The sequence below is a fragment of the Patiriisocius sp. 208BN25-11 genome (genome assembly GCF_058147145.1).
The window spans coordinates 1-115343 of sequence record NZ_JBYVJY010000011.1; the positions used below are offsets into that span (position 1 = coordinate 1).

General features: G+C 36.5%; 113 protein-coding genes, 2 tRNA genes and 1 other RNA gene (1 of these 116 running past the window's edge). 50 read left to right on the forward strand and 66 right to left on the reverse strand.

Going from position 1 to position 115343, the window contains the following annotated elements:
* Positions 1 to 203: 203 nt before the first annotated feature.
* Both ACY2RS_RS12050 and ACY2RS_RS12055 read right to left on the reverse strand, forming a co-directional pair.
* Entirely contained in the window at positions 204 to 1721 is a 1518-nt protein-coding gene (locus ACY2RS_RS12050; RefSeq protein WP_490098913.1) for an OmpP1/FadL family transporter, read from the reverse strand.
* Between the two features lie 29 nt (positions 1722 to 1750).
* Positions 1751 to 2800, reverse strand: a complete 1050-nt coding sequence (locus tag ACY2RS_RS12055) for a hypothetical protein (protein WP_490098914.1) — start codon at positions 2798 to 2800, stop codon at positions 1751 to 1753.
* A 101-nt stretch (positions 2801 to 2901) separates the two neighbouring features.
* Here ACY2RS_RS12055 and proS point away from each other — a divergent pair, with 101 nt between their 5' ends.
* From proS to rpsT, 3 genes are all read left to right on the forward strand, one after another.
* Positions 2902 to 4374 carry a proline--tRNA ligase gene (proS, locus tag ACY2RS_RS12060; RefSeq protein WP_490098915.1) on the forward strand — a complete coding sequence of 491 codons (1473 nt, stop codon included), beginning with the start codon at positions 2902 to 2904 and terminating at the stop codon, positions 4372 to 4374.
* A gap of 79 nt (positions 4375 to 4453) precedes the next feature.
* Positions 4454 to 4525, forward strand: a tRNA-Glu gene (locus tag ACY2RS_RS12065).
* A gap of 25 nt (positions 4526 to 4550) precedes the next feature.
* On the forward strand, positions 4551 to 4802 hold the full coding sequence (gene rpsT / locus ACY2RS_RS12070; protein WP_490098916.1) for a 30S ribosomal protein S20: 252 nt from the start codon (positions 4551 to 4553) through the stop codon (positions 4800 to 4802).
* Between the two features lie 88 nt (positions 4803 to 4890).
* Here rpsT and coaD read toward each other — a convergent pair whose 3' ends face one another.
* Both coaD and ACY2RS_RS12080 read right to left on the reverse strand, forming a co-directional pair.
* On the reverse strand, positions 4891 to 5343 hold the full coding sequence (coaD, locus tag ACY2RS_RS12075) for a pantetheine-phosphate adenylyltransferase (RefSeq protein ID WP_490098917.1): 453 nt from the start codon (positions 5341 to 5343) through the stop codon (positions 4891 to 4893).
* A 77-nt stretch (positions 5344 to 5420) separates the two neighbouring features.
* Entirely contained in the window at positions 5421 to 6404 is a 984-nt protein-coding gene (locus ACY2RS_RS12080; protein WP_490098918.1) for a D-alanine--D-alanine ligase, read from the reverse strand.
* A 128-nt stretch (positions 6405 to 6532) separates the two neighbouring features.
* Between ACY2RS_RS12080 and ACY2RS_RS12085 the strand changes: the two genes are divergently transcribed.
* From ACY2RS_RS12085 to ACY2RS_RS12100, 4 genes are all read left to right on the forward strand, one after another.
* Positions 6533 to 7147, forward strand: a complete 615-nt coding sequence (locus tag ACY2RS_RS12085; protein WP_490098919.1) for a PASTA domain-containing protein — start codon at positions 6533 to 6535, stop codon at positions 7145 to 7147.
* Positions 7134 to 8180, forward strand: a complete 1047-nt coding sequence (locus tag ACY2RS_RS12090) for an RluA family pseudouridine synthase (protein WP_490099028.1) — start codon at positions 7134 to 7136, stop codon at positions 8178 to 8180. The genes ACY2RS_RS12085 and ACY2RS_RS12090 overlap by 14 nt, the downstream gene beginning before the upstream one ends.
* Positions 8181 to 8367: 187 nt before the next feature.
* A complete protein-coding gene (gene yaaA, locus ACY2RS_RS12095) occupies positions 8368 to 9129 on the forward strand; it encodes a peroxide stress protein YaaA (RefSeq protein WP_490098920.1) in 762 nt (253 codons plus the stop codon).
* A 107-nt stretch (positions 9130 to 9236) separates the two neighbouring features.
* Complete coding sequence (locus ACY2RS_RS12100; protein WP_490098921.1) at positions 9237 to 9896, forward strand: uracil-DNA glycosylase family protein; 660 nt, start codon at positions 9237 to 9239, stop codon at positions 9894 to 9896.
* 82 nt (positions 9897 to 9978) lie between these two features.
* Here ACY2RS_RS12100 and trpA read toward each other — a convergent pair whose 3' ends face one another.
* From trpA to ACY2RS_RS12145, 9 genes are all read right to left on the reverse strand, one after another.
* The gene (trpA, locus tag ACY2RS_RS12105; RefSeq protein WP_490098922.1) at positions 9979 to 10743 is read right to left on the reverse strand and encodes a tryptophan synthase subunit alpha; all 765 of its coding nucleotides are present in this window, start codon (positions 10741 to 10743) and stop codon (positions 9979 to 9981) included.
* A gap of 52 nt (positions 10744 to 10795) precedes the next feature.
* Positions 10796 to 11977: a tryptophan synthase subunit beta gene (gene trpB, locus ACY2RS_RS12110; protein WP_490098923.1), complete on the reverse strand. Its 1182-nt coding sequence runs from the start codon at positions 11975 to 11977 to the stop codon at positions 10796 to 10798.
* 18 nt (positions 11978 to 11995) lie between these two features.
* Positions 11996 to 12622, reverse strand: a complete 627-nt coding sequence (locus ACY2RS_RS12115; protein ID WP_490098924.1) for a phosphoribosylanthranilate isomerase — start codon at positions 12620 to 12622, stop codon at positions 11996 to 11998.
* Positions 12623 to 12906: 284 nt separating this feature from the next.
* Entirely contained in the window at positions 12907 to 13707 is an 801-nt protein-coding gene (trpC, locus tag ACY2RS_RS12120; RefSeq protein WP_490098925.1) for an indole-3-glycerol phosphate synthase TrpC, read from the reverse strand.
* A 129-nt stretch (positions 13708 to 13836) separates the two neighbouring features.
* Positions 13837 to 14835, reverse strand: a complete 999-nt coding sequence (trpD, locus tag ACY2RS_RS12125; protein WP_490098926.1) for an anthranilate phosphoribosyltransferase — start codon at positions 14833 to 14835, stop codon at positions 13837 to 13839.
* Between the two features lie 175 nt (positions 14836 to 15010).
* Positions 15011 to 15577, reverse strand: a complete 567-nt coding sequence (locus tag ACY2RS_RS12130; protein ID WP_490098927.1) for an anthranilate synthase component II — start codon at positions 15575 to 15577, stop codon at positions 15011 to 15013.
* Positions 15578 to 15579: 2 nt separating this feature from the next.
* Positions 15580 to 16977, reverse strand: a complete 1398-nt coding sequence (locus ACY2RS_RS12135) for an anthranilate synthase component I family protein (RefSeq protein WP_490098928.1) — start codon at positions 16975 to 16977, stop codon at positions 15580 to 15582.
* Between the two features lie 214 nt (positions 16978 to 17191).
* Positions 17192 to 17758, reverse strand: coding sequence for a YceI family protein (locus ACY2RS_RS12140; protein WP_490098929.1), 567 nt, complete (start codon positions 17756 to 17758; stop codon positions 17192 to 17194).
* Between the two features lie 48 nt (positions 17759 to 17806).
* Positions 17807 to 18205: a MarR family winged helix-turn-helix transcriptional regulator gene (locus ACY2RS_RS12145; protein ID WP_490098930.1), complete on the reverse strand. Its 399-nt coding sequence runs from the start codon at positions 18203 to 18205 to the stop codon at positions 17807 to 17809.
* A gap of 245 nt (positions 18206 to 18450) precedes the next feature.
* Here ACY2RS_RS12145 and ACY2RS_RS12150 point away from each other — a divergent pair, with 245 nt between their 5' ends.
* The 5 genes from ACY2RS_RS12150 (at position 18451) to ACY2RS_RS12170 (ending at position 21023) form a co-directional block, all read left to right on the forward strand.
* Positions 18451 to 18921, forward strand: coding sequence for a TlpA disulfide reductase family protein (locus tag ACY2RS_RS12150; RefSeq protein WP_490098931.1), 471 nt, complete (start codon positions 18451 to 18453; stop codon positions 18919 to 18921).
* Positions 18918 to 19613 carry a thioredoxin family protein gene (locus tag ACY2RS_RS12155; protein WP_490098932.1) on the forward strand — a complete coding sequence of 232 codons (696 nt, stop codon included), beginning with the start codon at positions 18918 to 18920 and terminating at the stop codon, positions 19611 to 19613. The genes ACY2RS_RS12150 and ACY2RS_RS12155 overlap by 4 nt, the downstream gene beginning before the upstream one ends.
* A 200-nt stretch (positions 19614 to 19813) precedes the next feature.
* Positions 19814 to 20125, forward strand: a complete 312-nt coding sequence (locus ACY2RS_RS12160) for a rhodanese-like domain-containing protein (RefSeq protein WP_490098933.1) — start codon at positions 19814 to 19816, stop codon at positions 20123 to 20125.
* Between the two features lie 9 nt (positions 20126 to 20134).
* Positions 20135 to 20554: a rhodanese-like domain-containing protein gene (locus tag ACY2RS_RS12165; protein WP_490098934.1), complete on the forward strand. Its 420-nt coding sequence runs from the start codon at positions 20135 to 20137 to the stop codon at positions 20552 to 20554.
* Positions 20555 to 20690: 136 nt separating this feature from the next.
* The gene (locus ACY2RS_RS12170; protein ID WP_490098935.1) at positions 20691 to 21023 is read left to right on the forward strand and encodes a DUF2853 family protein; all 333 of its coding nucleotides are present in this window, start codon (positions 20691 to 20693) and stop codon (positions 21021 to 21023) included.
* Positions 21024 to 21094: 71 nt separating this feature from the next.
* On the opposite strand, the gene ACY2RS_RS12175 is transcribed toward ACY2RS_RS12170, so the two are convergent.
* On the reverse strand, positions 21095 to 22102 hold the full coding sequence (locus ACY2RS_RS12175) for a DUF1028 domain-containing protein (RefSeq protein ID WP_490098936.1): 1008 nt from the start codon (positions 22100 to 22102) through the stop codon (positions 21095 to 21097).
* 504 nt (positions 22103 to 22606) lie between these two features.
* On the opposite strand from ACY2RS_RS12175, the gene ACY2RS_RS12180 reads away from it, so the two are divergent.
* Positions 22607 to 24784, forward strand: a complete 2178-nt coding sequence (locus ACY2RS_RS12180) for a TonB-dependent receptor (RefSeq protein ID WP_490098937.1) — start codon at positions 22607 to 22609, stop codon at positions 24782 to 24784.
* Positions 24785 to 24802: 18 nt separating this feature from the next.
* On the opposite strand, the gene ACY2RS_RS12185 is transcribed toward ACY2RS_RS12180, so the two are convergent.
* The 7 genes from ACY2RS_RS12185 to ACY2RS_RS12215 all read right to left on the reverse strand — a co-directional run bounded on the left by ACY2RS_RS12185 (position 24803) and on the right by ACY2RS_RS12215 (position 29634).
* Positions 24803 to 25075, reverse strand: a complete 273-nt coding sequence (locus ACY2RS_RS12185) for a hypothetical protein (protein WP_490098938.1) — start codon at positions 25073 to 25075, stop codon at positions 24803 to 24805.
* Between the two features lie 11 nt (positions 25076 to 25086).
* Complete coding sequence (locus ACY2RS_RS12190; RefSeq protein ID WP_490098939.1) at positions 25087 to 25512, reverse strand: VOC family protein; 426 nt, start codon at positions 25510 to 25512, stop codon at positions 25087 to 25089.
* 12 nt (positions 25513 to 25524) lie between these two features.
* Positions 25525 to 25965 carry a hypothetical protein gene (locus ACY2RS_RS12195; protein ID WP_490098940.1) on the reverse strand — a complete coding sequence of 147 codons (441 nt, stop codon included), beginning with the start codon at positions 25963 to 25965 and terminating at the stop codon, positions 25525 to 25527.
* 66 nt (positions 25966 to 26031) lie between these two features.
* Positions 26032 to 26571: an SRPBCC family protein gene (locus tag ACY2RS_RS12200; RefSeq protein WP_490098941.1), complete on the reverse strand. Its 540-nt coding sequence runs from the start codon at positions 26569 to 26571 to the stop codon at positions 26032 to 26034.
* Positions 26572 to 26828: 257 nt separating this feature from the next.
* A complete protein-coding gene (locus tag ACY2RS_RS12205; RefSeq protein ID WP_490099029.1) occupies positions 26829 to 27164 on the reverse strand; it encodes a nuclear transport factor 2 family protein in 336 nt (111 codons plus the stop codon).
* 63 nt (positions 27165 to 27227) lie between these two features.
* Positions 27228 to 28721, reverse strand: a complete 1494-nt coding sequence (locus ACY2RS_RS12210) for a serine hydrolase (protein WP_490098942.1) — start codon at positions 28719 to 28721, stop codon at positions 27228 to 27230.
* 106 nt (positions 28722 to 28827) lie between these two features.
* Positions 28828 to 29634: a helix-turn-helix domain-containing protein gene (locus tag ACY2RS_RS12215; protein WP_490098943.1), complete on the reverse strand. Its 807-nt coding sequence runs from the start codon at positions 29632 to 29634 to the stop codon at positions 28828 to 28830.
* A 194-nt stretch (positions 29635 to 29828) separates the two neighbouring features.
* Between ACY2RS_RS12215 and ACY2RS_RS12220 the strand changes: the two genes are divergently transcribed.
* The 6 genes from ACY2RS_RS12220 (at position 29829) to ACY2RS_RS12245 (ending at position 33819) form a co-directional block, all read left to right on the forward strand.
* Positions 29829 to 30245, forward strand: a complete 417-nt coding sequence (locus ACY2RS_RS12220; RefSeq protein WP_490098944.1) for a DUF2141 domain-containing protein — start codon at positions 29829 to 29831, stop codon at positions 30243 to 30245.
* 24 nt (positions 30246 to 30269) lie between these two features.
* Positions 30270 to 30899 carry a hypothetical protein gene (locus ACY2RS_RS12225; RefSeq protein WP_490098945.1) on the forward strand — a complete coding sequence of 210 codons (630 nt, stop codon included), beginning with the start codon at positions 30270 to 30272 and terminating at the stop codon, positions 30897 to 30899.
* A gap of 8 nt (positions 30900 to 30907) precedes the next feature.
* Complete coding sequence (locus tag ACY2RS_RS12230) at positions 30908 to 32239, forward strand: histidine kinase (RefSeq protein WP_490098946.1); 1332 nt, start codon at positions 30908 to 30910, stop codon at positions 32237 to 32239.
* A gap of 136 nt (positions 32240 to 32375) precedes the next feature.
* A complete protein-coding gene (locus ACY2RS_RS12235) occupies positions 32376 to 32702 on the forward strand; it encodes a 2TM domain-containing protein (RefSeq protein WP_490098947.1) in 327 nt (108 codons plus the stop codon).
* Positions 32703 to 32704: 2 nt separating this feature from the next.
* The gene (locus tag ACY2RS_RS12240; protein ID WP_490098948.1) at positions 32705 to 33040 is read left to right on the forward strand and encodes a 2TM domain-containing protein; all 336 of its coding nucleotides are present in this window, start codon (positions 32705 to 32707) and stop codon (positions 33038 to 33040) included.
* Positions 33041 to 33063: 23 nt separating this feature from the next.
* Positions 33064 to 33819, forward strand: a complete 756-nt coding sequence (locus ACY2RS_RS12245; RefSeq protein ID WP_490098949.1) for a LytR/AlgR family response regulator transcription factor — start codon at positions 33064 to 33066, stop codon at positions 33817 to 33819.
* 173 nt (positions 33820 to 33992) lie between these two features.
* On the opposite strand, the gene fahA is transcribed toward ACY2RS_RS12245, so the two are convergent.
* A complete protein-coding gene (gene fahA, locus ACY2RS_RS12250) occupies positions 33993 to 35270 on the reverse strand; it encodes a fumarylacetoacetase (RefSeq protein ID WP_490098950.1) in 1278 nt (425 codons plus the stop codon).
* Between the two features lie 239 nt (positions 35271 to 35509).
* Between fahA and glyA the strand changes: the two genes are divergently transcribed.
* Entirely contained in the window at positions 35510 to 36784 is a 1275-nt protein-coding gene (gene glyA, locus ACY2RS_RS12255) for a serine hydroxymethyltransferase (protein WP_490098951.1), read from the forward strand.
* Positions 36785 to 36914: 130 nt separating this feature from the next.
* Positions 36915 to 37427: a GNAT family N-acetyltransferase gene (locus ACY2RS_RS12260; protein ID WP_490098952.1), complete on the forward strand. Its 513-nt coding sequence runs from the start codon at positions 36915 to 36917 to the stop codon at positions 37425 to 37427.
* Here ACY2RS_RS12260 and ACY2RS_RS12265 read toward each other — a convergent pair whose 3' ends face one another.
* From ACY2RS_RS12265 to ACY2RS_RS12280, 4 genes are all read right to left on the reverse strand, one after another.
* Positions 37428 to 38900, reverse strand: coding sequence for a T9SS type A sorting domain-containing protein (locus tag ACY2RS_RS12265; protein WP_490098953.1), 1473 nt, complete (start codon positions 38898 to 38900; stop codon positions 37428 to 37430).
* A 206-nt stretch (positions 38901 to 39106) separates the two neighbouring features.
* The gene (locus tag ACY2RS_RS12270) at positions 39107 to 40639 is read right to left on the reverse strand and encodes a hypothetical protein (protein WP_490098954.1); all 1533 of its coding nucleotides are present in this window, start codon (positions 40637 to 40639) and stop codon (positions 39107 to 39109) included.
* A gap of 144 nt (positions 40640 to 40783) precedes the next feature.
* A complete protein-coding gene (locus ACY2RS_RS12275; protein WP_490098955.1) occupies positions 40784 to 41431 on the reverse strand; it encodes a carboxypeptidase-like regulatory domain-containing protein in 648 nt (215 codons plus the stop codon).
* A gap of 511 nt (positions 41432 to 41942) precedes the next feature.
* The gene (locus tag ACY2RS_RS12280; protein WP_490098956.1) at positions 41943 to 42998 is read right to left on the reverse strand and encodes a glutaminyl-peptide cyclotransferase; all 1056 of its coding nucleotides are present in this window, start codon (positions 42996 to 42998) and stop codon (positions 41943 to 41945) included.
* Positions 42999 to 43121: 123 nt separating this feature from the next.
* Between ACY2RS_RS12280 and ffs the strand changes: the two genes are divergently transcribed.
* Positions 43122 to 43220: signal recognition particle sRNA small type (gene ffs, locus ACY2RS_RS12285), an RNA gene on the forward strand.
* Between the two features lie 79 nt (positions 43221 to 43299).
* Here the strand turns inward: ffs and ACY2RS_RS12290 are convergent.
* The 9 genes from ACY2RS_RS12290 to ACY2RS_RS12330 form a co-directional block, all read right to left on the reverse strand.
* Positions 43300 to 43905, reverse strand: a complete 606-nt coding sequence (locus ACY2RS_RS12290) for a superoxide dismutase family protein (protein WP_490098957.1) — start codon at positions 43903 to 43905, stop codon at positions 43300 to 43302.
* A 76-nt stretch (positions 43906 to 43981) separates the two neighbouring features.
* The gene (locus ACY2RS_RS12295; RefSeq protein WP_490098958.1) at positions 43982 to 44725 is read right to left on the reverse strand and encodes an LVIVD repeat-containing protein; all 744 of its coding nucleotides are present in this window, start codon (positions 44723 to 44725) and stop codon (positions 43982 to 43984) included.
* Between the two features lie 4 nt (positions 44726 to 44729).
* Entirely contained in the window at positions 44730 to 45242 is a 513-nt protein-coding gene (locus tag ACY2RS_RS12300) for a hypothetical protein (RefSeq protein WP_490098959.1), read from the reverse strand.
* A 414-nt stretch (positions 45243 to 45656) separates the two neighbouring features.
* Positions 45657 to 46142, reverse strand: coding sequence for a YdeI/OmpD-associated family protein (locus ACY2RS_RS12305; protein WP_490098960.1), 486 nt, complete (start codon positions 46140 to 46142; stop codon positions 45657 to 45659).
* 1 nt (position 46143) lies between these two features.
* Positions 46144 to 47361 carry a bifunctional alpha/beta hydrolase/OsmC family protein gene (locus ACY2RS_RS12310; protein WP_490098961.1) on the reverse strand — a complete coding sequence of 406 codons (1218 nt, stop codon included), beginning with the start codon at positions 47359 to 47361 and terminating at the stop codon, positions 46144 to 46146.
* A gap of 185 nt (positions 47362 to 47546) precedes the next feature.
* On the reverse strand, positions 47547 to 48227 hold the full coding sequence (locus ACY2RS_RS12315; protein ID WP_490098962.1) for a DUF2490 domain-containing protein: 681 nt from the start codon (positions 48225 to 48227) through the stop codon (positions 47547 to 47549).
* Between the two features lie 167 nt (positions 48228 to 48394).
* Positions 48395 to 50341, reverse strand: a complete 1947-nt coding sequence (locus ACY2RS_RS12320; protein ID WP_490098963.1) for a S9 family peptidase — start codon at positions 50339 to 50341, stop codon at positions 48395 to 48397.
* Positions 50342 to 50365: 24 nt separating this feature from the next.
* Positions 50366 to 53584, reverse strand: coding sequence for a WD40/YVTN/BNR-like repeat-containing protein (locus ACY2RS_RS12325; RefSeq protein ID WP_490098964.1), 3219 nt, complete (start codon positions 53582 to 53584; stop codon positions 50366 to 50368).
* 193 nt (positions 53585 to 53777) lie between these two features.
* Entirely contained in the window at positions 53778 to 55181 is a 1404-nt protein-coding gene (locus tag ACY2RS_RS12330; RefSeq protein ID WP_490098965.1) for a hypothetical protein, read from the reverse strand.
* A 169-nt stretch (positions 55182 to 55350) separates the two neighbouring features.
* Between ACY2RS_RS12330 and ACY2RS_RS12335 the strand changes: the two genes are divergently transcribed.
* Together ACY2RS_RS12335 and ACY2RS_RS12340 are read left to right on the forward strand one after the other, a co-directional pair.
* Positions 55351 to 56514 carry a vWA domain-containing protein gene (locus ACY2RS_RS12335; RefSeq protein WP_490098966.1) on the forward strand — a complete coding sequence of 388 codons (1164 nt, stop codon included), beginning with the start codon at positions 55351 to 55353 and terminating at the stop codon, positions 56512 to 56514.
* Positions 56515 to 56623: 109 nt separating this feature from the next.
* Positions 56624 to 58087, forward strand: a complete 1464-nt coding sequence (locus ACY2RS_RS12340) for a magnesium chelatase (RefSeq protein ID WP_490098967.1) — start codon at positions 56624 to 56626, stop codon at positions 58085 to 58087.
* 580 nt (positions 58088 to 58667) lie between these two features.
* Here the strand turns inward: ACY2RS_RS12340 and ACY2RS_RS12345 are convergent.
* The 4 genes from ACY2RS_RS12345 to ACY2RS_RS12360 all read right to left on the reverse strand — a co-directional run bounded on the left by ACY2RS_RS12345 (position 58668) and on the right by ACY2RS_RS12360 (position 62481).
* Complete coding sequence (locus ACY2RS_RS12345) at positions 58668 to 59045, reverse strand: LysM peptidoglycan-binding domain-containing protein (protein WP_490098968.1); 378 nt, start codon at positions 59043 to 59045, stop codon at positions 58668 to 58670.
* Between the two features lie 145 nt (positions 59046 to 59190).
* The gene (gene corA / locus ACY2RS_RS12350) at positions 59191 to 60249 is read right to left on the reverse strand and encodes a magnesium/cobalt transporter CorA (RefSeq protein ID WP_490098969.1); all 1059 of its coding nucleotides are present in this window, start codon (positions 60247 to 60249) and stop codon (positions 59191 to 59193) included.
* Positions 60233 to 61102 (reverse strand): mechanosensitive ion channel family protein, encoded by an 870-nt coding sequence (locus ACY2RS_RS12355; RefSeq protein WP_490098970.1) that lies wholly within the window; start codon positions 61100 to 61102, stop codon positions 60233 to 60235. Before ACY2RS_RS12355 ends, corA begins: the two co-directional genes overlap by 17 nt.
* Positions 61103 to 61239: 137 nt before the next feature.
* Entirely contained in the window at positions 61240 to 62481 is a 1242-nt protein-coding gene (locus ACY2RS_RS12360; RefSeq protein ID WP_490098971.1) for an NAD(P)/FAD-dependent oxidoreductase, read from the reverse strand.
* A gap of 139 nt (positions 62482 to 62620) precedes the next feature.
* Here ACY2RS_RS12360 and ACY2RS_RS12365 point away from each other — a divergent pair, with 139 nt between their 5' ends.
* Positions 62621 to 63034 (forward strand): 6-pyruvoyl trahydropterin synthase family protein, encoded by a 414-nt coding sequence (locus tag ACY2RS_RS12365; RefSeq protein WP_490098972.1) that lies wholly within the window; start codon positions 62621 to 62623, stop codon positions 63032 to 63034.
* A 41-nt stretch (positions 63035 to 63075) separates the two neighbouring features.
* Here ACY2RS_RS12365 and ACY2RS_RS12370 read toward each other — a convergent pair whose 3' ends face one another.
* Positions 63076 to 63837: a CDP-alcohol phosphatidyltransferase family protein gene (locus ACY2RS_RS12370; protein ID WP_490098973.1), complete on the reverse strand. Its 762-nt coding sequence runs from the start codon at positions 63835 to 63837 to the stop codon at positions 63076 to 63078.
* Positions 63838 to 64074: 237 nt separating this feature from the next.
* Between ACY2RS_RS12370 and folE the strand changes: the two genes are divergently transcribed.
* Genes folE through ACY2RS_RS12385 form a run of 3 tightly spaced genes read left to right on the forward strand, consistent with a single transcriptional unit; the run spans position 64075 to position 65727 of the window.
* Positions 64075 to 64773, forward strand: a complete 699-nt coding sequence (folE, locus tag ACY2RS_RS12375) for a GTP cyclohydrolase I FolE (RefSeq protein WP_490098974.1) — start codon at positions 64075 to 64077, stop codon at positions 64771 to 64773.
* Positions 64774 to 64783: 10 nt separating this feature from the next.
* Positions 64784 to 65308: a glutathione peroxidase gene (locus tag ACY2RS_RS12380; RefSeq protein ID WP_490098975.1), complete on the forward strand. Its 525-nt coding sequence runs from the start codon at positions 64784 to 64786 to the stop codon at positions 65306 to 65308.
* Positions 65305 to 65727: a hypothetical protein gene (locus ACY2RS_RS12385; protein ID WP_490098976.1), complete on the forward strand. Its 423-nt coding sequence runs from the start codon at positions 65305 to 65307 to the stop codon at positions 65725 to 65727. The genes ACY2RS_RS12380 and ACY2RS_RS12385 overlap by 4 nt, the downstream gene beginning before the upstream one ends.
* On the opposite strand, the gene ACY2RS_RS12390 is transcribed toward ACY2RS_RS12385, so the two are convergent.
* The 7 genes from ACY2RS_RS12390 to ACY2RS_RS12420 are packed head-to-tail and all read right to left on the reverse strand — an operon-like array spanning position 65708 to position 71016.
* Positions 65708 to 67195 (reverse strand): cryptochrome/photolyase family protein, encoded by a 1488-nt coding sequence (locus tag ACY2RS_RS12390; protein ID WP_490098977.1) that lies wholly within the window; start codon positions 67193 to 67195, stop codon positions 65708 to 65710. The genes ACY2RS_RS12385 and ACY2RS_RS12390 overlap by 20 nt on opposite strands.
* Before the next feature lie 3 nt (positions 67196 to 67198).
* Positions 67199 to 67342, reverse strand: coding sequence for a DUF2256 domain-containing protein (locus ACY2RS_RS12395; protein ID WP_490098978.1), 144 nt, complete (start codon positions 67340 to 67342; stop codon positions 67199 to 67201).
* Positions 67339 to 67971, reverse strand: coding sequence for a flavin reductase family protein (locus ACY2RS_RS12400; protein ID WP_490098979.1), 633 nt, complete (start codon positions 67969 to 67971; stop codon positions 67339 to 67341). The genes ACY2RS_RS12395 and ACY2RS_RS12400 overlap by 4 nt, the downstream gene beginning before the upstream one ends.
* Positions 67958 to 69451 (reverse strand): cryptochrome/deoxyribodipyrimidine photo-lyase family protein, encoded by a 1494-nt coding sequence (locus ACY2RS_RS12405; RefSeq protein ID WP_490098980.1) that lies wholly within the window; start codon positions 69449 to 69451, stop codon positions 67958 to 67960. The genes ACY2RS_RS12400 and ACY2RS_RS12405 overlap by 14 nt, the downstream gene beginning before the upstream one ends.
* A complete protein-coding gene (locus ACY2RS_RS12410) occupies positions 69427 to 70545 on the reverse strand; it encodes an FAD-binding domain-containing protein (protein WP_490098981.1) in 1119 nt (372 codons plus the stop codon). Before ACY2RS_RS12410 ends, ACY2RS_RS12405 begins: the two co-directional genes overlap by 25 nt.
* Positions 70546 to 70836 (reverse strand): TIGR03643 family protein, encoded by a 291-nt coding sequence (locus ACY2RS_RS12415; protein WP_490098982.1) that lies wholly within the window; start codon positions 70834 to 70836, stop codon positions 70546 to 70548. It lies immediately after the preceding gene.
* Between the two features lie 3 nt (positions 70837 to 70839).
* On the reverse strand, positions 70840 to 71016 hold the full coding sequence (locus ACY2RS_RS12420; RefSeq protein ID WP_490098983.1) for a Lacal_2735 family protein: 177 nt from the start codon (positions 71014 to 71016) through the stop codon (positions 70840 to 70842).
* Between the two features lie 157 nt (positions 71017 to 71173).
* Between ACY2RS_RS12420 and ACY2RS_RS12425 the strand changes: the two genes are divergently transcribed.
* From ACY2RS_RS12425 to ACY2RS_RS12435, 3 genes are all read left to right on the forward strand, one after another.
* The gene (locus tag ACY2RS_RS12425) at positions 71174 to 72382 is read left to right on the forward strand and encodes a helix-turn-helix domain-containing protein (RefSeq protein WP_490098984.1); all 1209 of its coding nucleotides are present in this window, start codon (positions 71174 to 71176) and stop codon (positions 72380 to 72382) included.
* A 120-nt stretch (positions 72383 to 72502) separates the two neighbouring features.
* Positions 72503 to 73030 carry a DoxX family protein gene (locus tag ACY2RS_RS12430; protein ID WP_490098985.1) on the forward strand — a complete coding sequence of 176 codons (528 nt, stop codon included), beginning with the start codon at positions 72503 to 72505 and terminating at the stop codon, positions 73028 to 73030.
* Between the two features lie 38 nt (positions 73031 to 73068).
* A complete protein-coding gene (locus ACY2RS_RS12435; RefSeq protein ID WP_490098986.1) occupies positions 73069 to 73635 on the forward strand; it encodes a DUF8453 domain-containing protein in 567 nt (188 codons plus the stop codon).
* Between the two features lie 59 nt (positions 73636 to 73694).
* Here ACY2RS_RS12435 and ACY2RS_RS12440 read toward each other — a convergent pair whose 3' ends face one another.
* The gene (locus ACY2RS_RS12440) at positions 73695 to 75392 is read right to left on the reverse strand and encodes a M61 family metallopeptidase (RefSeq protein ID WP_490098987.1); all 1698 of its coding nucleotides are present in this window, start codon (positions 75390 to 75392) and stop codon (positions 73695 to 73697) included.
* 77 nt (positions 75393 to 75469) lie between these two features.
* Positions 75470 to 75742, reverse strand: coding sequence for a DUF2188 domain-containing protein (locus tag ACY2RS_RS12445; protein WP_490098988.1), 273 nt, complete (start codon positions 75740 to 75742; stop codon positions 75470 to 75472).
* A gap of 593 nt (positions 75743 to 76335) precedes the next feature.
* Between ACY2RS_RS12445 and ACY2RS_RS12450 the strand changes: the two genes are divergently transcribed.
* The 13 genes from ACY2RS_RS12450 (at position 76336) to ACY2RS_RS12510 (ending at position 92026) form a co-directional block, all read left to right on the forward strand.
* Positions 76336 to 77130 (forward strand): type IV toxin-antitoxin system AbiEi family antitoxin, encoded by a 795-nt coding sequence (locus ACY2RS_RS12450; RefSeq protein ID WP_490098989.1) that lies wholly within the window; start codon positions 76336 to 76338, stop codon positions 77128 to 77130.
* Positions 77127 to 77918: a nucleotidyl transferase AbiEii/AbiGii toxin family protein gene (locus ACY2RS_RS12455; RefSeq protein ID WP_490098990.1), complete on the forward strand. Its 792-nt coding sequence runs from the start codon at positions 77127 to 77129 to the stop codon at positions 77916 to 77918. Before ACY2RS_RS12450 ends, ACY2RS_RS12455 begins: the two co-directional genes overlap by 4 nt.
* A 16-nt stretch (positions 77919 to 77934) precedes the next feature.
* Complete coding sequence (locus tag ACY2RS_RS12460; protein WP_490098991.1) at positions 77935 to 78963, forward strand: helix-turn-helix transcriptional regulator; 1029 nt, start codon at positions 77935 to 77937, stop codon at positions 78961 to 78963.
* Positions 78964 to 78979: 16 nt separating this feature from the next.
* Positions 78980 to 80584, forward strand: coding sequence for an AAA family ATPase (locus ACY2RS_RS12465; RefSeq protein WP_490098992.1), 1605 nt, complete (start codon positions 78980 to 78982; stop codon positions 80582 to 80584).
* Between the two features lies 1 nt (position 80585).
* Positions 80586 to 81551: a hypothetical protein gene (locus ACY2RS_RS12470; RefSeq protein WP_490098993.1), complete on the forward strand. Its 966-nt coding sequence runs from the start codon at positions 80586 to 80588 to the stop codon at positions 81549 to 81551.
* Positions 81552 to 81624: 73 nt separating this feature from the next.
* The gene (locus tag ACY2RS_RS12475; RefSeq protein WP_490098994.1) at positions 81625 to 83406 is read left to right on the forward strand and encodes a type I restriction-modification system subunit M; all 1782 of its coding nucleotides are present in this window, start codon (positions 81625 to 81627) and stop codon (positions 83404 to 83406) included.
* Positions 83406 to 84758, forward strand: coding sequence for a restriction endonuclease subunit S (locus tag ACY2RS_RS12480; protein ID WP_490098995.1), 1353 nt, complete (start codon positions 83406 to 83408; stop codon positions 84756 to 84758). The genes ACY2RS_RS12475 and ACY2RS_RS12480 overlap by 1 nt, the downstream gene beginning before the upstream one ends.
* A 4-nt stretch (positions 84759 to 84762) precedes the next feature.
* A complete protein-coding gene (locus ACY2RS_RS12485) occupies positions 84763 to 87765 on the forward strand; it encodes a type I restriction endonuclease subunit R (protein ID WP_490098996.1) in 3003 nt (1000 codons plus the stop codon).
* A gap of 5 nt (positions 87766 to 87770) precedes the next feature.
* Complete coding sequence (locus tag ACY2RS_RS12490) at positions 87771 to 89084, forward strand: hypothetical protein (RefSeq protein WP_490098997.1); 1314 nt, start codon at positions 87771 to 87773, stop codon at positions 89082 to 89084.
* Positions 89085 to 89505: 421 nt separating this feature from the next.
* Complete coding sequence (locus tag ACY2RS_RS12495) at positions 89506 to 89736, forward strand: DUF2188 domain-containing protein (RefSeq protein WP_490098998.1); 231 nt, start codon at positions 89506 to 89508, stop codon at positions 89734 to 89736.
* Between the two features lie 3 nt (positions 89737 to 89739).
* Positions 89740 to 90360: a Cap15 family cyclic dinucleotide receptor domain-containing protein gene (locus ACY2RS_RS12500; RefSeq protein ID WP_490098999.1), complete on the forward strand. Its 621-nt coding sequence runs from the start codon at positions 89740 to 89742 to the stop codon at positions 90358 to 90360.
* Complete coding sequence (locus tag ACY2RS_RS12505; RefSeq protein ID WP_490099000.1) at positions 90361 to 91368, forward strand: cyclic GMP-AMP synthase DncV-like nucleotidyltransferase; 1008 nt, start codon at positions 90361 to 90363, stop codon at positions 91366 to 91368.
* The gene (locus tag ACY2RS_RS12510; RefSeq protein ID WP_490099001.1) at positions 91358 to 92026 is read left to right on the forward strand and encodes a hypothetical protein; all 669 of its coding nucleotides are present in this window, start codon (positions 91358 to 91360) and stop codon (positions 92024 to 92026) included. Before ACY2RS_RS12505 ends, ACY2RS_RS12510 begins: the two co-directional genes overlap by 11 nt.
* 564 nt (positions 92027 to 92590) lie before the next feature.
* Here the strand turns inward: ACY2RS_RS12510 and ACY2RS_RS12515 are convergent.
* The 7 genes from ACY2RS_RS12515 to ACY2RS_RS12545 form a co-directional block, all read right to left on the reverse strand.
* Positions 92591 to 93481 (reverse strand): T9SS type A sorting domain-containing protein, encoded by an 891-nt coding sequence (locus tag ACY2RS_RS12515; protein ID WP_490099002.1) that lies wholly within the window; start codon positions 93479 to 93481, stop codon positions 92591 to 92593.
* Positions 93482 to 93619: 138 nt separating this feature from the next.
* On the reverse strand, positions 93620 to 95173 hold the full coding sequence (locus ACY2RS_RS12520; protein ID WP_490099003.1) for a Do family serine endopeptidase: 1554 nt from the start codon (positions 95171 to 95173) through the stop codon (positions 93620 to 93622).
* Positions 95174 to 95235: 62 nt separating this feature from the next.
* Positions 95236 to 95712: an Hsp20/alpha crystallin family protein gene (locus ACY2RS_RS12525; RefSeq protein WP_490099004.1), complete on the reverse strand. Its 477-nt coding sequence runs from the start codon at positions 95710 to 95712 to the stop codon at positions 95236 to 95238.
* 150 nt (positions 95713 to 95862) lie between these two features.
* The gene (locus ACY2RS_RS12530) at positions 95863 to 96051 is read right to left on the reverse strand and encodes a hypothetical protein (RefSeq protein ID WP_490099005.1); all 189 of its coding nucleotides are present in this window, start codon (positions 96049 to 96051) and stop codon (positions 95863 to 95865) included.
* Positions 96052 to 96067: 16 nt separating this feature from the next.
* Entirely contained in the window at positions 96068 to 96433 is a 366-nt protein-coding gene (locus tag ACY2RS_RS12535; RefSeq protein WP_490099006.1) for a hypothetical protein, read from the reverse strand.
* Between the two features lie 648 nt (positions 96434 to 97081).
* A tRNA-Ser gene (locus tag ACY2RS_RS12540) sits at positions 97082 to 97166 on the reverse strand.
* 225 nt (positions 97167 to 97391) lie between these two features.
* The gene (locus ACY2RS_RS12545; protein ID WP_490099007.1) at positions 97392 to 98396 is read right to left on the reverse strand and encodes a T9SS type A sorting domain-containing protein; all 1005 of its coding nucleotides are present in this window, start codon (positions 98394 to 98396) and stop codon (positions 97392 to 97394) included.
* 217 nt (positions 98397 to 98613) lie between these two features.
* Here ACY2RS_RS12545 and ACY2RS_RS12550 point away from each other — a divergent pair, with 217 nt between their 5' ends.
* On the forward strand, positions 98614 to 99366 hold the full coding sequence (locus ACY2RS_RS12550; RefSeq protein ID WP_490099008.1) for a sulfite exporter TauE/SafE family protein: 753 nt from the start codon (positions 98614 to 98616) through the stop codon (positions 99364 to 99366).
* Positions 99367 to 99558: 192 nt separating this feature from the next.
* Here ACY2RS_RS12550 and ACY2RS_RS12555 read toward each other — a convergent pair whose 3' ends face one another.
* On the reverse strand, positions 99559 to 99948 hold the full coding sequence (locus ACY2RS_RS12555) for an acyl-CoA thioesterase (RefSeq protein ID WP_490099030.1): 390 nt from the start codon (positions 99946 to 99948) through the stop codon (positions 99559 to 99561).
* A gap of 186 nt (positions 99949 to 100134) precedes the next feature.
* Here ACY2RS_RS12555 and mazG point away from each other — a divergent pair, with 186 nt between their 5' ends.
* Both mazG and bshA read left to right on the forward strand, forming a co-directional pair.
* Complete coding sequence (mazG, locus tag ACY2RS_RS12560) at positions 100135 to 100908, forward strand: nucleoside triphosphate pyrophosphohydrolase (protein WP_490099009.1); 774 nt, start codon at positions 100135 to 100137, stop codon at positions 100906 to 100908.
* A gap of 113 nt (positions 100909 to 101021) precedes the next feature.
* The gene (bshA, locus tag ACY2RS_RS12565; RefSeq protein ID WP_490099010.1) at positions 101022 to 102155 is read left to right on the forward strand and encodes an N-acetyl-alpha-D-glucosaminyl L-malate synthase BshA; all 1134 of its coding nucleotides are present in this window, start codon (positions 101022 to 101024) and stop codon (positions 102153 to 102155) included.
* 4 nt (positions 102156 to 102159) lie between these two features.
* Here the strand turns inward: bshA and ACY2RS_RS12570 are convergent, their stop codons facing one another.
* Positions 102160 to 103614, reverse strand: a complete 1455-nt coding sequence (locus ACY2RS_RS12570) for a membrane dipeptidase (protein ID WP_490099011.1) — start codon at positions 103612 to 103614, stop codon at positions 102160 to 102162.
* Between the two features lie 95 nt (positions 103615 to 103709).
* Between ACY2RS_RS12570 and ACY2RS_RS12575 the strand changes: the two genes are divergently transcribed.
* Positions 103710 to 106643 carry an FAD-binding and (Fe-S)-binding domain-containing protein gene (locus ACY2RS_RS12575; protein WP_490099012.1) on the forward strand — a complete coding sequence of 978 codons (2934 nt, stop codon included), beginning with the start codon at positions 103710 to 103712 and terminating at the stop codon, positions 106641 to 106643.
* On the opposite strand, the gene ACY2RS_RS12580 is transcribed toward ACY2RS_RS12575, so the two are convergent.
* The 5 genes from ACY2RS_RS12580 to ACY2RS_RS12600 form a co-directional block, all read right to left on the reverse strand.
* Positions 106640 to 107455 carry a hypothetical protein gene (locus tag ACY2RS_RS12580; protein WP_490099013.1) on the reverse strand — a complete coding sequence of 272 codons (816 nt, stop codon included), beginning with the start codon at positions 107453 to 107455 and terminating at the stop codon, positions 106640 to 106642. The genes ACY2RS_RS12575 and ACY2RS_RS12580 overlap by 4 nt on opposite strands.
* A 79-nt stretch (positions 107456 to 107534) precedes the next feature.
* Entirely contained in the window at positions 107535 to 107963 is a 429-nt protein-coding gene (locus tag ACY2RS_RS12585) for a hypothetical protein (protein WP_490099014.1), read from the reverse strand.
* Between the two features lie 138 nt (positions 107964 to 108101).
* Positions 108102 to 108962 (reverse strand): OmpA/MotB family protein, encoded by an 861-nt coding sequence (locus tag ACY2RS_RS12590; protein WP_490099015.1) that lies wholly within the window; start codon positions 108960 to 108962, stop codon positions 108102 to 108104.
* 95 nt (positions 108963 to 109057) lie between these two features.
* A complete protein-coding gene (locus tag ACY2RS_RS12595; protein ID WP_490099016.1) occupies positions 109058 to 109192 on the reverse strand; it encodes a hypothetical protein in 135 nt (44 codons plus the stop codon).
* A gap of 123 nt (positions 109193 to 109315) precedes the next feature.
* Positions 109316 to 110182 carry a sigma-70 family RNA polymerase sigma factor gene (locus tag ACY2RS_RS12600; protein ID WP_490099017.1) on the reverse strand — a complete coding sequence of 289 codons (867 nt, stop codon included), beginning with the start codon at positions 110180 to 110182 and terminating at the stop codon, positions 109316 to 109318.
* 445 nt (positions 110183 to 110627) lie between these two features.
* Here ACY2RS_RS12600 and ACY2RS_RS12605 point away from each other — a divergent pair, with 445 nt between their 5' ends.
* Both ACY2RS_RS12605 and ACY2RS_RS12610 read left to right on the forward strand, forming a co-directional pair.
* Positions 110628 to 112919, forward strand: coding sequence for a M14 family metallopeptidase (locus ACY2RS_RS12605; protein ID WP_490099018.1), 2292 nt, complete (start codon positions 110628 to 110630; stop codon positions 112917 to 112919).
* 46 nt (positions 112920 to 112965) lie between these two features.
* Entirely contained in the window at positions 112966 to 113622 is a 657-nt protein-coding gene (locus ACY2RS_RS12610; protein WP_490099019.1) for a hypothetical protein, read from the forward strand.
* A gap of 296 nt (positions 113623 to 113918) precedes the next feature.
* Here the strand turns inward: ACY2RS_RS12610 and ACY2RS_RS12615 are convergent, their stop codons facing one another.
* The 3 genes from ACY2RS_RS12615 to ACY2RS_RS12625 form a co-directional block, all read right to left on the reverse strand.
* Positions 113919 to 114497, reverse strand: coding sequence for a pseudouridine synthase (locus ACY2RS_RS12615; RefSeq protein ID WP_490099020.1), 579 nt, complete (start codon positions 114495 to 114497; stop codon positions 113919 to 113921).
* Between the two features lie 2 nt (positions 114498 to 114499).
* Entirely contained in the window at positions 114500 to 114781 is a 282-nt protein-coding gene (locus ACY2RS_RS12620) for a 4a-hydroxytetrahydrobiopterin dehydratase (protein ID WP_490099021.1), read from the reverse strand.
* A 414-nt stretch (positions 114782 to 115195) separates the two neighbouring features.
* Positions 115196 to 115343 carry the 3' portion of a sugar nucleotide-binding protein gene (locus ACY2RS_RS12625; protein ID WP_490099022.1) on the reverse strand. 698 nt of this gene lie beyond the right edge of the window, so 148 of the gene's 846 nt are visible here — the last part of the coding sequence; its start codon lies off the right edge, out of view; it ends in the stop codon at positions 115196 to 115198.

Consider the following 115343-nt stretch of genomic DNA (forward strand, 5'->3'; position numbering starts at 1 on the left):
CTTACCATCAAGTGATTACTGGTTTAGGGTAGAATACACTGAACAAGAAGTGCGCAAAGAGCTAAAAGGACATTTTAGTTTAAAGCGATAGTGTGAAATAGGATATTTCCGCCTATGTTTCGCAGAAGCTTTAGCGTAGGCACAAGAAAAAAACCTCCATGAATTGATGTTCATGGAGGTTTTTTTTACTACAGTTTAAGTCCTTAGAAGTTAAATCCAAAGGTGAGTACTGCATTGTTGATGGCTACATCATTTTGATAGGTTTCTGTTAGTCCAAAAATTTGTTCTTGATTTCTTTCTTGTCCAATTCTTGAATAGGCTAGATCAATAGTGAAACGTCCCATATTATATCCTCCACCAAAAGAAAAACCAGTAGTGTCACCAATGATGGTATCATTCTTATAGGGACTTTCTTCATATTGTAATCCAGCTCTTAGGCTTAGATTTTTAATTCTATATTCTCCACCAATTTTAATTGCAGAGGCAGCTTGTAAGGTGTTTTTTATATTGGTATTTACTTCTTGAAATGAATTAGAAGACCTTCTGGTATCAAATTCTAAATTTGCGTAATCTTTGTAGGAGTAATCAATACTTATAAGACCGCTTTTTCCAAATATATACGCAGCACTTCCAGTTATTTTCCCGGGAGTTCTTAGGTAATATTCTTCAAAAATATTAAGAACATTTGGATTTATATTTGTAGTAATGGGTCTATCATCTTCTATGCGAATAGTTTCTATAGCTTGCGTGGTTTCCTCGCTAATTTCATACCAAGTAGGAGTTTCAAGAGCAATTCCAAGCCTTAGATTGTTGTAGGTGGCAATAGCTCCAAGTTGTGCAGAAAAGCCAACACCATAAACAGATAGGTCGTTCTGAAAACCGATGTCTGTTATAATGCTTCCAGTATTGTTATTTGTTTCTTGTAAAAGTGTTCTTTCTCTGTAAAAGATGTTGTGAGAATTAAGATTTCCGCCAAAATAAAAATGGTCGGTAAATTGAGTGCCAATGTTTATGGTTCCTTTAGCATTGGTTCCTGTGCTTACTTTTATATACTCTTGTTGTACGGGTCCATTTGCAATTGTTGAAAAGTATGAAGTGTTATTAGGATCTAAAGGAGCTACAGGGTTTAAAATAAAAGATTGATATCCTAATAACGCATTTTGGGCAGCAGTTCCTTGATTTTGACCTAAGGCAGCATATAGATCAGCTATTGTTTGCGTACCTTGAGTTTCTAATTGACTTAATCGAATCCCATTTGCTTGGTCTCTAAAAAAGTTCCCTAGAGAATTTTGATTGATGCCAGAAGTAGCTATTCTGTTGCTAAAATTGTTTTCTACTTGATAGTTAAGAGCAATTGTGAATTTTTTCCATGGAGAAGATTCGGTAGTTCTATTAATAACAAAAACGCCCCCCAATTGGTTTAGGTTAGCATCTGTATCAAAACTACTGGTTAGGTTATTTAAAAAATCAATTCTATTTTCGATATCGTGGAGTCCAAGTGATATAGTGGCTCCAGAATTTAGAAAAACCGCACTTCCAGCTGGATTGACACTTATGGCAGACAGATCACCTCCAAGAGCACCAAAGGCTCCGCTCATGGCTTGATATCGAGCTGTTCCGTAATTATTTGTGGTTGCGTATCGCAGTCCGTCAGTAATTGTTTGTGCATTCGCAACCGTCATTGAGCATGCGATTGCGAGCAATGATAGTAAATTTTTCATAGATTTTTTTTTAGAAAAGTGGTTGGATTTTATCCTCTACCACGGCGACCTCCACCTCCTCTTGAAGTTCCTCTAGAACCGCTTCTTCCAGAGCTTCTTCTTGCTCCAGAGCTTCTTCTTGGAGATGAAGAGCGGGTTGAGCTTCTTCTATTAGTGCTTCTTGAGTTGGGTCTAACAGAAGGTCTGTTAGCTGGTCTTGTGGTGCTATTGTTTCTTCTGGCCGATGCATTTGGACGTTGTGTGTTGGTTCTTCTAGAGAACGTAGAAGAGGGCCTTGTTCTAGAAGAATTGTTATATCTTGAATAATCTCTTCTGGCGTTAGCTCTTGTGTTTCTTGCTGTTCTTGAAGTTATAAAATTATTAGACGCCCTTCTAGTATTACTAGTTCTCGCAATAGATCTGCCTCTTCGTGCATCTCTCATGCTGTTACGATTAATAGCAGATCTTCCTGTGTAATAATCTGAGTTTCTTCTACCTCTATTGTAGGCATAACCGTTATATGGATTTCCGTAGTAAGGGTTGTAGTAATTGTTATAAAACCCACCATAGTAATATGGGTAACCCCATCCGTAGTAGCCATAAAATGGGTAACCCCATCCATATCCTACACCCCAGAATGGACTACACCAGTTGTTGTAAAAGCCCCAGCCAGCACCATACCACCAATATGGGCGGTTCCAGTTATTCCAACCATTGTTGTAAATATTTACGGTAACTTCATCTGAATTTTGTCCCCATGCTCCGTAGTCTTCTTCTTGGCTGCGTTCTTCAACAATGTACCCATCTTCGTCTAAACTTTCAGTGGTGCTATACGCATCAATATCTGTGAAGATAGTTCCCTCTTCTAATTCGTCGTAGGTTTGCGTTTTTGAATTAAAGTATTGTTTGTAATAACTGTCACTTGGAGTATTTGTTTCTGAAACTTCCTCGGTTTGAGAAGGTGTTTGTGAATTATAAATACCGTCGTTGTTGGAGTAATCGTTTTGGTTATGAGTTCCGCAGGAAGTTAGTAAAATTGATAGTACTGCTAAAAAGCTAATGGGGAATACATTTTTTGCTGAAATATTAGAACGGTTCATAACTGTGGGATTTTAATTGTTGAACATAGTAAAAATAACTAGTTTTGCCGAAGAAAACTAATATTTAACTTTATCACAACATTTGTGCCAAAACACCTTATATGGCTAAGAATTTAACAACTAGAGAAGAAGATTATTCAAAATGGTATAATGAGCTCGTTATCAAGGCAGATCTTGCCGAAAATAGTGGGGTTCGTGGTTGTATGGTGATCAAGCCTTATGGCTTTGCTATATGGGAGATGATGCAGGCAGAATTGGATCGAATGTTTAAAGAGACGGGACATCAAAATGCATATTTCCCACTGTTTATACCGAAATCATATTTCAGTAAAGAAGCAAGCCACGTAGATGGATTTGCAAAAGAATGTGCGGTAGTAACTCATTATCGACTTAAGACTGCCGACGACGGAAGTATTGTGGTAGATGAGAAAGCAAAACTTGAAGAAGAGTTAATTGTGCGTCCTACTTCAGAGACCATTATTTGGGATACTTATAGAAAGTGGATTCAGTCGTATAGAGATTTACCTCTATTAATAAACCAATGGGCCAATGTAGTGCGATGGGAAATGCGTACACGTTTGTTTTTACGTACTGCAGAGTTTTTATGGCAAGAAGGACACACAGCGCATGCTACAAAAGAAGAAGCAATCGCCGAGTCTGAACAAATGATGAATGTGTATGCAGACTTTGTTGAAAATCATATGGCGGTGCCAGTAGTAAAAGGCTTAAAAACCGAAAGCGAACGTTTTGCAGGTGCCTTAGAAACCTATTGTATTGAAGCTTTAATGCAAGATGGAAAAGCATTACAAGCAGGAACCTCTCACTTTTTAGGTCAAAATTTTGCAAAAGCGTTTGATGTAAAATTTGCTACCAAAGAAGGAAAGCAAGAATATGTTTGGGCTACTTCTTGGGGAGTTTCTACGCGTTTAATGGGAGCACTTATTATGACACATAGTGATGATAATGGTTTAGTACTCCCTCCTAAATTAGCTCCAGACCAAGTAGTTATTGTTCCTATTTATAGAAATGATGAGCAGTTTGATGCGGTGAGTGAAGTGGCTACAAAATTGATGACAGAACTTCGTGCCAAAGGAATTCGTGTAAAATTTGATAAAAGAGATACACATAAACCAGGTTGGAAGTTCAATGAATACGAATTAAAAGGCGTACCTGTTCGTATTGCTATTGGTCCTAAAGATGTTGAGAAAGGAACTGTAGAAATGGCTAGAAGAGATACTTTAACAAAAGAATTTGTTGAAACGGGTGATGTACTAAGTAGAGTAGAAGGCTTATTAGATGAAATTCAAAGCAATTTATTTAATAAAGCAATCGATCACAGAACTGCGCATACAACAGTAGTTTCTAGTTACGATGAATTTAAAAAAGTATTAGAAGAAAAAGGAGGATTCATTTCTGCACATTGGGATGGTACAGCAGCCACAGAAGAGCAAATAAAAAATGAAACAAAAGCAACCATTCGCTGTATTCCTTTAGACGCTGATAATGAGAGTGGTAGCTGTATTGTAACAGGAAAACCATCGGCTAGAAAAGTGCTGTTTGCAAAGGCATATTAAATTTTTTTAAAAAAAGTTTAAAAAGCGTTTGTAGCATTTAAAAATGTTTGTATTTTTGCATCCGCATAAAAAAACAAATGGTCCGTTCGTCTAGGGGTTAGGACGCCAGGTTTTCATCCTGGTAACAGGGGTTCGATTCCCCTACGGACTACAAAATAAGTTAATATAAAAGTATTATGGCAAATCACAAGTCAGCATTAAAGAGAATTAGAAGTAACGAAGCAAAGCGTTTACGTAATCGTTACCACCACAAAACGACTCGTAATGCGATGAAGCGTTTCCAAGACTTAACAGACAAGAAAGAAGCTGAAAACACATTACCTTCTATCAACTCTTTGATTGACAAGTTAGCTAAGAAAAATATTATTCATAATAACAAAGCGGCTAACCTTAAATCAAATATGGCTAAACACGTAGCTGCGCTATAAGATAGCTAACTTACAAACTACAAAACTCCGCTAGGCAACTAGCGGAGTTTTTTTATGTCTTTACTTTTTTATAATCTAAGAATTTATTTTAAGGGACTAAAGAGCTATAATCTCCATCATTCCTGGCAATATCTCTTACAATTGAAGAAGAAATAAAACTGTACTCCGGACTCGAAATTAAAAAGATGCTATCGATTCCATTTACTTTCTCATTGGCCTGCGCAATGGTTTGCTCGTAGGTGAAATCTTTTGGATTTCTAAGTCCGCGTAAGATATATTGTGCCCCTTCTTTTTTGCAAAAGGCAGCGGTAAGTCCTTCATACGTAGCTACACGAATAGAATCGTGGTTTGCAAACGCTTTTTCTATAGTTTCTTTACGTTCTTTTAAAGACCACATATACTTTTTTGCAGCATTGGTGCCAATTGCTATAATGATTTCATCAAAAAGCGGTAAAGCGCGATTGATAATATCTACATGTCCTAAAGTAATAGGATCAAATGATCCAGGAAAAACAGCGATTCTTTTTGTTGTAGTAGCCACAGTGTTTCAGTTTATATCGTAAAGATACAGATTTTATAATGTTCTTGTCTCTATCTTCTAGCAGTGAGCAAAGCGGTCTAACTTCTATCAAGAGCATTCTCAATCAACATTCCAAAAAAGTAAGTAAGGGTGATACCAGCTTCTTTGGCTTGTTTAGGTATGATGCTCTCTTTTGAAAGTCCGGGTGTGGTATTGGTTTCAATAAAAAAGGGTATTCCGTTTTGGATGATAAAATCACTTCGGGTGACTCCCTTCATGTTCAATAATTGATACACATTTTTAGTTGCTTCTTGCACCGCTTTTGTTTCAGCTTCGGAAATTCTTGCGGGTGTAATTTCTTGCGATTTCCCTTGGTATTTTGCTTCATAGTCGAAGAAATCATTTTCTGAAACAATTTCAGTAGGAGGCAATATATGAATTGTATTGTTATGCTGATACGCCCCTACAGAGACTTCGGTTCCTACCAATTCACTTTCAATAAGCACTTCGCTATCTTCTTTGTATGCCTCTAGGATAGCAGTTTCTAAACGTTCAGCTTGTGTCACACGACTTATTCCAAAACTTGAACCCGCTCTATTAGGTTTTACAAAACAAGGAAGCCCTACGATGTCTAAAATTTCCGAAGCACGAATAGCTTCCCCTTCATTTATATAGACCGAAGTAGCACAGGGAATTCCAAAGTTTTTTAAGACACTCAAACAGTCACGTTTGTTGAAGCTTAAAGCAGCTTCATAAAACCCAGTACTTGTTTGTGGAATTCCAATAAGCTCCAGGTACGAAGCTAAATAACCATTTTCTCCGGGAGTACCGTGTATGGTATTAAACACAACATCTGGTAGAATCGTTTTTCCTTGATGTGTACATCCAAAGGTAGCTTTGTCGACAACAGCTTTACTGCCATCTGGAAAAACATACTGCCATGCGTCTTTTAGAAGATGTACCGCATATACCTCATAGGTTGTTTTATCTATCGCTTCGTAGACAACAGCTCCACTTTTTAGCGAAATTTCAAATTCGCTAGAATACCCACCCATGGCGATAGCTACTATTGTTTTTTGCATAAAAATATCATAAAGAGGTTCTTATTTTCGTTTACTATGCTAATGTAGCACAAAAATAGTAGGAAAGGTAGAAAGATACTAAATTAGGTTTCATATTTTTGTGCAATAATCCTCAAACCATTTAATTTATGAAGTCTTTATTTTCAAGAGCATTTGTGAAGCAATTATTGTATGCTCTATTAGTGCTTATTGTACTTACATTTTTATTGTTTTGGTGGTTGAAAATGACAACCAATCACGGACAACAAATTGAGGTGCCGGACTTGTCAAAAATGACTTTAGATCAAGTAGAGGAAGTGCTAGATGATGCCGATTTACGTTTCGAAATTATGGATTCTGCCAATTATAATCCAGACTACCCAAGATACTCAGTGATAGAGCAGGTGCCTAAGGCTGGACATATGGTAAAAGAAGACCGTAAAATTTATTTGGCTTTAAACCCTTCGGGATATGCAAAAATAAAAATTCCAAAAGTCTTAGGACGTACCATGCGTCAAGCGCGACCCACCTTATTAGCAGTAGGTTTTAAAATCGGTAAAATTACCAAACGAGCTCACATGAGTGATCAAGTATTAGAGTTGCGTCACAAAGGTTCTAGAATAAAACCGGGAGACCAAATAGAGAAAACGGCAGTCATAGACGTAATCGTTGGAGATGGATCGCTAAGTAGGTACAAAGAATCTTCTTCCGAAAATGAAGAGAAAAAAGAGACGTCCAAAGACAAAGCAGATGGAGGAAATTAATGGGCCACAGAATATAGGTCGTGAAAGTGATGATTTATATGAACATTTTAGATTTGTAGCAGACAAAGGTCAAGCACCTTTGCGTATTGACAAATACTTAATGAATAAGGTAGAGAATGCTACCAGAAATAAAATCCAGAAAGCAGCAAAAGAAGGGAATATCTTTGTAAACGATGTCATTGTAAAGTCGAATTACAAGGTGAAACCCAACGACATTATCACCGTTTTGTTTGAGCATCCGCCCTATGAGCAATTACTTACTCCAGAAGACCTCCCAATCGACATTTTGTATGAAGATGATGATCTTTTAGTGGTCAATAAAGCCGCAGGTATGGTAGTGCATCCAGGTCACGGAAATTACAGTGGTACACTCATAAATGCCCTTACATTTCATTTTGATAACCTTCCTAATAATAGTAGTGACCGTCCAGGATTGGTCCATAGAATAGACAAAGACACCAGCGGATTGCTAGTCGTGGCAAAAACAGAAGCTGCCATGACACACCTTGCAAAACAATTTTTTGACAAAAGCACAGAACGTGAATATGTAGCGATTGCTTGGGGTGCTATGGAAGAAACTGAAGGTACTATTGAAGGCCATATAGGGCGTCATCCCAAAAACAGATTACAAAATACCGTGTATCTTCATGAAGATGATCTACACAAAGGGAAGCCGGCTGTTACCCATTACAAAGTATTAGAGCAACTAGGGTATGTTACCCTAGTATCTTGTAAGTTGGAGACTGGGCGTACCCATCAAATACGTGTACACATGAAGCATATTGGACACACCTTGTTTAACGATGAGCGTTATGGGGGACATGCCATTTTAAAAGGAACGACCTTCACCAAATACAAGCAGTTTGTAGAAAATTGTTTTAAGGTATTACCTCGCCAAGCCTTGCATGCAAAGACCTTAGGTTTTGTACATCCCACCACAAATGAGTTCATGCGTTTTGAAGCACCAATTCCAGAAGATATGGAAGCTTGTCTTGAAAAATGGCGTTCGTATTCAAAAAATAGCATTTCTTAGTACTGTGTTTTTTTCTTGTGCCTCCGCTAAAGCTTCTGCGACACGCGGGCGGAAATTTGATTCGGCGACCTGCTTTAGGTTCATTACAAAGGGGCTATTAGTCTTTTCAATCTTTCTATAAATTTTAAGAATATCTTGGGGGAAACCATATCATTTTTCTTCCTATTTTTATAAAAAATTTCGCATTATGAAAATTGTTGTATCACCAGCCAAGTCCTTAGATTTTGAAACAAAAGTACCTAATACTAGAGGTACACAACCTCAGTTTTTAGATCAGGCTGCAACACTCAATAAAAAATTAGAAAGTAAGTCTAAAAAAGCGATTGGTGCTTTAATGCACATTAGTGATACATTAGCCGAGCTTAATTACCAGCGATACAAAGATTTTTCTACACCCTTTACAAAACAAAATGCAAGACCAGCGGTTTATGCCTTTGCTGGAGATGTGTATACCGGGCTAGATGCGTATACACTGCCTGAAGAGAAAATCGACACTCTAAACGATACCTTACGTATTCTATCGGGAATGTATGGTGTGTTACGTCCGTTAGATTTAATACAACCCTACAGATTGGAAATGGGAACAACATTGCCCGTTAATCGTAAGAAAAATTTATATGAGTTTTGGGGAAGTACTGTTACAGATGCTATTAATGCAGAACTCAAAGAAGGCGAATTGTTTGTAAACCTTGCCAGCAATGAGTATTTTAAAGTCATACAAGCCAAAGACATCAAAGGAGGCGTAATTTCACCTGTCTTTAAAGACTTTAAAAATGGGAAGCTTAAGATTATCTCTTTCTTTGCAAAAAAGGCAAGAGGAAGCATGGCTCGTTATTGTATAGACACCAACGCTCAAACATTAGAGGATATTAAAGGATTTGATTATGACGGTTATCGTTTTAGCGAGGAGCATACAGTAAAAGTTACAGAACCTGTTTTTATTCGATAATTTTATGGAACTGTTGGTTTTTTACTACTAATTTGGTTTCAAAGTTTCAAAGTAACAGAGGGGCAAAGTTTTATAGCTAAATTTTAAATCAAATAATTGAATACTATTTGTTCCATCACACCCATCCATATCCGCCGTTTATTCCCGAAGGTACCACTAAACTCATTGTGGGTACCTTACCGCCGCCACGGTTTACAACGGGCAATTTAAAAGAACGTGATGTTAATTTTTGTTATGGGAGTAGGGACGGACAATTATGGCCCATACTCGACAAAATATTTGATATTGGTTTAGTGTATGAGACCACTCAAAAAGCCATTGACCAGCGTAAAGTTTTTTTACAAAGCAGAAACATTGGAGTTTGTGATATCGTAGCAGGAGCATATCGAGAAAAAGTAGATGCTAGTGATCTAGGGATGCAGGATATAGAATTAAGAGACATTGTTGGTGTTTTAGAAGAACATCCTGAAGTCACCACCTTACTTTTTACGGGCGGAAATAGCAAAAATGGCCCAGAATATTTTTGTAGAAAACATCTTAAAAGACATAAGCTTGTCTTACAAGTAGAAGATAGCAATGTGCCTAGAATACATAGTTTTATACTTCCAAAATCCAAAAGAAAAATCACTACGGTTTCATTAACAGCTCCCAGTGGTGCCGCAAATAGAGCAGTGGGTAGTTTGGCAGCCTACAAAGAAATGAAACAAAAATTTCCGAAGAAAACCACCATAGATTTTCGGGTAGAACAGTATAGACCCTTTTTTTAATTTTTAGTATTAGTTTTTTATATCTAATATCAAACGAACACCCCTCTAACACTCCTCTAACTCCCCTCAAGGGGAGAATTTTTTAAATGCGAATACCTTTTACAAAATCTCCAATTCCTGCGATTCCTTTTTCTGTAAGCATTTTTATAAAAGCACTCCCTATTATGGCACCTTTTGCATATTGAGTCGCCGCTTGAAATGTGGCTGCATTACTAATTCCAAAGCCCACTATTTGTGGATTTTCTAATTGCAAGGCATCAATTCGTTTAAAATAATCGGTTTGAGTATTTCCGAAGCCACTTTGAGCGCCCGTAACACTTGCGCTACTTACCATATAAATAAAACTAGTACTTGCGGCGTCAATTTGATGAATGCGTTCCTCGCTTGTTTGAGGAGTGATTAAAAAAGTGACTTTTAAATCGTGTTTTTTAAAAATATTCTTGTAATGTGCATCGTACTCTGCTAAGGGTAGGTCTGGTAAAATGAGACCGTCAATTCCAATTTCTTGGCATTTCGCACAAAAAGCCTCCACACCATATTGTAATACTGGATTAAAATACCCCATTAAAATTAGAGGTATAGAGACCGTTTTTCGAATATCTTTTAATTGCTCAAACAATAGGGCAGTGGTCATTCCATTTTGCAAGGCCTGCGTTGAACTTGCTTGAATGGTAGGTCCATCTGCGAGAGGATCACTAAAAGGCAATCCAATTTCTACCATGTCCACTCCATTTTTTTCGAGGGATTCTAGAATAGGTACTGTATCTTCTAAGCTAGGGTAGCCAGCTGTGAAGTATATGGAAAGGAGTTTTTTATTTTGCTGAAGCAATTTGTTAATTCTGTTCATGTCTGTAGTTAATTTTGTTATTTCCGCGGAGGGGTAAATGAGAAAGTTTAAGCTAAAGCTTGAAATATTCGATATATGTGTTTAGATCTTTATCCCCGCGACCACTTAGGTTTACCACTACGATGTCATCTTCTTTAAATTTTCTGGTTTCAAAAATGGCAAGTGCATGACTGGTTTCTATGGCTGGGATGATACCTTCTAATTTGCTTAGGTGTAGTCCTGCTTGCATAGCAGCTTCATCTGTTACCGAAATAAATTCGCCACGACCACTGGCGTATAAATGCGCATGCATGGGCCCCACACCAGGATAATCTAGTCCAGCCGAAATAGAATAAGGTTCTGTAATTTGTCCGTCATCGGTTTGCATAAGTAGGGTTTTACTTCCGTGGATAATCCCCACTTTTCCTAATGCTGAGGTCGCAGCACTCTCACCACTGTGTATTCCCTTTCCCGCTGCTTCTACAGCTATGATGCCAACTTCGGGTCTGTCTAGATAATGGTAATAAGCACCCGCCGCATTACTGCCACCACCCACACAAGCAACGACATAATCTGGGTTTTCTCTACCTTCTTTTTCTAGTAACTGATTTTTTATCTCCTCCGAAATCACGCTTTGAAATCGCGCCACCATATCTGGATACGGATGGGGACCAACCACACTTCCAATGATATAATGGGTGTCTGTAGGATTGTTAATCCAATCTCTAATGGCTTCGTTTGTGGCGTCTTTTAAGGTTTTACTTCCACTAGTGGCTGGTATCACCGTTGCTCCTAACATTTTCATACGAGCCACATTGGGTGCTTGGCGTTCTATATCAATAGCACCCATGTATACAATACATTCTAGTCCCATTAAGGCGCAAACCGTTGCCGTTGCAACACCGTGTTGTCCAGCACCTGTTTCGGCAATGATTCTCTTTTTGCCAAGGTGTTGCGCCATTAAAATCTGACCGATGGTATTGTTTACTTTATGCGCTCCGGTATGACACAAATCCTCGCGTTTTAGGTAGATTTTGGTGTTGTAAGTAGCCGACAAGCGTTTTGCAAAATAGAGCGGGGTAGGGCGTCCTACATACTCTTTGAGGAGATCTTGAAACTTTTCTTGAAATTCAGGTTCCTGCATTACCTGAATATATTGCTGGCGCAGTTCTTCTACATTTGGATAGAGCATTTCTGGGATGTATGCTCCCCCAAATTCGCCATAATATCCTTTTTCGTTTACATTATAATTCATACTGAATTGCATTATGCTTTAAGCAAGTTCTTCTTTTAATTTTTTTAAATCTGAAATATTCTTCATTCCAGGATGGTCCTCGAATTTACTATTGACGTCAATAGCATAGATGGGGAGCTTTGTTTTAAGTAATTTTTTTACTTCGGAAATATTAGTCAACCCAATACCGCCACTTAAAACAAAAGGAATATTACTTGGATAGTTTTTCAAAACATTCCAGTCGAACACATAACCATTTCCTCCTTTCGCTTTGCCTTTGGTATCGAACAGAAACTTTGAAACTGCTGATTCATAGTCAGCTAAGACACCAAAATCAAAGTGATCTTTAATACTGAAGACTTTCCAGAGTTCAATAGTTTTAGTTTGATGGAGGTTTCGACTGCGCTCAACCAGACAATCGTCATACAAATCTTTACAATAGGCTGGTGTCTCTTCACCATGTAGTTGAATCACATTAAGCTCAAAGACTTTTATCTTTTCGAGTATAAAATCGATGGAAGCGTCTACAAAAACACCTACTTTTTTTATGTTTTTTGGAAGGGTTGGAATTTCTTGCGCATCAAAATTCCTCGGACTTCCCTCATAGAAGATAAACCCGAGATAGTCTGGTTGCAACGTTGCTGCATCAGCCACGTTGTGTTTCATACCACATATTTTTAGTTTTAGATTCATGTTTGTCATTTCCGCGTAGGCGGAAATCTCATTTGTTTAATTATACTTATTTATAACGACTATAATTTTTTTAGTTCTGTTTGTTACCCTTCAACTCCCGAAGCTTCGGGACAGGGTGACAGTAATTGTTTTTGTCATGCTGAGCTTGTCGAAGCATATTTAATGATACATTAATAAATAGTTCTCTTACCAAAATTTCAGGACAGGGTGACAATAATAACATCCCCCTTAGTCCCCCTTGCGCCGCCGCTATAGCTTTAGCGCACGCGGTCAAAAGGGGGAATTATTTGTTTAATAAACTCTTCGGTACTTGCGCCTGGGTTTTCAGTTTTCATGAAGCGCTCTCCTATGAGAAAGCCTTTGTATCCATAGGGTTTTAATTCTTTTATGGCTTCTATAGTACTAATACCACTTTCAGAAACTTTTACAAAGTCATCTGGAATAAGCGTTGCTAGTTGTTTACTTGTGTTTAATGAAACCTCAAAGGTTTTTAAATTTCTATTATTGACACCCAACAAATCAACTGTAGGATGTAATGATTTTTGTAATTCTGCTTCATTATGAATTTCTAATAATACATCCATGCCTAGTTCTTTTGCAATGGCAGAGTATTCTTGTAATTCACTTTTTGACAAACAAGCTGCGATTAATAAAATAGCATCGGCGCCATAGGCTCTGGCTTCGTAGATTTGGTATGGATCTACTATAAAATCTTTACGAAGTAACGGAAGACTTACATTAGCCCTAGCTACTAATAAATCGTCTAGAGATCCACCAAAAAACTTAGTATCTGTTAATACAGAAATAGCACTAACTCCTGCATTTTCATAACCTAGTATCACTTCTGGAACCAATACGGTTTCATTTATCACCGATTTACTTGGAGAGCGTCTTTTGTGTTCTGCAATAATCCCCGATCCATTGGCGACACTTGTAGCCATAGAAAAACAAGCCCTATAAAAATGCTGCGATTTTTTTAATAGCGCGATTGGGAAGGCAGCTTTTTTTGCAGCAACTTCTTGTTTTTTATAGGTTGTTATGGTATCTAAAATTGTCATTATTATTTGTTTTTAGCTTTAAAGCCCTCACCAATATTTTGTGCGCTTTGCAAGCTTCAAATTATTGACGCTCCCTGAGGGAGAGTAGTTCCTCTTTTTAATACTATGTTTTTATAAACTTCTTAAAAACTAAATATGTACACTCAATTCTTGCATTTTCTTCAATGCTTTTAATCCTTTACCACTTAACAAACTTTCTTTTGCTTTTGTGAATCCATCTTGGATGTGGCATCCAGTTACCGTAGCAATGGCGAGTCCAGCATTGGCGCAGACCACATTATTTTGTGCTTCGGTACCGTTTCCTTTTAATATTTCAGAAAAAATATGCGCAGAAGCTTCGACTGTTTCGCCACCATAAATATCGCTTTGTGCTATTGTTGGTACTCCAAATGTGCTGGGTTGCAAGACCATTTCCGAAGTTTTAGAAATCATTTTTGTAGGTCCGGTTAAGGAAATTTCATCATACCCATCCATGGCGTGTAATACTGCAAAGTTTTTAGTTCCCTTTTGATATAAGTAGCCATACATTCTTGCCAACTCCAAATTAAAGACCCCTACCAATTGGTTTTTTGGAAGTGCCGGATTTACCATAGGTCCCAACATATTAAAAAATGTTTTCACCCCTAATTCACGTCTTATGGGTGCCACTTTTTTCATGGCTGGATGGAAAAGGGGAGCATGTAAAATGCAGATACCCGCTTCGTCCAAACAGCGTTTGTGGTGGTCGATATCATTACTAAATTTAATACCCAATTGTTCCATTACATTACTGCTTCCACTAATAGAAGACACGCCGTAATTTCCATGTTTACTAACAAGAACGCCAGCACCAGCAGTTACGAATGACGCTAGGGTGGAGATGTTAAAAGTATTTTTTCCATCACCGCCAGTTCCACATAAGTCGATTGTATTATAATCACTCACATCAACAGGAATGCATAATTCTAGCAAGGCATCTCGAAAACCTTCCAGCTCTTCGATACCAATACTACGCATCATGTACACCGTCATAAAAGCCGCTATCTGACTAGGATAATAGCTTCCTTCTGAAATATGCACCAACACATCTCTAGCTTCTTCTTTGCTAAGTTGTTCGTGGTTGATTAATCTATTAAGTATTTTCTTCATTTTTTCATGCCCGCGAAGGCGGGTATCTTTTTCGTTTTTGTACCTGCAAACTGCCACTGATTAATGCGTTCTTTTTTTAAATTTCGTAATTCGTAATTCGTAATTCGTAATTCGTAATTCGTCTTTCTTCATCCGTCATCCGTCATTCGTCACCCGTCACCCCTCATCGATCATCTCACATCTCCACCCAATTCTTCATCATTTCTTTTCCTTTGGGGGTTAGAACGCTTTCTGGGTGAAATTGTACGCCGCGAATGTCAAGTTCTCTGTGGCGGAGTGACATAATCTGCCCATTTACATCAAGAGAAGTTATTTCTAGACTATCGGGGAAGGTATCTTTACGTACTACCCAACTGTGGTATCTGCCTATTTCTATTTCATTTCCGAGTCCTTTAAATAAGGGTTCGTCATATACTAGAATGGTAGCTTTTGTGGCCACACCATGGAAAACTTCTGGCAAGTTGATGAGGTCTCCGCCAAATACTTCGCCAATGGCTTGTTGCCCAAGGCAAACTCCTAGTATTGGTTTTCTACCCGCATAGGTTTTGATGACCTCTTTGAGTAAACCTGCTTCTTCGGGAATCCCTGGGCCAGGTGATAATAAAATTTTATCAAAATCCTCAAGGGCTTCTATATGAAATTGATCATTACGTAGTACGGTTACCTTGCAATCTAATGCTTCTAGGTAATGTACCAAGTTGTACACAAAACTATCATAGTTATCTATTACGACTATTTTCATGGTTATATGTTTTCTGCTAGTTCTAAGGCTTTGGTAAGCGCTCCTAATTTGTTATATACTTCTTGTAGTTCTTTTTCTGGATCACTATCATTTACAATACCAGCACCTGCTTGGTAATGTAGACTATGATTTTTACTTACAAAAGAACGTATGATGATGGCGTGATTAAAATTTCCTTTAAAATCCATAAAACCAATGGCGCCTCCATAGAAATCACGATTTACATTTTCGTATTTTTCTAGCAATTTCATGGCATTGTGCTTGGGTGCTCCACTTAAAGTTCCTGCTGGAAAGGTATCTGCAACGACTTGCATGGTTGGGGTTGTTGGGTTTTTGGTGGCAGTTACTTTGCTTACCAAATGAATAACATGTGAGAAAAATTGGACTTCTCGATAGGTTTCGACGACTACATTGCTTCCATGACGGCTTAGGTCGTTTCTAGCTAAGTCAACTAACATGACATGTTCGCTGTTTTCTTTTTCATCTACTGCTAGTTGTTTGGCTAGTAGTGCATCTTGTTCGTCATTTCCTGTTCTTTTAAAGGTGCCGGCAATGGGATGAATTTCTGCTTGGTCACCATTTACTACTAATTGTGCCTCTGGGGAGCTGCCGAAAATTTTAAAATTTCCGTAGTCAAAATAAAAAAGATAAGGGGAAGGGTTGATACTTCGTAATGCCCTATATACATTAAACTCATCTCCTGTAAATTTTTGAGAGAAACGTTTACTAGGTACAATTTGAAATACATCCCCACGAGCGCAGTGTTCTTTGCAAGTGTTTACCAATGCTTTAAAATCTTCGTCTTTGAGATTAGTACTAGGATCGCCATTTCTTGAAAAAGAATACTCAGCAAAATTCTTGGAAGATAGCAAACGCTCTATTTCAGAGATGTTGTTGTCTGTATCATAGCAATGGGCAAAAATATAGGCCTCATTGTTAAAATGGTTGATAGCAATGATGTTTTGATAGACGGCATAATAGGCATCTGGTATGTCGAGATCACCTTCTTTTTTGTGAAGCTCTAGATCTTCAAAATAGCGTACCATGTCGTATGTCATATAGCCGAAAAGACCATTATTAATGAACTTAAACTGCTGACTGTCGTCTGCTGTAAATGCTTGAGAAAAGTCTTGAATGCTTTTTGGAACATTTGTAGTTGCAGTAATGGATTGCACGAGAGCTTCCTTGTTTGGGAACTGCGTTGTAATTTGTTCTTGCGCTATTTTAATGCTAGCAACAGGATTGCAACAGATATAACTAAAGCTATTATCGTTTGCATGGTAATCGCTGCTTTCTAATAACAAACTGTTAGGAAAACGATCACGCAGGCGTAGATATACCGACACAGGAGTAATTGTATCTGCTAGTAGTTTTTTGGAGTATGTTTTTAATTTGTACATAAAAAAAAGGCTTGTCGTGATGACAAGCCTTTGGTATTTTGAATACTACAATAGTGCTTTGCTCACGATTATCGTCGAGAGTTATTCCACCACCAAGTATGATTTGTTAATCTATTCATTTTAGTAATTTCCTCGAAGGAGGAAACTTTTTAAGTTATAAGTTCAAATATAATAAAGAAATTAGTATTGAATTATAAAATGATTAAAATTACTTTTAAAATTTCAACATTACGTTTAATTCAAATTTATCTGAAATGGTATTGTCACCTAAACTATCAAAGAAACTTCCAGATCCGTAGCGTACGTTATACTTACTTCTGTCTATTTTAAACGAAGTGGTAGCAGTGTTTCCTTTCATTTCTAAATCGAATGCAATAGGGTGTGAAGTTCCTTTTATAGTCATGGTGCCTTCTACTTCGTATCCACCTGACATCTTTTGGACTTTTGAAAATACTAGGGTTGCGGTTGGATGCTCTTTTACACCAAAGAAATCATCACTTTTTAAGTGTCCCTCTAGTTTTTCTTTGCCTTCACCTGCTTTGAGGTCTGTTACATTGATAGAGGTCATGTCTACCACAAACATACCTCCAGTAAGTTCGTTGCCATCCATTTTTAAATGTCCTTCTTTTAAGTTAATAGTTCCTGTGTGAGAACCTAGTACTTTTTTACCTTTCCATTCAATAGTACTTTCTGTAATGTCTACTTTTTTAATGGTATTTGTAAATGCTAATGCGCCAAAGGCTACTGTTAAGATAAGTGCCGATTTGATGATTGTTTTCATAAAAATATTTATTTTAAATTATTAATTAGTGTATAGTAATTCCTTTTGTTAGGAATCATTTCTTAGTTTGTCTAACAAGGTATTTAAGGTTGTTAGTTCTGTTTTTGTTAGATTTTTGGTTGCTGAAATATTATAGTTGTTAATTATTGGGTCAGAGTTTGTTAAGAGTTCTAAGCCTTTATCTGTGATAAAAATCTCTACTTTTCTTCTGTTAGTTGGACATTGGTTTCGCTTCACTAATTGTTTAATAATTAGTTTGTCTACTAGGCGAGTGGTATTACTTTTTTTGTCAATCATACGTTCTTGCAGGGTTGATAAATTTGCAGGATTCCCTTTTTGACCTCTCAATATTCTAAGTACATTATATTGTTGTGCACTAATATCATACTGTTTAAAAAAGTCGGCTTTTAATTCTATATGCCTAGCTGTATACATGATATTAATCATTGTTTTAGTATGAATATCAAGGGGTTTACTAGATTTTATTACGTCTTCAATGCTCATTATTGTATATACAACTATTGTTTGTACAAATGTAAATGTATTTACAGTTTTCATGCAAGGTTTTATGAAAATTTTAATAGTTTACAATGTAAACTCCTGTAAAACACTAGTATTTTTATGGTATGAAATTGTTCTTAATCTCTACATTATTATGTATTTGTTTTTCTTGCAAAGAAAAAACGAATACAATGCAACAGGATACTGCTATTTTTTCTTCGGAAATTTTAGAGGCTAAGGAGTTGGTCCCTGTTGTTGATTATAAAGGCTTGGCTCCTTTATTTGAAAAGCATAATGACACGACTTATGTTATTAACTTTTGGGCGACTTGGTGTAAACCATGCATCAAAGAATTACCTGCTTTTGAAGCATTAGGAAGTAATTACAGTGATAAGAAAGTAAAGGTGGTATTCGTGAGTTTGGACTTTCCCGAAAAACTAGAAACACAAGTACTTCCTTTTTTAGAAAATAAGAAGATAGCTTCAGACGTTATCTTACTAGATGATGCAGATGCCAATAGTTGGATTCCTAAAATTTCCGAAGATTGGAGTGGTGCCATACCTGCTACCGTTATTTATAAAAATAAAGAACGTCGTTTTTATGAACGTTCGTTTACCTATAAAGAATTAGAAACCGAAGTACAATTAATACAATCCTTATGAAACTTAAAAAGAATTTATTACTAGAAGGCATTGCAGTATTATGCAGCATTTTATTGTTTGTAAACTGTAAAAATGATCCTAAAGAAGTGGCTGTAAAAGAACCAATAGTGGAAGCAGTAAAAGCAGAGGCTTTTGAGGCGATGAGCAATACTGCAGCAGGATATACCATTGGTAACAAAGCCACAGATTTTAAATTAAAAGATGTAGATGGTAGCATGGTGTCTATGGCAGATTATACAGATGCTAAAGGATTCATCGTAATTTTTACCTGTAATACTTGTCCGTTTGCAGTGGCTAGCGAAGACCGTATCATTGCATTAGACAAGAAATACAAAGCATTAGGATATCCAGTCATTGCTATCAATCCAAACGATCCAAAGGTACAACCAGATGATACCTACGAATTAATGCAAGCAAAAGCAAAAGATAAAGGGTTTACCTTCCCATATTTGTATGATCAAGACGATAAGGTATATGTAACCTATGGTGCTAAGAAAACACCACATGTATACTTATTACAAAAAGAGGGGAAAGCAAACATTGTAAAATACATTGGTGCTATCGATGATAATGTAAGAAATGGGAGTGCAGTGAAGAAAACCTATTTGGCAGATGCTATTGATGCATTGTTAGCTGGAAAAGAAATTGAAGTAAAAGAAACAAAAGCTATTGGCTGCTCTATAAAAGTTTAAGAGCTCATAGTCTTAGTATATATATGATAAATGTCTGGTTGAGCGCAGTCGAAACCTATTGTAAATAATCTAAATATTCAAGTTCTCATCTCAAAATTTTGAGAACATATCTAAAGAAAGGTTACTAAACACAGTAACCTTTTTTGTTTTTTTGCGTCTATCTAAATGGTAATTATTAATTTTATCAAAAAAATAACACAATGCAAGACTTAACACAAACACAATGGGCAGAACAACTGGCAGCAGACGATAATGCTATAATTCTAGATGTGCGTACCCAAAGTGAAATAGAAGAAGGATATATCCCCAATGCAAAACACTTAGATATCATGAACGCTGGAGCCTTTATGCAAGGAGCCAACGAGTTAGATAAAAGCAAAAACTATTATGTGTATTGCAGATCTGGTGGAAGAAGTGGACAAGCGTGTATGATTATGGACTCTAATGGTTTTGAAAACACCTATAACCTTATGGGCGGATTTATGGAATGGCAAGGAGAAAAAACAGTTTAATAGGATACTATGAAAAGATATATCACAATACTTGCTTCAATTTTAATCACACTAGCGAGTGTGTCTTGTAATAATGCACAAAAAACTACCAGTGCTGCCGCACCACAAACTATAGAAGTACTAGCCCCAAAAGCTATGTATGATGTGCTTGCAAAGGATACTAGCGCACAGTTGGTAGATGTAAGAACACAAGAGGAGTATGGAGTGAGTCATCTTAAAGACGCACAAAACATTTGTGTGACAGACAACGACTTTAAAGAGAAAGTGGCAAGTTTAGACAAAGATAAGCCTGTTTATGTATATTGTAAAAAGGGCGGACGTAGCGCACGTGCAGCCAAAATACTAAAAGAGTTAGGGTTTACTCAAATTTTTGACCTTCAAGGAGGTATTACCAATTGGGAAAAACAACAACTGGAAACAGAACAGTAATATTACATTTCATCCTGTAAATAGAAAGGTACTTCGAAAGGGTACCTTTTTTGTTTTCCCATATTTTAGAAATTGATAATAATTCAGTAATTTAGTGAAGTAAACAAAAAATACTAATTCCTAAAATATAAGTCCGATGAGCGAAACACAAGAAAAATTAGCAAAGATGAAAGAAACTGCTGTTAGTCAACTAAACGACTGCGGGGTAACTAATATCAACCACGATCAATTAGATGGCTATGTAAACAGCCTAAAAACAATGGTAAACAATAGAGATGCTTTACTTGTTTCTGGAGGTGATCCAGCAGAGTTAGAAACAGTGCGTAAAAACTTTGTTGCTAAGAAACTAGGAGTTGAAGATAAAGATAAAGGTGCTGCTGCAGTAAATGCAGTTGCAGAAAAAATGTCTGGAATTAAATTTAAAAGTCGTCCAGCATTTTATTACTTAGTAGCACACGAGTTAAGCTAAGAAATACTCATTAATATTTAAAAGACCGCTATGTACATAGGGGTCTTTTTTTTTGTGATATATTTTGTTTCCTATTCCTTTATAAACTGTAAGGTAGTAACACCTCCTGCAGTGGTTACTCTTAAGAAATACACTCCTTGTGCTAAAGCAGTGGTATTCATACTTAGTGTTCCTGAAATAGCTCCGCTTTCTTGCTGCGAGTGTACTTTTCCTTGTACGTCTATAATTTCTGTGCTTGAAATAAGAACATCGTTTTCAAATTGTAAGGTAACAACATCTTGAACAGGGTTAGGATACAGTTGTAATTTGTCTTTTAGTACATTGCTCTCTACACTTAAAAACTGATCATACAGGTCTTGTAGCTGGTCTATAGGCTCGTCTCCAAAATCTACTTCTGGAATATTTAAACGTAAATAGGGATTGTTTGGGTCATCATCTGCATGATATACTAACAGATAAGCAGATGTAGAAGAAGTTCCTCTTGCCAAACAACGTGCATCTGCTCCAGCAAAGTTTGCGCCCTGCATGGCAGCCATAAGCTTATCTGCTAGGGTACCTGTGGTATTTGTAAAGTTGGCTTGCATGTTATTAAGTACTGTTTCATTTAGTAAGATGTTTCCTTGTACACTAAAGGTAGTACCTTGAATATCTTCTTTGTAATCGTCTGCAGAGTCGCCAGTAAATCCTGCCGTTCTTGGGTCGCCATTAGTGTCAAAATCTGCAACACCGTATTGTCTAAACGCCGGATTAAAATTTTGTGAACTACAGGAGTCGTTATTTTGTAAATACTCTATAATCTCATCTGGACTTGCACCCATTTCCATTTGGGCAATGGCATTGTTGAGGTTAGAGTTGGGAATGCACACATAGGCTTGACTGTTCACACCACCACGACCTGGGATAATTCGTGTAATAATGTCTATAATCCCGCCAAAATTACCTGCGCCATCCACACAAGAAGCTCCTGCAGAACCAATATCACCAGTTACAGGATCTACAGCAATAATAGAAAAAGTGTCTTGCGCCTGAAGTTGAAATGATAGCAGTGACACTACCATTAAAAAGTATATTTTTTTCATAATTATTTGTTTTCAATAAAATTAAACATTTTGTATTTGGCTTCCATAGAGTTTAACATTTTTAGTAAATGAGTTGATTCGTTTAAGAGTTTATGTGTTGCAATATTCATCTTAAAGAATCATGACCCAAGAACCAAGATGAAGTTGATGAGTTGATGAGTTGAGAAGCTGAGATGTTTAGGGGTTTATGTGTTTAAGAGTTTATATGTTTAAAAGTCAAAAATTCAAACTTTAGCTTGCTATTTATTTAAATGAGTCCATACTCCATATTCTAACAGCGCAGCGGTCTAAAATCTATCAGTAAGCAAAGCGCCCGCGTGTCGCAGAAGCTTTAGCGGAGGCACAACGGTCCAACAGCGACTTTGTAGCTCGAAGCCTTGGCGAAGTGCTAAGCGGTCTATTTTTAACTACAATTGAGTCCATAAATTAAACAGTTGAGTATCTTTAATTCTGAAATATGATATCCTTGCCCCACATTTGTATCAAACTAATATTTCAGAAACCATGAACATTTCAAAAAAACAATTACTACTTATCTACATCATTACATTTTTAGTATCCATGCTTCCTTTTCTTGCATTTGCCCAAACAGAAATCTCTGGAGTGGTCACCGAGAAAAATGGAACGCCTATTCTAGGTGCCAATATTTATTTGGATGGAACCTACGATGGTGCTTCTAGTGATATCGATGGGAACTTCTCTTTTACCACCGAAGAAACTGGAACACAAACCCTAAAAGTGACCTTTATTTCTTTTGAAGAATACGTGTTGATACAGGATGTTTCTGAAATGCAAAACCTCAAAGTGGCGTTACGTGAAGATGTAAATTCTCTAGAAACGGTGGTCTTATCTGCGGGTACCTTTGAAGCGAGTGACAACAGCAAAGTTTCGGTATTAAAACCCTTAGATGTTGTAACCACAGCGAGTGCCTTAGGAGATTTTGTGGGAGCGCTACAAACTCTGCCTGGTACCAGTACGGTTTCTGAAGATGGTCGTTTGTTTGTGCGTGGTGGTGATGCTGGGGAAACTCAAATTTTTATCGATGGCATTCGTGTGTTTACACCGTATACGCCGTCTACCAATAATATTCCTAGTCGTGGGAGGTATAGTCCGTTTTTGTTTGACGGAATTACTTTTTCTACAGGAGGATATAGTGCCGAGTACGGGCAAGCATTGTCATCTGTATTGTTATTAAACACCATTGATGAGCCCGTGCAAGAGGCAACTAATATTAGTGTTATGAGCGTTGGTGGAGGACTTGGTCATACCGAAAAATGGGATACTTCGTCTTTAAGTGTAAATACATCGTACATCAATTTAGCGCCTTATTTGGCGGTGCTAGAAGATAGAAACGATTGGGAAAAACCTTTTGAAGCTTTGAGTGGGGAGACGGTTTTTAGAAAGCAGTTTAAAAACGGACTCTTTAAATTTTACACCGCTTTCGATAGCACCAACTTCGAATTGACCCAAGAAGATATAAATAATCCTTTGGGAACGAGATTCGGACTCAAAAACCGAAACTTATATACCAACATGAGTTATAGTGGTGTGGTGGGAGATGACTTAAAGTTAGATGCCGGTGCTAGTTATACTTTAGCTAAAACAGATTTGCTATTTCAGGACAATGAAATAGACAACACAGAAAACTCGGCACATTTCAAAGTAAAAATAAAGAAGCGTTTTAGCAGTCGTTTTAAGTTGAGTGTAGGGGCAGAGCAGTTTTTAACAACGTTCGATGAAGATTTTACCAACCCAAATTTTGCAGATCAATATGGGTTTAATAATCACATTACGGGTGTCTTTGCAGAAAGTGATATCATCTTTTCAAGAAAGTTTGCTTTAAAAGCTGGAATTAGGGGAGAATATAGTGCCTTGTTTGAGGATGTGACGATTTCACCACGTTTGTCTGTTGCTTACAAAACAGGTAAAAACAGCCAGTTGTCTTTGGCCTACGGAAATTTTAACCAACAACCCAATAACGATGTATTAAAATTTGAGACCAACCTCAAAGCAAGACGTACCGATCATTTTATTGCAAACTACCAATACATAGCTAATAACCGAATTTTTAGAGCAGAGGCCTATCTTAAAAACTACAACGATTTAATTACGTTTGATACACAATTCCCTACATTTAACAGCAATTTTACCAATAATGGTGATGGCTATGCGCAAGGTGTTGACTTTTTCTGGCGTGACAATGAGAGTATTAAAAACATTGATTATTGGGTGAGTTATTCGTTTTTAGATACTGAGCGTGAATATCAAAACTTCCCTACGAGTGCTACGCCTTCTTTTGCGAATACGCATAATCTATCTGTGGTAGCAAAATACTGGATAGAAGATTGGCAAAGTCAGGTAGGAGCTAGTTATAATTATGGTAGCGGAAGAAGTTTCACCAATCCAAATATGCCAGGGTTCTTACAAGACAAAACAAGAGATTTTAATAGTGTAAGTTTAAACTGGGCGTACTTAATTACGCAGCAAAAAATCTTGTATCTATCTGTAAATAATGTATTGGCAACCAAAAATGTAAATGGGTATCAATACAGCAACACGCCCAATGCGCAAGGTGTATTTGATAGACAAGCCCTTCGTCCCGCAGCCGATCAGTTTTTCTTTGTAGGTTTCTTTTGGACCATTAGTGAAGATGGGAAAGAAAATCAATTAGATAACTTATAGGAGTATATTATTGTTTACTCAAAGACCCCCAAAAATACCCACAGCCAGTTCTACCCAAACTAATAGTAGCACTAGAACTATTGCTATGATTAATGAAATTCGATATGCCGGTTTTTTAATTTTTCCAGCAACAAGAAGGATAGAAAACCCCGTGCTTAGAAGTAAGATCCCTGCTACTAGAAAATCTGTTGCAGACCAATTTACTTCATTGGTGAATTGCATTGCTATTAGAGGGATGAGTAGTAACAATGTTGTAATGCCAATAATAATATGATATGGTTTTAGAGGCATTGTTTTGGTTTTTATGCTAAAAGATTAAATTGCCATGAAATTCCGTAAAGATCTTCACACCAGCCAAATTTTTTACCAAAACCATAATCCCCCGTTTCATAGTTGTCTAATGGGACCATCACTTTTCCTCCATTAGAAGATAATTTTTCAAATAGGGTGTCAATCTCATTTTCTGTAGTACAAGTCACAAAAATGGATACACCCGGTGAGAAAGACCAAGCATGGTTGTAGTTACTTTCAGAGCACATATACTCCATACCATTTAGGGTAAATTCGCCATATTTTACAAGTTCTGGAGTACCTCCAGGCTCTCCTAATTTGTATTTAGTTATGTTCTTAATTTCTGAATTGGGAAAGATAGATGTATAAAAACGAATAGCTTCTTCAGCCTTTCCGCATTGATTTCCTACAAAAGTTAGAAATGTTGTGGTTTTCATGCTTCTGAAATTTTAGGGGTTTGTTAGTTTGTTAGTTTCATTCTTTGGTTGATATCTATATCCTTTGTATTCTATTCGTATAACTACTCCAATAACAATAAGTTCCAGCATAAAGTAGCTCCATCCTAATACCGTAAGTTTTTCGGCATGTATGATCATACATAGCATGGAAATTATAATGTAGCCAGTATTACAAAAAAGTAATACCCTCAGATACGGTCTCCATGGTTGTGGGGTGCTTTTGTAGCAACTAAACGAGTATAGAAACAAACAACATGCAATACCACCTAATAGATACACTGTCTTTTTGGGCATCCCAAAATAGGTTTCAAATGCTGCTAGCACTAGAAACATTGAAACACTCGTAATCAAAGCCCCCAAGGTATCCATCAAAAATAGTTGCTTCGGATTTTTGATGAGTTTGTCAAAAAAGACAGAATTTTTGGGAGCCATATTCATTTTCTATATAAAACATGCACTAAGAACAACTACCTAAAGGCTTGGTATAACACATCCTTTTTACTCCTTTTGAAGATAGTCGTCGGTATTGTTTTCAATGAGGCTTTTTAAATTAGCTAAATTGATTTCTTCTTGGGTGTGAATAGAGCCACTCATTAAAGCCATGATGGATTTTGAAACCATCCCATTTCCAGTACAGGTTGTACTGGAGTTAATTTTTGTTTTCCCATCTACAGACTCCATGCTTAGTATATAGTCCATATCCATGAATTCTGAGGTAAACTGCATCGCAATGGATTCATTGGGAACAATGCCAGTAATGGTCTCTCGAATAATCATTTCTTCTCCTTCGGTTATAAAATAAACATCAGAAACTGCACCCACTTGACCAGGAGTACCGCTTACATGTTGTGTTTTTTGGAATCCTTCTAGCCAGTCGCCCAATTTTTCTTCATCTTGACTAACTGCCCAAGATTCTGCTAATGGTTTGTCAACTACTATTTCACAGTCGTAAGATATTTCAGATTTAACTAATCCTAAAAGGAAAAATCCAATAATCAATACGGCTAAAAGTCCGAGGATGTATTTTAAGTATTTCATATCTATAGTTTTAAATATTAGATTCGATTTAAAGCTAACCTATAGTTTAAAGTTTCTTATAGTTAGCAATTCACATATCTAATATAGCTAATAATTTTAAAATCATACTTTTGAGTACAAATAATTTGCATCTCATTTTTAAGATTAAAATACTGACAATGAGTGTTTTGTTGTTTTTTAGACTCTGTATTTAAGAAATATTAGTTAGATTTTTATTTAGGAATTTCTCTCCAAGTATAGCTTTTGTGTACTATTTTTCATGATTCTTCATATTTCAACAAAAGAAAATAGTCAATAAATACCTTACAGTTTGGAATCAAAATTTCTGCTTTAGCAATTGCAGCATCTTTTTCATAATCAATTGAAATGATTCGTCCAATTCTATTTGTTTTTTCTCCTTCTTTGACATTAGAAATGTACCTCTCTCCCGAACGAATTCTTAGACTATCTTTTGAAGTAACGGTGTAAAGATTAAAGTTAGGGTGAAAAGCTTTTTTTAATCTTTCAGGTTCTCCATTTCCGGTGCCCTCAATATGGTTCATTAATGTTTCAGAAATTTGTTCAAAACGCTTAATTCTTGAGCTTTTATAAATGTTATTGTGATTAGTAGAATAAAAAAAGTTTAGTTCTCATAAGTATTTTTTTTGTATTTAATTTTAGATGAGTGATTGTAATAATTTTTTTGTGTCTTTATTTTCAGGATCTAGTTTTAATAATCTTTTTAAGATTTTTATAGCTTCTTCTTTATCGTTGTTTTTTATCAATGCTTTTGCATAAGAGTCATTTCCTATGATTGAATCTGGATTTTCTGAAACATTTAATTCAAAGACTACTAATGATAATTCAGTATATCCAGCATCTAAGAGTGATTTGCCAAAACGAATCATACTGGGTTCGAAATCTTTATATGATATTTTGTTGAAGTATTCTCTAGCTGCTTTAATTCCATTGTCGAGCAATAAATTTTGAAAATTTATAAACCTATTGTAGCTTATTAGTTTTCTTTCTCTTTCAACCTCTCTCTTAAAGTTTCCTGACGTAAAGATTTGTTCGGCATAATCGGTTAGAATGTCTTTATAATCTGAAATTTGATTTGTTAGAATAAAAATACCGAAACCATTTTCTGGACTAAATAGCACCCTTGAGTTATTGCCAGCAATTGAGCCATTGTGAATTAGGGTTCTTTTGCCATGTCTTTGTTTTCCTCCCCATCCAATTGAATAATATCTTACAGAACACGTATCACTAAAAGACATTCTCTTTGGACTTATTAAGTAATCATACTGCTCATTACTAATCATTTTTTTGTTGTTGAAATCACCTTTGTTCACCATCATTTTTAGCCATTTTGAAAGATCGCTAGGAGTACTACTAATCGCCCCAGCTGGTCCAATATTATCTGAATTGATATGCGGCTGAATTGTCTTTCCATCTCTATAATATCCAGTTACATGATTAGAATCGTTTAAGAACTCTTCGTGTTTTGTGTAAGAACTTGTCATTCCTAAAGGTTTGAATATTTCTTCTTCAATAATAGATTCCCAAGAGGTTTTGTGCACACTTTCTAATACCTTTCCAGCGATAACGTATGCATGGTTATTGTAATCCCATCTTTCCCTTAGGCTATGCGAAAACTCTAATGTTTTAGTTTGTGCATATACCTGATCTCTTGTTATTGGTTTCGATAACCATAAATCATCTTTTCTTGATAAACCCGACATATGAGTAAATAAATCTTCTAAATGTATATTCTTAGCAACATAAGGCTCAGATAGTTCAAATTCAGGCAGGTAGTTAATTATTGGTTTTTTCCATTGTAATCTTCCTTCTTCAACTAATTTTGCAGCTGCAAAGCCAGTAAATGCTTTTGTTGTTGAACCAATAAAAAAAAGAGAATGTTCATTAACAGGTTTTTGTTTAGATATATCACTATAACCAAAGCCTCCTTTGTATATAATATCTCCTTTGTAAATAATTGAGAAAGCTGCTCCAGGTAATTCGGTTTTCTCAAATAAATCTTCAGCAATCGATAAAAAAGTTTTTAATTTTTCTTCTGCTTCTAGATTTTGTGCGTTTATTAGGATGGAAAACAATAGTAGCGTAGCGACTGCAAATTTTCTTAATTGATTTTGATTAATTTTCTCACTCATTTTCAAATTATTTTAGTGTTGTCTAATTATGGTTTATAAATAATTCCATGATTAGGTATTCCTGCTAAAAGTAAATACTAGGGTTTTTCGAAAATTGTAAAAAATGTTATGAAGCTTTAATTAATTGTTCAAAAAAGAAATTAGTAGTGTTTGAAAATTTTGATGGAGTAACACCAGTAACTTTTTTCATATCCTTGATAAAGTGAGACTGATCAAAATAGCCAAACCGATACGTTATATTGGTTAAAGATTCTTCTGGGTGTTTCATCCTGTATGACATGATAGCTCTTAGCCGTGTGTGTCTTGCAAACTCCTTAATTGAATTCCTAGTTTGGTCAAAGAATAATTGATTTATTTTTTGTCTAGAATACGGGTACTTCTTTAATAAATCTTTAATGATAATGTTGCCATCATTTGTATATATATAATTACAAATTTCTTTACTAATTCTGAAATCGTTAATATTTGGTAGTGTTTGTTTTATAAAAAAATCTTCTACGTGTTTAATTTGTTCAGTAAAATTAGTGGAGTTAAAAATTTTGGTATGAAGAATAGCGATGTTTGGATAATGGGTTTTTGATAAATCGGTAATAGGATCATTATTCTTAGAAAAGAAAAAAGAGGAAATCCATGGTTGCAGTTTAATAGAGAAGTAACTCATTTTTGATGGTATGATTAACCTAATAGGGCTATCAAACTTTCCAAAACCAAAAATTTGTGGAAGTAAAATTTTTTTTCCGTTTGCAGAAATTTGAACATCTTTTTCTTTTACAAAAGAAATTTCAAATAGACCATCATCTATAATAAGCCCAGTGTTTTTTTTAGAGCTCATTTGTGTAATTGAGCAAAAATGATATTGCTTAAAAATATCTTTTGAAATTTTAATAGGATATTCTTTTACTACTTTTTCCACGGGTTTTATTCTAAAAATGGGGTTGAAAATTATAGTTATGTTTTCTTTAAAGGAAATACAATATAACTAATAATCACAAATTCATACAATTCAATCCTTAAATATTACAGTTCGGTACAAAACAATTTAAATTCACCCCTTTGCAATGCATCTTTGAACTATCAAATTGTTCAACCGTTAAAATTTCAGAAATCATGCAAACAGTACTCATTTATTTAAGTCTCTTTTTTACAGGACTTATCATGCAAGCACAAGTAAATACCATTGAGGTAACCATCACTAATTTCGATTCTAATAAAGGAAATGCATTGATTGCTGTGTACGATAGTGAAGCCAACTTTTTAAACAAACGCATTAAAGGTGGTGTTGCAACAATAGAAAACAATATTGCGACCATTTCATTTACAGATCTCCCAGATGGTGTGTATGCTATTTCTGCTTTTCATGATGAAGACATGGACGGAAAACTAAACATGCTCATGGGTTTTTACCCAAGTGAAGATACTGCAACCTCAAATAATGCACCGGCAAGATTTGGACCGCCAATTTGGGAAGACGCAAAATTTGAAGTAAAAGGCGGAACGGTCATTCATCAAAAAATTTCTATGTAATTTTAAACCCATAACACAAACCCTATGAAGACAATTCTTTACACATTGGTATTTTTAGTAAGCTTCGGTGCTGTTGCCCAGAGTAAGTATGAAACAGGCATGCAAAAAGCCTTAGAACTTTGGAGAGACAATCAACCAGAAAAAGCAGTTCAATTATTTGAACGTATTGCTGGTGCAGAACCAGAAGCTTGGTTACCTAATTTTTATGCAAGTCAGATTTTAGTATTCTCCAGTTTTAACGAAAAAGATAAGACCAAGTTTACAGCCATCATGGAAAAAGCCTTAACACTTTTAAACCTAGCAAAAACAAACAATGGAGAGAAACCAAATGCAGAAATCATGGTATTAGAAGCACAATACTACACAGCATGGGTAGTGTTTGATGGCCAAACCTACGGAATGCAATACGCTGGTAAAGTGGCACAATTGTATCAAAAGGCAGCAGTAATCTCACCAGATAACCCAAGAGTAGTATTAGGAAAAGCAGAGTGGGATATAGGTAGTGCAGCCTTTTTTGGAGGCGATACATCTGCCTATTGTAAAGAAGTAGATCGTGCCATTGGCTTGTTTGAAACCTTTGAGCCTGAAAGTAATTTACACCCTTCTGGAGGTTTAGAGCATGCTCTAGAGGTTCAAAAAAACTGTGGTAAATAAGACTGAGTATGAACGTTAGAAAAGAACTAGGAAAAGCATTTTTTGTTGGGATTATAGTATATATAGTCGTTGCCATCATACGTTACGCTAATGGTATTAATGTATTTGCACAAGACAATCTATTAGAAGATATTGCTTTTAACCAAGTGTACTCTATCGTTTTATACATGGGAAATGCCGTGTTAGTCACTTATTTATTGGACAAGTATGGCAAAAACCTATTCACATTTAAGAATCTAACCGTTGCTTTTATTGGCAATACGGCTATTACTATTGCTTGTATTATACTACTTCGTTTTCTTACTCAAGTAGTCTATAATGGATGGTCTTTTGCAGATTTTATAGCAAATGAAAATATAAGTTATTACAACTTTTCGTTTATAATTACTATTGTAGCTGTTGCTATTTTCTATATTATTTATTACTATCAATACAAAAAAGAGCAGCAGGTTCAAGAGCAAAAAATAATAGCAGGAACAGCGTCTGCACAGTTTGATGCACTTAAAAATCAATTAGATCCGCATTTTTTGTTTAATAGCTTAAATGTACTTACAAGTTTAATTGAAGAAAATCCGGAGGCTGCTACAAAGTTTACTACAGCACTTTCTAAGGTATATAGATACGTATTAGAGCAAAAAAACAAGGATGTAGTTACCGTTGCAGAAGAGTTGAAGTTTGCCCGACTCTACATGTCACTCATTGAGATGCGTTTTGAAGATAGTATTGTATTTACAATGCCCGAAATAGTTACTGATCCAGAGGCTAAAGTAGTACCGCTGGCTTTACAATTGTTGTTAGAAAATGCTGTAAAACACAACCAAGTAACTCCTTCAAAAAAATTGTACATCACCATAGAAGAACGCAATGGAAATTTGGTGGTAAAAAATAACCTACAGCCTAAGCAAGTGGTAAAAGATAGTAGTGGGGTTGGACTTCAAAACATCACCCAACGCTATCAATTGCTTACAGAGCAACCGGTATTAATAAGTAAAACAGAGCAAGAGTTTAGCATTGCTATTCCTATGCTCACTAAAACACACAAAGCGATGTATACACAAGACACACATATTTCAGAAAAAAGATACGAGCTTGCCAAAGAGCGTGTCGAAAAGTTAAAAGGATTTTACGTTCATTTTGTGATCTACTTGATGGCAATCCCAGTATTTATTTGGTTATGGTACCAATCAAATGTAAACCTTCCTTGGTTTTTATTTCCTATTTGTGGTTGGGGACTTGGTATTCTTGGACATGCCAGTGATACCTTCGAGTGGAGTCCTTTAGGGAAGGATTGGGAACGTAGAAAGATTAAAGAAATGATCGATAAAGAAGATCGCTTTTAAGGTTTTTTTCTAGTACTTCGGAAATTTTAAAAACCCACTACAATTGGTCCTTGAAAAACAACAATTGGGATCTTTAAAATTTCCGAAGCTAGAAGACAAAAGTATCTTTATAGTATCAATTTAAAACATCACGATTATGGAACCTTATAAAAAAGACGATAAATATTACAGAGCTAAAAAGCGTGTGATAGAAATCAAGAAATTTTACATGAGTGTACTTTCTTATGTTGTTTTTATTAGCTTGCTTGCTGGATTAAATTACTATACCAATCAATGGCGCAATGCTTGGTTTTTATGGGCTGCTTTTGGATGGGGAATAGCACTAGTATTTCAATGGGCAAAGGCTTTCAATTTAAATCCTTTTCTAGGAAAAGATTGGGAAGAACGTAAACTAAGAGAGTTCATGGAAGAAGATAAAGAAGACGAACCTATAGACGATAACGAACCAACCATACGTTTTTAATCATGGAAAAGAATCAAAGAGCAAAGCTAAAAAGAGCCCAAAAAAAGGTAAAAAAACTAAAAGATTTTTACGTACACCTAACGGTATATATTTTAGTGAATGGTGCTATCCTTGGTATACGATTTTTTAGAAATTGGGATTATATTTTCAGTCAAAATGGCCAAGGTTTTTATGATTGGGTGCAATGGAATATTTTTGGAACTGCCATATTTTGGGGCATCGGACTAGCGATACACGCGCTCTTTGTATTTAAAATACCCTTACTAAGCACCTGGGAAGAGCGAAAAATAAAAGAGATTATAGAAAAAGAACAAAATCAATCAAGAACCCCTTTCTAAAAGGAGAAAAAACAATAGGATACATGAATGTACTTATTATTGAAGACGAAAGACCCTCGGCACGCAGATTAAATCGCATGCTAGAAAAAATAGATGTTACCGTGGCTACCATGCTGCATAGTGTAGAAGAAGCTGTGACCTGGTTTCAAGAAAACGAGCATCCAGATTTAATCTTTTTGGATATTCAGTTAAGCGACGGACTCTCTTTTGAAATTTTTGATGCCGTTACAGTAGATAGCGCCATCATATTTACTACCGCCTTTGATGAATATGCCTTACAAGCTTTTAAACTAAATAGCATTGATTATTTATTAAAGCCTATCGATGAAGAAGAATTACAAGCAGCTGTAACACAATACAAGAACGTACAACCTAAAGTGCAGCCAGTCTCTCTCAATTTTGATGATATAAAAAAGCTACTTACCAACCCTGTAGAACGTACCTATAAAAAGCGATTCACCACCAAAATCGGACAACACATAAAAATGATTCCTGTAGATGAAATAGAGTGTTTTTACAGCGAAAACAAAGGAACTTATGCACATACCGTAGAAGGTAGAGATTATTTACTCGATACTACTTTAGAGTTATTAGAACAAGAATTAGAACCAAAAACCTTCTTTAGAATCAGCCGAAAATTCTACGTGAACATCAATGAAATTAAAGACATTATCTCCTACACCAATTCACGTTTACAGTTAAAACTCAATAGCTATAAAGAACAAGAAGTCATTGTAGCAAGAGAGCGTGTAAAGGATTTTAAGATATGGCTTGAATAGTTTGTGAGTTTATGTGTTTAGGAGTTTAGAAGTAGTTTATAAGTTTAGGGGTTTATGTGTTTAGGTGTTACAATAATTTTTAAATTTCACTCAAAACTCAAAACTCAAAACTCAAAACTCAAAACTCAAAACTCAAAACTCAAAACTCAAAACTCAAAACTCAAAACTGGAAATTATTCCATCGCAGGCAATACCTTTCCGTCACAGTCTCCAAAACCAATACGTAGTCCATCTTTTTCACAGAAAGCTCGCATTTTTACGGTATCTCCATCGTTGATGAATTTACGCTCCGTACCGTCTTTTAATTGGATAGGGTTTTGTCCTCTCCAGGTAAGTTCAAGCATCGAACCATAACTGTCTTTGGTAGGTCCAGAGATCGTACCACTTCCCATCATATCACCACTACGCACATTACAACCATTTACCGTGTGGTGTGTGAGTTGTTGCGCCATAGACCAGTACATGTACTTAAAGTTTGATTTACAAACTACAGTATCTTCGCCACCTTTTGGTTGTATCGAAGCTTCTAAGTGAATGTCAAAATTCATTGCGCCACTTTGTTGTAAGTAGGCTAGTGGAGCAGGTTCTTGTTTTGGTCCTTCTGTTCTAAAAGGCTCTAAAGCATCTAAAGTAACAATCCAAGGAGAAATAGTAGAGGCAAAACTCTTTCCTAAAAAGGGTCCTAATGGAACATATTCCCAAGCCTGAATATCGCGTGCACTCCAATCGTTAAATTGTACCAAACCAAAAATTTGTTCTTCAGCTTCTTCTATAGGCACTCTTTTTCCTAAATGGTTGGCAGCTGTTGTGATAAATGCCATTTCTAATTCGAAATCTAATAACTTACTGGGTCCAAATCCAGGGACACCATCTTCTCCAGGTCTTGTTTGGCCAACAGGTCTATGTATTGGTGTTCCCGATGGGATGATAGAAGAACTTCTTCCATGGTATCCAATAGGAATATGTAACCAGTTTGGTAATAAAGCATTTTCTGGATCTCTGAACAAACTTCCAACATTGGTAGCATGCTCTTTACTTGCATAAAAATCTGTATAATCACCTACATCTACGGGCAACTGCATTTCAATTTCATCGAGACTAAATAAAATCTTATCACAATGTGCTCTGTTGGTTTGTAATTCTTGGTTGCTTTTCAAAAAAATATCACTAATTCTATTACGCACTAAACGCCATGTTTTACGTCCGTCTGCAATAAAATCGTTTAGGCTGTCTTGCAAGAAAATATCATCGGTAAGATCAATGCCTTTAAAGTAGCCTAACTGGTGCAAAGCCCCTAGATCTATAGCGGTGTTTCCAATACGCGTACCAATGGTAATAATATCGTCACGAGTTAAAAAAACTCCAAAAGGAATGTTTTGAATAGGAAAATCACTGTTTTCTGGAACATTAATCCAAGAAACTCTAGAAGTGTCGTTTGCAGTTAAAGGCATAGTGTTTAATTTCTGTTAGTAAAATCTACATCAAATATATAATATAAAGAATAGGAAACGAATGCTTTTTTCTATTTTTGATATTAAATTAACACATTAAAATATTTCTTTTTCTCTTCGGAAATATTCGTTGTAAGAAACCAATATATAGGGTGTTGATTTTGAGGATACTTTCTGAAATTTTAAAATTTCAGAAGCCATTAATAAACGATTAAAATTCTAGCATTATAAAAGAACACATGGAAAGAGACGAACAAATATTTGAGTTAATTCAAGCAGAACACGAGCGCCAAGTTGATGGCCTAGAGCTAATCGCTTCAGAAAATTTTGTAAGCCAACAAGTAATGGATGCAGCAGGTTCTGTACTTACCAATAAATATGCTGAGGGATATCCCGGAAAACGCTATTATGGAGGTTGCGAAATTGTAGATGAGGTAGAGCAAATTGCCATTGATAGAGCTAAAGCTTTGTTTGGTGCCGAATACGCAAACGTACAACCACATAGTGGGTCACAGGCAAATACCGCTGTATTTCATGCTTGTTTGAAACCAGGAGATACATTCTTGGGTTTTGATTTGGCACATGGAGGTCACTTAACACATGGGAGTCCTGTAAACTTTAGTGGGAGACTGTACAATCCTGTTTTTTATGGTGTAGAAGAAGCAACAGGAATGCTAGATTACGATAAAATTGAAGCCATTGCCATCAAAGAGCAACCCAAAATGATTATCGCTGGAGCTTCTGCCTATTCTCGTGAAATAGATTATAAGCGTTTTAGAGAAATTGCAGACAAAGTAGGCGCTATTTTATTAGCAGATATTGCACACCCAGCTGGACTCATAGCTAAGGGTATTATTGCAGATCCAGTACCACATTGTCATGTAATTACAACGACTACACACAAAACGTTACGTGGGCCTCGTGGAGGTATGATTTTAATGGGCAAAGATTTTGAAAACCCATTTGGAATTACACTAAAAAGCGGAAAAAAACGAATGATGTCTTCTTTATTAGACAGTGGTATATTCCCTGGAAATCAAGGCGGACCTCTAGAGCATATTATTGCTGCTAAAGCGATTGCTTTTGGAGAAGCATTGACTGATGAGTTCTTGCATTACATGATTCAAGTAAAAAAGAACGCAGCTGTCATGGCCGAAGCTTTCGTTCAAAAAGGATATAAGATTATTAGTGGTGGCACAGACAACCACATGATGTTAATCGATTTACGTAACAAAAACATCACTGGAAAAGAAGCCGAAGCTGCGCTTGGAAAAGCAGATATTACTGTAAATAAAAACATGGTACCATTTGATGATAAGTCGCCGTTTGTAACCAGCGGAATTAGAATTGGTACCGCAGCTATTACCACACGCGGACTTAAAGACGACGACATGCAGCAGATTGTAGATTTTATTGATGCTGCGATTACAAATCACGAAAACGAAGACAAATTAGATGAAATCGCTATTATGGTTAACGGCATGATGAGCGACAGACCTTTGTTTGTAGCCTAATAGTATTATAAAAAGTTTTTGGAATGTCTGTTCGAGCGCAGTCGAGAACTACTTTTTGCCAGTATCAATGAAGGTTTCGACTGCGCTCAACCAGACAAATGTTATAACTATTTTTTAATACCTGCTTCCAATGAACTACCTCCTAGAAACCCAGCGTCTAAAACTTAGAGAGATTAGTCCAGAGGATGCTCCTTTTATTCTAGAGTTAATGAATACCGATGGGTGGATTTCATATATTGGAGATCGAAATATCAAGACTCTTGAGGCTGCAAAGGCATATATTATCAATACCTACATGCCTTTTTACCCAAATTATGGGTTTGGGCCTTATGTTCTAGAATTAAAGGATACCCAAGAAATTATTGGTGTGAGCGGACTCTATAAACGTGATGGCCTTCCTATTCCAGATATTGGATTTGCCTTGTTGCCTGCATATTATAAAAAAGGATATTCTTTTGAAGCGGCCCAAGCGGTATTGAACTATGCAAAAAACGACTTGCAATTAGAAGTGATTGGTGGTATTACAGCACCAGAAAATCTTCCTTCTATTGGTTTATTAGAAAAATTAGGCCTTTCACAAAAAGGAACCTATACAGATGAATCTAGTACTAAAGAAATCTTGTATTTCGAAATAACCTTCTAATTAGTTTTTGATCACTCTTTTAAAGTACCTGCCTTTTTCAGTTTCAATATGAATTAGGTAGATCCCATTTGGAATATTAGAAATATCAATTTGTGTGGTGTTATTTGCTTCCAAAATCACTTGACCAATCGTGTTAAGAAGGGTTATGCTGGGATTCTCTATCCCTTTTATGTGCACGAAATCAGTTGTTGGATTTGGGTATAAAACAACGTTCTCATTGTTGTTTTCTGAAATATTAAGAATCTCTTGCACATTAAATACCTGTGTTAATTGATCCCAACTACGAATGTCGTTTTCTATATATAAGGTGATTTCATAATCTCCTTCTGCAGCATATTCATGGGATGGATTTTGCTCTGTGCTTGTGTTGCCATCCCCGAAATCCCATAACCATGAAAGTGCGCCTACACTTTCATCTTCAAAATCTAAGGTAAAAGAAGTTTCATTAACTGCAGTGAAATTAGCGGTTGGTTTGTGTTGTTTCCACAAAAAAGAATAGGATCTATTTAAAATAATATCCCAAAATTCATTAGGTTCTCCAGGCCAATTTCCATTGTTTGTTCCGTGAAACTCGTGCGGTGCATCTGGTTCAAAATAGGTTTCATTTTCAATATTGAAAGCTTCTAGAGCTGGTGCTATTAAACCACTTCCTTCCACTTGAGGGAATTGGTTAAAGCCAAATGGGTGATCCATTAAAAATGGTACCGTTTCATCTCCTGTTCCGTGCACCAATAGGGCAGGAGTGGTATCTTGATTGGTAATCAGTTCAGTGTTTTGTAATGCTCCCCATAAGCCAATAATAGCATCTGGCTGTCCGTTTTGTTCTAAGTGCAAACCAACATCTACAGGTCCCATGTCTGGTGCTTCATGGAAAAATGGAAAAATGATATCGGTGTATTCACTAAACTGCGTTTCTATGGGGCGTTCTTCAGGTTCATTCATGTAGGCAGTATGCAAGGCTATAAATGATCCTGCGCTGCTTCCAGCCATGTAGATTTTTGTTGGATCAATACCATAGGTTACTGCATTGGCTCTTAAATAGCGTACTGCACTTCTTGCATCTTGAATGCCTCTGTACACAGCACGAATTCCATGTAGCGTAACATCTTCTAGGATATAAAAACTTTTTCTATAGTCTATGGTAGCAGTTACATATCCTTTTCTGGCTAAAGAATCACAAAAGGCAACCATATCATCATGGTTTCTGTTTCCGTTTATAAATCCGCCACTATGGGCAAAAATAATAGCAGGTCTAAGCGTTAGATCATCTCCTTCAGGTTGGTAAATATCCATTACCAAATCTGCTTCTGTGGTATTTGATTCGTTATTGTATGGAAAGTTTATAAAAGGCGCAGTTCCGTAAACAATATTTTCAGTTTTGGTACTTGCTTCAAATTGTGTTTCTGTATATCTGTAGTCTTGGGCAAAACCATAGCTTACAGAGATTAATAGTAGGAGTAGTAATTGTTTCATGGGGTATTATTTGTTAGCACTAAAGATACAGTTTTATAACAGATGTGTAATGTACTAACATTTCCGAAGCGCTTATTAGCAAAAGCAAATCAAAAACTATAATTCTGTTCGAACATTTTAGAAGCTTCTGAGTGGGAACAATAATTAACTAAGAGTAACTTCAGGTTTCGACTGCGCTCAACCAGACAAAAAATAACGTCTCTTTTCTATCCTTCTGGAGGAAATGCAGAACTCTCATAGGCGCCTGCGTCTGGTGGAGTAGCCCTTGAAGTTCCATTTAGATCTACCGGAACTAAAGCGCCTGTAGCTGGATCTCCAATGCCTATGGCACCCGAGGTATTTTGTTCTATGTTAAAATTGTTTTGATTAGAATCTTGAAATACAGGATCTATATTTACTATCACACTGCTATTAAAATTGTACAATGGGTTTCCGTCAAAAGTATTGTTGGTATCGTTAAAGCGAAGCAATGTATTGTTGATGGCAATATTAAAAGGCGTCGTTTCATCAACAGGAATTAATCCAATTTCGATGTTTTCATTTCCGTAGATAATACAATTGTTAAAGTTTGCTTGTTCTAAGGGAAATGTAAAAGTGCCATCTTCTGTGGTAATTCCATTATCAATTTGAACGGCAGGGAAGGTCCTAAAACTATTAGACCAGTAGTTTACAAAAGAACAATGATTAAAGGTGTAGCTACCTCCTAGAGAAAGCGCCAAACTTGCTTGACCACTATTATTAATCACCACATTTTCTCCATAAACATCTCCAGTTCTTGCTAATAAACCAATATTAGCTGAGTTATAAATTTGGGTATTTCGTAACGTAAGTGTTCTATCGCCATCATTACTATCCATAAGGAGACCTACCGAGGCATTTTTGATGGTGGTGTGGTTAAATTCGTTGTTGGTGCTTCCAGCAGTACACCAAATTGTACCCCATTGTCCAGGAGTATTAGCAAAAGAAGGTTCAAGTCGATCTCCTTCAAAAATAATTTCTCCTTCAAGTGCTAACGGGTCAGCACTTGGTGTTCCATTGGCTTTTATAGAAGCTGTATTAGCAACCAAAATACCACTGCTTTTATGGAAGTGCACTCTGGCACCAGGATCTATTATTAATTCTTCTCCAGGCGGAACAGCAGCATAGCCATAAATGACATACGGTTTTTCGTTGGTGAAATTAAGTTCTGTATTGTCTAGAAAGAATCCTTCAATTTCAATTGCATCTTCACCACTCCCCAAAGTAAGGGTTTCGAACATGCCATTTCCTAAGTCTTCTGGAAATAGGAATACGGCATCTTTTACCAAGGTAATTAACTCAACATTTTGCTGATTTCCTGCAGTATCGAATTGTATTTGGTCTTCGTATAAAAATTCTAATCCACCGCCTGGGAGATTATCGATATCCAATGTGGTTTCAACAAATACAAAAATACTATCGTTCGCTAGAATGTTGATGTCGTTAAACGTTTTACCAGGTAGCCCATCTACATTAAGTCTATATAAAGAGCTTTCACCTTGTCCTAATCTAATGGTAGGAATGGTAATATCATCATCACTGCGGTTGTACACTTTTAGATTATAGGTGCTAGAACCAATATTGGTAAAAACAGTATCTAAAAAAACAGTGTCTCTGGAGAATTCTAAGTTACCCGTATTTGGTACTGTTTCAAAATCATTGCGGCAAGAACTCCATAAAATGATAGAGCAAAATAGTACAAGCCCGTATACATACTTCATAAAAGAAAATTTTTGATAAAAATATAACTTTTTATTGGGTGTAATATTGTAAAAAAGCAAAGATTTGATCCTAAGACCAAATCTTTACAAAACTACGCAACCTGTGATCCCTCCTTCATCACATTTTTATTTTACCTATTTTTTTTATTCTTTTCTTCTCGCTTCTCGCTCTTGTTTTTTTTCGGCTCTTTTTTCGGCACGTTTCCTTTTTTGATACGCTTTTGTTTGAGCGGTTGCAAAAGCTCTCATTTGCCTTTCTTGGTCTAGGGCAAGATCTTTTCTAAAAGAAACATTAGAAAAAGGTTTCATAGATACCGCAGAACAATTCATAGGTTTTTCTTCCTTTTCTTTTTTTAGTTCACTAACCCAAATGGTTGGGAGTATGGTTTCACTTTCAGTAAGTACGACATCTGCATTCGTAATTGATGGATGTGTAGAGCGTTCAATTTCTGTATATCCAATATAACTGAAGACTAAGGTGTCACCTACATTTGTTTTAATCGTATACTGACCGTCAATACCACTTTGTGTACCATTGTGGGTACCTTTAATGATGATGTTTGCTTTGGCTAATGGTAAACCAGCATTATTTGTTACGGTGCCAGAAATCATTTGTGGTTGAATGCTATTCCCTTTTTTGTTGCTGGTTTGTGAAATTCCTTGAACAGAAATTAGCATTAGTATCAATAAAAATAGAAAAGTAACAGATTGTTTTCTTTTTTGAATAGCAGCCTTTTTTTGTTCATCTGCTAGGTTTGTCTTTGTCGCTAGAATGTGTCGTTGTGTTTTCATCTTTTATGGTTTTAAAGTGTTACCTCAAAGATGGAATAGAATAGTGTGTTAAAAAATGAAGATTGAGTGAATAGCTATTTTGACTGAGGGAAGCGTGTTGAATGATGAATGATGAATGACGAATTTCGAATGCAGAATTAGTTAATTTGAAAATTATAAATAATCAAGATTTCATCATTTTGCCTAAAGCCTAAAGCCTAAAGTTTATGAGTGTATGAGTTTATGTGTTGATGAGTTTTTTAAGTTAAAAGTCAAAATATAAAAGTATTTGGATTAGACTACGTCTATATTACATGCTCCACATTCTAAATGTTGTTTTGGAGTTTAGATATTGAGGAGTTGAAGGGTTTGAAATATACCTTTTAATCTCATCATCTGTAATCGGTCATCTGTCATCGGTCACCTTTCATCAAACAAAAGTTTTAAAGTCTATGCGTTTAAGAGTGTATGTGTAGTTAAAATTTTTAAAATTCTACTCACTACTCACTACTCACTACTCACTACTCGCCAGCTATTTCTTCTCAAAAATTTCAATCTTGAACAGTTTGTCCCAGTTTTTTCCTGTTACATATAAGATGTTGGGTTCTCCTTTGTAGGCAATTCCATTTAATACATCTAATTTGTTGTGCTGTGTTACTTTCTCTTTGAGTCCTTTTAAGTTGATGACTCCTTGTACAGCTCCATTTTTGGGGTTTACAATAGCAATGGCCTCCTTTTGATAGATGTTTGCGTAGATGCTGCCCTCAATCCATTCTAATTCGTTTACTGCTTTTATTTTACTTTTATTGGTGTACATTTCTATGTACGTTTCTTCGGCTTGGGTTTGTGCGTTTAGGGTCCAAATTTTTTCGGTACCATCACTCTTATATAATTTTGAACCGTCATTACAAAGACCCCAACCTTCTTTACTTTGGTTATATGCAAAGTTGTTTTCTTTTTTTAGTGTTTTTAAATCATATACAAAGCCAGTGTTTTCTCTCCAAGTGAGTTGAAAGATTTTGTTATCAAGTATCGTAAGACCTTCCCCAAAATATTGATCTTCCAGCGGTTTGTTCTCTATAACTTCTCCAGTTTTATAGTTTGTTTTTCTGAGTGTAGAGGTACCGTACTGTCCAGTACTTTCATACAAATCTTCTCCTACAAATTCTAGTCCTTGGGTATAAGCAGCCATGTCGTGAGGAAATACCTCTAGAATTTTATAATCATATACTTTGGGTTGAATAGCAGAAAGTACGGTTATAGTTTCTGAAATTTTATACTCACTACCCTCGCTTTGTATCGTAGCTGTAATTTCTTTACGGCCTAGGGTTTTATCTGAAAAATCTAATTGCATATTTTGCGTTTGATTTCCTGAGATTTCTTTGCCATTAACCGCATAAGAAACACCATCAATAGCATTTCCTTTGATGCTTTTTACAGAAAATGATACCGGTTCTGAAGCCGAAATTGCTTTTTTATTACCGTCAATCGCAATAGAAAATAGCGTTCTGGGATTTTGATTTTTATCTCCACAACTCGCGAGTAAAATTCCTAATAGTAAGACAATAAATAGGTTAGTGTTTTTCATAGCAAGGGTTTCATGTTTTAAAATTTCAGAAGTAATCCTACAACGAAATTTTAGGCAAGATATTTATTATAAATGATTCTTAAAAATTGTTTGCAAAATTACAAAATGGCGTATATTTGCAGCTGGCAAGTCCTACACAACCAGCTCCTGTGGAATCCCCCAGGGCGGGAACGCAGCAAGGGTAAATGGTCGTAGCGGTGTGATGTAGGTAGCTTGCCTTTTTTTGTGCCTTTTATTTAAAACTTTACATAAAAAAACGCTTTACAAATTTGTAAAGCGTTTTTTGTTTTTTAATGAAGTCTTATTCAATGATACCACCACAACTTACTCTAGCTCCAGCAGCTCCTGAAGGTTGAGAAGTAAAATCATCTATACCTTGGTGAACAATAATGGCTTTTCCTACAATGTTTTTTGTTTTATCATCACAACCAATACACCATTCATCTGTTTGCATGCTTATACTACCAGTGCCATCTTCGTTTACTTTAAAGTTTCCAATATCGCCTTTGTGATATCCTTTTGAGCTCCCCCATTTTCCGTGTTCTTTGAAAGTAGGATTCCAATGTCCTCCAGACGATTTTCCATCTGCAGAAGAACAATCTGCCTTCTCATGTATATGAATGGCATGCATTCCAGGTGTGAGTCCAACCAAAAAAGCTTCGAACGTAACCATGTTTCCTACTTGTTTGAAATATATTTTACCAGACGCCTTGGTATCACTTTTTGGTTCTAGTTTAAATTTTATTTCTTTTTGGATGTTTTCTGTTCTAAGTCCTTTATTTGCGTCTAATACATTAACAACCTTTTCTTCAGCTTCTTCTGTTTCTTTAACTTCTTTGACTTCATTTTTGCAACTTGTAAAAATGAGTGCTACTGCTATTAATGGGAGTAAGAAATATTTATTCATGATGTTTTTTTTGATTAGTTACTTTGGTAGGTAAGATACAACGTATCCTAAAGGAACACAAAAAAATATCACACTTTTAAAAGTCAATGCTGCTTAATGCCGATATGTTTTCAATGTTTGTTGGATCAAGACTATATTGGTACAAGCCGTTTTCTCCAATAGCAATTAAGAGATCACCTCGAATAATTACATCAAAAGCAAGTCTATCTATACTGTGAACCAAAGTTGTATTTGTTGGATCACTAATATTAAATATTTTAACCTCGTCATCACATACAAAAAGGTAATCATCATATAAACCCATTCCTTTAGGGAAGGTAAGTTCTCTTACATTTAATAATACTGGATTGGTGATTTCTGAAATATCATACACCTCTAATTGGTTGATGGTGGTACCACAGCCTAGATCGGACCATAAAGTAACAAAAGCGGTGTCTTCATTAGCAATTACAGGATCACAGGCTGTAAAGTGTTGTACATCTGAAACATATTCGGGGAACTCTGGATTTTCGACACTGTAAATAAACATGCCGTTTTGTGAGCCTATATATAGATAATTCTTTAGGCTAAATATAGTTTCGATATCAAAACTAATATCTACGGTGTTTACAAGTACTGGGTTTTGCGTATCTGCGAGGCTAAATACATTCAATCCAAATTGATCTATGGTATAGAGGTAATTATTTCTAAGGGCAAAAGCTGCTAAAGAGCCTCCTTGTCCATCGCCACCAAAATTATCTGCAGTTACACTATCGTTGCTTCCTGCTTCGCAACCCACTATTAAAAGTATTGCTGCAATAAGTATATACATCTTTTTCATGTTATTAGGATTTAAGTTGCCATCCAATTACGATTTCATTTTCTGAAATATTCTCGGCTGGAAAACCATCTGGTGACATCAATTCAGGGAAAACATCTTCAATTCTTTTTACTACGGTTGCAGTATTGGTATCGGGGTCTATGGTTACAGCTATTAAGTCAACTGCTTGATTGATATAGAAAACACCATCTTTAATAGCAATGTCTGTTGCCCCAGGAACATTCAAAAATTTTGAAGCAATAGGATTTGCAGGATTGCTATTGTCAAACAAATGAAACCCTTCTCTTTTTTCATTGACAAATAAAAATGTTTCGATCACATAAATTTTACCTGATGTTATAATAGGCTTATTGTTTTGAAGGATGACGCTTTGTTCAAACGCTTCTCTAGTGAGCACAATAGGTTCGTAGTCTGAAGTAGGGATAAATGGCTCATCATCTGGGCAGCCAGAAAAGCAACAACTTTGTAGCACAAAGAAAGCTGCCATTAGTAGCATGCCAATGGTTTTGTTTTTCATATAGTTTTTTTAGTATAACAAGTTAACTCGCGAAATACCACTTTAGTATGGTTTTGAAGTTTAGGTGTTTATAAGTTTATGAGTTAAGAAGTTTAGAAATATATTTATCATCCGTCACTAAACAAAAGTTTAAAAGTTTATGAGTTTAAGTGTTGATGGGAAACTTGTCAAAAGTCTAAAGTTAACATGTAAGATATAAAAGTAAAAACGCAAACGTTAGAAAATAGTGGTATGAATCCTTCCGTCCATGTTCTATGCTCCATGTTCCTTGTTTAGTTGTTTATAAGTTTAAGTGTTGAGTAGTTTAGAAATATTATCACCCGTCATCGATCACCTGTCACCAAACTAAAGTTGATAAGTTTATGTGTTTATGAGTTTAGATGTATATGAGATTTTATAAATTTTGTTAATTGTCTAAAGCACCTTAATAACCTCCTTCAAATCTGTAATGCCTCTTTTCAGATTTTCTGAAATAGTAAGGGCTTTGTCTACTCTAGTTTGTACGTTTTTAATGCGAATGATAAAATAGATAAGGGAGCGTTTTTTACCATCAGATAAAGCTTCAAAGCGTTCAAAGGCTTCTGGGTCACTTTCTAAAACAGCTGCAAATTCTTCGGGCATTTCGACGCCGTATTTAGTGGTGTCTTCAAATAATTGAAGCGTAAAAAAGTCTTGAGATGTTACGCCTAATTCTTTTTGGTAGCGCTTCCCAAAGCTTATAATGAATTGTTCTTTAACATAATGCAATTTTCCATGAAAGGAAATTTCCGAAGCATTAAAAGAAGCTTTGATGGCCACGCGTTGTTGCTTTGCTGTTCTAAAAGGGAATCCGATAGCATCTGGTATTAAAAGGCTATGGGTTCCAGTAATGGAAACTTCAAACGGTGGTGATTGCAACATGCTACACGAGCTTTGAAATTACTTGTACTTCGTTATGTAGCGTTTTATGTACAGGACATTTATCTGCAATTTGTAAGAGTCTAGCCAACTGCTTGTCATCGAAGTCACCTGTGATTTTAATTTCTTTATGGAAGGTATCTATCTTATTACCATCGCTTTCTTCGCAGGCTTCACAGTCTATCGCATGTGTTTTTGAGTAGCTGGTATGTACTTGAACATTTTCTAAAACCCATCCTTTTCGTTTCGCATACATTTGCAGTGTCATAGCAGTACAGGCTGATAAACTTCCAGCTAATAATTCGTATGGAGTAGGACCATAGTCGTTGCCTCCTACGCGTATGGGTTCGTCTGCTTTCATGTAGTGCGTTCCTAGTTTCATGAGCGTGGTAAATCCATCTTCATGGTCTAAACTTGCAACAACTTGATGGGTAGTATTAATTGTCTCGGGAATTGGAACTTCAATGTAACGTGCCGCCCAGCCTGCAATTACTTTGCCTACATAGGCTGCATTTTTTTTGTCTATGAGTAAATGCTCACTACCATCCAATGTCACAAAACTTTTAGGATGTCTTGCTGCGTGGTAAATTTCTTCTGCATTTTTAATAGATACTGTGGCATCTTGTGGTGAGTGCATAATAAGCAATGCTTTGTCACGTAATTTTCCTGCCGCAGATTCACAAGATTGTTGCTCTAAGTCATCAAAAAACTGTTGTTTAAATACAAAGTCACGTCCTGCTAGTGTTACATTGGCTTCTCCTTGTGCTTCTATAAGGGCAGCCTGAGATCCAAATTGTTTTTTTACATGCACTGGGTTGCTAGGAGCACCAATGGTTGCTAGCGCTTGTACACTTTCAATTTCTGCTGCGGCAAAGATGGCTGCTGCACCTCCTAAAGAATGTCCTACGAGTAGGGAAGGAGCTTTATACTCTCGTTCCAAAAAAGCGGCGGCATGTACTAAATCATCTACATTACTAGAAAAGTTCGTGTCGGAAAAATCGCCATCGCTATCTCCCAATCCAGTGAAATCAAAACGCAATACCCCAAACCCTTCGCTTGCTAAGGCTTTACTAACATTTCGTACCGCACTAAAATCTTTGGTACAGGTAAAACAATGCGCAAAAATGGCAAAGTTATGTGGTTCTTGTTCTAGCGGTAAATCGAGTCGTCCCGACAAGGTTACTCCTGCTGCGTTGGTGAATGTAATTTTTGATGATTTCATTTGTGATAGTTTAGTTAAACCTTAGAGGACATCCCCCTAGCCCCCTTCAAAGGGGGAATATTTTAAGAATTTAAAGTCTCCCTTTGAAGGGAGATTTAGAGGGATGTTTTAGCGAACTTTATAATCTTTCATCTATAAATACATTTACTTATTGTTCAGTTAAAAAGAAACAAGCGGTCTATCCTCTATTTCTCTTTCCTAAAGTCGAGTTTATACCACACTCCTAACTGAAAACGATCAAAATTACTACCTGTAAAGTGGTTCTTTAAATACCCTAATTGTGTGCTGATGTTTTTGTTTATGTTGTAACCTACTGCTGCATACAAACGATTCTGACTAAAAATTGGCTCCTGTAAGTTAATGAAAATTTCGTCATAAGCAGACACAAACCACTTCTCTGTTATAGGGTAGGTAAGTCTAAGTAAATAGCGCATTCTGTATTGGGTGTCAGATCCATTAGGGCTATCAATAAAGCGTTGTTCAAAACGATAGCGGTGTGTCGACTTAAATTTCCACAAAGTATTTTTAATGGTGAACTGCCCATACAATCTATGTTCAAGAGTGTTCTCTTCACCAACGGGTTCTTCAAAATTAGTATCTGTGGCAATATATCCATATCCTAGGGTAGCAGAAGCTTTGTCGGTAATATGCCAGTTTACTCCAGTACGCAAAAGCAATTGATTAAAATTTGAACCAAATTCATAGGTTCGATATTGCACTTCTGGACTCATACTAATGCGCTCCGAAAGTCTCACATTTCCGAAGAACATCCCCCAAGAACCAAACTCGTCTTGACCGTCTTCTTGCGCGTTTGTGAATTGTATGCTTATTAATAGTATAAGTAGGAGTAGGATGTTTTTTTTCATGTGTTGTTTTCAATGTTTAATGAAAGAAGAATAATTGTATTTAAAAGCTAAATTAGATGTCTGTACGAGCGCAGTCGAGAACTACAAGTCTTGATTGTTAATGAAGGTTTCGACTGCGCTCAACCAGACAAAAATATTTGGTGGCTTTTAAATTAACGTTGTATTTGTTAATGTGTATCTATTTTTATGGGTTCTTGTTTATCACCGTCGTTAAATACTTCGGTATTTCCTTTTAGGTATTTGTCTAAAAATAACTTTACTTTTCCATAAGCTTCAATTTGGTTTTCTTTTTTTACAAAACCATGTCCTTCATCTTCAAATAAAACATACTCTACCGGAACTCCGTTTTTACGAACACCTGCTACAATTTCGTCACTTTCAACCTGTAATACTCTTGGGTCTTGAGCACCTTGCAAAACCATAAGAGGTTTGGTTACATTTTGGGTATGGAATAAAGGTGATTGTTGTTTCAAGCGAATGCTATCTGCTGTATTTGGATCTCCCATTTCTTCATACAAAGCATCTTTAAAAGAGGCCCACCATGGTGGGATACTTTTTAAGGTTCTCATCCAATTGGTAACGCCAAAGATATTGACACCCACATTAAATTCTTCTGGGGCATATGTCAATGCAGCCATGGTCATGTAACCTCCATACGATCCTCCAATAATTCCAATTTTATCTGGATTTATGACTTCTTGCTGTGCTAACCAATCTTTACCAGCAATACAATCTTTTAAATCTTTGTCACCGTGGTTTTGGTCATCCATCTTGTAGAAGGTTTTCCCGTACCCGCTACTTCCTCTATTGTTTACCGCCAGAATCGCATAGCCTTGATTCACCAGATATTGAATGGTAGAACTATAACTTTGTCTTGATTGTCCGCCTGGGCCACCATGTACCCAAACTAAAGCTGGTACTTTATTGTCTACAGAAGCCTGTTTAGGTTGGTAATAAATAGCGGGAATTTCTACACCATCAAAAGAATTGTAACGAATCACAGTTGCTTCCACTAAATCTTCACCTTTAATTTCTGGATTTAAAACATCTGTAAGCTGATGGTATTCTTTGGTCTCCATATTATATGAATAACTATTGGTAGGTCTTCCAGAACCTCCAACGCGAAGCATAGCCATGGTTTCATCATTTGTGAAACGTGCACTGCTAATTTGTTGCCCTTCAATCTCAGGGAAATCAATGGTCTTTCCAGAGGCTACATCGGTCACTTTCATTACTGTTTTTGCATCTTCGTTGGTAAACATGACATTGTAGGTTCCGTTTCTAGTAAAATAATAACTTGAAATGTCCCAGTCGTTATTGGTCACACGTTCACTTTTTCCTGTGGCAATATCATATCGCGCAACATAGGCAAACTCGCTACCTTCATCTGTAGAGTAATACAAAGATGTTCCATCTGGAGAAAAGTCTAAAGAGCCATATCCTCCTTGTTGTTTGTTGATTTGGGTTTTCTTTCCTGTGGCTACTTCTACTAGGTATAAGTTAGAGTCACTCGTGGTAATGGCCTCTAATAAAGTAACGTATTTCTCATCCTCACTCATATCTCCAAAGCTCATATTGGGCTCGAGTTTGTAAATGAGTTTCTTGCTAAAATCTTCAATAGACATTTTATATTGATCCATAAATTGAGGATCACGCTCGTTAGTTGAAATGTAAAAACTTTTACCGTCTTTGGTCCAACCTCCAAAACCTGCGCGTACATTTTCTCCGGGTGTTAGGGAAGTAATGTTGTCTCCATCTTTTACATAAAGCTTGTAGATTTCATCTCCATTTCCATCAGAGGTATACAAAATTCTATCGTCATCTGGAAAGAAAGAGATCCCATAAATAGAAGTACTATCACTTGCTGTGATGGGCGTTAATTCGCCACCAGTTGCAGGAACTGTGTATAAATTATTAATACCCGAACGATTGCTCGTAATAAGTACTTTAGATTTATCTGCAGAGAAGCCATTGGCACTTGCACTTTCATTTTCAATAAATTGCTCAATGGTATAATCACCTACTTCAACAGGTGTATTGGCATATTCTTTTTTGTCGTTTTTGCATCCCAGCAAGAGCATTGCCGAAATACCAAAAATTAGATACTGTTTCATAATATTGGTGTTAGTTGTTGCTACTTAATTCATAATGAACGTCTTTGTTTCTCTAAACAATTTAGTGGTTACTGCATTCATTTCTTCTTGATACGCAGTCCAGTCTTTGTTAAAAAACGCATTGGTTTTTTGTAGTGCTTCCTGAAGTTCGTCTTTAGCTTGTTGTAATAAGATATCTTCGGTTTGCGTCATCCCGTTTGGTCTGCTACCGCCGTACCAGTTTGCAGTACCAATTCTATTCATTACGGTAACCTCTGGATTTCTAGTAATTCCTTGGCGTTTGTCTTCTTTGCCTATGTATAAGGCGATGAGTTCTTCTATAGCTTCGGAAATTTTAGCACTCGATTTGATAGCATCTTTATGCATCTTTTTGTCTTCCTCTTTTAGTTTTTTACTGAAATCTGAAGCCGTGTTTTTACTTTCTACCAATTGCTTTACCGCGTCTGCAGCTAACTGCGTCATTTCTTGTAGCTTTTTGGAAGTAGCATAGCCTTCGTCAATGGCTTTTTGAGAGATATTTAGTCTTGGGTCACTTGCAACTGTAATCATAGTTTCTGTAGTGACGCCATCATTAGAAAGTACTACTTTATAAGTGCCTGGTTTTACCGATGTTCCACCTGGCTCATTTTTTCTTTTTCTAATGGTACGCGAAGGTCTATCTCCTCCAGCTTCATTCATATACCAAGTCCATTTGTAAATTCCCGAACTATCTGGCACCTTTTTTTTCAGACTTCTAATCAATCTGTCGCCATCATAAATGGTCATGTAAATAGAATCTTTTGATGGCTTTAAAATTTCAGAAGCACTATCATTTTCTTCATCCTCGTCTTCTTTTTTGTCTTCCTTTTCCTCTTTCTTAGTGTCGTTTGTTTTTTGTGGTGCTTTGAACCAATAACTAATATGTGCTCCGTACGCTCTGTTCTCACCATTGTAAATTGCATCGGCTCCAAACCTGCTTCCAGTAGGTTGTTGGTAGGATGCTTGATATGCGGTTGGTGGCGAAAAGACTTTTAACTTTTCTTGAAGTAATCTTTTGTCTTTGGCGATAGCGCGTAACGGACTAATATCGTCCAATACCCATGCAGCGCGTCCAAAAGTACCAATCACCAAATCGTTTTCACGTTCTTGAATTACTAAATCTTTTACAGAAACTGTAGGGAAACCATGTGTCCATTTGGTCCAGGTAAATCCTGCGTTGGTAGAGTAGTAGAGACCGTCGTCTGTTCCTAAAAACAGAAGGTTCTTTTCTTGAGTGTCTTCTACAATACAAAGAGCGTAACTCTCTGTGTCTTTTTCGTTTACAATTCTACTCCAAGAGCGTCCGTAATCTGTGGTACGATACGCATAAGGTTTGTAGTCAAAACGTCTGTAATTATTGGCTACCAACAATGCTTCTCCTTTGGTTTTGTTGCTGGCTTTAATTTGTGTGATCCAGCTTCCTTCTGGCAATCCAGAAAGTCTAGAGATTTCATCCCAGGTTTGTCCGCCGTTTTTACTGACATGCACACGACCGTCATCTGTACCAACATAGAGTACATCTTTTTCTACTGGTGAAGGTTCTATCACCAAAATAGTGGTGTGGTTCTCTGCTCCTGTAGCATCCATGGTTAATCCGCCGCTTTCTCCTTGTTTTTGTTTGGATGGATCATTGGTAGTAAGATCTGGAGAAATGATGTTCCATGTCAAACCTTTGTCGGTTGATTTGTGTACAAACTGGCTCCCAAAATAAATCGTGCTATTATCAAACGGATCAATGTTAATAGCACTGTTCCAGTTAAAACGTAGTTTCATGTCTGGATCTGGATGTGTTGGTTTTACTGTATAATTGTTTCCCGTAATGTGATCGTAGCGACTCACAAATCCTTGTTGGCTCATACTCCAACCATAACGGCTGTCGTCTCTATCGGGTACTACATCAAATCCATCACCAAAACTAATTTCTTGCCAATAGCTGTTGCGAATGCCTTGATCTTTCCAAACGTAGGCTGGACCTCTCCAGCTACCATTGTCTTGCATACCACCATATACGTTGTATGGAAATTCGTTATCTACATTAATGTGGTAGAACTGTGCTACAGGTAAGTTCCCAATAAAGCGCCACGTTTTTCCGCCATCACGGGTAATGTTCATACCGCCATCATTACCATCAATCATAAAATTTCCGTTGGTAGGATGAATCCACCAAGCATGATGATCTGGGTGTACGCCATTATCAACACCATAAGCTGGCATTAACTGACTAAAGTTTTTACCGCCATCTTCGCTTACATTTACGTAGGTAAATACAGAGTATACTCTATTCTCGTTTTGTGGATCTACAAAAATATCACTGTAGTAAAAAGGTCTGTTTCCAATATCACGTTTATCGTTTGTTTTTTTCCATGTAAAACCACCATCAAAACTTTTGTAGAGCGCATTTTTTTTAGCTTCAACCAATGCGTACACTATGTTTGGTTTGTTTGGAGCAATGGCTAGTCCAATACGTCCTAACTCTCCTTTAGGGAGTCCGTCTTTATCGGTCCGTTCTTCCCAAGTTTTTCCACCATCGTGTGTGATAAAAATTCCAGAACCTTCGCCACCCGATTTAAAAAACCAAGGATCACGTTTGTGTTCCCACATGGCTACTACTAATTTGTTTGGGTTTGTGGGGTCCATTACCATATCTGCCACTCCCGTTTTTCTGTTTTGAAATAAGATGCGTTCCCATGTTTCACCACCATTGGTGGTTTTATACACTCCGCGCTCTTCATGAATTCCCCAAGGAGAACCAATAGCGCCTACATACACCACATCTGGATTGGTTGGATCAATAATTATTTTGTGGATATGGCGTGTGTTTTCGAGTCCCATAGCAATCCAGTTTCTACCGCCATCCAAAGATTTGTAAACACCATAACCACCATTTAAACTATTACGCGGATTTCCTTCTCCAGTTCCTACCCAAATCACCGATGGATTAGATTGCTGTATTGCCACCGCACCAATAGATGCTGTTTTTTCATTGTCAAAAATGGGTTCCCAAGTAATCCCGCCGCTAATCGATTTCCACAATCCGCCAGATGCAGTTCCAACATACATCACATCGGGGTTTGATGTAACCACATCGATAGATGTAACACGTCCAGACATTCCGCCTGGGCCAATGTTTCTCGGTTGCATATCTTGTAAAAGGTCGGTTGTGAGTTCTTGTGCTGTTAGCGTTGTAGCGATGCAAAGTAGCATCAAGAGTAGTGTTTTTTTCATGGTAGTTTTTTGGTCAAAAAATAAACCTTAAATATAAGTGTCCTAAATGGCAAAGTAAGATTGAGATTCTTAAAAAAGCCTTAAAGTTTACACACTAAAAAAAACCTATCAAATTCTGGACTTTCACAGAATTTAATAGGTCTTAAAATGTTGCTACTTTACCAAGTAACGAGAATTATATTTGATAATATTTTTATTGAGGTCTAAAAACTTCACCATTATTTATAATTAATCCTGGGTATTCATTAGATGTCCCATAATCCCATACTGGACTCCAATTTTCATAAATACCTGTGTTGTTAGTAGGATTTTGTAGTTGTTGTGTAGTTAAACCTACACTATTACCTTGATTAAATACAGTTCCGGTAGTTTGTGTATCATAATAACTATCAATTACGTCTGGATTAGGTGTAAAATAGCCACCAACTAAAACCGAATCACTATTTTGGTTTGTTAAATTTTTACCTGTAGTGTAACAGTATTTTACTGTACCCTCAGCTATAGTTCCTCCAGCCTCATCTATTAAACCTACAATTGTTCCTGCAATAGAATTGTTTACGTTAGTATTTGGTCCTGGCTGCACGATACCTGAAAAATAACAATTAGAAATAGCATCCTCTCCTTCAAATCTACCAACAATACCCCCAGCACCTCTGCCACTTATAGTTCCTGTTGCAAAACAAACAGAAACACCTTGCGTTGTGATGAAATTCATATTTCCGTATTCTCGGTCTTGTATTTTACCAACGATACCTCCGGCGACGGCATTAGTTCCTGTACTAGTAATATCTCCAGTTGAATAAGAACTGGAAATACGTCCAGCACTAGTGCCTATTATTCCACCTATAGGATTTTCGTTAGTAGAGATTACGTCACATGTTGTATAACAGCCTGTTACGAATGGATTTATATTTGGGTCTACGGCTGGCGGTGCAGGTAACATTTGCCCTCCAATTCCTCCATTTCCTCTTACTATTCCTCCCGTTACATTGCAATTTTGAATTAAAATATTATCACCAAATGAAGTTTCAAACAGCGCACCACTTTCTGTATCTGTAATATTAACATTCACTAAGCTAATATTTATTAGCGCTACAAATTCACCTAGATATTCAAATAGACCTCCTCCAAATAGGTTGGTTATCTTGAAGTTATTACCATCAAATGTTGAGATGAAAAGGTCATTGTCTTCATCTGGTCCTCCAATGCTTGGCCACCCACTATTTGTAGTAAAAGCGGTATTAACAATTCCGCTTTTATAACTTATAGGGTCATTAAAATCTAGATCACGCATGAGTTCGTAGCCTCCGTAATTACCTGGGGTGTTTGAATTGTTAACATCATTAATTGTTGGAAAAGCTTCTAAAAATTGTTGCTCATTTATAGAATTATCTACAAGTCCATCACCATTCAAATCAAATCGTATTGCATTGAGCTGCTCAATAAAATTAACATCAATTAAACCATTAAAGTTTGCGTCTACTAAATTATTTTCTGGTGGTTCATTTCCAATTACAGCACCTTCATCCTCATTTGAACAAGAAATTAATAAGAGTGTTATAAGTAGAATAAAAAATACGTTTTTATAATTTTTCATCATTAAATAGCTTTAAATTAATTACTCAGGCAATTTCTTTATTTTTTTATTAATGAGAAATACCTACTAGTGGGTATTTTTTTAGATGAATGAAAAGTATTTGCATTTCTAACTTTTGTTTAACAATAGTCTTAGAAATTTTAATTTTTTTAGCCGTAATTTTAGGGGTATGAAAAAGGCTTCTGAAGATCTAACATTTCCGAACAAAAAATCTGGATTTATATTTACCAAGCATACCCCAAAAGAACAATCCATATTCGATCGTTTGTTTGAGGTGTTTCAAGAATTGATTACCCATACTTCTGGCGATTTTGATGAAGCGATTGATTGGTTACGACAATTGGATCAAGAATATGAGTTGACTACAGACGACTATACCATCGACGATTTTATACAAGAACTAAAAGACCGCGGATTTATACGAGAGGAGTTTCGTCAGGATGGAACTGGAGGAAAAGGAGATGGTGATGGCAAACTTTCTATAACAGAAAAGTTAGAACGTTCGCTTCGGAAACGTGCTTTGGAGCAAATCTTCGGAAAGATTAAAAGATCGGGACAAGGGAACCATAAAACCAAATATGTGGGGAGTGGCGATGAGCAATCGGGTGATTTTCGGAACTACCAATTTGGCGATGCCATGGACCAGATTTCTATGACCGAAAGTATCAAAAATGCTCAAATTAATAATGGTATAGGAGATTTCCGCTTGACGGAAAATGACCTTGTGGTAGAAGAGTCCATGTACAAATCTCAAATGAGTACAGTGTTAATGATCGATATTAGTCACTCTATGATTTTATATGGTGAAGATAGAATTACTCCCGCTAAAAAAGTGGCGATGGCATTAAGCGAATTAATCACCACGCGCTACCCAAAAGATACCTTAGATATATTGGTCTTTGGAAACGATGCTTGGCCTATTAAAATTAAAGATTTACCTTATTTAAACGTAGGGCCTTATCATACTAACACAGTGGCGGGCTTGCAATTGGCAATGGACATGCTTCGACGTAAGAGAAATACCAATAAACAAATTTTTATGATTACCGATGGGAAACCAAGTTGCTTGAGACTTCCCGATGGACGTTATTATAAAAACAGCAATGGTCTGGATGAGTATATTGTAAACAAATGTTACATGATGGCTGCGCAAGCAAGAAAATTGCACATTCCTATCACCACCTTTATGATTGCAAGTGATCCCTACTTACAACAGTTTGTAGATCACTTTACAGAAGCCAATCAAGGAAAAGCGTTTTACACAGGATTACAAGGACTCGGAGAAATGATTTTTACAGATTATGAGAATAATAGAAAACGGAAGTTACGATAATTAAGATTTGTTGAAATTTAATTGAATTCCCCCTTTGAAGGGGGCTAGGGGGATGTTTATCATAATATTCCTTTACATTAACTAGATACTTGAGAATTCAAGAAATATTATGGATATAAAAGAAATTAAAACACTTGGTCAACTAAAAAAAGCCGGCTACCAATACAAAAGCGTTAAAGAAGAATTACGTAGAAATCTATTGCAAAAACTAATGCAAAAGGAAACAGTTTTTGAAGGCATTCATGGCTATGAGTACACGGTAATTCCAGAATTAGAACGCGCGATTTTGTCAAAGCACAATATCAATTTATTAGGATTACGCGGACAAGCAAAAACGCGACTGGCTCGCCAGATGGTCACCTTATTAGATGAGTACATTCCGGTAGTAGAAGGAAGTGAAATTAATGACGATCCATTTAAGCCCATTTCTCGTTATGCTCAAAACCTTATGGAAGAGAAAGGTGATGATACTCCTATTTCTTGGTTGCACAGGGACATGCGTTTTTCTGAAAAATTAGCCACCCCAGATGTGACTGTTGCCGATATTATTGGTGATGTCGATCCTATTAAAGCTGCCAATTTGAAATTGAGTTATGCTGATGATAGAGTGATTCATTTTGGAATGATCCCAAGAGCCAACAGATGCATTTTTGTGATTAATGAGTTACCAGATTTACAAGCTAGAATTCAGGTAGCCTTATTTAATATTTTGCAAGAAGGTGATGTGCAAATTAGAGGTTTTGCTTTGCGCTTACCATTAGATATTCAATTTGTGTTTACGGCAAACCCAGAAGATTATACCAACCGTGGAAGTATTGTAACGCCTTTAAAAGATAGAATAGGGTCTCAAATTTTAACACACTATCCAGAAACACTAGAAACTGCCAGAACGATTACCGCACAAGAAACTGCCGAAGCAGCAGCCGAAAAGGAAAATGTATACGTACCCGAATTAGCCAAAGATATCTTAGAGCAAATTAGTTTTGAAGCTCGCGAAAGTGAATTTATCGACGCCAAAAGTGGTGTGAGTGCCCGTTTGAGTATTACTGCCTTTCAAAACTTATTAAGTACTGCTGAGCGAAGAGGATTGCAAAATGGAAACCCTGAAACTGCAGTACGTTTAAGTGATTTCTTAGGTGTGATTCCTGCTATCACAGGTAAGGTTGAATTGGTCTATGAAGGAGAACAAGAAGGTGCCAATGAAGTGGCCAAACAATTGATAGCCGATGCTGTGAAGACGCAATTTTTGCAATATTTTCCAAAGGTAGAGAAACTACAAAAAGCAGACGATCACGATCCGTATCAAGGCATCGTGAATTGGTTTTTTGAGCAAAGTAGTTTTGAATTACTAGATACCTTAGACGATCAAGAATATCAATTACAATTAGATCGTATAGAACCACTAGACGATCTAATCCATGAATACGCACCCGATACTCCAAATGACGACATCCCATTTTTCAAAGAATTTATTCTATGGGCATTGGTCGAAATGAAAAAACTGAGCAAGTATAACCTAAGCGATGGTATGCGTTTTAAAGATGTGTATGGGGGTTATATTAGTGGGCTTTAGCATAGACGCTTCGCTTGTAGGAGGTAGGACGCCTTTGGCTTGTAGGTGTTAGTTTGTAGTATACTTCTTTGGAAGCAGGTAGATACTATTTCTTAGATGTTTTTGAACACTTCAATAGGTGTTAACCATTTATAAATAAAGGACTCTCCTCTTGAGGGGCAAATTCCTGTAATGTGGCAATAACAAATTTATCGTCGTGAATTTTCATTTTCCCCGCCCTTCCGCGTGTCGCAGGAGCTTTAGCGGAGGCGCAAAGGGTGTGAAAATTCACTAAATTAAGAAAAAACCACCCTTTAGTCCCGAAGCTTCGGGATGGGAAAAGTTTTTGCTTAGATTTTTGCCTCTAACTGAGAATTCTCCCCTTGAGGTGAGCTAGAGGGGTGTATTATCGAAGATCGAATCAAAATCCAAATGTAATTTAATTTGTAGTAAGCTTCACTGGCAGTATTTCATATTTCAAACTTCTACATTTAAAATTTTGAATTTTAACTTTAACATGGTAAGTATAAACTAAGATTTCAGTAATAAAAAAAAGCTCGATAGAAACCTATCGAGCTTTGTCATGTTTTGTAACATAAATTTATATGTTTGGAATCACCAATTCTTGTCCTGGGTGAATCACATCTGGGTTGTCTAATAACCCTCTGTTTGCTTCAAAAATTGCTGTGTACTTCATTGGATCTTTAAAGTAGTGCTTTGCAATCTTGCTTAAAGACTCTCCGCTAGCCACTGTATGACGTGCGTATACAGATTCGTCTGCTACTTTAATATCTGCCATGATATCTGAAGGGCTTTCACCACCAGCAGCTTTAATAGCATCCCATAATAGGTTTTTTTCGTGTGGAGTTCCAGCAGTACCTGTTACATGAAGTACTCCATTTTCTTCTTTCACATCTCCGTTTTGGATATTTAGTTTTTCACCAAGCTCAAGAACGCTTGCGTATTTTGCTCTTACCATTGTATTCTTTGTTAAATTAATATGATGCTTAAAGATACAATTTTTTTGATTTATTTTTTGTCTGAAATACCCTAAGCTCCATTTTTGTTTTAGGTTTTCGATATAAGGTCCAAATAATCTCTTGTTTATTCATTACATTTCTATTTTAGAGCCATTTTTTTCTTCTAAATATGATCAATAATGCCACAGCAATAACAAACATTACAATCAACAATATGTGATATCCATATTTGTAATGAAGTTCTGGTATATTTTCAAAATTCATTCCGTAGATACCTGCTAAAAAAGTAAGTGGGATAAATATAACAGAGATGAGCGTAAGTAGTTGCATAACCTTATTCATTTTAAAACTCACTTCTGCAATAAAAACATCTTGTAAACTATTTAGCATGTCTCTATACGATTCTAAAGCATCCATGACTTGTATGGTGTGGTCGTACAAATTTCTTATATATGCAATTGTTTTTTCTTCAATACGCGGACTTTCAGACTTTGAAAATCTATTGATAGCTTCTCGTAGTGGAGCAATCGATTTTCTTAAGACCAGTAATTCTCTTTTAAGCCTATGGATGTTCGATTTTTGTTGTGTTTGTTGGTCTAGATTAATGGCCTCTTCTAGCATTTCAATTTCTTCCTCTATTTGTTCCAGCACAACAAAATAATTGTCAACGATTACATCTGCTAATGCGTAGGCCAAATAGTCGGTTCCTCTTTGTCGTATTCTTCCGTTGCTGTTTTTGATACGATTTCTAACGGCAGAAAATAAATCACTATTTTTTTCTTGTAACGTAATGATGATTCCTTTTCTGAAATATATCGCTACATGTTCTTTATGGATTTTGCCTTCTGTAGCATCAAAAGAAATTGCTTTTAAAGTTATAAAATTTCCGTTTTCATACTCATCATAATAGGCTCTTTGATTTACATCTACTGCATTTTCTAAAACAATGGGGTGAATGTTAAAGGCGCTTCCTAAAGATTCTATGAGTTGGATATCACTCATCCCACGTATATCATACCAATCAACGTTTTCCTCTTCTGCGGGATTGAACGTTATTTTTGAATGGGTGTCATGAGTGCTTTCATTGTATTGTTTTGTATCGTACTTGAGATAATGAACAAAAACTTTTTCATTGGTGTAATTTCCAGTATAAACGATAGCACCTGGTGCTAATCCAGTCTTTTTTTTACTTGGTGTCTTCATGGTTAGCGTCTAGGTTATTTTTATGAATAAGTGTGCGGTAAGGAAAAGGTATTTCTATGTTTTCTTCATCAAATCGAGATTTGATACTTTCTAATAAATCACATCCCATAGTAAAAGCATCAGGACTGTCTTTCGCCCAAGCCCAACCTCTTAGGTTCACAGAAAAATCTCCTAATGAAATAACTCTAACAGGGGCTTGAGGTAGGTCACTAGCGATATCCTCTGGACTTCGTACATCAATAGACAAGGGATGATGTATAATTTCTTCTTGAATAATAGTTTTTGCAAGCGTAACATTGGCATCGTAGGCAATCCCAATATCAATCCATTTGCAAATTTTATCATCTCCAAAATCTGAGTTCACAATACTCTCACTCCCCATGGTTGCGTTCGGAATGATAATACGTCTGTTTTCAAAATCTCTAATGACGGTATGCCTCAATGTGATGTCTTCAACAACTCCAGATTTATCGCCAACTCTAAGACGGTCGTTAATGCGAAAGGGTTTAAAAATTATAATAAAAATACCACTTATAATGTTTCCGAGTGCTTGTTGCGAAGCAAATCCAACAGCCACAGCAAGAACTCCCGCACCAGCAAGAAGTGATTGTGCAAAAACCTTAAGTTGAGGTATACTATAGATAGCTAGCGCAATCCCTACTAGGTATATTAATACAACAATAGCTCTTCGAAGAAATGTGTAATTTGTAGGGTCACTTTGTAAATCTTTTCCAATACGTGCTATTTTTTTCTTAAAAATACGGTCAACAACATAGGCTGTACAAATTGTGAAAACAATAATTCCTATTGGAATAATAAAGTTTTGCCAACTGGTATTTATAAAATATTTCATACGATATGCATATTTTAAGTTAGGTTCATTTTGTGCATGTTGGATTCACACAAATAGCGTGAACCAAGTAAATGTAAATATTTAATTTACTATTTATTATGTAAATGATTTATTCCTGCAAAAAAGTATTGAAAAGTTTATTTTTGACTTTCTATCACAGCAAGCGCAGCACGTTCTCCTGCAATCATTGCTGCATTTAAAGAACCATTCAATACCGTATCTCCTGCAAGAAATAACGAAGAAGTTAATTTTGTTTCAGAAGGGGATATATCGTAGTGTATGTCTTGTAGGGCGGGTAAGGCATTGGGAATATAAAAATGTGCAAGAAACTTGCAGTCGTTAATGCCACAGTGACGTTCTAGTTCTGTTTGCACTTGCTTTGTTAAAGATTCTACTGATAAGGAATGTTCTTTTACGACAGTAACCGAGAGTAACTCTTTTGCTCCCTTTGAATTTGTTTTTAACTGTGTTGGGTACACAATGTTATTGATTAATGTATCTGTGTCTGCAATGAGACCGATAAGTGCTTTTTTAATCACTTTGTGTGATGTTTCAAAATAAAGGGTATCACACGATTTCCATTGTATGTCTCCCTTTTTAAAACCAGGAATAAGATTTCCAGGAGTAGTAGCTATGATAGTGTAATCACTTTCTAAATGAGTATTGTCTTCAAGTGTAATACTGTTTTCTTTTACAGTCGCCACGGGGCTGTTAAAATGAAAAGTAGTTTTGGTTAATTTTGCTTTTAATTGTTTTGGAATGGCCTCAATCCCATCTTTTGGTATGGTAGCTAATCCTTTAGCAAACATTTTGTACACAAATTCAAACATTCTACTAGATGTATATAGATCTGTTTCTAAAAAAATACCACTAAAAAAAGGTCTAAAGAATTGTGTAATGATGTTTTCTGAAAATCCAAAATCCAAAAGATATTGATAGGTGGTCTTTTCTTCTTTTCTGAAAATCTCTTGGATACTCATTCTCTTTACGAGCAATGATAATTCTAAGATTTTCATTTTGTCTGAGAAAGAAGCAATTCCCGAAAAAACAGTAGGTGCCAATAAGGATAGTTTCCGGAGAGGGTCTCCTATAATTTTTGCTGCTCCATTTTTAAAAATTGTTGTTCCAGGAAGAAAGGCTTGTAGTGCTAGTGCATCATAATCAAGGTATTTTTTTGCTGCAGGATACTCAGTTAACAAGACTTGAAAACCTTGATCTAATTGATACCCATCCATAAGGGTCGTTTTTACTCTACCTCCAACGCGATCTGTTGCTTCCAGTATCACCGGACTAAATCCATGCGCTTCTAGAACTAAAGCTGCCACTAGGCCACTTACTCCAGCACCAATAATATGTACTTTAAGATCTTGTTTTTCCATAAGGCGATACCACAACGAATTAAAATGGTGTTGATAGATCAAGTATCATTTTAATTTATGTTTAACAATTGTTTTCGTACGTTAAACATAATAATAAATACCTTTACCACATAATTTTTATGAAACTAATAATTACGACATGAACAAAACAGCCATTATACGTTGCGAACATTTTAACGCGGCACATAGACTGCACAACAAAAATTGGAGTGATGAAAAGAATCGGGCTGTTTTTGGGAAGTGTAACAATCCTAATTACCATGGGCATAATTATGATCTTGAAGTTAAAGTAATAGGCGTGTGTGACCCTGAGACAGGCTATGTTATTGATACTAAAATCTTATCAGATCTTATAAAAGATAAAATTTTAAATCGATTTGATCATAAAAATCTAAATCTTGATACCGAGGAGTTTAAAGACCTAAATCCAACCGCTGAAAACATCGCCTTAGTAATATATGAATTGCTTAAACCAGAATTAGATGATAGTTTAGAGCTGAAAATTAAATTATACGAAACTGCTCGGAATTATGTGGAATATCCATATTCGTAAAAGAGTGTCTTACACGCGCTTTAAATAAATGATATTTTAGGTTATAAGGCTTTCCTAATGCCTATAAAGACTAAAATCATCAAAGAATACCACAAAAAGAAATCAATGATGTATTCTTTGTAGCCAAGCACAAGCATGGCACTTATGAGAAGTAGTTGAAAACCGAGTCCGAAGGTAGAAATAGCTGTCATTAGAAGGTTCGGTAAAGTTTTCCCTTTGGCTGCATTTGCATCTAGTTTGTAGATAATTGCGTCAAAAATACCATACAATGTTTTATAAAGGGCAAAGAGTAGCGTAACATGTTTTTGTTGTTCGCCTGGCAAGGCTATGGGTGTTTTATTTTCAAAAACTCTACTGGTAGTATCTCCATGTACTTTGTTTCTCAAAATTACATAGTAGTAATTATACAAGGTTCCTTGTAACTGAATCCCAAAAAAAGCGAGCATACTAGACAGTAATGTAGCTTCGGTTATCTGCCAAAGTGTTAAGAAGATACAAAAGTTTAAAAGGATGTCAGCTACAGAATCAAGATATCTACCCGTGTAAGATGGGGTGTTTTTTACTCTGGCAAGCTCTCCATCTGCAGCGTCTAAAATGGACTTTAAAATAAGAAAAAAAGCGGCTGCCCAATAATATCCAAAAAGCATACAAGCAATACCCAACATGCCAGAAACTACAAACCATAATGTTACATGAATGGCCGTATAACGGGTGTCTTTAAGGGAAGCAGCTATCAACCTAGCAATGGGTCTTCCATAATCAGATAGGTCTATAAATTTATATTCTTTAGGTACTTTGGACATTGATTGCTACTATATAAATGTGAATTCATATCGTACCCATTTGTTATAACAAGGACACCAAGAATTACGAATGCGTAAATGTACAATAGCTGAGAAGATAACACAGTACTTATTTATTAATTTTGTTTATTCTTTAACATAATTAGTTAAACAAAATAGTAATTTTGAGTACACAAGGTTTTAAAAAACAAATACACATATTGTGTTTTTACTTTTAATTCCCTAATAAAAATTACTATGAAAATAGATACACAAGACCTAACCATTACCGGAACAGCAACACTACGTGACTTTAGCATTGAAGATGTAGGAGACGATCATTTATTCACTGGATTAGAAACCCCCATGCGTGATGATGCTTTTGATTTAACTGACGAAGAGAAAAAAGAACGCATTGCACCACTTTTTGCAGAAATCATGGAAGTACTAGGCTTAGACCTCACAGACGATTCTCTAAAAGGGACTCCAAAACGAGTTGCTAAGATGTATATCGAAGAAATATTCTCGGGGTTAAATCCCGCCAATAAACCTAAAATTGCATTGTTTGATAACAAATATCAATACAATCAAATGCTAGTTGAAAAGAACATTACCTTTTATTCAAATTGTGAGCATCACTTTGTACCTATTATCGGAAAGGCTCATATTGCTTATGTTTCTTCAGGGAAAGTGATTGGTCTGTCTAAGTTAAATAGAATTGTACAGTACTATGCAAAGCGTCCGCAAGTGCAAGAGCGTCTTACCAACCAAATAGGAGAAGACTTAAAAGAAATATTAGGAACAGAAGATGTTGCAGTAATTATAGATGCAAAACATTTATGTGTATCTTCCAGAGGAATTAAAGATGATACCTCTGCAACGGTTACTTCATTTTATGGTGGTGTATTTAACACCCCAGAGAAAATTGTAGAGCTTCAAAATTACCTAAATCAATAAGAAACCTAACATGAATCTAGATATCCCAAACAAAAATCGAAGTCTTTCTAAAGAAAAAAGCCTTCCTTCTATCTATGATATAGCTATACAAAGCCTGCAAAACAAACCAATTGCTTTATCCGATTTTAAAGGAAAGTACATCTTTTTTGTCAATGTAGCTTCTCAATGCGGATTTACAGGACAATACAAAGACCTGCAAAAACTGAGTGATACCTACAAAGATTCTTTAGTGGTCATAGGAGTTCCTTGTAATCAGTTTGGGAGTCAGGAGCCCGGAGATGCTAGCGATATCCAAAGTTTTTGTGAGGTTAATTATGGTGTTAGCTTCCCAATTACCGAAAAAATAAAAGTGAAAGGGCCTTCTCAGCATCCGCTATACCATTGGCTTACTTCTCGTGAGCTCAATGGTAAAAAGAATTCTAGTGTGAAATGGAATTTTCAGAAATATCTGGTAAGTCCAGAAGGAAAGCTCATCGACTACTATTTTTCTATCACAAAGCCCATGAGTTCTAAAATTACCAAGCATCTAAAATGACTTTTGCCACCGCGCAACTAGTCATTGATTTCGGATTGGTTGTTTTAATTTGGATAATCCAGCGGCTTGTATATCCTAGTTTTTCGTATTATTCAAAAGAAGCGTTAGTGATTTGGCATCGAAAATACACTGCACGGATTGGGAGCATTGTAGGCCCCTTAATGATTGCGCAATTAGCAATGGCGGTGTATGCTCTTTTTAATGAGATAACGATTTCGCATATCACAACGCTTTTGATTATAGGTTTTCTATGGCTAAGTACAGCAATGCAATTTGTACCCATTCATCAAAATATTTCTAAAGGTCGTATTGATGACGGTATGCTGGCTGCATTAGTGCGTAAAAATTGGATCCGAACTCTTGCTTGGACCTTCCTTTTTGGGTTTCATCTTGTACTTTTTATGTTTCATCTAAACTAGTAAGATAAGCTTCTGCGTTTTGCACATGCGTTACTTTCTTTTCAGGAGGCATCTTGTCATACATTCTTACCAGCATGGAGAGTCTAGGGTTTTTTAAGAAAAATTCACGGTGCTTGTCCATAAAATTCCAAAACAGTCCGTCCCAGGTGGCTTGCCAATCTCCTTTTTTGTAATTACTCATTTTCATTAAATAATTACTGCCACTTATATACGGTTTGGTTGCAAATAAGCCACCATCTGAAAACTGACTCATACCATACACATTAGGCACCATTACCCAATCGTACGCGTCAATAAACAATTCCATGAACCAACGGTAGACTTCTTTTGGATCAAATTCGCATAAGACCATAAAATTCCCCAACACCATAAGGCGTTCTATATGATGGCAATACCCTGTTTCTAAAAGCTTTTTTATAGTCGTATCTATAGGCGGAATGCCAGTAGTACCATCGTAAAACGAAGCTGGAATCTTTCGGGTAAAGCCCCAAAAGTTCTGCGTGCGTTGTTCGCAGCCTTTTGCTTCATACATGCCTCGTATAAATTCTCGCCAACCTATAATTTGCCGCACAAAACCCTCGGTAGAATTGATAGGAATGTTGTTTTCTTTGGCATATGTTAAACAGGAATCTATTATTTCTTCCGGAGTTATTAGCCCTACATTGAGCATTGGCGTCAACACACTATGATTTAATATCGATTGCTCGGCAACAATGGCATCTTCATAAACTCCAAATTCTAAGAAACGTTGTTCAAAAAACTGTTGTAACCAAGCTTTTGTTGTTATTGAATTAGTAGGGTATAAGGCGTATGTTGTGAGCGACCCTAAGTGCTCTTTAAAATGTGTGTTTACATAACTACTTGCCTCTTTGTAATACGCATCTACGTCTGGAAATTGTATCGATGGTGGTGTTTTCTTGGCAGGATACTTTTTGCGGTTTTCGGTATCGTAGGTCCATTTTCCGCCTATTGGATCTCCATTTGACTCCAGTAAAATGTCTCTTTTTTTACGCTGCTCTTTGTAAAAAGTAGTTTGGTGAAATTTCTTTTTTTCGGGTTTAAAGAATGAAGCGAGATCGGTAGGTGTGTTTAAAAATAAGGGATTCTCTAGTTTCTCTACGGAAATTTCCTGGGCTGCACAACCCTCCTGTATACGTTTATCTAGCCAGTAATCGGTAGGGTCAATGTATTGAATTTTTGTGATGCCTTGTTGCTTCAATTCGGGAATGAGCTTCCGAATATCCGATCGTTCTTCTATGGCTTTCACATAATGCAGGGTGAGGTGCTCATATTTCCGAAGTTGGTCAGCATAGCATTGCATACTCGCTCTATGAAAGGCAATTTTTTGTTTGTGAAAGGGATACTGCTTGAAAAACAAATATTCTTCTACGAGGTATATGGTTGCATGCTCGCGCACTAATGGCGAGTCCTTAAAGAGTTGATGCGGAAAAATAAGCTGTACTTCCATAAATTATGAGTTCTTTTTTGATTTGTTAGCACTGCAACGTTTGCTGCAATAGCGCACTTCTTCCCAATTTTTTTCCCATTTTTTGCGCCATGAAAACGGACGCTCGCATACCGGACACATTTTTTGCGGTAGATGTTCTTTTTTCATGAGCAAAAATCGGGAGTTTCTGAAACCTTCGCGTACGGATAGCTCGCTATTTTTTGCAAAGAATAATAACTATTTAAACCCGAAATCCCCACACTATGTGTGTTTTCAAGGTTGATGTCTTCTTCTCTAGCAGCAGCATCTGGTAAGATAAGTTGTTCTATTTCGCCAATCACCAATACCGTCCCGTTTATAGGAATATCAATGGCTTCCTTAAAGCGCATGCCCATTTTAAAGGTACTTTCTTTTACAAAAGGCGCTTTGCAATTGTCGTGGTATGCTTCGGAAAGTTGACAGCGTTCAAACTCTGATAGGTGCTCTTCAAATTTTGCTGAGGTATAATGTGCTCGTTCTACAAAAGAAGGATGTACATGATTGATGGTATACGAACCATTTTCTAAAATGTTTCTGTAGGTGTGTCCTACAGCATCGGTTTGAGGTCTCGAAATAAAACCAATAAGCGCCGGGTTGCTCCCCAAATGAACTACTGAACTAAAAATAGCAAGGTTGGTTTGCCCTTTATCATTGATGGTCCCAATGAGATTGGCAGGTTTGATACCCGTGACCGAGTTGATGAGCTTGAGTCGCTCAACGCGATCCATAGCAGTAATGGCTTCTTTAGTGTAGATCATTGTGTGTTCTATTTACGTGGGTATGTAACAAACGTTTTTTCTCTTTTTGTACGGCAGGGTGCTTTTTATGTCCCCAAATTTTTTCTCTTGCTTTGCGAGCACTTTCTTGCAGTGGTATAATAGGAGCAGGGTAGTCTTTGCCAATGTACACGCCGCAAAACTCTTGCTCCATTACAGACATTTCCCAAGGGGCATGAATGTAAGAAATAGGAACCTCTCGAAGTTCTGGAATCCATTTTTTAATAAAGACACCCTCTGGATCGTGTTCCTGCGAATTCTTTACAGGATTGTACAATCGAACGGTATTAATTCCAGTAGTGCCCGCCTGCATTTGAAACTGCGGATAATGAATCCCAGGTTCGTAATCTAAAAAGAGTCGCGCTAAATGATAGGTGCCTTCACGCCAATCTTGGTCTAGATTTAAAGTTAAAAAAGAAACCAGCATGGCACGCATTCTAAAATTAATCCAACCCGTATCTTCCAGCGCACGCATACAAGCATCTATTAATGGATAGCCTGTTGCGCCTGTTTTCCAGGCTTTGATATAGGCTTCGTTTTTTAAATGCGGTAATAGTTCGTAGCCTTGGTTGATGCAATGTGTTTCATAGCGGCATTCCACTTCAAACTTCTGTATAAAATGACAATGCCAATGCAAGCGGGTAAGCATGGCAGAGAAGGCGCGATTGTTTGCCGTTCCGTTTGGATGCGTTCCTATGTATTGAAAAGCTTGTTTAATGCTCATATTTCCCCAAGCGAGATAGGGGGAGAGTCTGCTGCAACCCGTTCTACTTTCATGAGGTTTCGAGATGTGTTTTTGGTAATTAGCGCCTCTTTTTTCGGCAAAAGAAGTTATATACCGCCAAGCGTTTTGCTCTCCTGCGGGTTGGTATTGTTTTGGGTATGCACTCCATTTATGTTGTAAGACTTCTGGGAGCGGGAAGGGATGCTTTTGCGTTTCTAGTGATGCAGTACTGTACCGATTTACAATGACGGGCTGGTGCATGGTGGCATGCCATTTTGTGTTCCATTGGTTTCTGTTTGTGATGCCTCGTATAATACCATCTCTCTGAAACTCTTGCCAAACAATGTCTTGTTGCTTACAATAGCGCGCCAATTTTTTGTCTCTATCGTAGGTAATCTTTGTGCCACTTTCTTGGTAACTAAAAATGTGTTGTATTGCATATTGTTCTTGCAAGTATTCAAACATTGCTGCTGCTTCTGTGTAAAACACAGTCACTTCTCTTTGAAATGATGCTAGCGTCTTGTTCATGGCAAGAATACTGTGATAGCAAAATTGCAAATGCCTTGTGCTAGTATCTGGGTAGTGTATTAAGGAAGGTTCAAAAGCATATGCAATGAGGTACGGGATTCCAGTTTGTTCGGCAGCAAACAAAGGTGCATGATCTTGGGTGCGTAGATCTCTTTTTAGCCAAACGATATTGATGGTTTGTTTTTTCAATAGCGCAGTTGTTTTTTGCATTTTTTCCAAAAGCCAAAAAAGGATGGGAAGTAGCCTTGCACATCAAACATCCAATCTCTTGGGGATTCGGTGCCTTGGTAATGGGTATTTAAAGGATGCTCTTTGTAATGAATGTTTCCGAAGGTATACGCAGCAAGCAGTTCTTGAAATTCGCCCACATAGATTTGAATATTTGGAATGTTTGCTTCGGAAATGTTCGTGATAAAGTCTATGCTTTTCTGTGATACAGGATATTGGTTAAAATGCGAAGGTTCTAACAGCAAAATACGATTGGCATGGACCTCTTCGTCCCATAAGGGATCTAGATTGTAACTGTTGTAAATATAGGTGGGAAGCGCTGCATCTACCTTTAATTCTGTAGTGTCAGAAAGTGGCGTTTTAAATTCTATTGGCGTAGTCTCTTGCAAAACCTCTGGAATAGGCATGGTAGCAAAAGCCTCATAGGGCACATCCAAAAAAGTATCTTTTTGTGAACTAAAACAATACTTGTTAATGTTGTCTTGGTTGGCTACGTATTTCTTGTTGGCATTGGCGCCTGCTACCCATTGCCAGCTGAGGGCATTGCTCGCCCAATCTGCATCGAGTAGGTGATAATACATCCAGTGTGCAGGCCTTTTCCAGTGGCTTTGCGCCATGTTGCATGCAATGGCAGCAATGTACATCCGCAAGTGATTATGCAAATAGCCAGTTTTATAAAAATTCGTGATGGCATCGTCTATGGCGGTAATGCCGGTGGTGCCTTCTACAATGGCTTTTGAAATAGCCATGTTTGCAACGGGGTGTTGCGTGTTTTTTAAATCCTGATTGATGGCATCACCTTTGGCAATCCAAACCTGTTGCCAGTAATCACGCCAAGCAAGTTCTTGAATAAATTTTTCTATCTGAGCTGGTTGATAGCCACGAGCCAATACACGATCTAAAACCTGTTTGGTAGAAATAACACCTCTTGAAATGTATGGGGACAAATAGCTAACAGCGCCGTTGACGAAATTTCGAGTAGCTCCATAGTTTACGGGATCTAATGTATCTATTCGTTGTAAAATTTCAGCATAAGACAAAGGGAAAAGTAATTCGTCTGTATCAAATAATTGCATTTATCGTTTGCTAATTTTATTGCCTGTAATTTGGCGTTGTCGCGTACATTTAAAACGAGTGATGTCTGGATTACGTTTTTTAAGATGCTTTTGGCTCACGCCACTATTGACCCGTTTGCGCCAACGCTTAAAACTCGATTCTTTAAGCGTACCGCGCATGATTTTTATGACCTCCTTTTCGGGTACCCCAAACTGAAATTTGATGGCTTCAAAAGGCGTCCTGTCTTCCCAAGCCATTTCAATAATGCGGTCTAGTTCTCTTTCTGTAAAAACAGTAGCTGCAGTTGCCATGATTTATGCAGAAGATTTACTAATGGCTTCCAATTTTTTCATGACCTCTTCGGCCTCAAAGGCTTTCTGATCACTTAGTTTTCTATTGGTTTTAGAAAGATCAAAAGCCTCTTTGGTGAGTTTTTGATATTGCTCTTGCAATTTTTCTTTCTCAGTTTTCTTTTTAAACAATCCAAACATATCTTGATTTTTTTTATAGGCAAAATACACTGCCTATATGAATTATAAAAATACAGGTTGTTTAATTAAATTATGTTAAAGTTAAACAAAAATACATGATAAGAATTCATCAATATTTCAATTACATTTATAAAAAAATATAAAAGTAATTCCATACATGTTTTTAGCTGCCTTTCCAGATTTTAATTTATACAGCACGCCATTATTAATTCTTATCATACAAGGCTTATTTTTTGCAGGTTTGTTGCTAAAAAGATACATTAAAAAACGTGCAGTATCTGATCTCCTGTTAGTGCTTATCATTTTAATTACCTGCTATGATAGAACCTCATACACTATAGGTTTTATGAGTTGGTATGACACGTATAGAACCACAAAAATTAATTACTTTTTATTCGAACTCTCTTTAGTGCTAGCTCCTTTTCTCTATTTTTATGTAAAGGCTGTTACCAGTAGTGTTTTTAAGTTTTCTAGGCGCGATTTGTTGCATTTTATCCCTTGGTTTGTTTATCTAGGCATTAAATTATTTATCTACTTTACAGATGCTTCTTCTGCAAATTTTTCTGAAGTTCAAAACGGTGCTATGGTGACAGATTTTCAATGGCCGTATCTCAATCCTATTGTTAGTTTGTTTTCGATGTTGCAAATGGTTGTTTACTTGGTGCTTTCTTTTCAGATGTATTTTAGCTACAAACATAAGATTCAAGATTTCTTTTCAAACACGCACACCGTTGCGCTTAAATGGTTGCGAAATTTTTTAATTGTTTATGCCTTTTTGTTTGTCTTTAATAGTGTGCAAAGTATTATAGATACTAGTATTGTGGAATTAAGTTGGATACAATCTTGGTGGTATCATTTCTTTTCGGCAATTGCTATCATTTACATTGCCATAAAAGGTTATTTTACACCTGTAGGATCTTTAAAAGACCTAGGGTTTTCTTACGAAAATTTCAGTTTTAATAAGCAACCTTCTCAAAAAATAGAAGTTATAGCAACAGAGAAAAAAGCTGAAGCGCTAACAACTGCTCTTTTGAAAAAAAAGGAACATTTAGCGGATTTTATTGAAAAGGAGCAGTCTTTTTTGGACCCCGATATTACATTGGTGACTTTGGCTAAGCAAATGGGCATGTCTCGAGAAGAATTATCTGAAGTCATCAACAAGGGGTTTCAGTTAAAATTTAATGACTTCATTAATAGTTATCGAATTGCTGCCGTAAAAGAAATGCTCTTGGCTAATAAACAAGCAGACCTATCTTTAATTGGAATCGCTTTTGAATGCGGTTTTAATAGCAAACCCACCTTTAATAGAGTCTTTAAGAAGTTAGAAGGCTGTTCTCCTACGCAATTTATAACTAACTCAAAATAAGTATTTTATGATTTTTGAGACGTCTCAATTCGTGTTTGAGACGCTGTTTTAATGATTTGAATCCTACTTTGTTTGTTTGTTTTACACTTTTGTACTGTTCAACAAATAAATGATAATAACATGAAACAAGTATTCGAAAAATTAATTACACCTGTAACACAAACTTCTATCCTAAGTGATGTATTGGTAACCATTCCTAGAATTATTTGCGGTCTCCTTTTAGCCTTTGACTTTGGGGCCTCAAAATTTGGAATGCCTTGGACTCCATCTGACAAAAATCTCTCGCTGTTTGAAGTTTCTAATTGGTTTGTAGATGACGTTGCTAATTTTGGAGGTGTCTTTGCCATGTTTCCTTTGTTTTTTGCCTGGATGGCAGCAGGGAGTGAAGCTATTGGAGGTTTGTTATTGGTAGTAGGTGTTAAAACTCGATTTGCAGCGTTCTTTATTTGCTGCACCATGTTAGGAGCTATTTTTCTTCAAAAATGGGATCAGGGTGTTTGGGGGATGTTGCCAGCTTTTGGTTTTTTATGGGTTGCTATCTACAGTTTGGTACAAGGGTCTGGCCGTTTTGGATTGGATTTCTTATGGGCAAAAAAACTAAAGCAGCTTAGGTTGTTAACAACGCCTCTTCATACCATCAACAAATAAAATCAACTAACATTTCCGAAGAAAAAAATAGAACTATTATGAAACTACTACATACAATTATTTCCAAATTAAAAGAGACCAATATAAATTTAATTGTTGCCTTGAGTGCTGTTTTTTTAAGTGCTTGTGCGTTGTTTATTTCTGTACAAGAAGTGCGTATTATGCGTGTGCAGCAAAAGGCTACGATGTTACCTTATGTTACCATTGGTAAGAGTTATAATTCGAAGGGGTTTGGGATTGTACTAAAGAATAGTGGTAACGGATTGGCGAAAATTAATTCGTATCAAATTTATAATGATAGTATGTATTTTAACAGCTGGGAGGATGTTTTGAAATCCTTAGCTCCCAAGGCTAAGATTGATTATTCTATGATTAGAACGGCAGGGAATATTAGAGATGAAATGATTACTCCTAAAGAAGAAATTAACCTTATTTTTCTAAAATGGAACCAAGAAACGCGCCTGTTTGAAAAATACATCGATGACTTAAAAATAAGAATTTGTTATTCTTCTCTATTAGAAGAACACTGGGTGGTTACAGATGTAAAATCGATACAGCAAGTAGATGCTTGTGATCCTGTTGCTGAGAAAGAATTTGGCTTTTAAGGTTGTTTTTTTTAAATTAAAAATGCAATAAGCTGCTAATTATGAATGCATTATATTCTTTAAAAAGGTAGCTTTTCCTTGTTTTTTGCTGTGTCTTTTAGCAAAGGGATGGCTGCTTCTGTAACAGGGTAGAAGCTTACCTTTTCTTCTTTGGTGCCCACCAGCTTTTTAAATTCGGCTTTATAGTCGGTGCTTCCCATATAATAACTTATAGCGGTAAGCACATCTCCCTTGCGCAAGCCAGCTTTATAGGCATTAGAGTTTTCATCGATGCTTGCAATACCTTTTTTATCTTCTGTAAATTCGAATCCGAGATCAAAAACAGTGGCTTTGGGATCATAGGCAAACCCAAAATCGGTATAGAGCATTTCAAAATCCATAGGGATTCCGTTGGTGATGTGTTTGTCAAAAAATGGACGAAGATCCTCACTGAGAAAAGTATTGGCTTTTTGTATGAAATAGTCGCTGTTTATTTTTTGATCTTTTGACAGCGCATCTTCCTTAATGGCTAGCATTAAATCATCTAGAGACTGTTTTCCTTGGCTGTCTTGATATATTTTATTGTCAAGGTAAAAGGCAAACAAGGCGCCGCGGTAGTAGGGGAGTTTTTGAATATCCATACCACCCGCCCAAAAGCTTTCGTAATTAAAATCGGCATTGAGCATATCCCTTACCGGAGAGGTGTATAGATTTTTAATGGTGGTATTCATATTTTCTATGAAGTAGCTTTTGTCTTTTTCTGAAATGTTAGAGGTCGTAATATTTTTAAACGCATAGTACTCTGTAAATCCCTCACTAAACCAATATTGCCTTTCCTCGTCCTCATTTTTGATGATATGTCCTGTCCAATTATGAATTAACTCATGATTGAACAAATACATGAGACCGTCAAATTCTAAGTATTTGTTGTTGGAAGCATTTACGGCAAAGGAATTTGTTAAGCCCGTGCCCTGAAAACTGCTGCCTCGCTCTTGAACCGTAGGAATCATGGTAACCGAAAAATAGGGTTGTGTGTGGTCTTGCCAAAGGGCTCTTTGCGAGCGTACTGTTTTTTCTAAAAGGTTTACCAACAGAGAATCATTTGGTATGGTTTCCCAAGTATCGCGAATGGCGAAGGCTACCGTGTTATTTTCGATAGGTATCTTGTGTATTCTGAAATCTCCTCCAACAAATACTGCGCTATGAAATTCAGATTCGGTGATAGCAGGCAGGTATTGTGATCGCTCTTGCACCCCAAAACTATTTTGAAAGGCAAAGTCTTCTGGAAACGTTTTCCATGTTAATGCTAAAGAGAAGGGAGTGTTTTTTGCTGTAGAAAGTTCTTTTGGCAACACAAAAGCGTTGTGAGAAAAGAAGTGAAAATAGGAGGGTTGTACAATAGGTCTGTAGGTTTTTCTAGAAGTTAACGGTCCTTTTGTGTCTTGTACTAGTGTATACTCGAAGGTGAGTGTTTTGAGGTCTTTTGGGTGTTGTATTTCTATCCAATTACTGTCTCTATTTTTTTTAATTTCACCTTGCACATCTTTTAATTTCATAGAGGTAATGACGTTTTGGAGACTGTCTTCTCCCCAAGCTCTGTCTTGAAATAAAAGTATGGTAGTTCCTGACGCAGATGCTTTGCATCTGGCTTGTATGGTAAGGATTGCTGTGCTGTCTTTTAAGCTATGATGTAAGGTATACGATACATCGGGTTGTTTGTCGGTCGAACAAGAAAAGAGCAGGAGGCATACAAGAATACTTGAGAAAAGAGTTTTCATAACGTAGTTTTTGGTGGTATATATAAGACGCACCAGAAAACTAGGTGTTACACAACAAAGACTACCGTTTTGGCTTTCTAGTCATAATTAATGCGATCTCTAATGGTACCATCTGCTCGATGGATAATGACATCTGCGTTGCGTTTTTTGGCAATGCGTTTGGCTTTATTAATGGCAGTAGATTGTTTTCTATGTGCTGAGGTCACGCGTTTGTTTCCTTCACGGCGTACCGCCCAACCTTTTTTATACGGCACCACATGCTGGTGCCAGGTTCTAGGTCTGCTACTTTTTCGAGAGGCATTGTAGACTTCTTCTATAATTTGGAGGAGGGCGCGTAGGAAGTTTTTCATTGGGGTTTATTTCTTATCAAAAATCTGATTTTAAAGATAGGAATTATAAGGTATTATATGGAAAAATATTTTTGTGTTGGGGTAAGAGAAAAAGAACTTGTAAAAAGACCATTATAATAGTCTTTTTGATGCACTTTAGGATATTCATACTAATAATGGTAATTTTAGAAAGCAATCTTCTCTTCTAAAAGTGCTATCAAATCAGAATCATAGTACTTGTAACTATCAGGAATTTGTAATACTGTAATCTTTGAATAATATGTTGACCCAGTATGTCTCTTAATCTGGTCAAAATGTTTCTTTTCCATTACAAAGACTTTGTCTGCCCATTCTAATAATTCTTCAGTTAATTCAGTAGTGCCTTCCTTTATGCAAATTTTACTGTTTGTTCCGGCACTTCGGAATTTGTGTTCGGGATACTTTTCAGCAAAGTAGTCTTCAGCTGTTTTAGAACGTTGTTTGTTATCGGAACAAATAAAAAGGAGTTCATAATAAATTTTAAATGTATGTAAAGCGATTTAAATATAAAATACTTTAGTAAACTTTCGAGAAAAAGGGTGATTTTTACTACCTTTCTTAAAAATTTACTAAGATTGACTTTATCAGCTTTTATTAACAATCAATTATCACTTGAAAATTATGCCTTTACGTATGATGAAGTCGTTAGGATGTATGCAGATAAGTCTGAAACCTCATTAGTAAGCGACCTTAAATACGCTACTGAAAAAGGGAGCATTTTATCGTTACGGCATCATTTTTATTTGATTATTCCACCGCGTTATTCAAAGATGGGTAAACTACCCATTGAGTTGTACATCAATAAACTTTATAAATTTTTGGAACGAGACTATTACGTTGGTTTGTATTCAGCCGCCCGTTTTCACGGTGCCGCGCATCAACAAATTCAAAAGGAATATGTCATAAACAATGGCAAGCCGTTGCTAGATATATCACGTAATAATATTAACATAGACTTTATTACCACTCAAAAGTGGCCACAAGCAAACATCATAATGCGTAAAAGTGATGCTGGAATGTTCAATATTTCAAGCCCAGCTCTTACAGCAGCCGATTTACTATACCATCAGTCTAAAATAGGCGGTATCAATCGAATGCTGTCGGTAATTGAAGAGTTGAGCGAGGTAATTACTAAAGAGGATATTTTAAAGTTAGTAGAATGGTATCCGCATAAGAGTGTATTGCAACGCCTTGGCTTTATATTAGAAGAAGTTGATGGAAATTCTCAAAACATAGAAATACTTTATGACCACCTCAAACGATTAAAGTTCTACCCGACCCTTTTGAGTCCGAGGTCTAAAGAGAAACCTGGAGCAGTAGATAATCGTTGGAAAGTGGATGTAAATATTAAAATGGAAAGCGACCTATGATTCCAAGACCTTATATAGCGCAATGGCAATTACAAGCACCTTGGAAAGTGTTTTCCCAAGTGGAGCAGGACTTAATCATAAGTAGAGCCCTTGTAGAAATATTCTCAGACCCCTTCTTAAATGAAAACCTGGCGTTTAGAGGCGGTACCGCTTTACACAAATTGTACCTCAATCCTGCACCACGATATTCTGAAGATATTGACCTCGTCCAAGTAAAGCCAGGCCCTATTAAACCAATTCTGAAACGTATTGGTGAGGTCATCACCTTTTTTGAGCAGGAAAGAAGGACTAAGATTGGCGTACACGGAGCAAAAGCATTGTATCGTTTCAACTCAGAATATGAAAACATACCGCTGCGTCTCAAACTAGAAATCAACTGCAAAGAGCATTTTAATGTATTGCCTTGGGTAGAGTTTCCTTTTCAAATAGAAAGCGAGTGGTTCTCAGGCTCAGCCAATATTCGAACATATAGCATTAACGAATTACTAGGCACGAAGCTACGTGCATTGTATCAAAGAAGTAAAGGTCGAGACCTCTTCGATTTGGATTATGCACGTTTAAATCAGCAAGTAGATATTGATGAAATCATCCAATGCTATAATGCGTATATGCAATTCTCTGTGGGTAAAGTACCTACTCAAAAAGAGTTTCTAATCAACATAGAAGAAAAAGAAAACAACCCAGATTTCACAGGAGATATGGAAGCACTACTTCGTTCAGAAGTAACCTATAATCAAGAAGCAGCTTTTGAGTGGCTTAAAAAAGAAATCATTGAAAATCTAAACTAAAAAACAGTAATCATAAATGCCACAAAGCAAACACCAAATAATAAGATATCAAGCATTAAATAGATGTTTTCGTAATAAAGCGAAGCACTATTTCATAGAAGGCCTTATTGATGCGTGTCAAACCGCTTTGTATAATCATACTGGAAATCCTGAAGGTGTAAAAAGGCGACAGATTTACGATGATATCAGCTTTATGATGAGTGAAGCGGGATACAATGCACCCATTGAAAAAGACAAGATTGGACGTAAAGTATATTACTACTACGATGATGTAAATTTCTCTATCAATAATCAACCTCTTACCGAGGATGAAGCACTAGAACTTAAAGAGACTTTAATTGCATTAAACAGATTCAAAGGCTTACCGCAATTTGAGTGGATTCAAGGAATGGCAACGCGTTTAGAGGCATCATTTCAGTTGGGCACAGATGCAAATCAAGTGATTGAATTTGAGGAAAATGAATTTCTGAAAGGAAAAGAATTTATCCAGCCATTGTACCACGCGATTACCAATAAAAAGGTATTAGGGATTAACTACAACAGCTTTAAATCGAACAACGCTATTGACATTGAATTACACCCTTATTATCTCAAACAATACAACAACAGATGGTTCATTTTTGGTAGGAATCCAAAATATGAAAACATAACGAACCTTGCACTAGATAGAATCGAAGATATAACACAAGTCAACAAGACCTATATTCCTACGGACATTGATTTCCGTGAATATTTTGAGGATATACTCGGTGTTACCTACGATAGTGAGAATGAAGTTGAAAAGGTACTGGTAAAAATAGATTTAAGTTTATGGCCGTATATAGAGACTAAACCCATGCACGGTTCGCAAAGAGTAATATCAAAAAATGAATCAGAAATAGTTATTCAACTCTCGGTGATGCTGAATTACGAGTTAGAGAGTACATTATTACAATTTGGAGAAAAAGTGAGGGTAATTGAGCCCCAGAAGTTAAGAACGAAAATAACGGAACGCATAAATCAAATGCGAGCCAATTATAACAATGCAGATACACTGCATCCATAAAAAATAGTTTTGCATTATGAAGACAGGTAAACAAACAAAAGGGATTGGATTTAAAAACTTTAGGAGGTTTCCGGATTTCCCAATCCTCAAATTTGGGGATATTACATATCTGGTAGGCCGTAATAATTCTGGTAAATCCACAATGGTCAAAGCTCAGCTTTTGATGATGGATTATCTAAAGGAGCAGCTTCACAATACATTTTCTTTTGATAGTGCAGTATTGGAAGATGCAAATATTGTAACCTTTGGTAGAGCAAAGAACAACAAGTCTGAATCTAACCAGATTGAATTTACCTTGTCTCTAAACAATATTTATTTTACTGTAGTCATTTCTGGAAAAGACAATTCAACCAAAGCAAATGTTTTGTCTTTTGATGTTGAGGATAAGGTTGAAGGTATATCACTGACAGTAGATTATACCAATAAGAATATCAATCTAAGAAAGACTCAAAAAAATGTTGATTCTAACAAAAGAGACTTAGTGCATACAATGGTTGAACTATCAGGAGACTTGCAGGACATTGAAGAAGAAATCTCAAAGTTACCCTCAAAAGCTTCAAAAGAATACCTGACTTTAAACGACAAACGAAATTCCTTAAAGAAACAAATTGATAAAATAGAAGTATCTATTCCTTTAAAAACAGAAGATGAATCTTATGATTACAATGTAAATTATCCACTTCAATTCTTACGAGTTGGTCAGATGTATGATGTCGAGGAAGAGGACGAGGATGAATATAACGTTGTCTTATCTGAAGACACTATGATTCAAGAGTTCATTGCCATTGTACTTCACTTTAATGAAATACAATATAAAAAAGATATAGAGAAGTCTAAGGACAACACAGATAGCGAATTCAATCCAGATTCAATTGAGGTATATCAGAATGGTTCTAAGCTCAGAAGATGGGCAGAAAAAGTTAGCAATCTCATCAATTCACAAGACTTTCAGTATATACCTGCAAACCCAAGTAAGCAATCGGCATTGTTCGCATTGAGAGACAAAAATAATGACCTTGCACAAGCTATACATCATTTTAAGCAAGCCGGCTTAGATGATAAAGCAGAATCTAAAAAATTTGTAAAGCATTGGATGAAGGAATTTGAAGTGGGTGAGGATTTTTCTATCAAATTTTATGCTGGTGAAGCTTATGAGTTTTACATATCCGAGGACGGTGCTCAAAATCACTTATCAGACAAAGGAATGGGCTCGCTGCAGATAATGAGTTTGATTTTAAAGCTGGCAACTATTCTCTTTGATAAGAAGAATGAAAATAAAAATGTTCCAACGGTGCTTATAGAAGAACCTGAACTCAATCTACATCCAGGATTACAATCTAAACTTTGTGATTTGTTCCTAAGTGTTTCTAAATACAATATTAACTTCTTGGTAGAAACACATTCAGAATATTTGATAAGAAAATCTCAGGCACTGGTTAAGAAATTAGAATTTGATGAAAACGACGAACTCAACACCAATCCGTTCAAGGTATATTATTTTCCCAAAGAAAAGGGAGATTTACCCTACCAAATGAGATACAGAAAAGATGGTAAATTTAGTAATGAATTCCGTCCAGGTTTTTTCGATGTAAGTGCAGACCTAGTATTTGATATGTTTTAAGATGGATATATATATTAACGAAACAAATCTAAATGCATTTTTAAGCAGGTATGAAGATGAATTCTTCTCAGACTGTATGCAGCTGCTAAAACGTCAACTTAACGTACACTTTAATTTTCCTAAAACCAAACTGCGAGATAATGACCAATTTATGTCTTTAGCAAGAAAGTTAACAGAAGGTGTAGGAACGACCTATACGACATTTGACAATGAATTTCCCTCTGGAGCTTTAAAAGCAAATACTACAAATACTTTTGATAGTAGTCAGCTATCCTCTGTTTATTGGATTGACAATGACGATACAACCAAATTAAAAAATACTGGTTCTGTCGTTATAGCAGAACCTGGTGAAGAAATCGAAAGTATCCGAGCATTATTTTTTAATCAAGACGATTATCTTTTTGAAAAAAAATACAGAATAGGAGAACAAGGATTTACTTGTTGGGATGACATATCCGATATCTCTCTACCTCTTACCGATATAATTATCGCCGACCCATATTTGTTTGCACAAAAGGATGGGGATGAAACCATACAAAATACAATTGAGAGCTTAAGAAATTTAAGCAGTAAATCTTTTGTAAGAGTAAATGCAATTGTATTTATTAACCCACAATATACAACCTACTCAGACCAGGAAATTACGACAGCAATCATTAAAGGATTAAAAGATAGTACTGGTATTAAACCAAATGTTACCGTTATAAAAACAAGAAGAGGACACGACAGAACAATTCTCACGAACTATAAACGAGTTTATTCTGGTGATACATTTAATTATTGGAATGATAAAGGAGTTTTGCTAAGTAAAGGTGTTGAAATATCATTTTCAAGCCTCGCAAGCAGTGAAAACCATAAACTATTTAATGATTTAATTAGTGATTTTCAAAATATTATAGATTTCAACAATGCAAATGAAGTAGCTTATAATCAAGGCGATAAAGTCTCAAACTATTTAAATTTTTAACCTGTGCACAACCATCGCACACATACAACCCATATTTGCAAAGTCAAACAACAACAAAGAAGCATAACAAACAATGAGTGATAAGAATAATAAAGTAGAAGTAGGATTTATTTGGCAGATTACAGACGACGTACTTCGTGATGCTTTTAAGAAAAATGAAATTGGCGATGTCGTATTACCCTTTGTCGTATTACGCCGTTTAGATTGTATTCTCGAGCCTGTGAATGATAAGGTTCGTGACGCACATAATAAGTTTAAAGACAAACTGTCTGACGATAAGCTTGTACCGGTATTACGCAAAGCAGCTGGTAACCTGAAGTTTTACAATACTTCAAAGCATACCTTACACTCACTCAAAGACGAGCCGCAATACATAGAGATTAATTTCAACAATTACCTCAATGGCTTTAATCCAGAAGTGCGCGAGATTTTAGAAAGTTTCCAGTTCGATAAAATCGTAGCACGATTGGTTAAAAACCGTTTGTTATACGAGATGGTAGATGCCATTTGTAAAATAGACCTACATACTGAGGCGATTGACAATCACGGTATGGGTTATGTATTTGAAGAGCTCATACGCATCTCAAACGAGCAATCTAACGAGACTGCAGGAGAGCACTTTACACCTCGTGATGTCATTGAAATTATGAATACGTTTCTTTTCGCTGGCGAAAAGGAAGCCCTTACTCAACCAGGAATCATACGTACCATTTTTGACCCAGCCTGTGGTACCGGTGGTATGGTCAATCTAGGTAAAAAATACATCTTAGAACAGGTTTGCGCTGATAGTCCTCACAAACCAGACATCGTTACCTATGGTCAAGAACTCAACGAGCAATCTTATGCCATTGCCAAGTCTGAGGCTTTAATTACAGGTGAAGAAGCAAACAACATCAAGCACGGGAATTCCTTTAGCGAAGACCAATTTGCAGGCAAGACCTTCCATTATATGATGGCAAATCCACCTTACGGTGTGACCTGGAAAAAGGACAAAAAGTTTATAGAAAACGAAGCCTTAAATCCAGCAGGTCGCTTCTATGCAGGCACGCCACGAGTAAGCGATGGCCAGCTATTGTTCTTACAGCATATGTTGTCTAAAATGGAACGCGAGGGCTCACGCATAGGTGTAGTAACTAATGGTTCACCGCTGTTTACAGGTAGCGCTGGTAGTGGCGAGAGTGATATACGTCGCTGGATTATAGAAAACGATTGGCTAGAGTGTATTGTGGCCCTACCTAAAGACCTATTTTACAACACTGGTATCAATACCTACATCTGGTTTTTAACTAATAAAAAGTCTAAGGAACGTAAAGGCAAAATTCAACTCATTGATGGAAACACCACTGAAACTGTAACCGTAAATGGAAAAGAAGAAACACGCCACCTATTCTGCCAGCCCAACAAAAAAAGTTTGGGTAACAAGCGTAACGAAATCACCAGCGAGCACATTGCTGCATTGCTTGACGAGTACACACGCTTTCGCGAAAGCGAATACAGTAAAATATACGATAACGAATACTTTGGATACTACCAGCTCACGGTAGAGCAACCGAAGCGCGATGATAACGGCAATATACTTTTAGATAAAAACGGAAACCCAAAACCAGACAGTAAAAAGCGTGATACAGAGAGCGTACCGCTCACCGAAGATGTAGAAACCTATTTTGAACGTGAGGTACAACCACACGTGCCAGATGCCTGGATAGATTATGATAAAACACGTATAGGCTACGAGCTCAACTTTACCAAATATTTCTATGAGTACAAACCCTTACGACCGGCTAGTGAAATTAAAAGTGAGATTGTTGACCTAGAACATAGTATTAAAGACCTCTTAAAAGACTTGATAGCCTAATGATAAAGCGATACGAAACATATAAGGATAGCGGTGTCGAGTGGATTGGTGACATTCCAAATGATTGGTTAACAATAAAATTTAAATATGTAACTACTTTGATGACGTGTGGTCACGCTGCCACTCCAAAATATGTAGATTCCGATGAGATTGGAATGCCATTTCTTAGCGCTCAAAATATTAAGGAAGAAAAAGTTGTTTTTAGGCCTTTGAAATTCGTCACTAATGAGTTATTTAAAACTCTTACAGCTAATCATAAATTGGAAAGAGGTGATTTATTACAAGCAAGAGTTGGAGGAGTTTCTAACATTGGGCAAACTGCTATATACGAAGATGACAGAGAAATGGCAATTTATGTCTCATTATCTCATATTAAACTGAATAAAAAAGCTCTTAATAGATTTATAAAATTTTTATGTAATTCTCTTGCTTACAAGGAGCACGCCTGGACAATTATGAAACGTGGAGGTGGCGTTGCTAATTTTAATGTTTCAGACCAAGAAAAGATAAAAATACCTTTACCTTCATTAAAAGAACAAACCCAAATAGCAAACTATTTAGACCACAAAACCAGGCTTATAGATAGCATCATCGCTCAAAAAGAGCAACTCATTGAAAAACTCAAAGAGCAACGACAAGCCATCATTAACGAGGCAGTCACAAAAGGCCTCAACCCTAACGCGCCACTCAAAGATTCGGGTATTGAATGGTTGGGTGAAATTCCTGAGCATTGGGAGGTTGTGAAGTTGAAATGGATTGCATCAATATTTGCCGGTGGCACACCTAGTACAACAAATGATTCTTTTTGGACAAATGGCACTATACCCTGGTTAAATTCTGGTACTGTAAATCAAAAACGAATTACAGAGGCTTCTGCATTTATTACAGAAGAAGCCTTAGAAAATAGTAGTACGAAGTGGGTGAAAAAGGGTTCAATTTTGACGGCTCTGGCTGGCCAAGGAAAGACTAAAGGTATGGCTGCGATGTTAGAATTTGATGCTACTTGTAATCAATCTATGGCTGCAATTACAATTCAAGAAACAAAAGCTTTTAATGAATTTATATTGTTGTGGCTAGAGTTGAATTATTTGAATATCCGCAATATGGGTGGTGGTGAGAAAAGAGACGGTATTAACCTTCAGATTTTAGGAGATATCTATTGTCCTCTGCCATCATTAGAGGAGCAGGTTTCAATTTTCAATGAGGTCAACTTTAGAATAAACAGAATTAAAAGAACATCTGAAAACCTCGAGAAATCAATCCAAAAACTAAAAGAATACCGTCAATCCATCATCAGCGAGGCCGTTACAGGCAAGATAGATGTACGAGACTGGAAACCTAAAACCGCATAAGTATATGGCAGGAGGCACAAAAGAAATACATTTTGAAGACCACATCGTTCACTACCTTACTGCAAGCAAGCAAGAAGGTGGTGTAAACGATTACCATCTGGTACCAGCTTCAAAATACGATAAAGAAAAAGCACTTATCCCTAATGAGATTTTGAGTTTTATCAATCTATCTCAAGGCTTAAAATATATCCATCTACGAGAGCAACTAGGTAGTGCAGTAGATGATAAAATCATAGAGCGTGTTCAGAGGAGCCTTAAAAACAATAAAACACTCGATACACTGCGCAAGGGTATTAAAATGAATGGCATAAAGTTAGACCTTGCCTACTTTCAGCCAGCAAACAACAAAACACCAGAACACGAGCAATGGTATAAAGAAAATCGTTTGTCTATCATTCGCCAGTTAGCATATTCCAAAAAGAACAACAATGAGATAGACCTTGGTTTTTTTATCAATGGTATTCCAGTAGCTACGGCAGAGCTTAAAAATGCACTTACCAGACAAAACCACCACAATGCCATAAAACAATATATGCAAGACCGCGACCCTAAAGGCGAACCGCTTTTAGAGTTTCAGCGCTGTATCGTGCATTTTGCGGTAGGTACAGAAAAAGTCTTTATGACGACTAAATTGGCGGGCAAATCCACCTTCTTTTTGCCGTTCAATAAAGGTTTAACTAATTTTAGTAATAGTAATACGGGCTTTTCTACGTACTATTTATGGGAAGATATTTTGCGTAAAGATTCCCTAATGGACCTTGTGCAAAACTATGTAAACTTGCAAGAAAATGAATCTACGGTGTACAATCCCAAAACGAGGAAGCTAGATACTAAGAAATCATCAGCATTAATTTTTCCTAGATTTCATCAACTCAAAGCCGTACGCAAAATCCTAGACCAACTTAAAATAGATGGAACGGGTAAAAATTATCTCATTCAGCATTCGGCAGGTTCAGGTAAATCAAATACCATTACTTGGCTAGCCTATCGTCTTTCCGGCTTCTATCAAACCTACACCGACCAAAAAGGATTATTCGATTCCATCTTTGTGTTAACAGATAGACGCGTTTTAAATAAGCAAATTCAAGATAACATCCGCCAGCTAGATAACATTCCGGGTATGGTGGCCTACCTGGATGAAAAGACCACGGCACAAGACCTTAAAAAAGAAATAGAAAACGGGACACGTATTATCATAACAACCATTCAAAAATTCCCTGTCATTTCAGATGAAGTTTCGCGGAAGCGAGACCAAAAATATGCAGTGATAATAGATGAGGCACATAGCTCGCAATCCGGAGAAACTTCTCGCCATATGCGTAAGGCATTAAGTCTAGAAGAAGCAGCACAAAAAGATACTCCAGGAAAAGATTTAGATGAGGTCATCGCAGAAGAAATTGAGAAAAAAGGGCAACAACCTAACATTTCGCAATTTGCCTTTACAGCAACGCCAAAGCCAAAAACCACAGAACTTTTTGGAACCAGACAACCAGATGGCGGTAAAGCACCTTTTGATGTGTACTCGATGGAGCAAGCCATTAAAGAAGGCTTCATCCTAGACGTATTAGAGAACTATATGTCGTTTAAACGCTATTACAAGCTTATAAAGCGCAGCGACATAGAAGATAGTGAGTACGAGAAAAAGAAAACCGTACGTGTGCTGGGTAACTATGTAGACTTACAAGACCACGCTATTGAAAAAAAGACTCGCATCATACTCGAGCATTTTGCGGCAGAAACTCAAAACCAAATACAAGGGAAAGCAAGAGGAATGCTCGTGACCAAATCACGCCTGCACGCAGTACGTTTCAAACGAAAGTTTGATGACATTATGCGTGAGATGAAGTTACCATACGAAGCCCTAGTTGCTTTTTCTGGTACTGTGCGTGATGATGATACAGGAGAGGAATACACTGAAACCAGTATGAATGATTTAGGTGGTAAAATCAGCATTCCGGATGCTTTAAAGTTACCTAAATACAGGTTGTTAATCGTAGCTAATAAATTCCAAACAGGTTTTGATGAACCTTTAATGCACACAATGTTTGTGGATAAGAAATTGGGCGGCACCAGTACGGTACAAACCTTATCACGTCTCAACCGTCGTAACAAAGGAAAAGACAGTACGATGGTACTCGATTTTGTAAACGACCCAGAAGATGTACAAGCAGACTTTCAGCAATATTATGGCAAAAACTTTATCCTAGAAGAAAATCTCACAGACCCAAATGCGGTCTATGACAGTTTAAATCAAGTTGAACAATTCAACGCCTACTATGAAACTGAGGTAGAAGCTTTCGCGAAAATATTCTTCTCAACAGATGATGATTTTGAAAAACTGCAACCTATTCTTCAAGGAATTTCTACACGTTTTGTAGACGAGTTAGAGGAAGAAGACCAAAACGAATTCAAGGCAGCGGCACGCTCATTTATAAAGTTTTACCGTTTTTTGAGTCAAATCATTTCATTTACAGATGTAGATTTAGAAAAACAATATGTATTCTTAAACGCTTTATTGAAAGTGTTACCGTATGCCAAAAGCAATTTACCATTAGATGTAGTCAATGATGTAGAATTGGACAGTTATAAGATTCAGCACAAGTACACAACAAATCTCTCTTTAGAAACTGGTGATGGCAAACAAGAAGGCTTACAACCAGGCGGAGCTGGCGGCGGTCAAGATGAAGAATTCGATTTTTTAACAAAAATTATCAAAGTGCTTAACGATACCTACGGTCTTGAACTCACAGAAGAAGACAAGGTGGAATTTAGAAAAATGAAGGAAAACATCTATCAAAATCAAGAGTTGATGTCATTTTTCAATCAAGCCAATTCTAAGGATAATATCAAAGATAAATTCAACGACGAGATAGATGATGAGCTATTAAACTTCATTGACAAAAAACTCGATTTCTACAATAAAATGACCGAGGATAAAGTAAACTCTTTATTCAAAACAATGTGGTTTAACGAATTATATGATGCTCGAGTACGCGGGATGAAGTAATTAGTATGGATAGACATCTTAATCTTTTTAAATTTTATAACCAAAACGACTCTGCGGAATATTTAGAAAAAAATATCAGTAGAGCTTTGGTTTTATGTTTACAAAATGACACTCTTCTTTTGCATCAATTCTTGAAATTGATTATTTCAAAGCAAGATTACAACTATCTTCTAGCGAATAAAGTTAGAGAGTCAAAAGTTCATTTAGATATTGAAAAATCTGCTACTCATTTGCAGGCTACAAGTATGCGTCGAGTATACGGTATAATGTTAACAGAAGAATTGATAGAGACATCCGACTTCTTCCACCTATCTTATAATCAGCATACTAATTATAGCCCTGTTACAGATATATTAATAAGTATTGGTGACATACTAATTATGATTGAAGTTAAGCGTACTAACGAAAATTGTAAACAGCAATTATTCAATCAACTATATGTTGCATTTGAAAAAGAAATAGACCAGAAACTAACAAAAATTAAAAGCGTTTCTTGGTCTCAAGTGCTTGAAGAAATTAGTAGGGTTAATACATTTAATGCGTTTACGACTTCCCCAACAGTTTTTACAGATAACTTCATTAACCTTATTCGACAGCACAAACTTCATTGGCTGCCTGTAGAGCCATTCGTTAATTTATCTATTGATGAAGTAGATAATGATAAAAGAATACGAAGGTTAGAAGCCTGTATTTTAAGTGCAGGGTCAAAATTAGAATTACTAAATAAAACCAATCGTTCAGGATTTAAGTTTAAAAAGAATTGGGCAGATGAAATTTTAATGTGGTTTTACCAGCGGAAAAATGCCTTATACTTGGATGTTTTTTTATGGCCTGCAAATACAAAAGGACAAGGATGGCCAGTTTATTACAATAATCAATGGGACTGGCTAAACATTAAGGAGATAAATACCAGTTTCGGCACTTTCGATATAGATGTAACGAACGAGATTAAATTTTCTCATATACAAGGGAACTTTCTGGGTGCAATCAATTACAATTCTTCTGTTGAGGTTCTTGAAATTAATACTACCGCAAATTTTGAGAAATATTCAGGTCTAGTAAAGAAAAACAAGTGGCCAAACATCGAAGCGTTTTTGGATTCCCATTTTGTCAGTGGATATGATTGGCGTGAGAAATCTAATTACAACGATTTTACTAATTCTGGCAGGACTTTTTATTATTTATCTCTAGGTTTTCAAGTTTGTATCTCTATTCCATATCAGGTTCTTTCTACTATTGACACTAAGGCGGACGACTCTTCCAATTTCACATCCTTGATGGTAGAAATAAATCAATTCTTTGAAAGACTATTAGATTAATAATAACTGTGCACTTCTTACGCACACATTGCTCGTAACATTGTATCATCAATAAAAAACAATATAACTGCAATTATGTCAGCACACTACAAAACAGGAAAAAGGTATTTCAACGCCAATAAAAGACTGTTAATCTACGCCTTCCGTTTTTTGAGCAGTCCGTAATGCCAGCTTGTCAAATTAAGAAAGCCTTAACAGTTTGGAACGAAGGTTGTCAAATTTTAAGCATAAAAAAAGTCCCAACATTCGACCGGAAGGACTTTTTAGAATTCAAGTGAGTAGTAAAACGAAAAGGTTACTACCTCATTTTTTGTGGCGCAAATATAGCGTGTTATATTCTCTTCACAAAATTTCCTCTTTCCTTTCGCGGCTTAGGTCTATCGTCTGTAAACGTTAGCCACATAATTAAAATTAAATACGAATGGAAAATTTTCATTTGGTACACGATGATGGCGTGTACAAATTAAAAAAAGAGAACGCACAACGCGCTTCAAAAGTTATTGATGCTAATAAGACAGAAGCTATCAAAGCTGCAAGAGATTTTATTAAAAATCAAGGCGGTGGTTCTTTAAAAATCCACAAAAACAAAGGTGGTTTTCAAGAAGAAAGAACATACCCAAGAGCTAATGACCCAAAACAATCGAAAGGATAAAATATGGAGAAAAATTACTTGAAATATTACAAGCCTGGGGCCATAGTACCATTTATTATTATTACGGGTACAATTATAAGTGCATTAGTACCTCAAATAGTAGCACTAATTGTTGATGATATTGGCGTAAATTATTACCAATTCCCTTCGACCACAATTCTATTAGGTATTTTAATCGTAGGTATAGATAAATTTCTTTGGAAGTTTAAACCTTTTAAATGGTTGCTATGGGTAGAAGATGTATCGGGACGTTATGAAGGCGAAATCACCTTTAATAGTTATCTAGATGGTACCACTGAGACTAGGTCATTTGCTCTTGAAATTGAACAAACAGGCTCATTAATAAAATTGAAAACTTATTTCAATGCAAATGCTGGAGATACATCAGAATCAGAAAGTAAACTTATAAGCCTACGGAAAGATGAGTTCGGACATATGACAATTTTTATGAATTACCACAATAAAGGTAATTCAGTTTTAGAAATACCAGAGCATTACGGGACAAATGTTCTAGAGTTATTTGACGGCTCTATAAAAGGAAAGTATTATACGAATAAAAATCCTCAAACCTGTGGTATAATGAGTGCTAAGTTTGTTGGAAAAGAACTAAAAAGAAGATATTAAATGGCAGTACTAAATAAAGAATACAACAAGTTTGATAAAGAAATCAAACTTAATGAAGGTAGAAAAGATTCATTAAAAAAGAGCAGAAAAGAGCTGAGGAAAAAGATTAAGAAATGGTTCAAAGAAAATAAGTCTGACCAGATTCAACCAAAATTTGGTAGCCAAGGCTCCTTTGAAATGAATACAACTATTAATCCGATAGTAACTTATGATGCTGATGGTAACATCCAAAGAAAATACGATTTAGATGATGGTGTATACTTCATTTATAAAAATGAAGATGACGTGAAGCAATCCATAAATACCTGGCACGATTGGATTTTTAAGGCTACAGAAAACCACACTGGTAAAGATTCCATTAGAAAAACAACTTGTGTTAGGGTTGTTTTTGCAGATGGTCATCATATTGATATTCCCATATATTATAAAGAAAATGATACGATTGAGTTAGCCCATAAATCAAAAGGTTGGTTAGAAAGTGACCCAAAAGAATTTTACGAATGGTTTAATGTTAAAAAGAAAACGAGGTCGAGACTTGAGGCTATTGTTCGCTGTCTAAAAGCCTGGAAAAATTTCAGAGAAACCAATAACACTAATTTGAAATTACCGAGTGGTTTTGAGCTCACAATTTTGGCAACTAATAACTACGTGGATGCTGATAATCTAGACGAATCCTTCAGAAAAACGGTAATAGCAATAGATGAAGAGCTAAATAAATATAATGGTTTCAAGTGCTATCGTCCCACAACACCATCCAATGATGATGTGTTTGAAAATTATAGTGAAACTAGAAAATCTAACTTTCTAAATGCTCTTAAGAGTTTAAAAAATGATTGTATTAAAGCTTCAGATGAAAAGAACTTTAAAAAGGCTTCCGAAATACTTAGAAATAACCAGTTTGGCACTAGGTTTCCTTTAGGTGATGATAAAGATGAATCATCGAAGAGCAATCATCTACAAAACTCTCTAGAAGCAGCTACCATAAAGCCGAAGCCTTATGGATGTTAATCACGAAATTAAAGAAGTTTTAGCGAAACATAAAAGTTTAGTTTACCATTTAGAGAGCAATTCTCTAAGTGGTGAGCTATTCCTTCCAGATGGGGATAGCTATGAAGTACGAATTGATTTAGATAGATATCCTAGATTTTTCCCAACTGTTTATGAGGTTGGAAGCCGCATTCCTATAAAAATGGACAGGCATATCTATACAGACTCTAAAGCTTGCTGCTTAACAACAAGAGGCATTTCACAAATTCTACTAAAAACAAAAATTAAATCGTTACTAGATTTTATTGATGAAATAGTTATTAGATACTTTGAGAACAATTCTTTTTTTGAAATTAACGGGTATTACTTTGGTCAAGAATATTCCCACGGCAAGCAAGGAATAATGGAAGCATATAAAGATATTTTACAGATAGATGATGCTATTCAAGTTGCTAAAGCACTAATACAAGTTTCAGATAACAAATCACTCAAATTACATCAAAATTGTTACTGTAGTTCAGGAAGGAGACTTCGTAAGTGTACTAAAGGTAAGCATCTAATAAACTTCCGGAAACTCTTTCTTATTGAAAAAGACGTTATAAAATCGGACTTACAGAGTTTCGAAGAAGAAATTGACAAATACTTAAAATCCAAAAGTGATTCTCAATCTGATATGTAGTCAACTAAACATCCAACTTTGCTACCATTGAAATTTAGGAAGGCAGGTAATAAGGAGTGCGCCAGTTGTTCCATTTTTTCCATAAAACATCTCGACAAGGGTATATAAACGACCATTAAAATTGCTGAATAGATTGAACATCCGTTTAGGTCGCCCTCGTCGGGACCGCCAGCACGTCTATAGTTTATACTGAGCGTACAATAATTGAAACGTTTGTAAAGTCGAAGTACACCATCCAAGAGTGGTGTCTTGTTTTATTTCATACATTTCACGCCTTTTGCACACGCGGCTACTCTTGTCCCTTAAAATACCAAAGCGGTCGGCTATCGCCGTTATAATAATTAAGGGACAACCGCTGCTTCACGTTTTGCGAGCCTGCGGGTCGCTGCGGGCTACGACCTAGAGCAGCTCTATTTTTTCTAATATTCCTATTTCAGATAAAGCGAGCATTTTCCTGTGATATGGTCCAATGCATTGTAAAGCTCTAAGTCTATAGGTGTCATATTTTTTGATACTCATTAAATAAACTTTCGTCACTAAAGAATGTCCTAGGGCTATACCAACTCACCCCACCAAAACCCTCAAAACCCCCACCACATTTCTCTCAGCTTCCAACAACGCAACATACATCCCAGGCGCAAGATGGTCTAGTTGTAGGGTCAATGAATTTTGGTTATTCACAGGATAGCTTGCTATTTTTTGTCCGTTGAGGGAGTAGAGGGAAATGCGGTCTAGGCTGCTGGTGTTTGTAATTTCTAGGGTGTGTGGGCCTTTGGTAATGACCTGAGATACGGGTGGTTTGTTATTAAAACTTGATGTGTTTAAAATACTGGCTTCGCAGACATCGGTAATGGTGAGGTCTGTATAGTAGGCAACGCCGTCTTTAAACATACAGGCTACACGGCCGGCTTCATTAACATCTGGAATGCCACTGGGCGCATTAATTAAAGACAAAGAGCCCACGCCTTCTACCCAGATAGCATCATTGGTACTCACCGTGTTAGACTCGGCAGGAGCGAGGTAGAAATGTCTATAGCTATTGCCATCTTCTAAGGGTAAGAGCTCAATGTTTTGCACTTCATAATAGCCCGCATTTTCTAAGAAGGGTGTGATTGGATTTTTCATGTCTATAGAATCTCCTATTTCCAAAGAAAAATCATAGAGCAAATAATCTCTAGTGCCATTGGGTAAAATGGTTTTTAGGTATACTTTTCGTTCTTGTAAATCTTCTCGTACTAAAAAACCTCTAGAGATGTAATGGTAGCCATCAAGTACTTTGTAGTTCATGCCATCCACTAGCGTGTCTCCATTGGTGTAATAAATGTCTGGCGAGCAATTTCCAGCAAAGCAGTATTGTATTTTCCATTCGTTATAGCCATCTAACAAGGGTTTGTAGTCTTGAGAGAAAGAAGAGAAGCTACTAAGTAGCAATACAATAGATAATAGTTTTTTCATGGTTGTGTGATACTGAGCTATAAAAATACAAAACTATGTGCTCACTTACATTCTATTACAAACAATACATCCTGTGAAGGTTGTTCCACAGGATGTATAAAGTTTTTTTTTGGATGTTCGCTGTTAAAAGTAATCACACTATGCATCCAGACCAAAGGCGTAGTATTGTTTGCCTGGAATGTTTTCGTAAATACCTTCTATCATAACACCTCCATTTTTCTTTTCTAGGATTTCCAACATATCCTCTACAGAGGTTACTTTTCTACCATCTATGTGCGTAATGATAAATCCTTCCTGTATTTGGGTGTCTTTTCTTAATTTACCAGCATACAATGCCACTACTTTTACACCACCATCAATGTTTTGTTTTTTGGCAGTCTCCTTACTAATTTTTTCTAGGTTTGCGCCTAGTTTAGAAAGTAATACTTGGTGCTCTTTTTTCTTGACTTTCGTGTTGCCAGTATTACTTTGCAGCGTTACATTATATTCTTTTTCTTTTCCATTTCGTATCAATGTAATACGCACATCATCTCCAGGTCTTTTTCTGGCAATTAGTTCTTGTAATTCAGGCGAGGTGTTTACTGTTTTGTTGTCGACTCCAATAATCACATCGTCTGCTTTAATTCCTGCTTTATCTGCAGCGCTATCCTCTTGCACATTTGCGATGTAAACACCTTGTTGTAAGTCAATTTCTTTTTCTGCAGCTATTTCACTGTTTAAGGTGGCAATGTTTACGCCTAACATTCCCCTTTGTACTACACCGTAATTGAGCAAATCTTCAATGACCTTGCTTACAATGTTACTAGGCACTGCAAATCCATATCCATTATAGGTTCCAGTTCGGGAAGCGATAGCTGTGTTAATTCCAATAAGATCACCGTTTAAATTCACCAGAGCGCCACCGCTGTTTCCTGGATTGATAGCGGCATCGGTTTGTATGAAACTTTCTACTGCAAACTTATCTTTGTTAATGTTGATATTTCTGGCTTTCGCACTAACAATACCTGCAGTAACAGTCGAATTTAAACTGAAAGGATTTCCAACAGCCAATACCCATTCTCCCACTTGAACATCATCTGAATTGACAAGCGGTACCATGGTGAGGTTGTCTGCTGTAATTTGAAGCAAAGCAAGATCTGTAGAAGGATCTGTCCCTACAACTGTTGCTTTATAGGTTGCATTGTTGTGCAGGGTTACTTCAATTTCGTCTGCATCATTAATAACGTGGTTGTTGGTAATAATATAACCATTTTTGTTAATCACCACCCCAGAACCTGTGCCCATGGGTATGAGCTGCGGCGCATCGTTTTCTTCTCCTTTAGGATTTACTTGGGGTGATGGTTGCTGAAAAAATTGTCCGAAAGGACTACCTTCAAAAAAATCTTTGAACGGATCTGGTAATTGTCGGTATTGGTTGTTGTTTGCGTTTCGGGAAGTATACCTGCGCTTTGCTTTAATGTGTACGACGGCGTCTAGTACCTTTTCGGTAGTCTTTGTGAAATCTAAAGGAACGATCTCTCCGTCTTTATTTGCAGCATAAAGCACCGTATTTGATGGTTTGTTATTTGTCTCTGAAATGGTACGTACAGCTACCTCTTGTGTTGTGTTTTCTGTTAAAAAGTGTGCACAGGTCATCACTCCAGTGCTTACCAGGAATGCTATCCCAGCAGCAATGATATATGTCTTTTTCATTGTAATAGAATTTAAAAATGACGCACTACCACCCAAATATAAGGCGGTAGCACGCTTTATAATTAAGAAATTGTAATGGTACGTGGTGGCTTTTGTTTTGCTTCCTCTTTCTTTGGAAGGTGCACACTTAATATACCCTCTTTATAAGATGCTTTAATCTTGTCACTTTCGACACCTTTTGGTAGTGTGAAGGTTCGTTTAAATGAAGCATATTCAAATTCCTTCCTCGCATAATTTTCGTTAGAAGTTTGATTCTCTTCTTTATGCTCAGAAGATATTGAAAGTACCAGATTTTCTAGATCGATCGTAAAATCACTTTTTTTCATTCCGGGCACAGCCATGTCAATAAAAAATGCGTCTGATGTTTCACGTATGTTTACTTTTGGGAGCGTCATGCCTGTATTAAAATTAGGCATAAGAATCGCAGGAAGGTCATTGTTAAACATTCCGTCAATCCATGACGACCAAGTAGGGAAGTCTGAAAACATATCTGTTTTTTCCAAACTTCCATTTTTTTGAACGGTTGCTAATTTGTTCATGGTTATAGAATTTAGTTAAACAAAATATTTCATAAATCTCAAGAAATCATTTTGAGATGTTTTAAGATATTCAAACAAAATGCCAATTAAGTAACCCTGTCAAAATTTCAGCGATAGTATTTTCATTTTACATTTATCTACTGAATCTTGCTAGCTCCAATCATCTAAGAAACGATTTCCTTGTAAAAAAAATGTTAGAATAATAAGAATTACACCAATAATACCTAGCGTAAAAAATACATCGTGATATGGGTAATTCCATACTTTTAATGAGGCTCCAAATAGTGTTGAGAAAAAAGTGATGAGCCCCAAAATAATATGAATTTTTGAAATTTTCATTTTTGTTATGTTAGGATTAGGCACTATGTTGGTTTGACAGAAAACGTGTAGTAGTGCTTTCACTATCTTTTGTTAGTTTTAGAGCGATAACTCCCGGAGAAGCTGTCTCTTCCTTGATTAATTTGTATCCTTTTTTAGGTAAAAACAAATCGCAAACAAGAGGAGCTGCACTTGTTTTTCTAGCTTTTGGTACTTTGGTAATTTTAAGTTGTAACTTGTTTTTCTGAACTTTTATATTGTGGTTTTGTCCAGAAAGTAAGGGAGAGTGTATTTGAACATGAAGATGGTCCTCATTTACTTTCATTTTTAATTTTGAAATTTTAAAACGGTTTTGAGCGTCATTATAATGCATCGCTCCGGTATCAATAACTTGTGCTTTCATGGTACTAGTAATTAATATTAAACAATAAATTATAGGCTCTAAATAATTAAGAACGAACATATAAATTCAAAAAATATACCAAAATATACCGATCGTTTTTTTGCGAATTCTTGTGTGTGTTTTATGTTTTTTTAAAACGATACGTTTTTAAATTCTGAAAATATGTCAGTACCTGTAGGGGTGCTATTTTTTAAGTTTGCGGTTTCAAATATTACAATAAACCTGTCTTGAGCTTGACGAAGCGGCTCGATTCTGCTGGCGCAGTCTCAGGTCTTTTTCTTTTCAGGTACTTACACAAACTGCGTTTGCTAGGGGTTGGATAAGATTTGTGTGGATTATTTCATGATCCCTGGTCTCCACACCTTATAATAAACCTGTCCTGAGCTTGACGAAGGAGCTCAATATCACTATCGTGATATCTGGTCTTTTTCTTTCCAGGTACTTACACAAACTACGTTTGTCAGGGTATAGGTAGGTTTTATAAGGATTATTTCATGATCCCTGGTCTCCGCACCTTACAATAAAGCTCGATATCACTATCGTGATATCTGGTCTTTTTCTTTCCACTTACTTACACAAACTACGTTTGCGACGTGCGTGAAAAGAAAAAGCCCGATTTTCTTACAGAAAATCGAGCTTTGCTCTAAGCGGAGAAAGAGGGATTCGAACCCCCGGAGGTGTGACCCTCAACAGTTTTCAAGACTGCCGCATTCGACCACTCTGCCATTTCTCCTTGAGTGCCTTATCAGGTATTCCCTGAATGCGGATGCAAATATACCATCCTTTTTCAAAATTCAAATGCTTTTTTGAAATTTTTTAAAGCATTTTTTGGTCAGCTTTTAAATCCGGTTCCTAAATGTGTTTTAAAGCAACGTTTGTAGCTTGGCACCTAAAATTTCAGCATAAAAAAAGAGCCTATCAGGGGGATAGACTCTTTGCGGTTAATTTTTGAGTTGTTTTATTGCTTGATAAAGGCCTTTGCTCCTACAAAGGTAGCGTTATCTGTCACTACCAATTGGTAGGTTCCTTGTACAAGGTTGCCTACGTGTATAGTAGCGTTGGTGTTGTTTGCTTGTGTTGTTTGTACTGCTCTTCCTAGCATGTCTACAATCGTTACCGTGTAGTTACTAGTTTCTAGTCCGTCGATGTGTATAACATTTGTTGCTGGGTTAGGATATAGGCTTGTTGTTGCCAACGTGTATTGTGCTGTTCCTAAAGTAGTGCTCTCTAACTCTAATAAAGCTCCACCTTCTGGCATTGCTAGCCAAATTCCAAAATCTGGTCCGTTGTTGTTGGCTGCCGTATCCATAAATCCAGATACTAAAGCCGTAACAGATTCGCTTCCTAGGTTTAGCGTTTCAAAAGGAACGCTGTACTCGTTCAAAATTTCAGTACCAGCTTCGTTGGTTACTTGGATTACATAATCTTGTGTTGGGGCTTCTAGGTATCCAAAATACTCTCCGTGATTGGCATCATTTACTATTCTTCTCGAACCTGTGTTGCTTATTTCATAAAGATCTAGAACGGGCGCGTCTGGACTTCCTTGGTGTATCACGACATCTACATTGGCTGGATCAACCGCATTGTCACGACCTCCTTCAAAAACTTCGATAGCAAAAGCTGGTGCTGCTGTATACGAAGCCGTATCTACAATACCACTCAAAATCAATACATAGGTTTCAAAAGAAATAAGTTCTACTGGTAACTCGTAAAATGCATCGGCAACAGAGGTACTATTCGACATGGCAATGGCTACTTGTGTATCATTACCTAGTGGAATATTTAAAAAAGGGGAAGAGGTTCTAAATGAAAAGTTGTCTACCCATAATACACCATCGATATACAAGTCAACTTGTTCGGTGGCAGCATCTGGACTGTTATGTATAATTTGCACACGGGCTGTTTGAGCAGTGGCAGCCGAAAAAAAGGCAATACAAAGCGTAGCTAGTAAAAATCGTTTCATAGGTATGTCTTTAGGTTAAAATCTGATACAAATATAAATTCTTACAATTACACTTAATTTTATTCCTACAACATTTCGATATAATTAAAAATAAAATCGATTAAAAGCATGAAATTGTTGATTTTCAGTGTTTTTTGTAAGAAATTTATGTAATTCATTGAATCTGAATCTAATGGGTCAAATTACAAGAGAATAGAAAAGAGTGTACCTTTACCTCATGGAAGAATGGTACGCGTATCCGCTGTTAATTTTAGTTGGTTTTGTGGTAGGATTTATCAATACTGTCGCTGGAGGGGGTTCCTTACTTTCTTTACCCGTACTCATTTTTATGGGACTCCCACCCACCTTGGCTAATGGAACCAATAGGGTAGCGATTGTAATTCAAACTGCCATTGCAACCGCAGGTTTTAAAAGTAAAGGGGTGAGTACCTTTCCTTTTAATCTATACTTAGGGATTGCAGCTTTTTTTGGGAGTTTGGTCGGCGCCAAAATTGCGGTCGAAATTGATGAACGAATTTTTAATAAGGTATTAGCTTCCATTATGGTTGCCGTCATACTCATCATCATTTTTAAACCCAAAACCAATCTTGAAAACCTACAAGAACGACTCACAGGAAAATACCTCTGGTTAGGAATTATCGTATTCTTTTTCTTAGGTATCTACGGAGGATTTATTAATGCAGGTATCGGATTTCTCATTATACTCTATTTACATTACACGCATTATATGAGCCTCGTGAGGTCTAATGCGACCAAAGTCTTTGTGGTGTTTGTCTACACCATCGCTGCCTTGGTGGTTTTTATTTTAAATGATAAAGTGGATTTTAAAATCGGACTCATATTAGCCATCGGAAACGCCACAGGTGCCTGGGTTTCTAGCCGCCTATCGGTAAAAAAAGGAGATGGGTTTGTTCGTTATTTCCTCATTGTGATGGTAAGTGTCATGGCAGTGAAGTTGTGGTTTTTTTAGTTTTTTTGAGGGACAGAGTTGCAAAGTATCTTAGTATCAAAGGGGCAAAGTATCAAAGGGGCAAAGTTTCAAAGAAATATAGTTTATATGTTGAGATGTTTATAAGTGGAAACTATTTTAAAATTTTTAATCACCAATCATCCATTAGTTCATCTTCAAATTTTCAAATCAACACATTAACACATCAACAGATCAATCCACAATTGGAATCGGTTTTTTATCATCTCCAATAGCTACAAAAGTAAAATGGCCCGTTACCGCTTTACTGCGCTCATAACTGTACATGTCTTCCATAAAAATATCTACCTTCACCACACAACTAGTTCTTCCCACTTTTTCAACGCGGGCTACCAATTCTACGATGGTTCCCTGTGGAATCGGGCAGGTGAAATCAATCTTATCTGAAGACACCGTCACTACTTTTTTACGACTAAAACGAGTAGCGCAGATAAACGAAGCTTCATCCATTAAATGCAACGCAGTACCTCCAAAAAGGGTGTCGTAATGATTGGTAGTATTAGGGAACACGGCTTTAAAAATGCGTGTTTCCGATCTGTTTTTTAAAATTTCTAATTTCTCCATCATAGATATTGGTCTTTTAAGGCAATGGTTGCACCCTCTAAAATTTCAGAAATACACTACCAAATGCTGTTTCAAAAATAACCAATCAAGCGCGTAGCAAGCTCATTTTATAGTAGTATTTTTATGCTTTCATTCAACTTGTATTTTTATTTCTTCGGAAATAGTATAGTCCACACTTATTGATTTATGAATTCAAGAAAACAACAACTCGAAGCCTTTGATAGATTGCTCACCATCATGGATGAGCTACGTGAACAGTGCCCTTGGGATAAAAAACAAACCATGGAAACCCTGCGTCATCTTACCATAGAAGAGATCTATGAGTTAGGAGATGCCATACTAGAAAACGATCTCAACGAGGTAAAAGGGGAACTAGGAGATTTACTCTTACACATTGTATTCTATGCCAAGATTGGCAGTGAAACCAAAGACTTTGATATTGCAGATGTAACCAACCAAATTTGTGAAAAGCTCATTTCTAGGCACCCTCATATTTATGGAAATATTACAGTAGTCGATGAGGAAGAAGTAAAACAAAATTGGGAAAATTTAAAGCTAAAAGAAGGGAAGACCAGTGTTTTACAAGGCGTTCCAAAATCGTTGCCAGCTTTGGTGAAAGCAAATAGAATCCAAGATAAGGTAGCAGGTGTAGGCTTTGACTGGGAACACCCAGAACAGGTTTTTGAAAAACTACAAGAAGAACTCGCAGAGCTCCAGATGGAGGTAGCTGCCAAGAACCAACAAAAAATGGAAGCTGAGTTTGGAGATGTGCTTTTTTCGATGATTAACTATGCACGTTTTTTAAATATAGATCCAGAAAACGCATTAGAGCGCACCAATAAAAAATTCATTAAGAGGTTTCAATACTTAGAAGGAAAAGCAAAAGCCAAAGGCAAAGCGTTAAAAGATATGACCCTAGCCGAAATGGATGTCTATTGGAACGAAGCAAAGACGCTTTAGTTAAAAATTAGATTTTAATGACGATGCAAAAAAGAATGAAGCTAAAAACCATATTTTTGTATAGAAACTAATTGGATATATAACATTTCAGCAATAAAAAGAAAAGTGCATTTATGAAAATAGCAATTGTATGTTATCCCACCTTTGGAGGGAGTGGTGTAGTGGCAACCGAGTTAGGAGTTGCCTTGGCAGAACGGGGTCATGAAATTCACTTTATTACCTATAAGCAACCTGTGCGTTTGGACTTACTCTCTAGAAAAATTTATTTTCATGAAGTAACAGTGCCCAAATATCCGTTGTTTAAATATCAGCCGTATGAGTTGGCACTATCCAGTAAGTTGGTAGACATGGTAAAGCTCTATCAAATAGACGTGATGCATGTGCATTATGCTATTCCGCATGCCTATGCAGGCTACATGGCAAAGCAAATGTTGGCAGAAGAAGGGATTCATATTCCTATGGTAACTACCTTACACGGTACCGACATTACGCTGGTTGGAAATCATCCTTTTTATAAGCCAGCGGTGACTTTTAGTATTAACAATAGCGATTGTGTTACTTCGGTATCGCAAAGCTTAAAAGACGACACGCTACGTTTGTTCGATATTAAGAATACCATCAATGTAGTACCTAACTTTATTGATACTGAAAATTTCCACAATCCATACACCGAATGTCAACGAGAACTTATGGCATTGCCAGAAGAACGTATTATTACACATGTGAGTAATTTACGGCCTGTAAAGCGAGTACAAGATATTATCAAAATATTTAACCTAGTACAACAAGAAATTCCGTCTAAATTACTAATGGTAGGTGAGGGGCCAGAAAAAATGCCTGCAGAGGAGTTAGCAGAATCCTTAGGGATTGCAGACAAGGTAGTATTTGTTGGAAACAGTAATGAGGTGGATAAGATGTTGTGTTTCTCAGATCTCTTTTTACTGCCTTCAGAAAAAGAGAGTTTTGGTCTGGCAGCATTAGAAGCTATGGCAAGTGGTGTGCCAGTAATATCTAGTAATACTGGCGGACTACCAGAAGTAAATATTCACGGAGAAAGTGGTTATTTAAGTGATGTTGGAAATATTTCTGAAATGGCTACAAATGCCATTAAAATTTTAAAAGATGACGCTACGCTAGCACGTTTTAAATCCAATGCAAAAAAGTCTGCAAAACGTTTTGACACCAAAACGGTAGTGCCTCAATATGAAGCCCTGTACGAGCATGCGTTTGCAATGGCTGCTAAATAATATTTTAAAAACTTCTTTTTAAAAAATCCAAAGCATTTTGATGCAATACGGCAGCTACAATAAAAGTTGCAGTAACACGATTGAAATCGAGCAAACTTTCTCTATTTTCAGAAACAAAAGCTTCTGCATGATGGATTAATTCGTCTGCTAAATCCTGAATGTTTTCTGCGGTCCATAGTCCTTTTATGGGGTTTACAATGCCATCAAAATCACTACCAATACTTTGTATGCCCCAACAATACAATCCAGCAGCGTTTAACACTTTGGCGCTATGTTCCACTTGTCGCCACACTAAGAGCGATTTCTTTTTGAGCTGCTTTCGCTTATTGGGAAACCATATTTTAGATTCCTTGATTGCTTTTTTGCTACCAATACGCCGTTCGTCTAGCTGTATGCCAAACAAGCCATTGCTCTTTGCAATACGAATGAGCTCATCATCGTACAAATTAATATCGATATCGTTAAAAAAAGGTGTGATTTCTGGAAAATCAGATTCGGTCCATTGTACAATAGAACGTTTGCCATTCACGGCTCCATGACTCGCAATAACAGGTATATTTTCTCCTGCATAGATGGTGTCAAGCAAATGATAGTAACTTTTTCTCGACTTGGTGTTCATGTGTTTTATGTCGAGTGGTATTGGTTTTCCGTTGCTGCCGTCTAGTAGTTTTTCTATGACTTGGTGTCCGAGAGGAGTAATGTCTTGATCTAAACCACGGGTTTGATTGCCACTTATGGCTCCAATGCTAATACTTTCACAATGTCCGCAAAGCTCGTTGTAAAAGTGATGCGCAAAGGTCATAAATAGTGGTGGAAATTCCCATTGCTTGATCGTGTTTAGATTGTGTAACACTTCTACAGAATTTCCAGTGTCATGATGCATTTCTAAACCAGTGTTTAAGGCATGTCCTCCCTCAATACTCAATACGATATTGATGATTTTTTTGGTATCGGTTTCTAGGGCAAAGTTGGCTTCAATTTCAGAAAAGTCTTTTACCAAACGATAGGTATAAAATACCCCATCAATTTGCTGTACTTGATTGTGTAATTGTTTGTAAAATCGATACTCTCCTTGTAGATCTTCAAAATAGTCTCGATGCGCCATCACATTATCAATACGCGACTGGCTTATGCTGGCAGCTAAATTTACCAAGACATCTGTAAGCCCTTTCCAGCCAATTATGCGCTTGCTTAAAAAATGCTTTTCAAAGGGATATAAACTAACGACTACCACTTTTGTATTTGCTTTGGCAAGCGCAGTCATATCGGTTTGACTAAATTTGGTGAGCGTTACAATTCTATTGATAAACTTTTCGAAGGTGTTGGGCGGACTGTAATGCCAAATAGAATTTTTGCGTCCAGCATCCTCTGCATTTTGCTTAGGAGGAATGTATTTAAAGCTTTTGCTGTAGGGTTTTAAGGAAGGATGGCAATGAATATCTACATAATGCGTTTTCATAGAAGATGGCTAATTAGTTGGTTCTCATAAAGTTCATGATTTTAAATGAGATATAAAAGTCTTTAGGAACAATCGTACATTTAGGAAGTATTTTCATGACAATTGTACTATTTTTAAGGTTCAAAATATGCAATTTGAAACAACGTCTAGAAACTTTAGCAGCTAGCTTAACGGGATCTTTATTTTTTGATGCCCTACACAAAACAATCTATGCTACAGATGCTTCTGTGTATCGCAAAATTCCGCTTGCAGTTGCCTATCCTAAAACGGCAAAGGACATACAAAAAATTATTCAATTTGCTACAAAAGAGAAGGTGTCTTTAATTCCTAGAACCGCTGGGACTTCTCTCGCTGGACAATGCGTTGGTGAAGGGATTGTAGTAGATGTTTCTAGGCATTTTACTGAAATTTTAGCCCTCGATACTGTGGCAAAAACAGTTACGGTTCAGCCGGGTGTGATACGAGATGAACTCAACGAATATTTGAAACCCCACGGCTTATTTTTTGGTCCGAATACGTCTACCTCTAATCGCTGTATGATTGGTGGCATGGTTGGTAATAACTCAAGTGGAACTACCTCGATTCAATACGGAGTGACCAGAGATAAGGTGCTTGCCATGGATTGTCTTTTGGCAGATGGTTCAGAGGTTAGCTTTACAGAGCTTTCTTCGGAAATGTTCTTAGAAAAAACCACCTTAGATACCTTAGAAGGGAGCATATACAAGTACATACACGAAACATTAAGCGATGCGAAGGTACAAGGTGACATTCGCAGGGAATTTCCGAAGCCAGAAATACACAGACGCAATACAGGATATGCTATAGATGAGCTGTTAAAAGCCGATGTATTAGGAGGCGATCGTCCTTTTAATATGTGTACATTATTAGCTGGAAGTGAAGGGACATTAGCCTTCACCACTTCCATTACACTGCAACTTGATGAGGTACCACCTGCTAAAACGGCCATGTTGGTCACACATTATGATACTCTTCAAAAAAGCCTGTTAGATGTAGTAAACGTCATGCAGCATGAGTTGTACACTTGTGAGTTAATGGACGATGTAATTTTAGATTGTACCAAAGAAAATGTGCTGTATCGTCCGTATCGATTTTTTGTAAAAGGGGCTCCTAAAGCATTATTATTATTAGAAGTAAAAGCCAATACAGATGCTGCATTAGAACAGAAATTGGCTGCATTGCAAGAAACCCTTTCTAAGGAGGAATTAAGCTATCATACTGTAGTTTTAATAGGCGATGATATTGAAAAAGCATTGCATTTAAGAAAAGCGGGGCTTGGTTTGTTAGGAAATATGGTAGGCGATAAAAAAGCAGTTGCTTGCATAGAAGATACTGCAGTTGCCTTAGAAGACTTGCCAGCCTACATAGCCGAGTTTTCAAAGATCATGGAATCGTATAACCAGAAGGCTGTGTATTATGCACATGCCGGTGCTGGGGAGTTGCATTTGCGACCTATTCTCAATTTAAAAACAGGAGCGGGTGTCGAATATTTCAGAAAAATAACCACAGATGTCGCCCATTTGGTGAAGAAATTTAGAGGCTCTTTCTCTGGCGAACACGGCGATGGAATAGTACGTGCAGAATTTATCCCTATGCTTATTGGTGACAATAACTATAAGCTTTTAAAACACATAAAGAATACGTTTGATCCGCAACATATTTTTAATCCGGGGAAGATAACAGAAGCCTATAAAATGGATGCTTCGTTACGAAATGTTCCAGATGCCCCTGTAAGAGAAATAGATACCCTATTAAATTTTGAAGATTCTCAAGGCATCCTTCGATTGGCTGAGAAATGTAATGGGAGTGGCGATTGTAGAAAATCTGCTGCGGCTGGAGGTACCATGTGCCCAAGTTACCAAGCTACCAAAAATGAAAAAGATACTACAAGGGCAAGAGCGAATGTACTTCGGGAGGTTCTCACAACCAATGAAGCTTTAAATACATTCGATTCAAAGCAACTTAAAGAAGTTTTTGATTTGTGTATTAGTTGTAAAGCCTGTGGGAGTGAATGCCCGAGTAATGTAGATATGGCGACCAGTAAAGCCGAGTTTTTATACCAATATCAAAAAGAACACAGAGTTTCTAGAAGTACGAAGCTCTTTGCAAACAGCAGTCGATATAATAAGATAGGAGCAAAGATGCCTAGCTTGATAAATGGTTTGTATGTCAATTCGTTTACATCGGGAATTATAAAAAAAGTAGGAGGGATCGCTTCTCAAAGAAGCTTGCCACTACTTTCGGTATGGAAAGGTGACAAGCAGTATAGTCCTAAAAAACCTAATGGGAAAGAAATATTGTTATATGTTGATGAGTTTTCTAAATACTTGGATGGATCCATTGCGTACGATGCTGTAGACCTACTACTAGGGTTAGGCTACGAGGTACATGTTGTAGATCATTTGGATAGCGCTAGAGCGCTTATTAGCAAAGGATTTTTAGAAGAGGCCCAAACAGCTGTGCAAGCAAATCTTGAGTATTTAGTACCTAAGGTTTCAAAAGCAGTTCCTTTGTTAGGAATTGAACCTTCTGCGATTCTTGGATTTAGAGATGAGTTTTTGCGTTTAGCAACAGATGTTTCTGCCGCTCAAAAGATTTCAGAGCACACCTATTTGATAGAAGAGTTTTTAGCTACAGAATTTGAAAGTGGATGTATTTCTCAAGATCTTTTTACTAAAGAGTCACAACACATAAAAATACATGTGCATTGTCATCAAAAAGCTTTGGGGAATCAAAAGACAACCTTTGATGTTTTAAACTTTCCGAAGCACTATACACCCACATTAATTACTTCGGGATGTTGCGGTATGGCAGGGAGTTTTGGTTATGAAAAGGAGCATTATGAAGTAAGCATGCAAATAGGGGAGTTGCGCTTGTTTCCTGTTATTAAAAAGACAGATACGTCTACCATTATTGCTGCCAATGGGACAAGCTGTAGGCATCAAATAAAAGATGGGACGCAGCGCGAAGCATTACATCCCATCACCATATTAAAAAACGCCTTGCTTTAGTTTCCTATTTCAAAACTAGTAAGCGTTGATGTGGTTACTGTTGTATTTTGTTCTGGTAAGGGTAATTCAATTCCTCCAGGGAGACCTCCTAAATCTTCAAGTTGATAATCTACCGTTGCAATAGATGCCACCAAACCTGTATTGGCTGCATAGTAATTATCTACTACTAATACATCCTGAGTAGCAAGAATTGGTAGGGTTAGCGTAGTACCTGCAATTTGAATTTGAGTGTTTATTTCAAGGTTTAAAACAATACGAGAGCGAATCACATCTGAATATGTTTGCGTTCCAGCTGTGTAGCTTGGTAATGCTAATCCTTGTATGGAAGTAGATGTATAATTTACCAATAATGGGAAATCCATAACGGTTTCTTCTATTAATCCTGATATTGTACTTAGTTGTTGGCCACTTGTTGCATTGGCATCGTATAAAATAACATCATTTAATGGAATACTAATATAAGGAAGCCCCTCTACAGGAACACCTCCTAGTGTACCATTAATAATAAGTTTTCCAGATTCTTTTCTTACTAAGTTTTGCGTAAGCGCTCCTACCATGACACCATTTGCAACTTCATCTTGTGTGTCAAGATTGGTGTGTTGGTTTCCGTTGGTTTGTTCGGTACCATTTACAAACATTACATCTTGAGTGTCCAATTCTTCACTTTCGTTGGCATAGCTCCAAGTAGCGTTTGCTGTAAGTGGAAAATAATCGGTAGCGTTAGTGTTGTTGTTAGTGGTTGCATCATCATCGCTGTTGCAACTTACAAGTGTAGCAGCAATAAATGTTAGGGAGAGTAAAATCTTTTTCATGTTTTGTTTTTTAACAAATATATCAAAAACAAATAGATACTACGTGGCAAGTTAAACGGATACTACTGTAAGTAAAGTACTAGGCAGTTTCTTTTTCAGTTTTCCCGTTTTGCTTTTTAGCCCAAACAATGGCATCATCTAAGGTCATGAATTTTTTGAGTTTGGTTTGAATAAAAAGCTTTTCTAGAATAATACTTGTAACTCCCAGTTTATTGTGGGTAACTACTGCCACACAATTTAATTTGTGTCTGTTACTAAAAAATTTGGCCCAATCTTGAGGATGCACAGAATAAGAGTTTATTCTGTTTGATATGTATGAAATTTTAATATCTGATGTACCAAAGTATTTATAGACTTCTTCGATTACTTTTTGTGCTGCTGACCAATCAAAAGAGACCCCTTCAAAAATTTCTCCAATGACATATTGATCAAACACATAAAAATTACCCTCTGTAGTGGTAATTTTTTTGCGAATTATAAGTCGGTATTTAGATTCTTCTACATGCATCTTTGGGGAAAAGTTTTTTTTTCTAAAGATACGCTTCAATGTCTAGAGTCCAAAATTGTAATGTAAGTTTTTCGATAAGTTGCATAAAAAAGCAGCTTTATTTACTAAAGCTGCTTATATCTATTGTTTTTTAGTAATTTAATTTGCAGAAAGCAGTGCTAAAAATTTATCAAGGTTTGGAAGTATTACAATGCGTGTTCTTCTATTGATAGCTCTTCCTTCTTTCGTTTCATTCTCGGTTAGAGGAACAAAACTACTTCTACCAGCTGCGATTAACTTTTCGGGTGCTACTCCAAATTTACTTTGAAGCGTTCTAATAACAGCGGTAGATCTCTCTACACTTAGCTCCCAATTATCTTTAATGCTAGCACCTTTTTTTACCGTTTGGGCGTCTGTGTGTCCCTCGACCATAACTTCTAATGCTGGTTCACTATTAATAACATCGGCAAGTCTTTTTAGCAAGCCATTTGCTTTGGGGTTCACTCTATAGCTTCCAGATTTAAATAATAGCTTATCGGAAATGGTAATCATAACTACCGTTTCATCTATGGAAACATTGATATCTTCATTAGACCCATTTTCTGCAAAAGATGCATCTAAGTTTTTCTTCAAATTATAGGACATCAATAGGTTCATGGTGTCTTGCAAAGTTCTTGCATTTGAAAGTTCAGTCTGATCAACATTTGCCAAGGCAGCATTCATTTGCGCTTTGTCTTTGTTTGATAGTACAACGTTATCATATTGTTGCAGGCGGCTATCACTCAGGTCCTTTAAAGAGGTGTTTGAATCTGAAAGTGATTGAATTTTTGCGTTGTAATTGGCAACACGATCTTCAATACTTTGCAATTTCCCTTCGAGTTCTTGTTTTTCAAGTTCGGTTTTTGAGAGTGTAGCACTGGTTTCTTTGTACTGGGTTTCTAAGGCAACGTATTTCTTTTTAGAAACACATGAGGTTATTAGAATAGCACCTAAGATGGTTACTAATACGGGCTTTTTCATATATGTGAGGTTTTAGATTACAACGAAAATACCTCAAAGCATACGGTCTTTTGTTAATATGTAGGATATTATTTACGTTAAATTTTGAAAATCAACTAGTTAAGCCCTAGCCAGCCCAAAAGAATAAAGAGAATAATAAAAACAATAACTGTTCCTACGCAACCGCATTTACCACCACCAATTTTTTTAGCGCCCCACGCTGCAATAATTGCTCTAAGTATGTTTTTCATAAATTCGGTTACTTATTATCGTTAAATATACATATTTATTATATTCAATATTATAAATTTATGATAAAAAAAGAGCAACCACTTTTCAATGATTGCTCTTTGGTTAATGTATTTAAAAGATACTTATCCTAAATATTTCTTTAAGATGTGACTCTTACTTTCTTGACGTAAACGACGAATCGCTTTTTCACGAATTTGACGTACACGCTCACGACTTAACTCAAAGGTATCTCCAATTTCTTGAAGTGTCATAGCAGGTTGTCCACTTAAACCAAAGTTTAATTTTACAACATCTGCTTCACGAGGTGCTAAGGTATCTAAAGCTCTGTCTATCTCAATTTTTAAAGACTCATGGATTAATGCTTTATCTGGATTTGGTGTTTCCCCAGAACTAATAACATCGTATAAGTTGTTATCGTTTTCTCCTTCTTGGAAAGGTGCATCCATGGATAAACTTCTAGAAGAGTTTTTTAAAGACTGCTTCACACTGCTTACCGTCATGTCTAGTTCTTTTGCAATTTCTGCAGCAGAAGGCACACGTTGGTGTACTTGTTCTAAGTGAATAGAAGCTTTACGAATCTTGTTAATATCACCAATCTTGTTTAATGGTAAACGTACCACACGAGATTGTTCTGCAATAGCTTGTAAGATAGATTGTCTAATCCACCACACTGCATATGAGATAAATTTAAAACCTCTTGTTTCATCAAAACGTTGTGCAGCTTTTACCAAACCTACGTTTCCTTCATTAATAAGGTCACTTAAAGTAAGTCCTTGGTTTTGGTATTGCTTTGCTACCGAAATAACAAAACGTAAGTTTGCTTTTGTTAACTTGTCTAAAGCACGTTGGTCTCCTTCACGAATCTTCTGTGCTAACTCAACTTCTTCCTCAGCGGTTATCATATCAATTTTACTTACATCTTGTAAGTAGCTGTTCAAAGATTTAGTTTCTCTGTTGGTAACCTGCTTGGTAATTTTGAGTTGTCTCATAGGTGCAAATGTGTTTTAAGTTAAAGACCCTTTGCGGAGTCAAAATATATAGAAAACAACATGTATTTAATTGAAAATCAATAAAATACAATAAATTTGGTTTCGATAAGTGAGTTGCAAAAAGCGTTCCAAAAATTTTTAATAGTTTAAAAAATGAACTTTTTTTGTTGGGGCACATATTTCTGAAATATTAAAATTTCCGAAGCATGTTATACTCACTAAAAGGTTATACGTAAGATGTTCTGTTTTTGTTACAAAAGCTTTGGTGTTTTTTTGAAACTTTTTACTTCTTTATACGTTTACTTATTGTAATGAGACCATTTGCGAGACAGCATTTTGAAAAATATAATTCTTTGGTACAGCGTTGTATCTAACTTTTAGGACACCTAAAATCCTCATTCAAGACTAGGTGTTTGTATATTTGTAGTTGTAAATTATTGTTTATATGAAATCTAAAGCACGCATATTCTTTCTATTACTATTTATTTCTTCTGCGGTTTTAGTTGCACAGCAAGAAGTTTTTTCTGAAATCGAACTAAGAAATTCAAATGATATTGCAGTATTAGCTGCCGAAGGTTTTGCGTTGGACCACCCAAACATTACTAATAATCATACCATAAAACTCCTGCTTTCTGAAACAGCATTGCAACGCTTACAGGTACTTGGAATTGAATATGACATCACCATTGCAAATTATCATGAGAACTATGCAACAAAACGATTACAAGATCTACAGCTCCCCATAACTCGAAATCAAAATGTAGCACTTGGTTTTGATTTAGGAAGCATGGGAGGGTTTTACACATTCGATGAGGTAGTGGCAAAACTTGATGAAATGAAAGCAGATTTCCCAACACTAGTTAGTGAAAAAATAAGTATCGGTACAACAGCAGAAGGTAGGGATATTTGGATGGTGAAAATTTCTGATAATCCCGAAATTGACGAGCCAGAACCTGCTGCGTATTTTGATGCACTCCATCATGCTAGAGAACCATTGTCTATGGCAACGACGATCAATTTCATGTTTTACCTTTTAGAAAATTATGCTTCAGATTTAGAGGTGCAGTACCTTGTAAATAATAGAGAATTGTACTTTGTTCCTGTTGTAAATCCCGATGGATATGTCTTTAATGAAACAATTGCTCCCGATGGTGGCGGATTATGGCGAAAAAATAGAAAAGTAACTTCTTCAAGTTGTTTTGGTGTCGATTTAAATAGAAATTATGGTTTTGAATTTAACCATAACGAAGGCTGTTCTAGCGATGATCCATGCTCAAATGTTTACCGAGGTGATGGCCCGTTTTCTGAACTTGAAACACAGGCTACTGCTGCCTTCATAGAAACAATAGCTCCCAACACAGCATTTTCTACACATTCTACTTTTGGAACGTATTTAATGCCCTATGGTTTTGATACCTCGCCACCTGACTATGAGATTTACTCCGAGTGGGCATCTGCTTTTCTTGATGAAAATGACTACAGCTATGGGGTAACATTCCAGATTTTAGGGTACACTTCATGTGGTACCACTAGAGATTATTTACACAGCGAAGGTATTTATGGCTGGACACCAGAAATTGACGGAGAAGGTTTTTGGCCAATGCCAAGCACCATATTCGATTTGGTAAGTGAGAATGTTCGTCCTATGTTATACCAATCTTATATAGCTGGAGGATACCTAGATGTACAAAGCCATGTGCAGGTGGACGATGCCATTATTGGTGAAACAATGGAATTTGTAGTTGAAATTAAAAATGTAGGTCTTGAAGATACGAGTGAGAATGTAAATGTTCAATTGTCGGTGGATAGTCAACTTATATCAGTGCAATCTCTTGTTAATTATGGGGCAGTTCCTGCAAGAGGAAAGAAAGACAACATGGCTATTCCCTTTGTTATAGAAATTATTCCAGGTTTTGACAGGCAATTTTTTAATGTAGAAATCATTCCTTTTCAAGATGGTGTTCCAAATGAAACGATTACCATTCCTATTTTTTTGGGAGAACGCTCTACACTATTTAACGATGAAGCAATTCCGGGTACTACTCAGTGGATTTCATCTGGTAGCGGTTTACAATGGGGGATTACAGTCGATGATTCTTACAGTGGTGCCACCTGTTACACAGATTCGCCCGGAGCCAACCAAATGAATAACACCTTAAACTATTTTGAGCTTAACGTCCCATTTGATTTTACAAATACGTCAGGACCATTACTAAGCTTTATGAGCAAATTTGCACTCGCCCAGGGTGATATTGTAAGTTTAGAGACCTCTATAGATCAAGGTGTTTCTTGGCAAACGTTAGATACTTACACTGCAAACGAATCTTGGAATATGAAAAACTATAGCCTTACTCAATTTAATGGGGTAGCAGACCTGCGTTTTAGGTTTAAAATGGACTCTAATGGAAGTATTCCAGGAGATGGTTTTTATTTCGATGATTTTAACATCACAGATTATGAAGAAGAAATCTTAACGGTTTCAGAAGTAAATCAAGAAGTGGCTGTTTCTGCAATACCTAATCCTTTTACAGATCAAATAACTATAAAAAGTACAGAAACAAATGATTTTCAAGTCACTTTGTTCAATATACAAGGAAAAAAGGTACATGCTACCATGACGACTAACAATGGGACTGTTACTTATCAAAATCTAGAATCTATTGCTTCTGGAATATATTTTGCAAAAATTGAAACATTAGATGGAAAACAAACGTCTATTCAAATAGTAAAAGAATAATATTTTTGGTGTAGTTTTTGCTTCATCTTTTCTGAAATTTTATATCATGAAAAAACTTTTGTTCCTCATACTTCTAGCTACAACCACATATACATGGGCGCAGTTTGATAATGGTACCAAAAAGAAAGAGTTTGAGCCCATAGATAACGTGGTGGAAGATGACAACGGTCTCACCCTACCAAAATCTCCAGTGCCTGGTTTATCTACCAAAGAATATCGATTTGAAGTAAAAGGCGACGACAATAGCGGTCTAGGAAAAGATGATCCAGAACCTATTAATATTTCTACCGATGATGGTTTTTTAAGTACTAAAACCGACATGACTCCAAAAGCTTTCAAGAAAGATAAACCTGCTACAGACGAGTATGATAGAGATCAAGTCTTAGGAGAAATTAGTACTCGAGGTGGTTTTGTAAATGTGGTGTACAGAGACCATCAAAGTGTTGATGGAGATAGAATACGGGTGTATGTGAATGACGATATTGTGCAAAGCGATATCTCTTTAGATGCAAGCTTTCGAGGGTTCGATCTTACCTTAACACCTGGAGAAAACATCATAGAATTTCAAGCCTTAAACCAAGGAGACAGTGGTCCCAATACCGCAGAACTCCATGTCTATGACGAAAATGGAACCCTCATTTCCAAAAATGAATGGAATCTATTAACAGGTAGAAAAGCAACAATTGTTGTGAATCAGAATTAGAGGGTAGACCGCTTCGCTGTTAGATGGGAGTTGCAAAGGGTCAAAGTATCAAAGAGACAAAGAGACAAAGAGACAAAGAGACAAAGAGACAAAGAGACAAAGTTGTTACATTTTTTTATTTTGTCCATACTCCATACTCCATACTCCATACTCCAAATTCTATATTCTGTTTATAAGTTTAGGTGTTTATGAGTTTAAAAGTTGAAAAGATTTTATTTTCGCTAAAAGCTAAAAATACTCCCAGCGGCGCCGTCCTACCAGCTAATAACTACTTAAAATCTACCAACGTCTAACGACTAAAGACCAACGTCTATTTCAACAACATCCCCAGCATCCATATTTTCAATACTAAATGCTCCAATTCTAACACGAACCAAACGCAGTGTGGGAAAGCCAACAGCTGATGTCATTTTACGTACTTGTCTAAATTTTCCTTCTGAAATGGTGATGGAAATCCATGAAGTGGGACCGTGACGTTCGTCTCGTATTTTTTTTGCACGTTTTGGAAGGGTAGGAGGTACTTCAAGTAAACGCACTTTACAAGGTTTTGTTAGATACGCGCTATCGTTTACAGTAATACGAACCCCTTTTTGGAGTTGTAAAATTTCCGAAGCGCCAATGATCCCATCTACTTGCGCATAATACTCTTTTTCAATACCACTATTATTTACATGGTAACTATACGCTCCGTTGGTAGTTAATAACAATAAGCCTTCACTGGGTTCGTCTAGTCTACCAATAGCCATCGTGCCATCTGGGAAATCATATAAAGAACCTAGAAATTTCTTGTTCTTGGCATGTCTATCATTAGTGGTAAACTGACTCACCACACCATAAGGCTTAAAAATTTTAAAGTACAAATGTTCTTTGGGCATCCTTAGCCAATTAGTAAATCGATGATGGCTGCCAACTCAAAGTCTTTTTCAGTAACGCCATCGGCATCGTGGGTAGATAAAAAGATTTCTAAGGTATTGTAGACATTGGTCCATTCTGGGTGATGATTGAGTCGCTCTGCTTCAAAAGAAATACGCATCATGGCAGCAAAAGTTTCCTTGAAATTTTCAAACTCGAAGCGCGCGTATAATCCTCCCTCGACATAATCCCAACCTTCAAATTGAGCAAGTTTTTCTGTGATTTGAGCTTCGGTATATTTTATCATGGCTTTGGATTTAATAGATGGTAAAGGTAATTAGAAAGAATTGAGAGGCAAAGGTTCAAAGTTTCAAAGTGGCAAAGTTTTAAAACCCCAAAAGTCTTCGACAGGCTCAGACTGACAATTTTATAGCTTTTAATATATTATAACTTACTGTCACCCTGAGCTTGTCGAGAGGCGTTTGTATTGTGCTAAATTTTAAAGAGTATAGAAGTTTAGGTGTTAGATTATAATTTGCTATAACATCCCCCTAACCCCCTTCAAAGGGGGAATTATTCTTTTAGGGTTTTAGGTAATTCTTACACCCAATTTTTAATTTTACTTAAAACTTAAAACTTAAAACTTAAAACTTAAAACCTATTACCTAACAACCTACCAGCGAAGCGTTCTACTACCTATCAGTAAACGGTGTCCTACCTACTAATTCCTCACTGATATAATATCCTCCAACACACAGTTATCAATCACATCTGCTACGGTACATTGATAATTTTCTGGGAGTTTATTATGTTTGGGTAGGATAGCTAGATATTGGTCGTCGTTAGATTTAAAGATACTTTTAAAAATG

What these genes read in the sequence shown, in the direction of transcription:
- ACY2RS_RS12050 (WP_490098913.1), bottom strand. Translation starts at nt 1,721, where the DNA reads ATGAAAAATTTACTATCATTGCTCGCAATCGCATGCTCAATGACGGTT.
- ACY2RS_RS12055 (WP_490098914.1), bottom strand. Translation starts at nt 2,800, where the DNA reads ATGAACCGTTCTAATATTTCAGCAAAAAATGTATTCCCCATTAGCTTT.
- proS (WP_490098915.1), top strand. Translation starts at nt 2,902, where the DNA reads ATGGCTAAGAATTTAACAACTAGAGAAGAAGATTATTCAAAATGGTAT.
- rpsT (WP_490098916.1), top strand. Translation starts at nt 4,551, where the DNA reads ATGGCAAATCACAAGTCAGCATTAAAGAGAATTAGAAGTAACGAAGCA.
- ACY2RS_RS12080 (WP_490098918.1), bottom strand. Translation starts at nt 6,404, where the DNA reads ATGCAAAAAACAATAGTAGCTATCGCCATGGGTGGGTATTCTAGCGAA.
- ACY2RS_RS12085 (WP_490098919.1), top strand. Translation starts at nt 6,533, where the DNA reads ATGAAGTCTTTATTTTCAAGAGCATTTGTGAAGCAATTATTGTATGCT.
- ACY2RS_RS12090 (WP_490099028.1), top strand. Translation starts at nt 7,134, where the DNA reads ATGGAGGAAATTAATGGGCCACAGAATATAGGTCGTGAAAGTGATGAT.
- yaaA (WP_490098920.1), top strand. Translation starts at nt 8,368, where the DNA reads ATGAAAATTGTTGTATCACCAGCCAAGTCCTTAGATTTTGAAACAAAA.
- trpA (WP_490098922.1), bottom strand. Translation starts at nt 10,743, where the DNA reads ATGAACAGAATTAACAAATTGCTTCAGCAAAATAAAAAACTCCTTTCC.
- trpB (WP_490098923.1), bottom strand. Translation starts at nt 11,977, where the DNA reads ATGAATTATAATGTAAACGAAAAAGGATATTATGGCGAATTTGGGGGA.
- ACY2RS_RS12115 (WP_490098924.1), bottom strand. Translation starts at nt 12,622, where the DNA reads ATGAAACACAACGTGGCTGATGCAGCAACGTTGCAACCAGACTATCTC.
- trpC (WP_490098925.1), bottom strand. Translation starts at nt 13,707, where the DNA reads ATGACAATTTTAGATACCATAACAACCTATAAAAAACAAGAAGTTGCT.
- trpD (WP_490098926.1), bottom strand. Translation starts at nt 14,835, where the DNA reads ATGAAGAAAATACTTAATAGATTAATCAACCACGAACAACTTAGCAAA.
- ACY2RS_RS12130 (WP_490098927.1), bottom strand. Translation starts at nt 15,577, where the DNA reads ATGAAAATAGTCGTAATAGATAACTATGATAGTTTTGTGTACAACTTG.
- ACY2RS_RS12135 (WP_490098928.1), bottom strand. Translation starts at nt 16,977, where the DNA reads ATGTACAAATTAAAAACATACTCCAAAAAACTACTAGCAGATACAATT.
- ACY2RS_RS12140 (WP_490098929.1), bottom strand. Translation starts at nt 17,758, where the DNA reads ATGAAAACAATCATCAAATCGGCACTTATCTTAACAGTAGCCTTTGGC.
- ACY2RS_RS12145 (WP_490098930.1), bottom strand. Translation starts at nt 18,205, where the DNA reads ATGATTAATATCATGTATACAGCTAGGCATATAGAATTAAAAGCCGAC.
- ACY2RS_RS12150 (WP_490098931.1), top strand. Translation starts at nt 18,451, where the DNA reads ATGCAACAGGATACTGCTATTTTTTCTTCGGAAATTTTAGAGGCTAAG.
- ACY2RS_RS12155 (WP_490098932.1), top strand. Translation starts at nt 18,918, where the DNA reads ATGAAACTTAAAAAGAATTTATTACTAGAAGGCATTGCAGTATTATGC.
- ACY2RS_RS12160 (WP_490098933.1), top strand. Translation starts at nt 19,814, where the DNA reads ATGCAAGACTTAACACAAACACAATGGGCAGAACAACTGGCAGCAGAC.
- ACY2RS_RS12165 (WP_490098934.1), top strand. Translation starts at nt 20,135, where the DNA reads ATGAAAAGATATATCACAATACTTGCTTCAATTTTAATCACACTAGCG.
- ACY2RS_RS12170 (WP_490098935.1), top strand. Translation starts at nt 20,691, where the DNA reads ATGAGCGAAACACAAGAAAAATTAGCAAAGATGAAAGAAACTGCTGTT.
- ACY2RS_RS12175 (WP_490098936.1), bottom strand. Translation starts at nt 22,102, where the DNA reads ATGAAAAAAATATACTTTTTAATGGTAGTGTCACTGCTATCATTTCAA.
- ACY2RS_RS12180 (WP_490098937.1), top strand. Translation starts at nt 22,607, where the DNA reads ATGAACATTTCAAAAAAACAATTACTACTTATCTACATCATTACATTT.
- ACY2RS_RS12185 (WP_490098938.1), bottom strand. Translation starts at nt 25,075, where the DNA reads ATGCCTCTAAAACCATATCATATTATTATTGGCATTACAACATTGTTA.
- ACY2RS_RS12190 (WP_490098939.1), bottom strand. Translation starts at nt 25,512, where the DNA reads ATGAAAACCACAACATTTCTAACTTTTGTAGGAAATCAATGCGGAAAG.
- ACY2RS_RS12195 (WP_490098940.1), bottom strand. Translation starts at nt 25,965, where the DNA reads ATGGCTCCCAAAAATTCTGTCTTTTTTGACAAACTCATCAAAAATCCG.
- ACY2RS_RS12200 (WP_490098941.1), bottom strand. Translation starts at nt 26,571, where the DNA reads ATGAAATACTTAAAATACATCCTCGGACTTTTAGCCGTATTGATTATT.
- ACY2RS_RS12210 (WP_490098942.1), bottom strand. Translation starts at nt 28,721, where the DNA reads ATGAGTGAGAAAATTAATCAAAATCAATTAAGAAAATTTGCAGTCGCT.
- ACY2RS_RS12220 (WP_490098944.1), top strand. Translation starts at nt 29,829, where the DNA reads ATGCAAACAGTACTCATTTATTTAAGTCTCTTTTTTACAGGACTTATC.
- ACY2RS_RS12225 (WP_490098945.1), top strand. Translation starts at nt 30,270, where the DNA reads ATGAAGACAATTCTTTACACATTGGTATTTTTAGTAAGCTTCGGTGCT.
- ACY2RS_RS12230 (WP_490098946.1), top strand. Translation starts at nt 30,908, where the DNA reads ATGAACGTTAGAAAAGAACTAGGAAAAGCATTTTTTGTTGGGATTATA.
- ACY2RS_RS12235 (WP_490098947.1), top strand. Translation starts at nt 32,376, where the DNA reads ATGGAACCTTATAAAAAAGACGATAAATATTACAGAGCTAAAAAGCGT.
- ACY2RS_RS12240 (WP_490098948.1), top strand. Translation starts at nt 32,705, where the DNA reads ATGGAAAAGAATCAAAGAGCAAAGCTAAAAAGAGCCCAAAAAAAGGTA.
- ACY2RS_RS12245 (WP_490098949.1), top strand. Translation starts at nt 33,064, where the DNA reads ATGAATGTACTTATTATTGAAGACGAAAGACCCTCGGCACGCAGATTA.
- fahA (WP_490098950.1), bottom strand. Translation starts at nt 35,270, where the DNA reads ATGCCTTTAACTGCAAACGACACTTCTAGAGTTTCTTGGATTAATGTT.
- glyA (WP_490098951.1), top strand. Translation starts at nt 35,510, where the DNA reads ATGGAAAGAGACGAACAAATATTTGAGTTAATTCAAGCAGAACACGAG.
- ACY2RS_RS12260 (WP_490098952.1), top strand. Translation starts at nt 36,915, where the DNA reads ATGAACTACCTCCTAGAAACCCAGCGTCTAAAACTTAGAGAGATTAGT.
- ACY2RS_RS12265 (WP_490098953.1), bottom strand. Translation starts at nt 38,900, where the DNA reads ATGAAACAATTACTACTCCTACTATTAATCTCTGTAAGCTATGGTTTT.
- ACY2RS_RS12270 (WP_490098954.1), bottom strand. Translation starts at nt 40,639, where the DNA reads ATGAAGTATGTATACGGGCTTGTACTATTTTGCTCTATCATTTTATGG.
- ACY2RS_RS12275 (WP_490098955.1), bottom strand. Translation starts at nt 41,431, where the DNA reads ATGAAAACACAACGACACATTCTAGCGACAAAGACAAACCTAGCAGAT.
- ACY2RS_RS12280 (WP_490098956.1), bottom strand. Translation starts at nt 42,998, where the DNA reads ATGAAAAACACTAACCTATTTATTGTCTTACTATTAGGAATTTTACTC.
- ACY2RS_RS12290 (WP_490098957.1), bottom strand. Translation starts at nt 43,905, where the DNA reads ATGAATAAATATTTCTTACTCCCATTAATAGCAGTAGCACTCATTTTT.
- ACY2RS_RS12295 (WP_490098958.1), bottom strand. Translation starts at nt 44,725, where the DNA reads ATGAAAAAGATGTATATACTTATTGCAGCAATACTTTTAATAGTGGGT.
- ACY2RS_RS12300 (WP_490098959.1), bottom strand. Translation starts at nt 45,242, where the DNA reads ATGAAAAACAAAACCATTGGCATGCTACTAATGGCAGCTTTCTTTGTG.
- ACY2RS_RS12305 (WP_490098960.1), bottom strand. Translation starts at nt 46,142, where the DNA reads ATGTTGCAATCACCACCGTTTGAAGTTTCCATTACTGGAACCCATAGC.
- ACY2RS_RS12310 (WP_490098961.1), bottom strand. Translation starts at nt 47,361, where the DNA reads ATGAAATCATCAAAAATTACATTCACCAACGCAGCAGGAGTAACCTTG.
- ACY2RS_RS12315 (WP_490098962.1), bottom strand. Translation starts at nt 48,227, where the DNA reads ATGAAAAAAAACATCCTACTCCTACTTATACTATTAATAAGCATACAA.
- ACY2RS_RS12320 (WP_490098963.1), bottom strand. Translation starts at nt 50,341, where the DNA reads ATGAAACAGTATCTAATTTTTGGTATTTCGGCAATGCTCTTGCTGGGA.
- ACY2RS_RS12325 (WP_490098964.1), bottom strand. Translation starts at nt 53,584, where the DNA reads ATGAAAAAAACACTACTCTTGATGCTACTTTGCATCGCTACAACGCTA.
- ACY2RS_RS12330 (WP_490098965.1), bottom strand. Translation starts at nt 55,181, where the DNA reads ATGAAAAATTATAAAAACGTATTTTTTATTCTACTTATAACACTCTTA.
- ACY2RS_RS12335 (WP_490098966.1), top strand. Translation starts at nt 55,351, where the DNA reads ATGAAAAAGGCTTCTGAAGATCTAACATTTCCGAACAAAAAATCTGGA.
- ACY2RS_RS12340 (WP_490098967.1), top strand. Translation starts at nt 56,624, where the DNA reads ATGGATATAAAAGAAATTAAAACACTTGGTCAACTAAAAAAAGCCGGC.
- ACY2RS_RS12345 (WP_490098968.1), bottom strand. Translation starts at nt 59,045, where the DNA reads ATGGTAAGAGCAAAATACGCAAGCGTTCTTGAGCTTGGTGAAAAACTA.
- corA (WP_490098969.1), bottom strand. Translation starts at nt 60,249, where the DNA reads ATGAAGACACCAAGTAAAAAAAAGACTGGATTAGCACCAGGTGCTATC.
- ACY2RS_RS12355 (WP_490098970.1), bottom strand. Translation starts at nt 61,102, where the DNA reads ATGAAATATTTTATAAATACCAGTTGGCAAAACTTTATTATTCCAATA.
- ACY2RS_RS12360 (WP_490098971.1), bottom strand. Translation starts at nt 62,481, where the DNA reads ATGGAAAAACAAGATCTTAAAGTACATATTATTGGTGCTGGAGTAAGT.
- ACY2RS_RS12365 (WP_490098972.1), top strand. Translation starts at nt 62,621, where the DNA reads ATGAACAAAACAGCCATTATACGTTGCGAACATTTTAACGCGGCACAT.
- ACY2RS_RS12370 (WP_490098973.1), bottom strand. Translation starts at nt 63,837, where the DNA reads ATGTCCAAAGTACCTAAAGAATATAAATTTATAGACCTATCTGATTAT.
- folE (WP_490098974.1), top strand. Translation starts at nt 64,075, where the DNA reads ATGAAAATAGATACACAAGACCTAACCATTACCGGAACAGCAACACTA.
- ACY2RS_RS12380 (WP_490098975.1), top strand. Translation starts at nt 64,784, where the DNA reads ATGAATCTAGATATCCCAAACAAAAATCGAAGTCTTTCTAAAGAAAAA.
- ACY2RS_RS12385 (WP_490098976.1), top strand. Translation starts at nt 65,305, where the DNA reads ATGACTTTTGCCACCGCGCAACTAGTCATTGATTTCGGATTGGTTGTT.
- ACY2RS_RS12390 (WP_490098977.1), bottom strand. Translation starts at nt 67,195, where the DNA reads ATGGAAGTACAGCTTATTTTTCCGCATCAACTCTTTAAGGACTCGCCA.
- ACY2RS_RS12395 (WP_490098978.1), bottom strand. Translation starts at nt 67,342, where the DNA reads ATGAAAAAAGAACATCTACCGCAAAAAATGTGTCCGGTATGCGAGCGT.
- ACY2RS_RS12400 (WP_490098979.1), bottom strand. Translation starts at nt 67,971, where the DNA reads ATGATCTACACTAAAGAAGCCATTACTGCTATGGATCGCGTTGAGCGA.
- ACY2RS_RS12405 (WP_490098980.1), bottom strand. Translation starts at nt 69,451, where the DNA reads ATGCAAAAAACAACTGCGCTATTGAAAAAACAAACCATCAATATCGTT.
- ACY2RS_RS12410 (WP_490098981.1), bottom strand. Translation starts at nt 70,545, where the DNA reads ATGCAATTATTTGATACAGACGAATTACTTTTCCCTTTGTCTTATGCT.
- ACY2RS_RS12415 (WP_490098982.1), bottom strand. Translation starts at nt 70,836, where the DNA reads ATGGCAACTGCAGCTACTGTTTTTACAGAAAGAGAACTAGACCGCATT.
- ACY2RS_RS12420 (WP_490098983.1), bottom strand. Translation starts at nt 71,016, where the DNA reads ATGTTTGGATTGTTTAAAAAGAAAACTGAGAAAGAAAAATTGCAAGAG.
- ACY2RS_RS12425 (WP_490098984.1), top strand. Translation starts at nt 71,174, where the DNA reads ATGTTTTTAGCTGCCTTTCCAGATTTTAATTTATACAGCACGCCATTA.
- ACY2RS_RS12430 (WP_490098985.1), top strand. Translation starts at nt 72,503, where the DNA reads ATGAAACAAGTATTCGAAAAATTAATTACACCTGTAACACAAACTTCT.
- ACY2RS_RS12435 (WP_490098986.1), top strand. Translation starts at nt 73,069, where the DNA reads ATGAAACTACTACATACAATTATTTCCAAATTAAAAGAGACCAATATA.
- ACY2RS_RS12440 (WP_490098987.1), bottom strand. Translation starts at nt 75,392, where the DNA reads ATGAAAACTCTTTTCTCAAGTATTCTTGTATGCCTCCTGCTCTTTTCT.
- ACY2RS_RS12445 (WP_490098988.1), bottom strand. Translation starts at nt 75,742, where the DNA reads ATGAAAAACTTCCTACGCGCCCTCCTCCAAATTATAGAAGAAGTCTAC.
- ACY2RS_RS12455 (WP_490098990.1), top strand. Translation starts at nt 77,127, where the DNA reads ATGATTCCAAGACCTTATATAGCGCAATGGCAATTACAAGCACCTTGG.
- ACY2RS_RS12460 (WP_490098991.1), top strand. Translation starts at nt 77,935, where the DNA reads ATGCCACAAAGCAAACACCAAATAATAAGATATCAAGCATTAAATAGA.
- ACY2RS_RS12465 (WP_490098992.1), top strand. Translation starts at nt 78,980, where the DNA reads ATGAAGACAGGTAAACAAACAAAAGGGATTGGATTTAAAAACTTTAGG.
- ACY2RS_RS12470 (WP_490098993.1), top strand. Translation starts at nt 80,586, where the DNA reads ATGGATATATATATTAACGAAACAAATCTAAATGCATTTTTAAGCAGG.
- ACY2RS_RS12475 (WP_490098994.1), top strand. Translation starts at nt 81,625, where the DNA reads ATGAGTGATAAGAATAATAAAGTAGAAGTAGGATTTATTTGGCAGATT.
- ACY2RS_RS12480 (WP_490098995.1), top strand. Translation starts at nt 83,406, where the DNA reads ATGATAAAGCGATACGAAACATATAAGGATAGCGGTGTCGAGTGGATT.
- ACY2RS_RS12485 (WP_490098996.1), top strand. Translation starts at nt 84,763, where the DNA reads ATGGCAGGAGGCACAAAAGAAATACATTTTGAAGACCACATCGTTCAC.
- ACY2RS_RS12490 (WP_490098997.1), top strand. Translation starts at nt 87,771, where the DNA reads ATGGATAGACATCTTAATCTTTTTAAATTTTATAACCAAAACGACTCT.
- ACY2RS_RS12495 (WP_490098998.1), top strand. Translation starts at nt 89,506, where the DNA reads ATGGAAAATTTTCATTTGGTACACGATGATGGCGTGTACAAATTAAAA.
- ACY2RS_RS12500 (WP_490098999.1), top strand. Translation starts at nt 89,740, where the DNA reads ATGGAGAAAAATTACTTGAAATATTACAAGCCTGGGGCCATAGTACCA.
- ACY2RS_RS12505 (WP_490099000.1), top strand. Translation starts at nt 90,361, where the DNA reads ATGGCAGTACTAAATAAAGAATACAACAAGTTTGATAAAGAAATCAAA.
- ACY2RS_RS12510 (WP_490099001.1), top strand. Translation starts at nt 91,358, where the DNA reads ATGGATGTTAATCACGAAATTAAAGAAGTTTTAGCGAAACATAAAAGT.
- ACY2RS_RS12515 (WP_490099002.1), bottom strand. Translation starts at nt 93,481, where the DNA reads ATGAAAAAACTATTATCTATTGTATTGCTACTTAGTAGCTTCTCTTCT.
- ACY2RS_RS12520 (WP_490099003.1), bottom strand. Translation starts at nt 95,173, where the DNA reads ATGAAAAAGACATATATCATTGCTGCTGGGATAGCATTCCTGGTAAGC.
- ACY2RS_RS12525 (WP_490099004.1), bottom strand. Translation starts at nt 95,712, where the DNA reads ATGAACAAATTAGCAACCGTTCAAAAAAATGGAAGTTTGGAAAAAACA.
- ACY2RS_RS12530 (WP_490099005.1), bottom strand. Translation starts at nt 96,051, where the DNA reads ATGAAAATTTCAAAAATTCATATTATTTTGGGGCTCATCACTTTTTTC.
- ACY2RS_RS12535 (WP_490099006.1), bottom strand. Translation starts at nt 96,433, where the DNA reads ATGAAAGCACAAGTTATTGATACCGGAGCGATGCATTATAATGACGCT.
- ACY2RS_RS12545 (WP_490099007.1), bottom strand. Translation starts at nt 98,396, where the DNA reads ATGAAACGATTTTTACTAGCTACGCTTTGTATTGCCTTTTTTTCGGCT.
- ACY2RS_RS12550 (WP_490099008.1), top strand. Translation starts at nt 98,614, where the DNA reads ATGGAAGAATGGTACGCGTATCCGCTGTTAATTTTAGTTGGTTTTGTG.
- ACY2RS_RS12555 (WP_490099030.1), bottom strand. Translation starts at nt 99,948, where the DNA reads ATGGAGAAATTAGAAATTTTAAAAAACAGATCGGAAACACGCATTTTT.
- mazG (WP_490099009.1), top strand. Translation starts at nt 100,135, where the DNA reads ATGAATTCAAGAAAACAACAACTCGAAGCCTTTGATAGATTGCTCACC.
- bshA (WP_490099010.1), top strand. Translation starts at nt 101,022, where the DNA reads ATGAAAATAGCAATTGTATGTTATCCCACCTTTGGAGGGAGTGGTGTA.
- ACY2RS_RS12570 (WP_490099011.1), bottom strand. Translation starts at nt 103,614, where the DNA reads ATGAAAACGCATTATGTAGATATTCATTGCCATCCTTCCTTAAAACCC.
- ACY2RS_RS12575 (WP_490099012.1), top strand. Translation starts at nt 103,710, where the DNA reads ATGACAATTGTACTATTTTTAAGGTTCAAAATATGCAATTTGAAACAA.
- ACY2RS_RS12580 (WP_490099013.1), bottom strand. Translation starts at nt 107,455, where the DNA reads ATGAAAAAGATTTTACTCTCCCTAACATTTATTGCTGCTACACTTGTA.
- ACY2RS_RS12585 (WP_490099014.1), bottom strand. Translation starts at nt 107,963, where the DNA reads ATGCATGTAGAAGAATCTAAATACCGACTTATAATTCGCAAAAAAATT.
- ACY2RS_RS12590 (WP_490099015.1), bottom strand. Translation starts at nt 108,962, where the DNA reads ATGAAAAAGCCCGTATTAGTAACCATCTTAGGTGCTATTCTAATAACC.
- ACY2RS_RS12595 (WP_490099016.1), bottom strand. Translation starts at nt 109,192, where the DNA reads ATGAAAAACATACTTAGAGCAATTATTGCAGCGTGGGGCGCTAAAAAA.
- ACY2RS_RS12600 (WP_490099017.1), bottom strand. Translation starts at nt 110,182, where the DNA reads ATGAGACAACTCAAAATTACCAAGCAGGTTACCAACAGAGAAACTAAA.
- ACY2RS_RS12605 (WP_490099018.1), top strand. Translation starts at nt 110,628, where the DNA reads ATGAAATCTAAAGCACGCATATTCTTTCTATTACTATTTATTTCTTCT.
- ACY2RS_RS12610 (WP_490099019.1), top strand. Translation starts at nt 112,966, where the DNA reads ATGAAAAAACTTTTGTTCCTCATACTTCTAGCTACAACCACATATACA.
- ACY2RS_RS12615 (WP_490099020.1), bottom strand. Translation starts at nt 114,497, where the DNA reads ATGCCCAAAGAACATTTGTACTTTAAAATTTTTAAGCCTTATGGTGTG.
- ACY2RS_RS12620 (WP_490099021.1), bottom strand. Translation starts at nt 114,781, where the DNA reads ATGATAAAATATACCGAAGCTCAAATCACAGAAAAACTTGCTCAATTT.